The sequence below is a fragment of the Sphingobacterium mizutaii genome (genome assembly GCF_900187125.1).
Taxonomy (GTDB): domain Bacteria; phylum Bacteroidota; class Bacteroidia; order Sphingobacteriales; family Sphingobacteriaceae; genus Sphingobacterium; species Sphingobacterium mizutaii.
This window is the reverse complement of record NZ_LT906468.1, coordinates 1-115343: the sequence shown is the minus strand read 5'-3', so window position 1 is coordinate 115343 and position 115343 is coordinate 1. Positions and strand designations below refer to the sequence as shown.

The 115343-nt window shown below is 40.6% G+C and carries 107 protein-coding genes and 1 tRNA gene (1 of these 108 running past the window's edge); 40 read left to right on the top strand and 68 right to left on the bottom strand.

Features of this window, described 5'->3' with window-relative positions; genetic code table 11:
* Both CKW03_RS00535 and nagB read right to left on the bottom strand, forming a co-directional pair.
* A protein-coding gene (locus tag CKW03_RS00535) for a TonB-dependent siderophore receptor (RefSeq protein WP_093100133.1) crosses the window boundary here: on the bottom strand, positions 1-1559 show its 5' portion. Its footprint begins 859 nt before the window's first position; only the first 1559 of its 2418 coding nucleotides appear in the window; its start codon is at positions 1557-1559; its stop codon lies off the left edge, out of view.
* A gap of 161 nt (positions 1560-1720) precedes the next feature.
* Complete coding sequence (gene nagB, locus CKW03_RS00530; RefSeq protein WP_093100131.1) at positions 1721-3640, bottom strand: glucosamine-6-phosphate deaminase; 1920 nt, start codon at positions 3638-3640, stop codon at positions 1721-1723.
* Positions 3641-3905: 265 nt separating this feature from the next.
* On the opposite strand from nagB, the gene CKW03_RS00525 reads away from it, so the two are divergent.
* Positions 3906-4571: a TlpA family protein disulfide reductase gene (locus tag CKW03_RS00525; protein WP_093100193.1), complete on the top strand. Its 666-nt coding sequence runs from the start codon at positions 3906-3908 to the stop codon at positions 4569-4571.
* 57 nt (positions 4572-4628) lie between these two features.
* Here CKW03_RS00525 and CKW03_RS00520 read toward each other — a convergent pair whose 3' ends face one another.
* On the bottom strand, positions 4629-5450 hold the full coding sequence (locus tag CKW03_RS00520) for an SMP-30/gluconolactonase/LRE family protein (RefSeq protein ID WP_093100129.1): 822 nt from the start codon (positions 5448-5450) through the stop codon (positions 4629-4631).
* Positions 5451-5580: 130 nt separating this feature from the next.
* Here CKW03_RS00520 and uxaC point away from each other — a divergent pair, with 130 nt between their 5' ends.
* The gene (gene uxaC / locus CKW03_RS00515; RefSeq protein ID WP_093100127.1) at positions 5581-6993 is read left to right on the top strand and encodes a glucuronate isomerase; all 1413 of its coding nucleotides are present in this window, start codon (positions 5581-5583) and stop codon (positions 6991-6993) included.
* A gap of 1 nt (position 6994) precedes the next feature.
* Here the strand turns inward: uxaC and CKW03_RS00510 are convergent, their stop codons facing one another.
* The 4 genes from CKW03_RS00510 to CKW03_RS00495 all read right to left on the bottom strand — a co-directional run bounded on the left by CKW03_RS00510 (position 6995) and on the right by CKW03_RS00495 (position 12373).
* The gene (locus tag CKW03_RS00510; RefSeq protein WP_093100125.1) at positions 6995-7582 is read right to left on the bottom strand and encodes an LOG family protein; all 588 of its coding nucleotides are present in this window, start codon (positions 7580-7582) and stop codon (positions 6995-6997) included.
* Between the two features lie 167 nt (positions 7583-7749).
* Positions 7750-10176: an outer membrane beta-barrel family protein gene (locus CKW03_RS00505; protein ID WP_093100123.1), complete on the bottom strand. Its 2427-nt coding sequence runs from the start codon at positions 10174-10176 to the stop codon at positions 7750-7752.
* 67 nt (positions 10177-10243) lie between these two features.
* Positions 10244-12013: a PspC domain-containing protein gene (locus CKW03_RS00500; RefSeq protein ID WP_093100121.1), complete on the bottom strand. Its 1770-nt coding sequence runs from the start codon at positions 12011-12013 to the stop codon at positions 10244-10246.
* A 24-nt stretch (positions 12014-12037) separates the two neighbouring features.
* Positions 12038-12373 (bottom strand): PadR family transcriptional regulator, encoded by a 336-nt coding sequence (locus CKW03_RS00495; RefSeq protein WP_093100120.1) that lies wholly within the window; start codon positions 12371-12373, stop codon positions 12038-12040.
* A 191-nt stretch (positions 12374-12564) separates the two neighbouring features.
* On the opposite strand from CKW03_RS00495, the gene CKW03_RS00490 reads away from it, so the two are divergent.
* Positions 12565-12951 carry a VanZ family protein gene (locus tag CKW03_RS00490; protein WP_093100118.1) on the top strand — a complete coding sequence of 129 codons (387 nt, stop codon included), beginning with the start codon at positions 12565-12567 and terminating at the stop codon, positions 12949-12951.
* Positions 12952-12990: 39 nt separating this feature from the next.
* Here CKW03_RS00490 and CKW03_RS00485 read toward each other — a convergent pair whose 3' ends face one another.
* A complete protein-coding gene (locus tag CKW03_RS00485) occupies positions 12991-13629 on the bottom strand; it encodes a ComF family protein (RefSeq protein WP_157739327.1) in 639 nt (212 codons plus the stop codon).
* Positions 13630-13836: 207 nt separating this feature from the next.
* Here CKW03_RS00485 and CKW03_RS00480 point away from each other — a divergent pair, with 207 nt between their 5' ends.
* Positions 13837-14868, top strand: coding sequence for an LLM class flavin-dependent oxidoreductase (locus CKW03_RS00480; protein ID WP_093100114.1), 1032 nt, complete (start codon positions 13837-13839; stop codon positions 14866-14868).
* 92 nt (positions 14869-14960) lie between these two features.
* A complete protein-coding gene (locus tag CKW03_RS00475; RefSeq protein WP_093100113.1) occupies positions 14961-15848 on the top strand; it encodes a DUF4349 domain-containing protein in 888 nt (295 codons plus the stop codon).
* Here the strand turns inward: CKW03_RS00475 and CKW03_RS00470 are convergent.
* On the bottom strand, positions 15832-16263 hold the full coding sequence (locus CKW03_RS00470) for a hypothetical protein (protein WP_093100111.1): 432 nt from the start codon (positions 16261-16263) through the stop codon (positions 15832-15834). The genes CKW03_RS00475 and CKW03_RS00470 overlap by 17 nt on opposite strands.
* Positions 16264-16408: 145 nt before the next feature.
* On the opposite strand from CKW03_RS00470, the gene rlmN reads away from it, so the two are divergent.
* Entirely contained in the window at positions 16409-17494 is a 1086-nt protein-coding gene (rlmN, locus tag CKW03_RS00465; RefSeq protein WP_093100109.1) for a dual-specificity RNA methyltransferase RlmN, read from the top strand.
* A 44-nt stretch (positions 17495-17538) separates the two neighbouring features.
* Here rlmN and CKW03_RS00460 read toward each other — a convergent pair whose 3' ends face one another.
* Positions 17539-18120, bottom strand: a complete 582-nt coding sequence (locus CKW03_RS00460; protein ID WP_093100108.1) for a MiaE family protein — start codon at positions 18118-18120, stop codon at positions 17539-17541.
* Positions 18121-18196: 76 nt separating this feature from the next.
* Between CKW03_RS00460 and CKW03_RS00455 the strand changes: the two genes are divergently transcribed.
* Positions 18197-19414, top strand: a complete 1218-nt coding sequence (locus CKW03_RS00455) for a glycosyltransferase (RefSeq protein WP_093100106.1) — start codon at positions 18197-18199, stop codon at positions 19412-19414.
* A gap of 1099 nt (positions 19415-20513) precedes the next feature.
* On the opposite strand, the gene CKW03_RS00450 is transcribed toward CKW03_RS00455, so the two are convergent.
* Entirely contained in the window at positions 20514-20924 is a 411-nt protein-coding gene (locus tag CKW03_RS00450) for a hypothetical protein (RefSeq protein WP_093100105.1), read from the bottom strand.
* 329 nt (positions 20925-21253) lie between these two features.
* On the opposite strand from CKW03_RS00450, the gene CKW03_RS00445 reads away from it, so the two are divergent.
* Positions 21254-22165 carry a hypothetical protein gene (locus CKW03_RS00445; protein WP_093100103.1) on the top strand — a complete coding sequence of 304 codons (912 nt, stop codon included), beginning with the start codon at positions 21254-21256 and terminating at the stop codon, positions 22163-22165.
* A gap of 7 nt (positions 22166-22172) precedes the next feature.
* Here the strand turns inward: CKW03_RS00445 and CKW03_RS00440 are convergent, their stop codons facing one another.
* Positions 22173-23360 carry an MFS transporter gene (locus CKW03_RS00440; RefSeq protein WP_093100102.1) on the bottom strand — a complete coding sequence of 396 codons (1188 nt, stop codon included), beginning with the start codon at positions 23358-23360 and terminating at the stop codon, positions 22173-22175.
* A 99-nt stretch (positions 23361-23459) separates the two neighbouring features.
* Between CKW03_RS00440 and CKW03_RS00435 the strand changes: the two genes are divergently transcribed.
* From CKW03_RS00435 to CKW03_RS00420, 4 genes are all read left to right on the top strand, one after another.
* Complete coding sequence (locus tag CKW03_RS00435; RefSeq protein ID WP_093100100.1) at positions 23460-24245, top strand: helix-turn-helix domain-containing protein; 786 nt, start codon at positions 23460-23462, stop codon at positions 24243-24245.
* A gap of 65 nt (positions 24246-24310) precedes the next feature.
* Entirely contained in the window at positions 24311-25363 is a 1053-nt protein-coding gene (locus CKW03_RS00430) for a sugar phosphate isomerase/epimerase family protein (protein ID WP_093100099.1), read from the top strand.
* Positions 25364-25955: 592 nt separating this feature from the next.
* Positions 25956-29465: a SusC/RagA family TonB-linked outer membrane protein gene (locus CKW03_RS00425; protein WP_169918964.1), complete on the top strand. Its 3510-nt coding sequence runs from the start codon at positions 25956-25958 to the stop codon at positions 29463-29465.
* A gap of 17 nt (positions 29466-29482) precedes the next feature.
* On the top strand, positions 29483-30853 hold the full coding sequence (locus CKW03_RS00420; protein ID WP_093100191.1) for a RagB/SusD family nutrient uptake outer membrane protein: 1371 nt from the start codon (positions 29483-29485) through the stop codon (positions 30851-30853).
* Positions 30854-30906: 53 nt separating this feature from the next.
* Here the strand turns inward: CKW03_RS00420 and CKW03_RS00415 are convergent, their stop codons facing one another.
* Entirely contained in the window at positions 30907-32103 is a 1197-nt protein-coding gene (locus CKW03_RS00415) for a WD40/YVTN/BNR-like repeat-containing protein (protein WP_093100096.1), read from the bottom strand.
* 12 nt (positions 32104-32115) lie between these two features.
* The gene (locus CKW03_RS00410) at positions 32116-33924 is read right to left on the bottom strand and encodes a helix-turn-helix transcriptional regulator (RefSeq protein ID WP_093100094.1); all 1809 of its coding nucleotides are present in this window, start codon (positions 33922-33924) and stop codon (positions 32116-32118) included.
* 302 nt (positions 33925-34226) lie between these two features.
* Here CKW03_RS00410 and CKW03_RS00405 point away from each other — a divergent pair, with 302 nt between their 5' ends.
* The 4 genes from CKW03_RS00405 to CKW03_RS00390 are packed head-to-tail and all read left to right on the top strand — an operon-like array spanning position 34227 to position 36432.
* A complete protein-coding gene (locus CKW03_RS00405) occupies positions 34227-34565 on the top strand; it encodes a hypothetical protein (protein WP_093100093.1) in 339 nt (112 codons plus the stop codon).
* Between the two features lies 1 nt (position 34566).
* Entirely contained in the window at positions 34567-34989 is a 423-nt protein-coding gene (locus tag CKW03_RS00400; protein WP_093100091.1) for a DUF3592 domain-containing protein, read from the top strand.
* A 10-nt stretch (positions 34990-34999) separates the two neighbouring features.
* Positions 35000-35536: a hypothetical protein gene (locus CKW03_RS00395; protein WP_093100090.1), complete on the top strand. Its 537-nt coding sequence runs from the start codon at positions 35000-35002 to the stop codon at positions 35534-35536.
* 5 nt (positions 35537-35541) lie between these two features.
* Positions 35542-36432 carry a hypothetical protein gene (locus tag CKW03_RS00390; protein ID WP_093100088.1) on the top strand — a complete coding sequence of 297 codons (891 nt, stop codon included), beginning with the start codon at positions 35542-35544 and terminating at the stop codon, positions 36430-36432.
* A 73-nt stretch (positions 36433-36505) separates the two neighbouring features.
* On the opposite strand, the gene CKW03_RS00385 is transcribed toward CKW03_RS00390, so the two are convergent.
* The 5 genes from CKW03_RS00385 to CKW03_RS00365 all read right to left on the bottom strand — a co-directional run bounded on the left by CKW03_RS00385 (position 36506) and on the right by CKW03_RS00365 (position 39233).
* Positions 36506-36763, bottom strand: a complete 258-nt coding sequence (locus tag CKW03_RS00385) for a hypothetical protein (protein WP_093100086.1) — start codon at positions 36761-36763, stop codon at positions 36506-36508.
* A 207-nt stretch (positions 36764-36970) separates the two neighbouring features.
* Positions 36971-37375 carry a hypothetical protein gene (locus CKW03_RS00380; RefSeq protein ID WP_093100084.1) on the bottom strand — a complete coding sequence of 135 codons (405 nt, stop codon included), beginning with the start codon at positions 37373-37375 and terminating at the stop codon, positions 36971-36973.
* A complete protein-coding gene (locus tag CKW03_RS00375; RefSeq protein ID WP_093100082.1) occupies positions 37359-38111 on the bottom strand; it encodes a class I SAM-dependent methyltransferase in 753 nt (250 codons plus the stop codon). The genes CKW03_RS00380 and CKW03_RS00375 overlap by 17 nt, the downstream gene beginning before the upstream one ends.
* Complete coding sequence (locus CKW03_RS00370; RefSeq protein WP_093100080.1) at positions 38105-38839, bottom strand: DUF2071 domain-containing protein; 735 nt, start codon at positions 38837-38839, stop codon at positions 38105-38107. The genes CKW03_RS00375 and CKW03_RS00370 overlap by 7 nt, the downstream gene beginning before the upstream one ends.
* Complete coding sequence (locus CKW03_RS00365; protein WP_093100078.1) at positions 38832-39233, bottom strand: DoxX-like family protein; 402 nt, start codon at positions 39231-39233, stop codon at positions 38832-38834. Before CKW03_RS00365 ends, CKW03_RS00370 begins: the two co-directional genes overlap by 8 nt.
* Positions 39234-39417: 184 nt before the next feature.
* Between CKW03_RS00365 and CKW03_RS00360 the strand changes: the two genes are divergently transcribed.
* Complete coding sequence (locus CKW03_RS00360; protein ID WP_093100076.1) at positions 39418-40317, top strand: helix-turn-helix domain-containing protein; 900 nt, start codon at positions 39418-39420, stop codon at positions 40315-40317.
* A 49-nt stretch (positions 40318-40366) separates the two neighbouring features.
* Here CKW03_RS00360 and porM read toward each other — a convergent pair whose 3' ends face one another.
* From porM to CKW03_RS00300, 12 genes are all read right to left on the bottom strand, one after another.
* Positions 40367-41899, bottom strand: a complete 1533-nt coding sequence (porM, locus tag CKW03_RS00355; RefSeq protein ID WP_093100074.1) for a type IX secretion system motor protein PorM/GldM — start codon at positions 41897-41899, stop codon at positions 40367-40369.
* Between the two features lie 30 nt (positions 41900-41929).
* Positions 41930-42742 (bottom strand): type IX secretion system motor protein PorL/GldL, encoded by an 813-nt coding sequence (gene porL / locus CKW03_RS00350; protein ID WP_093100072.1) that lies wholly within the window; start codon positions 42740-42742, stop codon positions 41930-41932.
* 46 nt (positions 42743-42788) lie between these two features.
* Entirely contained in the window at positions 42789-43976 is a 1188-nt protein-coding gene (gene porN / locus CKW03_RS00345; RefSeq protein ID WP_093100070.1) for a type IX secretion system ring subunit PorN/GldN, read from the bottom strand.
* 33 nt (positions 43977-44009) lie between these two features.
* The gene (gene porK / locus CKW03_RS00340) at positions 44010-45296 is read right to left on the bottom strand and encodes a T9SS ring complex lipoprotein PorK/GldK (RefSeq protein WP_157739325.1); all 1287 of its coding nucleotides are present in this window, start codon (positions 45294-45296) and stop codon (positions 44010-44012) included.
* Between the two features lie 52 nt (positions 45297-45348).
* Entirely contained in the window at positions 45349-46038 is a 690-nt protein-coding gene (locus tag CKW03_RS00335; protein ID WP_093100066.1) for an outer membrane beta-barrel protein, read from the bottom strand.
* 571 nt (positions 46039-46609) lie between these two features.
* On the bottom strand, positions 46610-48265 hold the full coding sequence (locus tag CKW03_RS00330) for a RagB/SusD family nutrient uptake outer membrane protein (RefSeq protein WP_093100064.1): 1656 nt from the start codon (positions 48263-48265) through the stop codon (positions 46610-46612).
* A 21-nt stretch (positions 48266-48286) separates the two neighbouring features.
* Positions 48287-51448, bottom strand: coding sequence for a SusC/RagA family TonB-linked outer membrane protein (locus CKW03_RS00325; RefSeq protein ID WP_093100062.1), 3162 nt, complete (start codon positions 51446-51448; stop codon positions 48287-48289).
* Between the two features lie 475 nt (positions 51449-51923).
* A complete protein-coding gene (locus tag CKW03_RS00320) occupies positions 51924-52901 on the bottom strand; it encodes a hypothetical protein (RefSeq protein ID WP_139185513.1) in 978 nt (325 codons plus the stop codon).
* Positions 52902-53121: 220 nt separating this feature from the next.
* Positions 53122-54450 carry a glycoside hydrolase family 99 protein gene (locus CKW03_RS00315; RefSeq protein ID WP_197700962.1) on the bottom strand — a complete coding sequence of 443 codons (1329 nt, stop codon included), beginning with the start codon at positions 54448-54450 and terminating at the stop codon, positions 53122-53124.
* 61 nt (positions 54451-54511) lie between these two features.
* A complete protein-coding gene (locus CKW03_RS00310) occupies positions 54512-55243 on the bottom strand; it encodes a DUF3823 domain-containing protein (protein ID WP_157739322.1) in 732 nt (243 codons plus the stop codon).
* A 16-nt stretch (positions 55244-55259) separates the two neighbouring features.
* Positions 55260-56417, bottom strand: a complete 1158-nt coding sequence (locus CKW03_RS00305) for a RagB/SusD family nutrient uptake outer membrane protein (RefSeq protein ID WP_093100054.1) — start codon at positions 56415-56417, stop codon at positions 55260-55262.
* Positions 56338-57279 carry a hypothetical protein gene (locus CKW03_RS00300; protein ID WP_093100052.1) on the bottom strand — a complete coding sequence of 314 codons (942 nt, stop codon included), beginning with the start codon at positions 57277-57279 and terminating at the stop codon, positions 56338-56340. Before CKW03_RS00300 ends, CKW03_RS00305 begins: the two co-directional genes overlap by 80 nt.
* A 551-nt stretch (positions 57280-57830) precedes the next feature.
* On the opposite strand from CKW03_RS00300, the gene CKW03_RS00295 reads away from it, so the two are divergent.
* Positions 57831-60428 (top strand): TonB-dependent receptor, encoded by a 2598-nt coding sequence (locus CKW03_RS00295; protein ID WP_093100050.1) that lies wholly within the window; start codon positions 57831-57833, stop codon positions 60426-60428.
* Between the two features lie 49 nt (positions 60429-60477).
* Here CKW03_RS00295 and CKW03_RS00290 read toward each other — a convergent pair whose 3' ends face one another.
* The 5 genes from CKW03_RS00290 to purD all read right to left on the bottom strand — a co-directional run bounded on the left by CKW03_RS00290 (position 60478) and on the right by purD (position 64376).
* Positions 60478-60933, bottom strand: coding sequence for a hypothetical protein (locus CKW03_RS00290; RefSeq protein ID WP_093100048.1), 456 nt, complete (start codon positions 60931-60933; stop codon positions 60478-60480).
* Between the two features lie 134 nt (positions 60934-61067).
* Entirely contained in the window at positions 61068-62462 is a 1395-nt protein-coding gene (locus CKW03_RS00285; protein WP_093100046.1) for an aldehyde dehydrogenase family protein, read from the bottom strand.
* A 40-nt stretch (positions 62463-62502) separates the two neighbouring features.
* Positions 62503-62655, bottom strand: coding sequence for a hypothetical protein (locus tag CKW03_RS20175; protein ID WP_157739320.1), 153 nt, complete (start codon positions 62653-62655; stop codon positions 62503-62505).
* A gap of 277 nt (positions 62656-62932) precedes the next feature.
* Positions 62933-63004, bottom strand: a tRNA-Glu gene (locus CKW03_RS00280).
* Positions 63005-63101: 97 nt separating this feature from the next.
* Positions 63102-64376: a phosphoribosylamine--glycine ligase gene (gene purD / locus CKW03_RS00275; protein ID WP_093100044.1), complete on the bottom strand. Its 1275-nt coding sequence runs from the start codon at positions 64374-64376 to the stop codon at positions 63102-63104.
* A gap of 105 nt (positions 64377-64481) precedes the next feature.
* Here purD and CKW03_RS00270 point away from each other — a divergent pair, with 105 nt between their 5' ends.
* The 7 genes from CKW03_RS00270 (at position 64482) to CKW03_RS00240 (ending at position 73306) form a co-directional block, all read left to right on the top strand.
* Positions 64482-67151 carry a TonB-dependent receptor plug domain-containing protein gene (locus tag CKW03_RS00270; RefSeq protein ID WP_093100042.1) on the top strand — a complete coding sequence of 890 codons (2670 nt, stop codon included), beginning with the start codon at positions 64482-64484 and terminating at the stop codon, positions 67149-67151.
* 149 nt (positions 67152-67300) lie between these two features.
* Positions 67301-68068, top strand: a complete 768-nt coding sequence (locus CKW03_RS00265; protein ID WP_093100041.1) for an enoyl-CoA hydratase/isomerase family protein — start codon at positions 67301-67303, stop codon at positions 68066-68068.
* Between the two features lie 2 nt (positions 68069-68070).
* Positions 68071-68943 (top strand): SDR family oxidoreductase, encoded by an 873-nt coding sequence (locus CKW03_RS00260; protein WP_093100039.1) that lies wholly within the window; start codon positions 68071-68073, stop codon positions 68941-68943.
* A 2-nt stretch (positions 68944-68945) separates the two neighbouring features.
* Positions 68946-69596, top strand: coding sequence for a hypothetical protein (locus CKW03_RS00255; RefSeq protein ID WP_093100038.1), 651 nt, complete (start codon positions 68946-68948; stop codon positions 69594-69596).
* Positions 69597-69639: 43 nt separating this feature from the next.
* On the top strand, positions 69640-71379 hold the full coding sequence (locus tag CKW03_RS00250) for a phospho-sugar mutase (protein ID WP_093100037.1): 1740 nt from the start codon (positions 69640-69642) through the stop codon (positions 71377-71379).
* On the top strand, positions 71379-71921 hold the full coding sequence (locus CKW03_RS00245) for an NUDIX hydrolase (RefSeq protein ID WP_093100035.1): 543 nt from the start codon (positions 71379-71381) through the stop codon (positions 71919-71921). Before CKW03_RS00250 ends, CKW03_RS00245 begins: the two co-directional genes overlap by 1 nt.
* A gap of 71 nt (positions 71922-71992) precedes the next feature.
* Positions 71993-73306, top strand: a complete 1314-nt coding sequence (locus CKW03_RS00240; RefSeq protein WP_093100034.1) for a nicotinamide mononucleotide adenylyltransferase — start codon at positions 71993-71995, stop codon at positions 73304-73306.
* 88 nt (positions 73307-73394) lie between these two features.
* Here CKW03_RS00240 and CKW03_RS00235 read toward each other — a convergent pair whose 3' ends face one another.
* From CKW03_RS00235 to gcvP, 3 genes are all read right to left on the bottom strand, one after another.
* Entirely contained in the window at positions 73395-74216 is an 822-nt protein-coding gene (locus tag CKW03_RS00235; RefSeq protein ID WP_093100032.1) for an N-acetylmuramoyl-L-alanine amidase, read from the bottom strand.
* A gap of 31 nt (positions 74217-74247) precedes the next feature.
* Complete coding sequence (locus tag CKW03_RS00230; RefSeq protein WP_093100031.1) at positions 74248-75000, bottom strand: 3-keto-disaccharide hydrolase; 753 nt, start codon at positions 74998-75000, stop codon at positions 74248-74250.
* 154 nt (positions 75001-75154) lie between these two features.
* On the bottom strand, positions 75155-78028 hold the full coding sequence (gene gcvP, locus CKW03_RS00225; RefSeq protein ID WP_093100029.1) for an aminomethyl-transferring glycine dehydrogenase: 2874 nt from the start codon (positions 78026-78028) through the stop codon (positions 75155-75157).
* 479 nt (positions 78029-78507) lie between these two features.
* Between gcvP and CKW03_RS00220 the strand changes: the two genes are divergently transcribed.
* Complete coding sequence (locus CKW03_RS00220) at positions 78508-79422, top strand: dimethylarginine dimethylaminohydrolase family protein (RefSeq protein WP_093100028.1); 915 nt, start codon at positions 78508-78510, stop codon at positions 79420-79422.
* A gap of 2 nt (positions 79423-79424) precedes the next feature.
* A complete protein-coding gene (gene ctlX / locus CKW03_RS00215) occupies positions 79425-80336 on the top strand; it encodes a citrulline utilization hydrolase CtlX (protein WP_093100026.1) in 912 nt (303 codons plus the stop codon).
* A 9-nt stretch (positions 80337-80345) separates the two neighbouring features.
* On the opposite strand, the gene CKW03_RS00210 is transcribed toward ctlX, so the two are convergent.
* The 7 genes from CKW03_RS00210 to rpmB all read right to left on the bottom strand — a co-directional run bounded on the left by CKW03_RS00210 (position 80346) and on the right by rpmB (position 85785).
* Positions 80346-80942, bottom strand: coding sequence for a Crp/Fnr family transcriptional regulator (locus CKW03_RS00210; RefSeq protein ID WP_093100190.1), 597 nt, complete (start codon positions 80940-80942; stop codon positions 80346-80348).
* Positions 80943-80949: 7 nt separating this feature from the next.
* Positions 80950-82539 (bottom strand): bacillithiol biosynthesis cysteine-adding enzyme BshC, encoded by a 1590-nt coding sequence (bshC, locus tag CKW03_RS00205; protein ID WP_093100025.1) that lies wholly within the window; start codon positions 82537-82539, stop codon positions 80950-80952.
* A 94-nt stretch (positions 82540-82633) separates the two neighbouring features.
* On the bottom strand, positions 82634-83968 hold the full coding sequence (rimO, locus tag CKW03_RS00200; RefSeq protein ID WP_093100023.1) for a 30S ribosomal protein S12 methylthiotransferase RimO: 1335 nt from the start codon (positions 83966-83968) through the stop codon (positions 82634-82636).
* 13 nt (positions 83969-83981) lie between these two features.
* A complete protein-coding gene (ftsY, locus tag CKW03_RS00195) occupies positions 83982-84944 on the bottom strand; it encodes a signal recognition particle-docking protein FtsY (protein ID WP_093100022.1) in 963 nt (320 codons plus the stop codon).
* A 143-nt stretch (positions 84945-85087) separates the two neighbouring features.
* A complete protein-coding gene (locus tag CKW03_RS00190; protein WP_093100020.1) occupies positions 85088-85249 on the bottom strand; it encodes a DUF4295 domain-containing protein in 162 nt (53 codons plus the stop codon).
* Positions 85250-85293: 44 nt separating this feature from the next.
* Complete coding sequence (rpmG, locus tag CKW03_RS00185; protein WP_002998409.1) at positions 85294-85476, bottom strand: 50S ribosomal protein L33; 183 nt, start codon at positions 85474-85476, stop codon at positions 85294-85296.
* A gap of 75 nt (positions 85477-85551) precedes the next feature.
* A complete protein-coding gene (rpmB, locus tag CKW03_RS00180; protein ID WP_093100019.1) occupies positions 85552-85785 on the bottom strand; it encodes a 50S ribosomal protein L28 in 234 nt (77 codons plus the stop codon).
* A gap of 204 nt (positions 85786-85989) precedes the next feature.
* Between rpmB and CKW03_RS00175 the strand changes: the two genes are divergently transcribed.
* Positions 85990-86217 (top strand): alpha-amylase family protein, encoded by a 228-nt coding sequence (locus CKW03_RS00175; RefSeq protein WP_093100017.1) that lies wholly within the window; start codon positions 85990-85992, stop codon positions 86215-86217.
* A gap of 11 nt (positions 86218-86228) precedes the next feature.
* Positions 86229-86948, top strand: a complete 720-nt coding sequence (gene recO / locus CKW03_RS00170) for a DNA repair protein RecO (protein WP_093100016.1) — start codon at positions 86229-86231, stop codon at positions 86946-86948.
* A gap of 70 nt (positions 86949-87018) precedes the next feature.
* On the opposite strand, the gene CKW03_RS00165 is transcribed toward recO, so the two are convergent.
* On the bottom strand, positions 87019-87210 hold the full coding sequence (locus tag CKW03_RS00165) for a cold-shock protein (protein WP_093100014.1): 192 nt from the start codon (positions 87208-87210) through the stop codon (positions 87019-87021).
* Between the two features lie 159 nt (positions 87211-87369).
* On the opposite strand from CKW03_RS00165, the gene CKW03_RS00160 reads away from it, so the two are divergent.
* The 5 genes from CKW03_RS00160 to gcvT all read left to right on the top strand — a co-directional run bounded on the left by CKW03_RS00160 (position 87370) and on the right by gcvT (position 90895).
* The gene (locus CKW03_RS00160; protein ID WP_236736544.1) at positions 87370-88089 is read left to right on the top strand and encodes an SIMPL domain-containing protein; all 720 of its coding nucleotides are present in this window, start codon (positions 87370-87372) and stop codon (positions 88087-88089) included.
* A gap of 2 nt (positions 88090-88091) precedes the next feature.
* A complete protein-coding gene (locus tag CKW03_RS00155) occupies positions 88092-88571 on the top strand; it encodes a DUF4112 domain-containing protein (protein WP_093100012.1) in 480 nt (159 codons plus the stop codon).
* A gap of 34 nt (positions 88572-88605) precedes the next feature.
* Positions 88606-88971 (top strand): hypothetical protein, encoded by a 366-nt coding sequence (locus CKW03_RS00150; RefSeq protein WP_093100010.1) that lies wholly within the window; start codon positions 88606-88608, stop codon positions 88969-88971.
* A 2-nt stretch (positions 88972-88973) separates the two neighbouring features.
* Positions 88974-89663, top strand: a complete 690-nt coding sequence (locus CKW03_RS00145; RefSeq protein ID WP_093100008.1) for a pseudouridine synthase — start codon at positions 88974-88976, stop codon at positions 89661-89663.
* A 152-nt stretch (positions 89664-89815) separates the two neighbouring features.
* On the top strand, positions 89816-90895 hold the full coding sequence (gene gcvT, locus CKW03_RS00140; protein ID WP_093100006.1) for a glycine cleavage system aminomethyltransferase GcvT: 1080 nt from the start codon (positions 89816-89818) through the stop codon (positions 90893-90895).
* Positions 90896-90921: 26 nt separating this feature from the next.
* On the opposite strand, the gene CKW03_RS00135 is transcribed toward gcvT, so the two are convergent.
* From CKW03_RS00135 to CKW03_RS00120, 4 genes are all read right to left on the bottom strand, one after another.
* Positions 90922-91173: a DUF6358 family protein gene (locus CKW03_RS00135; protein WP_093100004.1), complete on the bottom strand. Its 252-nt coding sequence runs from the start codon at positions 91171-91173 to the stop codon at positions 90922-90924.
* The gene (locus CKW03_RS00130) at positions 91170-91475 is read right to left on the bottom strand and encodes a hypothetical protein (protein ID WP_093100002.1); all 306 of its coding nucleotides are present in this window, start codon (positions 91473-91475) and stop codon (positions 91170-91172) included. Before CKW03_RS00130 ends, CKW03_RS00135 begins: the two co-directional genes overlap by 4 nt.
* Before the next feature lie 33 nt (positions 91476-91508).
* Complete coding sequence (locus CKW03_RS00125; RefSeq protein WP_093100000.1) at positions 91509-92933, bottom strand: Glu/Leu/Phe/Val family dehydrogenase; 1425 nt, start codon at positions 92931-92933, stop codon at positions 91509-91511.
* 199 nt (positions 92934-93132) lie between these two features.
* Complete coding sequence (locus CKW03_RS00120) at positions 93133-93447, bottom strand: rhodanese-like domain-containing protein (RefSeq protein WP_093099998.1); 315 nt, start codon at positions 93445-93447, stop codon at positions 93133-93135.
* A 92-nt stretch (positions 93448-93539) separates the two neighbouring features.
* On the opposite strand from CKW03_RS00120, the gene CKW03_RS20680 reads away from it, so the two are divergent.
* Entirely contained in the window at positions 93540-94847 is a 1308-nt protein-coding gene (locus CKW03_RS20680) for a M28 family metallopeptidase (protein ID WP_093099996.1), read from the top strand.
* Between the two features lie 79 nt (positions 94848-94926).
* Here CKW03_RS20680 and CKW03_RS00110 read toward each other — a convergent pair whose 3' ends face one another.
* The 16 genes from CKW03_RS00110 to dnaN all read right to left on the bottom strand — a co-directional run bounded on the left by CKW03_RS00110 (position 94927) and on the right by dnaN (position 108896).
* A complete protein-coding gene (locus CKW03_RS00110) occupies positions 94927-95412 on the bottom strand; it encodes a GNAT family N-acetyltransferase (protein WP_093099994.1) in 486 nt (161 codons plus the stop codon).
* The gene (locus tag CKW03_RS00105; RefSeq protein ID WP_093099992.1) at positions 95409-95981 is read right to left on the bottom strand and encodes a hypothetical protein; all 573 of its coding nucleotides are present in this window, start codon (positions 95979-95981) and stop codon (positions 95409-95411) included. The genes CKW03_RS00110 and CKW03_RS00105 overlap by 4 nt, the downstream gene beginning before the upstream one ends.
* A gap of 2 nt (positions 95982-95983) precedes the next feature.
* On the bottom strand, positions 95984-97174 hold the full coding sequence (locus CKW03_RS00100) for a M20 metallopeptidase family protein (RefSeq protein WP_093099990.1): 1191 nt from the start codon (positions 97172-97174) through the stop codon (positions 95984-95986).
* Between the two features lie 12 nt (positions 97175-97186).
* Positions 97187-97642: an SPOR domain-containing protein gene (locus CKW03_RS00095; RefSeq protein WP_093099988.1), complete on the bottom strand. Its 456-nt coding sequence runs from the start codon at positions 97640-97642 to the stop codon at positions 97187-97189.
* 7 nt (positions 97643-97649) lie between these two features.
* On the bottom strand, positions 97650-100949 hold the full coding sequence (gene secA / locus CKW03_RS00090) for a preprotein translocase subunit SecA (RefSeq protein WP_093099986.1): 3300 nt from the start codon (positions 100947-100949) through the stop codon (positions 97650-97652).
* A gap of 129 nt (positions 100950-101078) precedes the next feature.
* Entirely contained in the window at positions 101079-101948 is an 870-nt protein-coding gene (locus CKW03_RS00085) for a 1,4-dihydroxy-6-naphtoate synthase (protein WP_093100187.1), read from the bottom strand.
* Between the two features lie 14 nt (positions 101949-101962).
* Positions 101963-102226 (bottom strand): hypothetical protein, encoded by a 264-nt coding sequence (locus CKW03_RS00080; protein WP_093099984.1) that lies wholly within the window; start codon positions 102224-102226, stop codon positions 101963-101965.
* Between the two features lie 3 nt (positions 102227-102229).
* Positions 102230-103006, bottom strand: a complete 777-nt coding sequence (gene surE / locus CKW03_RS00075) for a 5'/3'-nucleotidase SurE (protein WP_093099982.1) — start codon at positions 103004-103006, stop codon at positions 102230-102232.
* Between the two features lie 353 nt (positions 103007-103359).
* On the bottom strand, positions 103360-103548 hold the full coding sequence (locus CKW03_RS00070; RefSeq protein WP_093099980.1) for a CsbD family protein: 189 nt from the start codon (positions 103546-103548) through the stop codon (positions 103360-103362).
* Between the two features lie 105 nt (positions 103549-103653).
* On the bottom strand, positions 103654-104238 hold the full coding sequence (nadD, locus tag CKW03_RS00065; protein ID WP_093099978.1) for a nicotinate (nicotinamide) nucleotide adenylyltransferase: 585 nt from the start codon (positions 104236-104238) through the stop codon (positions 103654-103656).
* Between the two features lies 1 nt (position 104239).
* Complete coding sequence (gmk, locus tag CKW03_RS00060; protein WP_093099976.1) at positions 104240-104809, bottom strand: guanylate kinase; 570 nt, start codon at positions 104807-104809, stop codon at positions 104240-104242.
* Position 104810: 1 nt separating this feature from the next.
* Positions 104811-105683 carry a YicC/YloC family endoribonuclease gene (locus CKW03_RS00055; protein WP_093099974.1) on the bottom strand — a complete coding sequence of 291 codons (873 nt, stop codon included), beginning with the start codon at positions 105681-105683 and terminating at the stop codon, positions 104811-104813.
* Between the two features lie 38 nt (positions 105684-105721).
* Complete coding sequence (locus CKW03_RS00050) at positions 105722-106291, bottom strand: CAP domain-containing protein (protein ID WP_093099972.1); 570 nt, start codon at positions 106289-106291, stop codon at positions 105722-105724.
* A gap of 59 nt (positions 106292-106350) precedes the next feature.
* Complete coding sequence (locus CKW03_RS00045) at positions 106351-107001, bottom strand: DedA family protein (RefSeq protein ID WP_093099970.1); 651 nt, start codon at positions 106999-107001, stop codon at positions 106351-106353.
* A 104-nt stretch (positions 107002-107105) separates the two neighbouring features.
* Positions 107106-107762, bottom strand: coding sequence for a DedA family protein (locus CKW03_RS00040; RefSeq protein WP_093099968.1), 657 nt, complete (start codon positions 107760-107762; stop codon positions 107106-107108).
* Positions 107763-107774: 12 nt separating this feature from the next.
* Positions 107775-108896: a DNA polymerase III subunit beta gene (dnaN, locus tag CKW03_RS00035; RefSeq protein WP_093099966.1), complete on the bottom strand. Its 1122-nt coding sequence runs from the start codon at positions 108894-108896 to the stop codon at positions 107775-107777.
* Between the two features lie 130 nt (positions 108897-109026).
* Here dnaN and CKW03_RS00030 point away from each other — a divergent pair, with 130 nt between their 5' ends.
* The 5 genes from CKW03_RS00030 (at position 109027) to CKW03_RS00010 (ending at position 113733) form a co-directional block, all read left to right on the top strand.
* The gene (locus CKW03_RS00030) at positions 109027-110169 is read left to right on the top strand and encodes a DNA polymerase III subunit (protein WP_093099964.1); all 1143 of its coding nucleotides are present in this window, start codon (positions 109027-109029) and stop codon (positions 110167-110169) included.
* A gap of 100 nt (positions 110170-110269) precedes the next feature.
* Positions 110270-111550 (top strand): PSP1 domain-containing protein, encoded by a 1281-nt coding sequence (locus CKW03_RS00025; RefSeq protein ID WP_093099962.1) that lies wholly within the window; start codon positions 110270-110272, stop codon positions 111548-111550.
* Between the two features lie 11 nt (positions 111551-111561).
* On the top strand, positions 111562-112020 hold the full coding sequence (locus tag CKW03_RS00020) for a gliding motility lipoprotein GldH (protein WP_093099960.1): 459 nt from the start codon (positions 111562-111564) through the stop codon (positions 112018-112020).
* A 2-nt stretch (positions 112021-112022) separates the two neighbouring features.
* Entirely contained in the window at positions 112023-113057 is a 1035-nt protein-coding gene (gene lpxK, locus CKW03_RS00015) for a tetraacyldisaccharide 4'-kinase (RefSeq protein ID WP_093099958.1), read from the top strand.
* Positions 113058-113361: 304 nt separating this feature from the next.
* On the top strand, positions 113362-113733 hold the full coding sequence (locus tag CKW03_RS00010; RefSeq protein WP_093099957.1) for a hypothetical protein: 372 nt from the start codon (positions 113362-113364) through the stop codon (positions 113731-113733).
* Positions 113734-113915: 182 nt separating this feature from the next.
* On the opposite strand, the gene dnaA is transcribed toward CKW03_RS00010, so the two are convergent.
* A complete protein-coding gene (gene dnaA / locus CKW03_RS00005; RefSeq protein WP_093099955.1) occupies positions 113916-115343 on the bottom strand; it encodes a chromosomal replication initiator protein DnaA in 1428 nt (475 codons plus the stop codon).

The following is a 115343-nucleotide window of genomic DNA, read 5'->3' as shown; positions in this document are numbered from 1 at the left end:
TTGGTTTTTTGATAAGTATAACGGATCCCCGCAAGGATTTTGAACTCCTTAGTCAATGAAATCAGGTCTTGTGCGAAGATTCCATAACGATTGATATCAGTTGTAGTTCTTGTTTTCAGATCAACACCAGGCATATCAGAACGCATCATTGCAGTATATGGATTAAAAACATTTATGCTGTCATAAGCCGTGCTAGGTTTGTTGTCCAATCCTGCGCCATAAATATTAAAAGCATAATTTTTGGTATTGGATTGATCAGCATCAGCACCAACCAAAATCTGATGTTTGATAGCTCCTGTCTGAACATTCCCTTTCACATTCAATTGCTGATTGAAACTTAGTTCATCTTGCTCAGTCCTGTTTAGAGCACGAGCTGCCATACCAGTTGCTTTGGCTTGGATACGTTCAGAGCCGTAATAATCACGACCATATTGTTGGTAACTCGCTATGGCCTGCAAGTTCCAGTTGTCTGAAAAAACATGTTCAAAATTGATCTGTCCATTCGAAGAATTCGTTTTATTAAATGCCCATGGCGTATTGATAAAAGTGTTTCTACCAACCTCTTTGTTGATTTTGCCGTCTACCGATCCTATCCCAAAATCAGGCGTATTATCAGACTTCAAGTAATCAAACATAAAGTTCAAGCTGGATTTCTCCGACATTTTATATAATAAGGAAGGATTAATATAGTACCGCTTACTCTCTACATAGTCCCTATAACTTTCAGCATATTCACCTGTTCCCACAACCCTAAAGGCTAATTTTTTAGAGATCGGACCATACACATCTACAATAGGTTTGTATTGGTTGTAACTGCCCATACGCATGGAAACCTCACCCCCATATTCAAATTTTGGCTTCTTGGTAACCAAGTTGACTACTGCACCCCCAGTAACCCCACCATACAAGATCGCAGCACTTCCTTTCAAAATCTCAACCGATTCCAAAGTACTTGCTTCTATAGATCCGCCATTATTCGTACGAGCACCGTTCTTAAAAATATTATTGGACCCAAGGCTATAACCACGAGCAAAGAAATTCTCATTCACACCACCACGGTTAGCCCCCATTGCTACCCCATTGGCATTCTTTAGGGCATCGCTCAATCTATTGATTTGCTGGTCTTCGATCACTTGTGCATTGACAATCTGAACCGCCTGCGGTAGGTCACGATCAAGGATTCCTGCTTTACCAACATTCAGTACTTTATCATTTAGGGAATTATATCCCGTTACTTCCACCTCTTGGATATGGTGATTAGCTGGTTTGATGACAATGGTTCCTAAATTCGTGTTGGCTTCCTTGGGATTAATGAATACAGATTCCTTGACATAGCCCACACCAGAGACCTCCACGTTGAAGCTTCCAGAAAAAGGCACATACAATTCAAAGTATCCATCCGCATCCGACATGGTCACTTTATCCTTGACCTTGATGTTCAGTCCAGAGATCGATTCATTGTTATTGCTACTAACTTTCCCTTTTACAGTCGTTTGAGCATTTGCGGCAGTGTAGATCGTAGTCGCTCCGAGCAGAGCAAGTAGATATGATGTTTTCATGATAATTATTTGTACTGATTCTAAATAGTGCAGCAAAAGTAATGTTGGGGTAACATTAAAAAAATAAACAATCCGACAAAAAGCTTCAAAATCCGAAATATTACCAAAAAAATAAGCTGTCCCTTGGGAGGACAGCTTATCAATATCTATTTAAACCTGGATTAGAATTTCCAACGAACAAAAGCTTCAATAGCTTCATAGTTCGCCAATCCTAATTGGTGGTATAGTCCAGCTGTTTCGCTAGTACGATCTTCCGCACGAACCCAGAACTCTCTTGGATCATCTCCTGGGAATACAGGAAGATCCTTTTGAGATTGGTGTTTAAAGATCGCCAATCTTTTGCGTTTCACTTCTTGTGGAGAAAGTGGGACCGCCATTTCGATATCATGGATTGGATATTCGTGCCAAGCACCTCTATACAACCATAACCAACAATCCTTAGTCCATTCATCAGTTTCTCTCAAGCGTAATAAAGCTTCAAGAATAATATCAAAACAAACTTTATGGGTACCATGAGGATCCGCAAAGTCACCAGCAGCGAAAACTTGTTGAGGTTTTACTTGACGAAGTAATTCCATTGTCTGTTGGATATCATCTTCAAAATCGATCTCTTTAGAGAATTTTCCACGATCATAGAACGGCAAGTCCATAAAGTGGATATTCTCATCTGGAAGACCTACGAAACGAGCTCCAGCGATAGCTTCACCTTTACGGATAAGACCTTTAATGGTTCTGATGATCTCAGGATCTACTTGATTAGGCTTTTTGACTTTAAAGAATTCACGTGCTTCATCATAGATCTTACGGGTTACCCCATTATCATCTTCAACGACTACAGCATAATCCTGAACAAATTCTAAATAACGCAATACATCATCATCCCAAACAGCTGTATTACCAGAAGTTTGATAAGCAACATGTACATTATGACCTTGATCAGCCAAACGAATGAAAGTACCTCCCATAGAGATCACATCATCATCAGGATGTGGAGAGAATAAGATTACATTCTTTTGTGCTGGTTCAGCTCTTTCAGGACGGTTCGAATCATCCACACCTGGTTTACCACCTGGCCAACCTGTAATGGTACGTTGTAATTCATTGAAAATACGGATGTTAATGCTATAAGCGGTACCTTGCTCAGTAATTAATTGAGCCATACCGTTATTGTTATAATCATCATCAGTAAGTTTCAGGATTGCTTTATCCAAATGCAATGAAAGCCAAACTACTGCCTTTTTAACTAATTTGTCTGTCCATACTACATCATGTGCCAACCAAGGCAAGTTGAAACGAGTCAACGCCGAGGCAGCATCTTCATCCAGAATAAACTCAACATGATCAGACATCTGAAGGTAAGTCGCTGGAATATCAGAAGAAATTTCACCTTCAACCGCTTTCTTCACGATTTCAGCTTTCTTCTCATTCCATGCCATCAATACAATTTCCTTGGCTTTGAAAATTGTACCTACACCCATAGTAATCGCCTTTGTTGGTACATTTTCCTTACCACCGAAGTCGCGTGAAGCATCTCTTCTTGTAAGGTCATCTAAGGTGACCAAGCGAGTACCTGAGTTTGGCGCAGACCCTGGTTCATTGAAACCAATGTGTCCAGTACGACCAATACCCAATAATTGGATATCTAAACCTCCTAGGCCGGAGATTTTTTGTTCATAAGCTTCACAGAAAGACTGAACCTTGTCTTCTGCAAGTGTTCCATCAGGAATATTGATGTTCTCTTTAGGAATATCAACATGATTGAACAAATGCTTGTTCATAAACGCTACATAACTTTGCTCTGCTGTCGGAAGCATCGGATAATACTCATCCAAGTTGAAGGTTACAACATTTTGGAAGCTCAATCCCTCTTCCTTGTGCATTCTCACAAGTTCTTTGTAGACTTTTACAGGCGTTGCTCCGGTCGCTAGACCTAAAACTGCCTTTTCCCCTTTTGCATGCTTATCTTTGATGATAGCAGCGATGCGCTCAGCAACTTTTACAGAAGCTTCGTCTTGAGAGGGGTATACCGTTACTGGAACTTTCTCAAAGCGGGTTTCCTCTAATAAATTTAATCTTGCCATTTAAATTGAAAAATACCTTAGTGAGCCTCAAATTTAACAATTTATAAGGCTGTATGCGCATAAAATGCAAATCTTTTTGTTTTTATGACGCATTTCGACAAAAATCACATCTTCTGCAACTATTTTAATCTATAATTATCTCTACCTATTATTTTTTATTTATTAATATAATTTCAAATATTTGACTATATCAATGAGATTTTTACAAAAAATAATCTACTTGTTTGGTAGATTATTGATAATTTTGAACAACATAATTTTTAAAATGAAGAGATTAATATTATTTATAGCATTTATTCCTAGTTTATTATTCGCACAAACAAAGGAAGAACTTATTGCACAAGTAAAGGCAAATCCAAAAGAAGCCAGCTCCATCCGCCTGATCCAGAGGGTAGGTGGTTATTTCCCAGAATATCAAGAGCTGGCAGATCTATTCAAGACCTTGGATAAAAAAGTCAGAAAATCGACTGAAGGAAAGATCTTCGATCGTTACTTAGATGCCTTAAAGAATACAATGCCCGGCAAAAAATCGCCAAGCATTACCCAATTTGATTTAAATGGTGAACCCTATTCTCTTTCTGATCTAAAGGGAAAATATGTCCTGATCGACTTTTGGGCTTCTTGGTGTCCTCCATGCCGTGAGGAAAATCCAAAACTTGTAAAAACTTATGCAGAATTTAAGGATAAGAACTTCGAGATTTTAGGGGTATCCTTCGATAAGGAGTTTGAACCTTGGGCAAAAGCAGTAAAAGATGACAACCTAACTTGGAAGCATGTTTCCGACCTTCAAGGCTGGAACAATTCAGCGAGCCTAGCATATGGAGTCAAAGCTATCCCTCAGAACATCTTGGTGGATCCTGAAGGTAAGGTGGTAGCAAGAAACCTGCACGGTGAAGATCTCAACAATAAACTCAGGGAAATCCTGAAATAGAAAAAAGGATTCAAGTATTAGCTTGAATCCTTTTTTTATGTCTTATAGTGAGAGTTCTTAGTCTAGTTTATAGGCCACTACGCTATTGTTCAAAAAGGTTGGAACATACAAGATCTTCTCCTTTTGGTTGTATCCTAAATCGGCAGTCTTCATCTTATCCCTTACATCCAATAGTTCTGTAACAGTACCATTAGCTGCAATATGATAGATTAATCCACCCCAACAAGTCACCAAATAACTGCCATCACCTACTGGTTCTAATCCGTCACCACCCAATTGCAGACCTTTAGCCACAACCGTATGGTTTTTATTGGCGTCGATCTTCCATAATTCCGGACCAGCCATTGCATACAGCACGCCGTCAATAACACGAAGACCATTCACATCCTTTACATCTTTCATGAAAAGGGATGGCTTATTGTTATGGATCAGGTGAATCTCTCCCTTTCTGGTATCAGAAACATAAACCTTTCCATTATTATCCACGGTTACATCATTTAAGAATTGAGAATCTGGGATCTTAATTTGATTAATGACATTACCAGTGATCATATCAATGACAACAACTTCATCAATATCAGCCACATAAAGCAAATCTTTATACATTGCAAGTCCTTTTGGAGCATTCAAACCTTGCACCCAAGTCGCATCCTTTAAACTGCCATCTAAATTCAGAATGGCCACTCCGCCTTTTCCATCTTTTGCGACCCCATCACCATCAATCAATGACACATACAAAGCTGATTTCTCAGGCGCATATAATACCGATTCAGGAGTTGGAAGCTGTTCTTTTGACTCCCAAAGTTGAGTCAATTTCGTTTGGCTAAAGCCCAATTGTGAGCAAAAGGCTATCAATGTTATTAATAAGGTAGTTTTCATATTCAATGGTTGAGTTTATCCTTTTATTATAAATATAACATTTTTTAAACCTTTTTGTTAGCTTTTAGCGTAGAATTACTTATTTTCAAGCTCTGTCAATTCTAAACTTAAAATCTAACATTTATAGAATATGAAACCATTCTTGGATGAAAATTTTCTTTTGCAAAGCCAAGTGGCGGAAGAACTCTACCACGACTATGCAAAAGATCTTCCCATTATAGATTACCATAATCACTTGCCGCCGAACGAAGTTGCTGCCAATAAACAATTTTCAAATATCACCGAGATCTGGTTACATGGCGATCACTATAAATGGAGAGCCATGCGGGCAAATGGCGTGGATGAAAAATATATCACAGGAGCTGCCAGTGACCAAGAAAAGTTCAAAAAGTGGGCAGAAACTGTTCCTTATACCTTAAGAAATCCATTATACCATTGGACCCATCTGGAATTACAGCGATATTTTGGAATACATGACTTGCTTTCCGCTGATAATGCCGATGCAGTCTTCGAAAAAGCCAGCCAAGATTTAGCAAAGCCAAATATGTCCGTTCATGGACTATTGGAACAAATGAAAGTGGAAACCATCTGCAGCACAGATGACCCCATCGATTCTTTGGAGTTCCATCAAGCCTACGCCAAAAAGCCGGGCAAATTCGATATGTTCCCCGCTTTTAGACCTGACAAGGCCATGAGCCCAGAGAACACAGAGGCATTCAACCAATATGTCAACAAGTTAGCAGAGGTTGCAAATAGCGAAATCAACAATCTGCAAGATTACCTTGACGCCTTAAAATCTCGACATGACTACTTTGCCCAGAACGGATGTTGCGTATCTGACCATGGATTGAGCCACCTATATGCCGAGGATTTTACAGAGACTGAAATCTCCAATATCTTCAATAAGGTAAGGGCAGGTAACACACTGACCCTAGAGGAAATCAATAAATTTAAATCCGCTCTTTTGCTTCATTTTGCAGAATGGGACCATGAAAAAAACTGGGTGCAGCAATTCCACGTGGGAGCATTCCGGAACACCAACTCAGGATCCTTGAAAAAACTCGGACCAGACACCGGCTTTGATAGCATTGGGGACTATTCGCAAGGCTTAGGGCTTGTGACCTTCTTGGACCGTTTGGCTGCAAAAGAAAAACTGGGTAAAACTATATTATACAACCTCAATGCCTCCGACAATGATCTGTTTGCCGCTATGTGTGGCAATTTCAATGACGGGAGTATAGCAGGAAAAATACAATATGGCTCGGCTTGGTGGTACCATGACCAGAAAGACGGCATGACCAAACAGATCAATAGCCTTTCCAACATTGGCCTGATCAGTCGTTTCGTGGGAATGCTGACCGATTCCCGCAGTTTCCTCTCTTTCCCGAGACATGAATATTTCAGGAGATTACTCTGCAATATTTTTGCAGAAGATATCGTCAATGGCGAATTACCACATGATATGAAATGGATTGGCAAGATTGTCCAGGACATCTGCTATTACAATGCCAAAGCCTATTTCCCTTTCAAGAAACAAGGTTAAATCAGGACTTTTCCAGATTTAACCATTTTGGAACAGGTGGAGCTTCATAAGCCTCCATTTGTTCCAACAGATCCTCGATCTTGTCCGAATACATGATCATCCTTTGGTTTTCCTCCTTCAACAGCCCCGTATCCACCATGTGTTGGATAAAAGCAATCAAATGATCATAAAAACCATCTACATTTAAGATCCCGATAGGCTTTTTATGCAATCCCAATTGCCCCCAAGTCGTCATTTCAAACAACTCCTCCATAGTACCAAAACCACCCGGCATAGCAATTACCGCATCACATAAGGCATTCATCTTCGCCTTTCTCTCATGCATGGTATCCACTTCGATCAACTGGGTAATCTCACTGTGACCAATCTCCTTACTGTTCAAAAATTGTGGAATAACCCCAATAACCTGACCGCCATTATCCATGACCGCATCAGCAACAGCACCCATCAAACCCACTCTTCCACCACCATAAACCAAGGTAATCCCACGCTTCACAAAAACTTTCCCCACCTCCTCAGCAGCCTTCACAAAAGTCCCATCAAAACCCGGACTCGAAGCACAAAAAACAACGATTTGATTTAGTTTCATGCCTAAAGGTATGGAATAGACATGAGATGTGAGATATGAGATGTGAGATATTAAGGGTGATCTCTCAAATCTCACATCTCATATCTCACTACTTATTTTTAAAAAACAAAGGCCCCAAACAGGGAGTCTGGGACCTCATTAACTAAACATTGAAACAAAGATTTTTATTAGTTGCCTACTCTGTCTTTCTCCTCGTTTTTCGAGTCGCTTTTTCGGATCTGTTGTTTTAGGTTTCCGAATTTGTAAGTGAAAGTAAGGCGTACTGCTTGATTATCATGGTACTGACGGATCCTCGATTGAAACTCATGGAAGTCAGTTGACAAATTATTTCTATTGCTACGGAACACATCGGTAACCGCTAATTTCAAGGAACTCTTTTGGTCTTTGAAGTTATAGTTTGCGCCGATATCTCCCGATACTCTTGCATGTATCTTAAACAAGTTATAGACAAAAGGTGTATTTCCATTAATGGAAGCTTCTAATGACCACTGCGGATTCAACTTAAAGCTATTGAAACTGTTTGCCTGTACGAAGAACGAACCATTATCAACAACATGTCCAGCGATCGGACCTTTGAAATGCATATAGATTCCAGTGATATTATTGTTCATCGTCCAGATCTTGCCGATCCTGAATGGTAGGTTCAAGTTCAAATAAGAAGTCAAGGATTTACCTAGGTTCTCCCTGGTTACCCATGTTGTATTGGTAACAGAATCCTGTCCCATACTCTCCACCATGGCATCATTGGTAATATCTGTACCTAGCGTGAAGTTAAACATCTTCATCATGGTATAGTTCAATGTAAATCCATGCGTATACTGCGGATTGATATATGGGTTACCTTGTTGATAGGTCAACTTGTCAATATAGTACCTGAACGGGTTCAAGAAACGATAGTTAGGACGAGTGATTTTCTTTGCATATCCCAATGAGAAAATATGGTTCTCACTTAGGTTATAACCAATGTTTGCTGAAGGGAAAAAGTCTAGATAATCACGTTTTACCCTTTCATTATTGGTCACCGAATTTCCATCAGAGATGGTGTATTCTGCACGCAAGCCAACCTTAGCGGTCCATTTTCCAAAAGGACGGCTATAGTCCAGATAACCAGCAGAAATCTGCTCCGTATAGATAAAGTGGTTCGACTTATTAGCCACATTCTCCCAAGTATCGCCATCCAATTGGTCAAACACCATATTGTTGTCCGATTTTACATTACTGTATTTTACACCGGCCTCTAGATTTCCTTTTTTGAAGGGCTTTACATAATCCAACTTACCCACATAGATATCAATATCCGTTGGCATATTGCTCCGCTCACGCTCTTCAGGTTTATAAAGTTCCCCATCCAATTTCTCAGTCCTATAGGTATAGTTCATGTTCGAACGGTTCTCAAAAGTACTCCAGTCTAGATCCAACGTCAATTTCTGACCCAAAGTATCCATCTTGAATTCGTTATTGAAGTTTAAGGACATCCTATCCAAACTCATCTTGTTGAAAGATGGCGATCGCAATACCGAGTCAATAGTTGTTGGAGTAAAACCTATATCCGTCCTACTTCTGTTTTCAGAGTCTTCGGAATATCTATTTCCAGATAACTGAAGCATCATGGTATTCCGTTCAGAAGTCTTCTGTTCAATACCCAATCTATAATTATGGTTATTATTATCTTCAATCATCGATGCGTTCTGGTCAAAATAGGTAATCTTGTTACCACCACTGATCTCACGCATGATCTGGATTTCATTTTCCTCTCTATTGTTGGTATAAGCATAGGAACCAAATAAAGTGGTATTGTTCTTTTTATAGTTCAGGTTCAGCGAGCTATTCCCTCTAAAGTGCATACCATGTGCCGCACTGGCCACAAATGAACCGTTGAAACCTTCCGTCCTGTTCTTTTTAAGGACGATATTGATGGTCCCTACGGCACCTTCTGCATCATCTTTTGCTGATCTTGTTGTAGTAACTTCTACGCTCTTAATCTGACCAGCATCCGTGGACTTCAAGAAATTCGTCAATTGCTCTCCGGTCATAAAGGTCTGTCTACCATCAATGGTCACATTTACCCCTTGCTGCCCCATCAATTGCAGGTTATCATCCTTGTCCACACTTACTCCAGGCGCACGTTTTACTACCTCCAAAGCATTGTTTCCGGCTGCCAACGTTGAATTCTCTACATTCAATACCAGTTTGCCATTCACATTCTGGACCATTGGTAATTGACCTTGAACGGTCACCGCCTCAATTGCTTGGCTGCTGGTCCCCATGATAATGTCCTCTACTTCATAGGTTTTATCGCCTAGTTCAAAAACTGCAGATTTGCCCTTGCTGTAGCCTACTGAACTTACTTCGATATAATATGATCCTTTCGGAGCTTTGATAATGGTATATACACCATTCTCGTCCGTAACTGCACTTTTGATCAATACATTCGCTGTCGATGACATCAAATATACCGATGCAGAGGCGATAGGTTGTTGGTCCTGATTTAGGACCCGCCCCTTGATATCTGTATCCTGGGCCTCAGGCATGGCTATAGCTTTGCTAGCTACTGCCGCTAAAAAGAGGATCAGTATGGTAATTATTCTTCCCATTTTCTTAGGTATTAATGTAATTTTGATTAGTTTTTTTTAGTTTTTATCGTTAGTATTCTATTGCCCCTTATGCGTTATTCTCTTCTGAAGACGCTTCTTCCTCTTCAGAGGTTGCTTCCTTATCTTCTTTTTTTGTCTTTTCTAATTTTTCCTCTGCTTTCTTTTTCAGCTCTTCTGCTTCCTTGGCTTTCTCCTCTTCTAATTTTAAGATGCATTTCAAGCCATTTTTCGTCATGATCCACTCAGAAAATTTAGATTCTTCTTTTCCGTGACATTCATTTGCCCAAATATCGCGCACTTTCCACTCCATATTTCTGTTCAAAAGGACCTTAGTTCCAACTGGCAAGTATAGGTTCATTCTAACATGCTGATCACGGATCAATTGTTTGTCCTCCAAAGCAAAATGACTATCGAACATTAAGTTCTCAGCATTTTGGTTGACCTTATAAGCGATCTTGGAAGCTCTTGCCGATGCCGCTGCATAAGAAGATCCCTTTGCGATATAATTATATTGTATATATGGAGTCTTCAATGAGTCGATCGATTCAATATGTACCGAAATATCATTGCGCAAGTAATTGCCGATTAATAGTCCGCCCTTTCCAGGATTGATTTTATTCTTGTTGAAGTCCTCATCGGAAGCTTTGATTACGCGAACATCATTTTCTGAAATCACATAGGTGTCTTTTTTATCTAATGTTTTCTCCACCGAAATAGTACTCTCTTCCACAAAATCTTGGTTGGTCACCACCACGAAGTATAAGATCATGACGATGGATACGATCCAAGCTGCCAATAGCGACATACTTGCATAATTGTTCATCGGTTTTGTTTTGAAAACAACACGCAATAACAAGAAGAACAGCGCCAGCAATGGGATGATGATAGCAAGAGTACCTGCAAGGATGGCAAATAAAGCTGAAGCAGGGTCTAACACCTCAAGAGGTGGGAAATACATTGGATTTTGATAACCCATGATATTCAACACGTTGAATACAAAGAATACAAAAAGACCAATGATGCTCAAGCCCGCCCAGATCAACACCAACACCGCTAAAATTTTTCCAATTACCGAGAAAAAAGATCCTAAAGAGTCTCCAACCGAACGAGCGCCTCGACTAATATGCTCGCCGGCTCCCGAAAAATTTTCGCGAACTCCCTTCATTTCTTCATCGAAAGACTTCTTGAAATTGTGCAGGTTTGCTTGCTCACCACGCATCGCCAATTTATCGGCACGGGTTACTGCTTTCGGCATCACGGCCCACAGTACGAAGTACAATAGCACGCCCGATCCACCGAACAAGAAGAACAAAATAAAGATGATCCTTACCCACTTTGCTTCGATGTTGAAATAATGCGATAATCCGCTACAAACCCCGCTCAGAACCTTATCGTCCATATCGCGCATTAATTTTTTCGAAGTCAGGTATTCCGTAAAGCTTGGCTCAGCCTGATGCTCCTGTCCTTCTTCTTGTCCAGGTTGTTGCTCTGTCTGGAAGTGTCCAGCATTTTCAGCCTGATCTGCAAAAGCTGCTCTTGGCTCGCTTTCCATACGTGGCTCATCGCCGATTTCAGACTCAAAATCACTTACCCTACCCATTTGGGCAATAACTTGATCCACATCTTCACGGTTGATCACTTCTTTGCGACCCGTTTGGATACGCTCCGAAAACATCTCCGCAATACGGTTCTCGATATCCTCCAAGATCTCACGGCTATCTTCAGAATTCCCGAAATGCCTCTTGATCTCGATCATATATGACCGAAGGATTTCATATGCATCTTCCTCGATATGAAAGACGATACTGTTTATATTGATGATTATAGTTTTGTTCATGGCTGTATTTAGTTAATGGTATAGTTAAATTTCTCTGTTTTGTAAGGACGTTTCTACCGCAAAGACCAATTCTTTCCAAGTAACATCCAATCGTTTCAATACTTCCATCCCCTCGGAAGTAATTTCATAGTATTTTCTTGGTGGACCTGAAGTCGACTCCTTCCAGATATAACTCAATAAACCGTTATTCTTTAATCTGGTAAGCAATGGATATAGTGTGCCCTCAACCACCAACAATTCAGCTTTTTTTAATTCGCTGATTATGTCTGAGGCATATATTTCTCCCCGAGAAATAATTGAAAGAATACAGTATTCCAGTATTCCTTTCCTCATTTGGGTTTGTGTATTTTCAGCTATCATAACAATACAAAGATATATCCTTTGGATGGTACTTTGCAATACATAGTACTATATTTTTTCATAATAGTTATGCAACACGCTGATTATCAGTTTAATAATTTTTCATTAAAATATCTAACTAATTGTTGGAAGGCAAAAAAATTGATTCAAAAGCTTTTTAATCTGACATTTAAATACGATTTTTATCAACAATGAATTGGATAATAAACTATGCATGGGCAATTTTATGGGCTATTGTTATGATGCTCCTTTTATTGTTGCCCGCGAATGACTTTCCTACCGAAGGTTTTTTTCAAGGATTTGACAAACTGGTGCATACCGGAAGCTTTTATCTATTGACGACTTTGATCCTTTTTGGAAGAGTTGTAGACACAAAAAGAAGAGCAACAAAAGTTAAGACCTTTATCATTGTATTCTGTGTGGCTTCATTTTTCGCTTTCTTTACCGAAGGAGCCCAGATGTATTTTACAGATTCAAGACAAGCTGATTGGTGGGATATTTTCGCAGATTATGTAGGAATTGGAATGGCACTATTTAGCTATTTGCTGTTGTACAATAGAAAATTTCAATATTCCTGATCCTACATGCTAATGGGTCTGGCAGGATAGGATTAAAATCTATGCCCGACCAATGCTAACTATAAAAATCTTACAATTGGGAATAGCGCTGATCAATTCTTCAGCTGCAGCCGTCATCGTCGCTCCAGTGGTCAATACATCGTCTACTAAAAGGATATGACGGGCATCCCCTTGTTCTCCATCTGTACAATAAAAGGAATCCTCAACATTGCTGATCCGGTCCGAACGGTACATCTTGGTCTGACTTTTTTGGTATTTCCCACGTTTTAACAATTGCGTATTCACGGGTACCCCCATGGTCTCTGCCAAACCATTTGCAATGCATTGACTCTGGTTGTATCCTCGTTTCATCATCCTTTTGGGATGGAGCGGAATGGGAACTATGACCTCGATATCGTTGAAAAACCCTGATTCCCCTAATATAGCGCCATACTTCTTGCCCAAGTATTTTCCCACTTGGGGATGATTGTTATACTTCAGGTTATAGATTAATTTTTCAACGATGGAACCCGATCGCAAATGCAGCATGGAAGTAGCAAACTCAAAAGGAAACTTCCCCTTCAGTAATTGGACTGCTTCATTATTCGAATCCAAATGAAAATCAGTATAAGGCAGGTGGTACAAACAGGAAGTGCAGATAATTTCTTCTTGGTCGATTAAGGCAACGTTACATCCCATGCACAACTCTGGATAAAAGAGATGAAGGAGTGAACGCCAGTATTTGACCATTGCATGCTGTTAGGGCCTCAAAAATAAAATCCCTGCATTAAGAAATATTAGCAATAGGATTAAGATTTCATTACTATTTCACTTCTTATCATATATCAACGGTTAAGAACAATTCAGGTTGTATTTTTGTAGACTCATATAAGAAAGGAAAAACAGATGGAATTAGGAATAGGCATGTTTGGGGACTTGCAAATCGATACTCAGACTGGGAAAATACAAGCGCCGCAACAAAGGCTACAAGAAATAATAGAAGAAATCAAATTGATGGATGAAGTGGGTGTAGATTTCTTTGGAATGGGCGAGCATCATCGTGCAGATTACGCCGTGGCAGCTCCTGAAATCGTGTTGGCTGCAGCCGCAACAGTAACCAAAAGAATCAAACTAGGATCAGCTGTCTCTGTATTGAGCTCCGCTGACCCTGTCAAATTATACCAGGATTTTGCAACCGTAGATTTAATTTCCAATGGCAGGGCAGAAATCATGGCTGGCCGTGGATCTTTCATTGAATCATTCCCGCTATTTGGACATGATTTAAAGGATTACAGCTCACTATTTGAAGAAAAATTGGACCTGCTACTTCGCATCAACAATTCACAGACCGTCAACTGGACCGGTAAACACCGTGCCAGCTTGATCAATCAGACCATTTACCCAAGAGCGGTCAATGATAAATTACCGATATGGATTGCAGTAGGTGGTACCACAGAATCGGTTATCCGCGCAGGTCGTTTGGGTTTACCGGTTATGTTTGCCATTATTGGTGGTTCTCCGATCAATTTCAAACCTCTATTTGAAATTTACGAGCAAGCCTATCAGGATAATGGTCACGACATGAGCAAATACCAAGTCGGTGTACACATGCACTCTTTCTTTGGAGAGAACTCTAAAGAAATCGCAGATTGGTATTACCCGTATTATTCAGCACAGATGAACCGAATCGGCGCATCTAGGGGATGGCCTCCATACCAAAGGACACAATATGACTATGGCCGTTCTAGCCATGGCCACCTGATCGTGGCAGATGTCAATGAATCTGTTGACAAAATCTTGCAGATCCAGGAAACCTTTGGATTGACGAGGTTCTCTGCCCATACCGATGTGGGTAGCCCAGACCACAGTAAAATGATGAAAGCCATTGAACTTTACGGAAACCAAATCATTCCAAAAGTGAAAGCGGCTTTGAAATAAACTATTTTTGAAACAAATAAAAAAAGGGCATAAGCCCTTTTTTTATTTTATGGAATTTCCAAACTTCCTGCATCACCCTATAAACTTACAATATGAAAAGAAATCATTTATGGCTTCTCCTTATGCTATTTGCAATGGGAGCTTGCTCCAATAAACAAAGTGAATCGCAAGCCAACGCTGCGAATGTAGAAACTGTAACCCTAGAAGATCTTGCTCCTGCTTCAGGACCAAAAATGTGGAAAGGAAGAACGGTTGATAGAAATGAAGCCCCAGAAAAAGAACCGCTTCAAAATCAGCAAAATTCAACGATCAAGATCATCCGTACAGGAAATATATCCCTTGAATCCAAAAAAATTGAGCAAAGCAAAGCAAATCTGGATGCCTTGGTAAAAAAATACAATGCCTACTACGAACAAGAATTCACGAATAACAACAATGATTTCACCTCATATAACCTAACTATCCGTGTGCCATCAAATGTATTGGACAATTTCTTGAATGCCCTGGAAAAAGGTGAGGATAAAATCACCAATAAAAACTTCAGTGCCGATGATGTATCCATTGAATACTATGACATCGAGTCGAGGCTGAAAAGCAAAAGAGCTTTCCTTGAACGCTATCAGAATATGGTTAGCAGCGCAAAAAATGTAAAGGACCTTCTTGAAATCCAGGAACAGATCCGAAAATTGCAGGAAGAAATTGATAGTAGTGAGGCGACCATGCGAAATCTCAGCAATCAGGTAAACTACAGCACAATTACCATCAATCTTTTCGAATACCAAGCTAATCTCCCAATGGGCAGCAATTCCTTTTGGGTAAAAATCAAGGATTCTTTGACCTTTGGTTGGAATATGATCCAAACCATAGCCTTAGGGATCATCAGCTTATGGCCGATTTGGATGATTGTTGTTCTTGTAGCATGGGCAATCCAGCGAATCAGAAAAACCAGGAAAGCAAAAAAGTCTAATCCACAATACTAATTGTACTACAATCCTTCCTGTCTATGACAAGGAAACTTGCAGAAAAAGCTTTTTGGCGGATATAGGAATCGAGATCCATATCATGCTGCGAAATGGGAATGATCCTTTGGATATTTCTCTTTTCCAAGAACACCAAAAAGGCTTTTTCTGCATTCACACTGCTTAAATAGCTCGGAATAACCAGTCCCGTTTCTTCTTTGATCTGATCACTGTAATGATAGGGCGCCAAAATCATCAAGGTATCCCAAGGAAAGCAATTCATCTGCTGGAAATCAATCTTCCCTTCCGAAACATTCCGCCTAAATTCTTTCTTGAAATCACGAATACAAAAATTGGTTCTCACCTGCTCACAAGACAGGGTAAAGATGGGGACAATGCACATCAAAATCCTGATTATCTTTCCTTTATTCATCATCCAATGATTATATGCCCAATAATAAATAATCAGAAAGAAATCCACGAATCAAAGAAAAGAGATAACAAATTGATAACGATAATTTATTGCCCAATGCTTTGCCAAGCCCCCCAAGAATATTATTACTTCTAGCTTATAATTTTTGATGTATCTTTGTAACGTGGAAAAAGCAGTAAAAACGGTAGATATCAGGAGCTTGAGTTTAGCTCAATTAAAGGATGCACTTGTTGAAATGGGTGAGCAAGGTTTTCGTGCCAAGCAGATTTATGAATGGCTATGGCAAAAATCCTGTACGGATTTCGATGAAATGAGCAATCTGAGCAAGTCGCTCCGCGAGACCCTGAAAGCCAATTTTACCATCAATGCCGTGAAGGTTAAACAATCCCAGATCAGTTCGGATAAAACTATAAAAAGTACCTTCAGCCTATACGATAACAACGTGATTGAAGGGGTTTTAATCCCTGCAGATGATCGCATGACGGCCTGTGTAAGCTCCCAAGTGGGCTGTAGCTTGACCTGCAAATTCTGTGCAACCGGATATATGGACCGTAAGCGAAACCTGAATGCCGATGAAATCTATGACCAAGTCGTACTGATCGCTAAACAGGCTGAAGAAAAATACGGACATCCATTGACCAATATTGTTTATATGGGTATGGGTGAACCTTTATTGAACTACAGCAACATGATGAAATCGGTGGATCGGATCACTTCTCCGGATGGCTTGAATATGGCCGCCAAACGAATTACGGTTTCCACTGCCGGAATCGCCAAAATGATCAAGAAATTAGGTGATGATGAAGTTCGTTTTAACCTGGCCCTTTCACTGCACGCAGCAAATGATGATAAAAGGAATGAAATCATGCCAATCAATGAGCAAAACTCATTGGCTGCCCTGGCAGAAGCATTGAAGTATTTCTATGCCAAAACCAAGAGTCCAATCACCTTTGAATACATCGTTTTCCATAATTTCAATGATGAATTGCAAGATGCCAAAGAATTGGCAAAATTCTGCAAGAATGTACCTTGTAAGGTCAATATCATCGAATATAACCCTATCGCTTTGGCAGATTTCGTGAACGCAGAAGCCGATAAGATTGATCAGTTTGCCACTTATTTGCGTAGTCAAGGTGTGATTACCAATGTTCGCAGAAGTAGAGGAAAGGATATCGATGCCGCCTGTGGTCAATTGGCCATCAAGGATAAAGATAAAGAAGCCAGCGAGGCTTAAAAAAAAAGGCATTTCTTTCGAAATGCCTTTTTTAATATCCTTTATTATCCGTGGATCTGTTCTTTCTTACCGTAAGACTGGATTAAATTCCCTTCAAACTCCAACCATTCCTTCCAGCGCTTATCCACATCCACATCTTTCGTGTATTTCTTGGCAAAATTCAAGAAAGTTGTATAATGGTTCGCTTCCGAAACCATAAGATCATGATAGAACTTGGCCAAATCCTGATCCTTGATGTTCTTGGACAATACCCTGAATCGTTCACAGCTCCTCGCTTCGATCATCGCAGCGAACAACAGCCTGTCAATAAAAGCCTGGTTTCTGGAACCATCCTTTTTGGCAAATTTCATCAACTGCCCTACATAATCATCCTTTCTTTCGCGACCTAATTCATACCCACGCTCCTTGATGATATCGATCACCATCTTGAAATGCTCCATCTCTTCAATCGCTATGGCTGTCAACTCATGCACCAAATCCTCAAGCTCCGAATTCTGGGTAATCAATGAAATGGCATTTGAAGCAGCCTTCTGTTCGCACCAAGCATGGTCCGTCAAGATTTCTTCCAAATTAGATTCCGCGATATTGGCCCATCTGGGGTCTGTCAAAAGTTTAAGTCCTAACATAGCATTGAAAATTTCCACAAAGGTAATGAAAACAAAATCATCCCCCTAAATACATGAAATAATGTAATTTTGAGACATGGGAAAAAGAATGCTTATCATCGGTTTGGTATGGCCTGAACCAACCTCCTCAGCGGCTGGTTGGAGAATGTTGCAACTCGTGGATCTATTCATTTCCCAGGGATTTGAAATTACCTTTTCCTCTGCAGCCAGTAAATCTGAACATAGCTTTCCGCTAGCAAGCAAAGGCGTAATGGAAGTGGAAATCAAACTGAACGATTCCTCCTTTGATGAATTTATCAAAGAACTAAATCCTGATGTAGTCCTTTTTGATCGCTTTATGACCGAGGAGCAATATAGCTGGCGCGTCATGCAAACCTGTCCTCATGCCATCCGCATTTTGGATACCGAAGACCTTCATTTTGTTAGGCAAGCACGCCAAGAAGCCTATAAAAAAGGTTTAGATTTCAACAGTGAGATGCTCTATTCCGACTTAGCGAAGCGAGAATTGACTGCCATTTACCGTTCAGATCTCAGCCTGATCATCTCCGGATTTGAAATGGAACTCCTTCAAGATGAATTTGCCATCAGTCCACAGATTTTAAGCTATGTTCCCTTCCAAATCAAACAGCAGGAACAAGAACTTTTAGGATTTGAGGATCGAGAGCACTTTACCTTTATCGGCAACTTCCTGCATGAACCCAATTGGAAGACCGTCCAACGCATCAAGGAAATCTGGCCTTCGATCCGCAAGCAATTACCTAAAGCGGAAGTGCATATCTACGGGGCATATCCCAGTGATAAGGTTTGGCAACTCAACCAACCCAAGCAAGGTTTCCGCATTATGGGGAGGGCAGAGCATGCGATAGATACCCTAAAAAAATACCGTATTTTATTGGCTCCAATCCCTTTCGGAGCTGGATTGAAAGGCAAGTTTATAGATGCTCTTTTTGCAGGAATTCCCTCAATCAGCAGCAAAGTCGGTGCAGAAGCCATGTTCAAGGATCAGGAATGGCCAGGCTATATTGCAGATGAAACCGAGGAAATTGTTGACAAAGCCGTCTCTCTGTATCAAGAGCAGCAAATTTGGGAAGCAGCGTCCAATAGATCAAAACAGATATTAAGGAGCTTGATCGACCCTAATTGGGGGAAAGAGCTGACCGATGCACTCGAAAAAATCCAGCAAAACATCGAAAGTCATCGTCGGAAGAACATAATCGGCCAGATTCTGTGGTCCAATCAATTCCTTTCCAGCAAATACCTATCCCAATGGATTGAGGAAAAGAACAGGAAATAAGAATCGCCGCCGCCCGAGCGGAGTCGAGGGCAGGATTCGAGATGCCGTTCAGCAGGCGGACATTTGAACCAGGATGGAAGGGATGAGAGGATAGACCAAGATCATGGCATGAACCAGGATGGAAGGGATAGGAGGATGGACCAAGATTATTTTCCCCTAGAAAGGTATCCATTTTTCGTAGGGGCGTTTCGCAAACGCCCGCCTCATATAATTCTAAATTAACATCAGCCTGCAGGCTGAATGAAACTCATCACGAAATCATTAAACACAATATGTTCAATAATAACCCCATCGGGGTTTCATTATTTTAGTATTGGCGGACAGTTCCTATTTCTACAAAAATTCGTATTGGAGTACAGGTCCTTGATCTTCGATCAAGGATGACAAGGACATGTTGAGACATTTACGTACAGATTCTTCACTAATCATTCAGAATTGGAAATGCGATAAGGAGGGATTCAGAGCGAAGCGAAGAATCTATTTTTTTTATTTTTTAGGGATCGTTGTCATTTCGAAATCGTAAGATGAGAAAACCATTTTCTTAAAAAAATGATCTGTTGAAAAATATTTCACCCCCGCTAGGGGTTAGCTGGTTTAAACAATCAATTTCTATAAAGATGCCACCCCCTCTGGGGGTTGTATAGCGCAAAAAAAAAGCCCCTTTCTGGTGTCACCCTGACGAAGGAAGGGTCTCGGAATATTACAGCCCTAATTAATTAAAATATTACGGATTATATATGCGTACAGGTCCTTGACCTGCGGTCAAGAATGACAGGCAGTTTGGGGGGAGAACCGTACAGATTCTTCACTTTCCGTTCAGAATTGAAAGATTCCCGAGAGAGATTCAGAGCGCAGCGAAGAATCTATTTTTATTATTTTTTTTGGGATTTGTTTCATTTCGAAATCGTAAAATGAGAAAACTATTTTTGGTTTGTATTCTATGAATGTGGCTTCGACGCCGCTCAGCCTACGGTGAGGGAATCCAGCTTCCATGGTTAGCCAAGTCGAGATGCCGCTGAGCCACCATCTGCTTTCCACTTAAACAAAAAAAAGGCACACCCGTAAAACGCATGTGCCAGTTCTCAAAATTAAGTTTAACCTAACGTCTCGTAAATACTATTGTTCTAGTTGTTGTACCGGTTACATTAACACCAGTGAATTTCTTGATCGAACCAATCAAGCTCTCTTGGATTTGATAAGTTACTCCATCAAAAACCAATGTTTTCTTTTCTGGCATTGAATAAGGGATTGCAGGTGCAAAATTTGCGTCCTTCAGCATAATGTATGCATTGTTGTTTGCCCTGAATTCGATGTATTGTGTTTCATCGTCACCTACCAAGGTATCCACCTCAGGTTCTTTACCCTCTTCTTTGGTAGTTTCCACTACGGAAAACCACTTGTTTGCACGAAGTAAATTCAATGCAGTATCACGTTCAGCATAGTTCAATGTCTCCTTGCTACAAGAAGCCAATCCTATTGCCATTAACCCCAAAATCATTAACTTTTTCATAATGCTTGTAATATAGTTTCTTTTAAATTTTCAATTTACTCCTCGGGCATACTTCCAATCTTTATGCCAAGAACTGTTAAGAAAATGAATTGAGCTAACCGGGAAGTATAAAAAAATATCGGTTTTCAGCTCAAAACCAAGTGAAAACAGCGAAAATTGGATAAAAAATTAGCAATGAAAAATATTACCAGAGCAGAGAGCTTCCCTGGAGCTTAACTTAAAAAACACTTTCAGAAATTTTAATTTCTTACTTTATAATATTTTTTATAACTTTTAATTAATTATTATCGCTTGATAAATTATTAATCAATTATATAAAACTGACCCAAATGGACAAAAGAGTAGTATATACTTTGCTTTTATTTTTTTCTATCAACCTATCCTTCGCACAGCAATACTTCGTATTAGAAAAAAACACAGATGAGTATCAAACAAAAAATTATGAACTAAACAGCAAGAACCTCTATGGCATAGATAAAAAGATATATCTCTATAATTTATTATTCGAGGATCTAATGCATAAATCTAGCCCTGAAAAAACGTTAGTGCTATTCTCTGTTTTACCATCTGCGGAAAATAATAATGATTGGGAAGAGATTGGCTTGGACAGTATCCAGAATAAAATTATTTCAGTAGGGACATTGAGGCAATTAAGTGATCAATCGCTTTATAAGAGAACGGATTTAAAATATGGATCGACAACGAAATATTGGAACAATTATAAAATCATTGTTGAACATTCAGGCAAGTATTATTCCCCGAAAAACTGCTTACTGCAATTTTATGCGATTCAAAATAGGATTGACGTGTTTAACCACCCATATAACAGCATTGATCTTTCCCAAGATTTCCACAGCATGGCAGAGGTTAAAAAACTATATACTACGACGACCCAAAACAATTCTTTTCCAGTGGACCTCCCTCCTAATGACAAATACTTTGACACATTGAGGGAACGTCGTGAATATCTATCCAAAAAAATCTTGATTGACCAACAGGCTTATTATCAATTTTGGACCTTCTCAGATTGGGGACGGGTATCAAGCAAGGTCACTAAAGACCCTCATAAAGTCTATTTTGCTTATGAAAGAGGTATAGATCGTTTTCTCTATAGCCCTTCAAGCCTGATAGTGGGCGGCTCCTATGATTTTTATTTCTATCATTATCAAAATGAATTTGGAATAAACGCAGATGTATTCCAAAAAAACATAACCGATGAAAAAATAATGATTGCCCTCTAATAGCAAATTAATTCGCTATTGAGGACTGTTGTTTTCGATGATATAACAGATAATACAAAAGCAATGTCAAGAGGATCAATCCGCTAACGATCAAATACATATTTGCGTAGCCAAAATAGGAAGCCACGACGGCCAGAGCAAAGGCTCCCAGTCCAAATCCACTATCGTAAAATAGAAAGAAGGTCGCGGTAGCCGATCCGGCTTTGTCCACTGGACTTAATTTGATGGTGATGGTTTGGAAACTTGGGAAAATAGCGCCATAAGCAACCCCTAAAATTACACCCGACACTAAGATCTGGAGCATGGAAGTTGCAGAGCCCATGATCATCAGACCAAGGGCAAATATGATCAGTGAAGGAATGATCAAATAACTAGGTCCTTTGGAATCCAATAACTTTCCTATGATGGGGCGGGTAACCATGATACTGATCGCAAAGGTGATAAAATAGTACATAGCTGCTGCCGGTATTCCTAACTGGCTGGTATAAACAGCCATAAAGGAGATAATGGATGAATAGGAGAATGCAAACAACATGGCAGATATGCATACTGGGACGGCCTTCATTTCAATAAAATTTGAAAATCTGAATTTCTGCTTCCCAATTGCAGTGCGTATAGAAGGATTTGCTGTTTCAGGATTCTTTATGAACAAGGTCAACAGCCAACTAATCACGGAGAAGATTGCTGCAACGAAGATCAACACCTCAAAGCCAAAAGAATTTAAGATATATAAACCCAAAGCTGGCCCCAGCACCATGGAAAGGCTCATCGCCAAGCCATAATAGCCAACTCCCTCGCCTTTTCGACTATTGGGGACCATTGTAATGGCCATAGCCGCATGTGCGGTAGTGGAAAGTGAATGGAATACACCATGTATCATCCTTACGATCAATAAAGGCACAATGGCATGGATCCCAAGATACATAAATGAACAGATCACAAATAGGAACATGGTCAGGATGGAAACCTTTTTTGAACCAATCCGATCTGAAATCACCCCAGAAAATGGACGCAACAGCACAATCCCGAGAAGGTAGATAGAAACCACCAAACTCATGTCTCGGGCAGTACCGCCCATATGCTGTTTGATCGCCAAGGGCATGGAAGATAACAGCATGTAGAAGTTTACAAAAAGAAAGAAACAGCCTAAACAGGATAATATAAAATCCCGTGTCCAAATTTTATTTGTATTCATATTGAGGCACAAAGGTCCCCAAATATTGCTAGCTATTTTTTATATAATTGGACATATATTATATATTTCTAGCCAAACCTTTATACCTTTGATTTTATTATGGAAAAGGATTTTTTAAAATGGGTAAGTACAGAGGACAATCAGGTCCTGACTTTTCAAATGAAACCTGAGCATTTCGATTTCCATTCGCACGCTAAAGCACAACTTACTCTTTTAGAAGGTGGAATCACCTATTTACATACCCAAGAAAAGGCTTATTTTATCCCTTCCTATCACTATGTTTGGATCCCTCCACATTTGGAACATAAATTTAGCCATCAGCGTGAACAACATGTCCTGGTGAGGAACTTATACATCCCATTAAATAAAAAACAGCTCAAACCTTTCCATCAGGAAATCGGGATTTTCCCAGCGCATCCCTTGATAATAGAAACCCTCAAATTTTGTGGAACTTCAATTTACACTAAAGGACAGGAACAATACAATTTCCTTTATTCCTTGGTACAGCTACTTCCTCAATTGAGTCCTATGCGGTTCAGCCTATCTTTGCCAACTTCCAATCAGCATCAACTAATGCCTATACTTTCCTATATCAGCAATCAGCTCCACACAGATTTACGATTAGAGGTCATTGCTATAAAATTCAACCTTGGAGTCCGAAGCTTAAGCCGCTTATTTGAGCAGCATTTACATACTTCTTTCTTACAGTTTGTCAAGACTGCCCGGATTATCCGATCCATTGAATTGATCCTAGCAAAGGAAAAAAGTATCAGTGAAATAAGTTATGCTGTTGGCTATAAGAGCATCGCTTCATTTTCCAACACGTTTCTCCAAACCACAGGCAAAAGACCCACGGATTTTGCAAATGATTTGTTACTAAAATAGAATTTAGTGTTGCAAATACACTATATAACGGATTGAATTGTTATATTTAGTAAAACTATAATTTTATGAAAACATTAAAAGGTCCGGGCATTTTCCTAGCCCAATTTATAGCTGATGAGGCACCATACAATAATTTAGAAACTATTAGTAAATGGGCAAGCTCATTGGGTTTTAAAGGTGTACAGATCCCGACTAATGATCCAAACTTCTTTGATGTGCAGAAGGTGGCGGAAAGCAAAACTTATGCGGACGAAATCAAAGGAAAACTTAAAGAACAAGGTGTTGAAATCACGGAGCTATCTACTCACCTTCAGGGACAATTAGTGGCGGTACATCCTGCTTATGATAAACTTTTTGATGGATTCGCTCCTGAAAAATATAGAAATAACCCTAAAGCCAGAACAGAATGGGCTATCGACCAATTAAAGTTAGCGGCCAAGGCTTCTGCTAATTTAGGTTTGAATGCACATGCGACCTTCAGTGGAGCTTTGTTATGGCATATGGTCTATCCTTGGCCTCAACGTCCAGCAGGTGCTGTGGAAACAGGCTTCAAGGAATTAGCGAAAAGATGGCTTCCTATCTTGGATGAATTCGATAAAAATGGCGTGGATGTTTGTTACGAAATCCATCCGGGTGAAGACCTACATGATGGTGTAAGTTATGAACGCTTCTTAGAAGCAGCAAACAATCACCCTAGAGCATGTCTACTATATGATCCATCCCACTTATTGCTGCAGGGAATGGATTACCTGAGTTATATTGATCACTACCATGAACGCATCAAGATGTTCCATGTTAAAGACGCGGAGTTCAACCCAACGGGTAAACAAGGTGTTTATGGGGGCTACTCAGGCTGGGTGGAACGCGCAGGAAGGTTCCGTTCATTAGGTGATGGACAAGTTGACTTCAAGGGAATCTTCAGTAAATTGGCTGCTTATGATTTTGATGGCTGGGCAGTCATGGAATGGGAATGTGCCTTGAAAAATTCGGTTGATGGCGCGACTGAAGGGGCTCAATTTATCAAAAACAACATCATCAAAGTTACCGATAAAGCATTTGATGATTTCGCGGCAACTGGAGCTGATGAAAAATTCAATAAAGAAATATTAGGTATTTAATAACCTATAAAATATTAAATCGGAAACAGTAGTAGCCCCAAGCTGCTACTGTTTTTTTATGGCTATCGATCCGATCTAGGAGAATTTATTCAAGAACGAAATCTTTGGCAATAAAAATGACCAATTTCTAATCCAAGAAAATTCCTAAAGAAGTTCTTGATCTGAATTGTACCTTATTCGGGACACATTCGAAATTTCAGCAATATGTCTCGAATATGGGTAAAACAAATCTCGAAGAACCTGCCTTGGCAAAACTCTGTTTTCAACCAAAAACCATGAAAAATTTAGTATCAAAAAAGCTCGCTTTACAGTTTTTTCAAACTCCCAATTTAGCTTCTATTCTATCCTTTTTAGCTTAATTATTAAGTATTTAATGAAAATACAATTTGTCATAAATTGTTGTTATTTTAATTATTTCACATTTTTTAACAACAAAAAAGGTTTGTTGTCGTTTAGTTAATACGTATCAATGTAACAAAATTGATATAATGCTGGTCAAAAAAGCACTAATCCTTGTTCTCGCGACAAGCTTTGACAAGCAACACATGAGCGGAATTCTATTAAGAAAATTACCCTGATAAATAATTAACATATGACGCAAATCCTTTACCGTTCGCTTTTCTTAGCATGTGCTCTCATGCTCTTTGTCCATCAAGGACGGGCAAGCACAACAGAAGAGAATCACAAACTAGAAACAAACTTTAAAATCAATCCCCACCTCCTTTCCATTGACTCCTTAGATATCATTGGTAAGATTACTGACTCTACAGGCACTGCCATTGAAGGCGTAGTCGTTACGGAGCAAGGGACCACAAACAGTGTACTCTCCAATGAAAATGGCGAGTATAAGATTGCTGCCAATCCGAATGGCATGTTAGTCTTTTTAAAATCGGGATTTGCTACCCAGGAAATCCATGTCAACAATCAAAAACAATTAGATGTAAAGATGCTGGTTGCATCTCCAGAGACGGAAGCTGCTGAAGCGGAAGGGGCTGAACAAACAGATAGTTCGGCTACCCAAACGGATAGCACAACCGTATTGCAGGATAGCAGCCAAGTCCAAACTGATAGTACACAAACAGTTGTTGTGACGGACAGTACGGCACAAAGCGATCCGACTGTTGCGGCCCCATCGGGACAAAATGTGGTTACAGGTACGGTCAACGGTCCTTCGGGTCCACTTCCCGGAATTACCGTGAAGGTAGTCGGAACGGATCTAAGTGCCAGTACGGATGAAAATGGTAAATTCCAGATTGCAGCCGATGCAAAGAGCAGACTCCGTTTTTCATCGGTTGGATATAAGACCATCACCCAAACGGTGGGTAACCGAAAGGATATCCAAGTCGTGATGGCGACAGAAACCAATACGATCGAATCCGTTCAGGTGGTAGCCGTAGGTTATGGTACGATGAAAAGAGCAACCCTACCTACCGCTGTATCGAGTATCGGTGCCAATGAAATTGAAGATGAGGTATTGCCAAGTGTAACCCAGGCTATACAAGGTAAAGCAGGAGGTGTACAGGTTACCCAAAAATCAGGTTCGCCGGGTGGAGGTATCAGCATCCGTGTTCGTGGTACGACTTCCATCAATGCCAGTTCTGATCCACTATATGTTGTAGATGGAATCCCAGTGAACAGTACAACCAACTTTACCGGGGGTTCAACCTTTGATTTTGGTGGTGGTACCCAAGGGATCAATGTGCTGTCATCCATCAACCCTTCGGATGTTCAATCCATTGAGGTCTTGAAAGATGCAGCATCTTCATCCATCTATGGTTCCAGAGCGGCCAATGGTGTGGTATTGATCACGACCAAAAAAGGTCTTGCTGGAGAGAGCCAGTTTACTTTCAACATGTATGAAGGTTTCTCCCAAGTTCCTAAAGAAAGATATTATGATTTCATGAACACGGCACAATACCAAGATTACATGAAAGATTACTATAGAATCCTGCAAGAGCAGGATCCATCAAAACCTATCCCAGATCAAATCTTTGCTAATCCAGGAATTGATACCGATTGGCAAAATGCAATTTTCAGGACTTCACCAACTAGGAACTATGAGCTTGCGGCAAGTGGAGGTAGCGATAAAACCCAGTATTATACTTCGGTTGGTTACATGAAGCAAGGCGGGGTATTGCTGTCTTCAGATTTTGACCGATTAAGTGGCCGGTTGAACTTAAACCATCAACATAGTGATAAGTTAAGGTTTGCGACTTCGATCAACTTGACCAGAGCGACAAATCACCGTGTACAGGAAGAGAATTCGAAAGAAGGATCGACCAAATCGGGAATCTTCTCTCCGCCAAATATTCCGGTGTATGATCAGCAAGGTAATTATTACTATGACCAAGTGCGCTTGACAAGGGAGAATCCGGTTGCCATGCTTGAATTGCCAACCAATAAGGCGCAGACCTACCGCATCTTGGCAAATGCCAGTGCAGAATACAATATTATCCCAGAATTGATATTGAAGACCAGTTTTGGTACGGATCTGAGTTTTATTGATGAGACCTTCTTTATGCCTCCAACTGGACTGCGTTCATACGCCAGTCAAGGTGGTATAGGAGCTAGCAGAAGTACACGTGACCAATTATGGATCAATGAGACTACTTTGACCTTTGACAAAACTATTGGTGACCATTATATCAATGCTTTGGGAGGTTTCTCTGTTCAAGGATCTCGTTTAGAATTTACCCATGCACAAAGGACCGGATTCCCGAACAATGATATCCCTTATGTAACTGCAGGGGGTGTGATCACAGGAGCCAATGCATACCCTGAAGAATGGGCTATTGCATCGGGTTTTGCTAGGGCATCTTATGTATACAAGGACAAATATATCATAAATGCCAATGTACGTATGGACGGTTCATCCCGCTTTGGTTCTGATAATCGTTGGGCAGTTTTCCCTTCGATGGCCGCAGCTTGGAGAATTTCGGAGGAAGATTTCTTGAAAGACAACAGTACCTTCAGTGACTTGAAATTGAGAGCCAGTTGGGGTATCACCGGTAACCAGAATATCGGAAACTACGCCAGCCGTTCCTTGTACTCCAGTGGAAACAACTATATGGGCCAAGCAGGCTTTATTCCAAATGTTCTAGGTGACAAGGGCTTGAAATGGGAGACCACTAGACAATGGAACGTAGGTGTCGATGCAGGTTTCTTCAACGATAGAATCTCCCTATTGGCAGATTACTACTACAAGAAGACCTCGGACCTACTGATCGGCCTTCCGATCTTGACGAGTTCAGGATTTATCAACCGATTCACGAATTCAGGAGATATTGAAAACAAAGGTTTCGAGTTTGAATTAAGCAGCAAAAACTTGGTTGGTGAATTCAAATGGAGTACGTCCCTGAACATGACTTTCAACAGGAATAAAGTTTTGGCATTGCCAGAAGGACTGACTGAAATGCGTGGTGGTGTTGGTGATCTGAACAGAGCGGTACCAGGGATGCCATTAGGAGTATTCTACGGATGGAAAGCTTTGGGCGTAAATCCAGAAACGGGTATGATCGATTATCTAGGTAAGAATGGTGAGGCTGTAGCGCCTACAAACTACGAAGACCATGTGATGATCGGAGACCCAAATCCACAGTTCTTTGGTGGTATCAGCAACAATTTTGAATACAAGAATTTTGACTTGAGCATTCTAGGCCAATTTTCTTATGGCAATGATATCTTCAACTATAACTTGGCATCAGGCCTAGAGGGATTCAACCCAAGTTCTAACCAGTTTGTTGATTTTGTGGACAGATGGCGTGAACCAGGGGATATCACAGATGTTCCAAGACCAGCACCGGGAAGCTTAGATAACGGAGCGGTATCCTCACGATTTGTTGAGGATGGTTCATTCTTCAGGATTAGAAATATCACTTTAGGCTACTCCCTACCTAACGAAGTTGCGGAACGCATCAAAATGAAGAGATTACGTTTTTATGTAACCGTTCAGAATGCATACGTATTCACAAAATATAGAGGATATGACCCTGAGGTAAGTTCTAGCCACGGTGGAGCAAACACAGGTTTAATTTACGGTTATGACTATGGAAGTTATCCACAACCGAGGATTTTCACAACAGGTATTAACTTAACTTTCTAAGAGTCGCAAATATGAAAATGAAAAATAGAATATTATCCATATGTTTCCTTGCATTGACTGCGGTTTCACTGAGTTCATGCAACAAATTTTTAGACAAAGACCCATTGGGGCAGATCGCAGAAGATGAGTTTTTCAACTCGGAGACGAATGCGAATGCTGCCGTAATCGGAGCATATAGGACCATGACCAGTCCTTTTTCCTATGGTCAGTCCACCTTGATCGTACCTGAATTTTCTGCTGTGCATGTAAGGCATTCGGCAGTTTATCCAGAATATGAGACCTTCGCAACCCATGAGATCCAGGCCATCAACCCATGGACCTCTAACATGTGGCAAGCTTTGTACGCAACGATCAATGCGGCAAACAATGTGATCGATGAGGTCCCTAACATGGATGGGTCCATGATCTCGGAAGAAAAGAAAAACATCTTCATCGGAGAGGCGAAATTTATCCGCGCCTTGAATTACTTTTTCTTGGTCAGAGCCTTTGAAAGGGTTCCGCTTAAATTAAAAGCGACCAAAGAAGGCGATGACATCAAAACTCCACAGGCTAAAAAGGAGGATACCTATGCTCAGATCGTCAAAGACTTGACTGAAGCTATAGCTGCCTTGCCAAAGGAAAACCCATATACTGGTGATGCCGGTCGTGGAAGGGCTTCCCATTGGGGTGCTAAAGCTTTATTAGCTAAGGTTTACCTATATCAAGCAGCCTATACCAATGATTATAAGAAAGCGGCTGACTTGGCGAATGAGGTCATAACATCGGGCGGTTTTAGTTTGGTGTCAGACTTCAGTACCATCTGGACAACCCAGAATACCAATGAAGCTATCTTTGAATTGCAGTTTGATGACCAGGTGACCAATCCATTGGCAGCAGTAGCCAATGATAATCCTTCGGTCTTATTCTTTGCTAAGGACTCGACAGTCCTAGACTTGTATGAAGATGCGGATAAGCGAAAAGCATTTACCATCAAGAAGGGAAGCAATAACAATTACTTCATGGGCAAGTTTCCTAACTTTTCGCCTTCCAGCCAAAATGTAACGGTTATCCGATTGGCGGAATTGTATTTAATCCATGCCGAGGCTAAAGCGAGAGTAGATAATAGTGTCAGCCAAGCTGCATATAATTCATTAAAAATGGTACAGGATCGTGCCGGCGTAACCAAAGCAATTGGTTCATTTGGAAGTTTAGCAAACTTCATCACTGCCGTTCAAGAAGAAAAGGAAAGGGAGTTGATGTTTGAAGGCGAGACCTGGTTTGATTATGTGCGGACAAAATTGGCGATGCAAAAGTACAAGACATTAACCAAGGAGGAGTTTATGATCTATCCAATACCTACAGCCCAAATATCTTTAGGTGGAGGATTGACTCAGAATCCGGGTTATTAGTAAATAAATGATTCATGGGAAAGGAGGCTGAATGGCCTCCTTTTTTTATACGCTTACTTATCCTGTACTCGGTATAACTTATCCCGGTCGACGATATAGATATGTTCCTTATCTAATGCATAAATAGCATGGGATTCTCCGATAAAAGTGGAGGAATCGCTGAGCAATAATGGCTTCAATTCCATATTTTCTCTATCCAACCTATAAGCAAAAGCAGTGCGTCCTTCATCATTATCGGAAGCGGTACTGCTGACATAGATATCCTCGCCTATTCCGGTAATATCTGTTAGGGTCAAATAATCCCCTTCATTATACATTTCAATTGGATTGAAAGGCTTGGGGAAATCCAACCTTGTCCAGTCTTTGGCAAAGTCGCTGGATTTCCAAAAGGACCTTGAACCTGCCGCAAACAACTCATTGGGATTGACCAACCATAGGGACCGAATGGTCGCATCTGCATCGTAAAGCATCTTGGAGCTGATGTCCTGCCAGGTTTTGCCAGCATCTGCAGTAAAATAGCTGATGCCAATGGTATCATCCAAAATCAGCCAGTTCTCTTGATCCAACATGGAGACTTCCACCAGGGCATAATCCTTTAAAATAGATCCTTCCAAATTTATCGTTTCCCAAGAGCTACCGGCATCTTTGGTCAATAGCATGATAGGTCTACCGTTATCTTTCCTTTGCCCTACTACAACTCCAAAATTATCATTTAAAAAGCGGAGCTTAAACCAAGTTATGCCCGTTGCATTGGGGTATAATGTTTGGGAATTGAAGACTTCCCATTTTCCAAAGTCATGATCGGCTCTGAAGATATATTTGCTTTCTCCTAATACAAAGATGTGGTCCTTGGTCTTTGCGATACTGTGAAAGGCATTTGCAAACCTGGAGAAGTCCAAAGCCTGCCAAGATTTGCCTTCATCCTTGGTCGAACGTATACTGAGATTGGTACCGCCTACGATCAGCCCTTTTTGAGGGGTAAGGAACAATACATCATTGAAAAAACTAAAGTTGAGGTCGTCGTTTTGATAGAGGATATCAGCTTCAGTACCATTGGCGGCGTTTTTGATCTTAGAGGGATTAAATGGAATATCAAATTGATAATTATCCTTCTCGGTTAATTCAGGAACCTGATCGATTGCTATATAATTTTCTTTGACCTGCGCCTTGCATGAAGTGCAAAACGAAAGTGTGAGAAACGACATCAAGAAGGTCTTGAAAGCCCAATTGATAGTTAACATGATTTTCATAGGCTAGATTTTTTATGAACCCACCTCTTGCAGGAAGGATTCCAAGTCACTTTCTTTGGAGAGACCGAATTTCTGCTTCAATCTATATTTAAACATCCTGACAGACTGCGCTTCAATGTGCAGAACCTGGGCAATCTGCTTGGTAGACATCTGTAAATAGATATACGCACAATAACGCAGATCTAAAGGCGTGAGTTTTTGATTCGCTTTTTCGATCAGTTGGGAGAAGAATGTCGGATGCAATTGCTGGATCTGCCATTTGATATCCTCAAAATCTGCATTCAATAAGGTTTCTTCACGCAATAGTTTCTGGATATCGCGTGGATCGCCATCTTGCAGTTTGGATTGGATCTGTTTGAGCATATCATTTTTGTGCTCAATGATCAAGGAATTGGCAAGAGCCTCTTTTTGCAGCTGTTGGTGTTTCAGTTCTAATAAGTCTTGCTCTGCTTTCAACCTTGCTTGCTCTTCTCTTTCCAGCTTAACCTGCATCTCGGCATTTAACTCAGCGTCTTCTTTTTCCATCGCTAGTTTCTTTTCACGTTCAATGGAATAACGAAGTTTAAAGTGATAGGACCTAAACATAAACGCCAAGCCCAGGGTGGCAAGAATGGCTAAACCGCCATATAGATAATTCTGTCTTTGTCGCAAATCGGCGGTTTCACCCAAAAGCTTTAATTGCTGGTCTTTTTTCTCGGTTTCGTATTGGATCTCCAGTTTTTGGGAATTGGTTATCTGCTCCTGATCGAAGTTCTGTTTTAAGACGCTTTCCGACTTTTTCTGGTAGTTAAGGGCTGAGGTAATATCTCCTTTTTTCTCAGAAAGGTCCGCAAGATGCTTATAGAGTAGATATTCCAATCGGAACAGGGAATTATCCCTTCGGGAATCCAGTCGACTGACCCCTTGGATAAGATATTGTTCGGCTAATGCAATATTGCCTTCCTTAATGGCGAAATCGCTTTTGATACCGTAGATATTGATCCATCTACTGAACCTAGCACGCTCGTTTTTAAGTTCTATTTCCGCTTCATCAAGGTATTTATATGCTTGTTCTTTTCTCTTTGCAATTGGAGCCTTGTCGAACTCCAGGTAATAGTTTGCCAAGTTGATGGAGGCGACCACAAAGGTATTGCTGCTCACCTCAGCAGGGAACTGTTCAAAGAGTTGATAGGCTTTTTCTAAGTGGTAGAAATTGCTGTCGATATCTTTTTGTTCATTGGTTTTTCTATACCTGTTTAAGTATACGCTAGCGTAACCTAGATGAACATTGGCGATATAGTTTTTGTTGTTGGTCTTTTTGGCGTATTTATCACATTCTTGGATATAATGCTGCATCTTATCGTTTTCATCCCAACCTGTGTAGGTCGCATAGATCAGGTAATTGAAATAATAATTGAGATTATCTACGTTTTTTTCATTTTCCAAAAGCTTTAGAGCTTCCTTAGAATCCTTGATCACTTCATCGGTCAAGTTCAGGTAACTGTTCAAAAATGCTCTTGCCCGCAATGCCATAGCCCTGCTGACCGGGCTATTGGTTTTATCCAATTGCTGGATGACGATATCTACCGCTTGACTCCCCAGTTTCAAGCTGTCACGCTCTAACAATATGCCGCTTTTGAAGGTGTTCAGATAGATGAGATCATCCGGTCCATTGGCTGGATTCTTCAAGGCTTGGTTCAGTATTTCTAAAGATTTATCGTCCTGATTTTTCAGGTTTAAGAGCTCCACTTGCTTAACCACATCCTCAGTACCATCGAGTAGACTTTGTCCCCATACGGTTACGGTATTTAGCAAAAGAAAAAGGATCAGGGTATTTCTCATATGGATAATTAAACAAAAATTGGAATTGGCAATCTATTATTTTTTTTTGATAGAATGGTTTCTTCCGGAAAGAATCAAAAACCTAGCCAAGGATTTATACAGCTGTAGGACAGATTGTTAGGTTTTATGTATACACTTTGTATATACAGACTTGGGCACTGTATACAGATTGTGATTGAGAGTTGTGCAGGCTTTCCGAAAAAGTTTAGGAAATTTATATTGACAAAAAAGCAAGTAGATAAACCTTCGATAATCTAGATGAAAATTGAAGGCTTGGCAATATTTCAACAACAAGAAAGATTATGAGTCCAAAAGCACAAGCTGTATTGAGTTATCTGGGGATATTATGGTTAATCGCCTATTTTGCTGGTAAGAATAATAGGGATCAATTCAGTGTTTACCATCTACGTCAAGGTTTAGGCTTGATCATTTCTTCTTTTATTTTCGTGATTATCTTGGCAGTTTTAATGGCTGTAGCTCCTTCCATTGCCTTTATTTTCAACCTTTTCGGCTTGCTAATTTTTATTTTGATGATAGTTGGCATTCTTCATGCTATTAATAATGTTGAAAAGCCACTTCCATTCATTGGAGATTTTTTCAAGGATAAATTCTCCTTTATTGAAAACAATAAATTGAATTAATATGAGTGCAATTATACATTGGTCTTTATTATTTTTGGGATTGATCCTGTTAGGGTTTTCGATATCCCTTTATCTAAAGACAAAGAAAATGTTGGCGACGGGTGTTTACGGTAATGCTGTGGTGGTAGAGAACAAATTAGTGCGTTCTACTGACGAAAAGGGTAGTTCGATGATGTATCAACCAATAATGGAGATTAAATCGGGAAATCAGACCTTTTCGTATAGCCCCAACATTCGTTCTAATCCAGCACAGTACAAGGTTGGCGAAGAAGTTCCAGTGATCTTTGAGGCCAATGATCCGCAATCTGCAAGGATAATATCCTTTTGGGGCTTGCATCTGGGCAGCCTGATCCTGATGATATTTGCACTGCCCATGCTAACAATTGGAGGCGGCTATGTGTTATTCAAATATGGTATCATTTAAACCCTAAATTATGTCTGAACAATGTTCATTATATATCAAAGTACAGGTATCCAAAGAGACTCTTGATGCTTTTCTCAAAGCAAGGCCTATTGCAAGTACAATAAATAGCAATTGGTTGGAATGGTGGGATTCCCGCGCGATGCATTCCAAGATGGAACTGAAAAATATTCCGGCTTATATCGTCCCTACCAATGGGGACATTCTTGAGGATATTTTAGAGGACAAGTATATTGTTGCCAAACAAGCCTATAAAGATGGTTATTGGTACCTGATGGGCTTGCAATTTTCGGAAAACTACACGGAGATCTTGCCGATGGTATCATGGATCAAGGACTTAGCGGCTCATCTGGAGCCCGATGCGACAGGAGTTGCATTTATTTATGATTATCTATGGGGCGACAAAACCGTCATGGCCCATATTGAAATCTCGGAAAAATTAGGGAAATTGACCCGTATAAGCCGAACAACGGAGATCAATAAGGAAATACTTGATGAGGCGAATGAAATGTTCGAGAATTTAATAAACAGTTTAGAAGATAGAGATTAAGAGAAATGAATGAAGTAAAAATTTTCTTTATTATCATTGGCACCTTTTTTATGCGTGAGCAACCGAGCTTGGTTGCGGAAAAGGCTGTTATTAGCGTAGATCCTATAAAAAAGCAGGTCGTAATCGTTCAAAAGAACCTGATATCCACCGTTGAAGAGCAATCTGTTGCTAAAACAGAGGAGTTCCAAAAACTCAAGAACAAGGAGTTACATTGGGTAAATGACCTTAACGTCTTTAAAAACAAAGAAGTTAGTATTCAGGAAAATGGCAATTCCGTATCATTGACGGTTTCATTTACCTATGATAAACCTGAGGACCTCAACATCATCAATATCGATTACAGTGAATCGAAATTTTCTACTTTCATCGACGAGAAAATAAAAGGCCTTACTGGTGATTTCCAAATTGAAGAACCCTATTTGGTTTTTAAAGGGAATACTCCATTCTCCTTTGAAGTCAGTATTTATGACGAGTGGTTAGAATCCGATACGCCTCCATTACAGTTTAATAAGGAATTTCTTGGCCAGCCTTTGGTCATGAAGAAATCTGATGCCGTAAAAGGCAAAACCTTGACACAGACTGCCACAGCATCGGTCTATGGAAGTACCCCTAATTATATCGACAATGGGTTAAATCTATTTTTTGCAGAAGATCAGGATTTTGTCCTGGTAAATGAGGAGAATGAAGTAGAGGTTAGCTATTTTGACAATAATACTTTATTGATCCCTATCACAGAAGCTAATGCTGCTGTAAAGGGCTTAAATAAAGGGGATAATTATTTTGTCTTTAATCTGGACGAGATGAATAATAATTTGACATTATTTCCTTCGGATAAGGCAGGGAATATATTGAAGGATAAAAAACCGCTATACTTTAGCACAATGCCTAAAGAATAAAACATATGAGGTCCAAGGCTTCGCTTTGGACCAATTTTGAATTCTGAAATTAAAAGGAATAATGTCTTAAGGATTAAGACCTGGAAAATTGCATTCCAGACTTTAAGATAGAATTGATCTTGACAAGCTTTAATACCGCTGGGATGATTACTAAGATCGAAGTAGCCACCAATACAGCAAGCATTAAGGTTTTGTCTTGTTTAACAAAAAGCCCAACAGTAGCAATTAACAAAGTCATTGCCATCACTCCACCACAAATAATTGCGCAAGTAAGTTTACGTTGTAAGTTCAAATTTTTGATAGCCTCACTCATTTTCTTGTTGCTTCCCATAATGCCCAATATTAATTAAGTATCCTAAACCTGATTACTGATAGTTAGATCAAAAAATGTTTTTCGTTTTGTAGCTACAAGTTTACAAAATTTATAAATTAAAAATGCAACAAAAACACAAAATTGTTTGAACAACAGTTGTTTAGGTAAATAATTAACAGTGAGCGCGTTATAAATTATCTATTAATTAAGGAAACGGCAGGTCACTTAACTTCTTTGGCTAAAATACCCCCATAAGAAGCTGTATGATAGGAAAATCCAGAAAACAATAGCTACAATATGGATGATGGTCTCCAGCTTTTTCCCCTTCCAGAGGATGCTGGGATAGATAAAAAATTGAAAAAACAACCTGATTAACCAGAAAACACCTAAACCTAGGCATAGTTTCCTTCCTAGTTCCGTTTGTAACAAATCCTGAGTAGAAGTTACGCAGAGCAAGCCCATTAAAAAAACTGTAAGAGCGATAAAGAAGGTATGCACCTTCATCATCGATCTATTGATCTGTTGTAAAGGTGCTAAATCTTCCTTCCAGCCGAAATATTTAGGAAAGATCACATGGACACAGGCTAAGACCATTAATAAGTACCCAATAATCTTAATTTGGAGTTCCATTTGGTTTAAGTTTAAATGTGGACACAAATTTCGTTGATTTAAGCTCTTCTAAAACCTCCAATCCGGCAGCCATAAAACAGGTAGTCCAAGTGCTTTTTGGATAAAAGTGCATAAAGCCAATATTATAGGCAATGAAATTAGGGAAATCTCTTAAATGTTCCATAATTATGATTTCACCCCTTGGATCACAAACCCTGGCCAACTCTTTAAGAAAGGCAATCCTTTCATTCTGGTCCCTAATCTCATGAGCTGAAAAAATACAGATTACCTTATTAAAGGACGACGATTCAAAAGGAAGGAAACCTGTTTGCACGATTTTGGCATCTAGGCTGGCAGGATAGGCCTTTCTGGCTCGTTTTATGGAAACCTCGGTGTGATGCAAGGGATTATAGAAATCAGCCTTCTGAAGCTGTACTAGAGGGAATCTATGGCTGATAATCTCACTGGTCTCATCAAAACCAGCGCTGATATTTAACACCATCAAGCCATTTAGATCACCTAGCTGCTTTAATTCATATAAGCCAGATCGGTCGTAAACATAATAGGAAACCAATAATGAAATCAAAACTTGGACTAAGGAAAGCAGGAGTATCACATAAATAACAAGCTGCATAAATCCACTGCTGTAGATTCCCCAAATCAGTAAAATCAACACAGCAATAAATAAGATCAGGTATTGATGCCAGTTAAATCGTACGATATTCCAAACGCCCTGAAACCTTGATCTTGTTAGCATGGATCATACACTCCTTTCTTCCAATAATAAGGCACTCCCCGAATTTCAAAGGCATTGGAGAGTTGAATACTATTGAAATTAAAGCTATCTATGAAGTCAAAATTGACAGTCCTCAGTTCTATCGGTTCGGCAATCCAGTTTTCCCGCACGCCCTCTATAATCAAGACTTTATTATTGGCTTGATCTACCTCGAATGTAAAGGGCAGAGGCCCCACAAATCGACGAGCTTCTTTCCATGAGGGAAATACGGTGTTCTTGGGAAGTCTCATCTCGCCTTCCGCTTGTCTTGAATACAGAAGATTAAATTTTGATTTCTTGGACTTTATTTCAACTTGATGGCCGTCTGTTTTTTGTGCAATATCCGTAGTGGTATAAGCGTAGCGGGTAAAGATATTACCCAAGAATTCCATTTTCAGTTTATTGGTTTCAGACTTGAGGATATAGAGACCCCGCAAGTTTTTGCCGGTAGAGGTCTGATATCTTACAAAGATCCTGTAGCCAATCAAGAAGAAATCATTCCCGAATATTTTTGGAAGACCCTTTGGTCGAAGGTCCTTAGTATCCACCATCGCAATCGTCAAAAAGCTCCATTTATCATCAAATAGATCTAGTTTCAATGGCTTAGGAACATATCTTTCCAGTTCCTCTTTAGCAACAGCAAAGGTCAAGATCGTTGAGCTCTCGAAGTAAGCTTCAACAGCAAAGGGGTGATTTTGGAGCTTAAGCAATTCGGTTCCTCCCTTCTAAACGAGATTCCAGGACAAAACCTTGGTAGTAAACCAGAGCCGCCAAACATAACGCAAAAACAATGTTCAGCCTGCCCCAGAGTAATAAATGTGGTGCTAGGATAAACTCCAAAATATTCATGGTTACAATCAAAAGGATCTGGGTTATTGCACTCAATTGGGCAAACTTCCTTGAAATTATCCAAATAGCCATCAACACTTCTCCCACTCCGATAGCAATTGTCAAAGATTTAGCATAGGTCTCCCCCAAGATCTCAGCAACGATCTGCTGATGTCTAGGAACAAGGTTCAATATTTTGCAGAATAGTCCATTAACCAACCAAATCAAGGAAAAGAAAAGGATCAATAAACGATTTAAAACTCTAGCTCTCTCCATGTATTACTCTTTGGGACTTATCAATTAAATGCGAAACAGTAAAATAAAAATAACATAATTTATCTTCTTGACCTATACACATTATATCTACTACTGTTTCTAATACCATTTTTACTGATTGATTGCCTTGGATGAACTAAATCATCCTAGGATTGTTATTTTCGAATAGAAAAACATCAAGGCTATGCAGGACATCTTAAACTTTGACCACATCAGCGAATACAACGCTTTTAACAATAACAAAACCTTACATCCATTGGTCAGTGTAGTTGACCTGGATAAGGCGGATGTTAGGACCTTACGAAAAATGAGGTATGACTTTTATTTGGTATTCCTGAAAAAGATCAAATGTGGGGACCTACGTTATGGTTTGGAAAACTATGATTATGAGGAAGGTACCTTAATTTTTATATCACCTGGCCAAGTCATTGGAGAGAATGGAACTGAAGCCTATAAACCTAAGGGACATGCCCTCGCTTTTCACCCGGACCTGTTGAACGGCACTAACCTAGCCAAGCGAATGAAAGAATACCATTTCTTTTCTTATGCTGTGAATGAAGCTCTGCACCTATCCGAAAAGGAAAGAAATATCATCTTGGATTGTTTTTCAAAAATTGAATACGAATTGGATCAGAATATGGACAAACATAGCAAGCAACTAATCGTGTCCAATATCGAATTGTTCTTAAATTACTGCGAGCGATTCTATGATCGGCAGTTTATCACAAGGGAGCATGTCAACAAAGGGATCTTGCATCGCTTTGAAGACCTTTTGGATGAGTACTTCCATTCCGACAAGCCGAATCTCTTAGGCATGCCATCTGTAGCCTATTGCGCTGATCAATTACATCTATCCGCAAATTATTTCGGGGATCTGATCAAAAAAGAAACAGGTAAATCTCCACAAGAATACATTCATCAGAAATTGATCAAGGAAGCAAAGGACCTACTGTTTGATCGAAATAAGAGCATCAATGAGATTGCTTACAATCTAGGCTTTAAGTACCCTCAGCACTTCTCACGGTTTTTCAAGAATGCTGTTGGGAATAGCCCCAATGAATTCAGGGCCATCAATAGCAACTAAAAACTGTATAAAACAAAGATGCCCGATATACTCGGGCATCTTTGTTATGTTAGTTAGCCGTTAAAGCTACTGCGTTCAATTGTCTAGGGGTACCATCCGGTCCTACGGCGATAATATTATCAAATATAACGCGTGATCCCGGTGTGATGCCATTCAATGCGGATTTCATCGCAGAACTCAATTTCCCTCCTGAGGTAGAAAGGACAATAGCATCTGCACGCGGCTTAGCAATGATCAGTGAGAACTTCGTTACTCTAAACGAAGCATCAAAATCAAAGTTATCCAGCTTGGCAAAAATAGCATTTTGAGCTTTGATGGCTACGGTCGCCATTGCGCCACCGGTTTTACCGGCAAACTGTGCAATTGGATCAGGGATCCTTTTCACACGAAATTCCGTAGTGCTCAAGGTCTGCGTTTTTCCAGGAGCTACCTCCGCAGAAACCGAGATCCTTGCCGTTCCCGGCGAGCTCACTTTCACGTTATATTTCCCGCCTGAACCGCTGATGCTACCACCAGACATACTTACTTTGATCTTGTTGGTTGGTGTACCCGGAGCCGACACTGAAATAGGGTTGGTTACTCCGATATAAAGTACATTCATCTTATCTGGCGATACCACCGCTGAAGGTCTTGCTACCTGATAAGTTTGCTGAGGAGTGCGATATTCCTTGATCGACCCGTCAGTCTGCTTCACCTTGACTACACCCGACCAGGTAAAGATACCCTCTTGGTTGGTTGGAACACGGTAAACACCTTTTCCATCTACTACCTCCAGATTATTTCCGTTTACCGAAATCGCTGGTTGTGATTTAGAATCCGAAGCCGTCAAGAAGACCTCCGCTGAATATGGTTGGCCTTGAACAAGGTAGGAAGTTGGAGCCACAGCAACTGCAGCGAACTTATCCAAATTCACTACCGCCTGGTCCATTTTACCTAAGATCAGTTTCACCATATCCGACTCTGCGTTTTGTGCATCTGTTTGGATCTTTGTCAGAATGGTCATGGCTGCCGTCAAAGGCGTACCACTTCCGAAATTGATTTCCTCCCATTTCCGCTTGCCATTTACCGCTTTCTCAGGGTCATTGGCCTCCAAAGAGAAAGAAACAGATTTCTGTTCTTCAGGAGTCAATAGCGCCAATAGCTTAGAGCGGGTGCTATTGATCTTCTCTTTCAGTTCCTCCCCTTTTTTCTGGTTGATCATCAAACTAGGTGCGATATCTTCGTTTTCGCGCATTTTCAGGTCGCCGGTTTTCTCATCATAACCGCCACCTTGTTTTACGAACTCCTCTTTGATTCCGTTGATGTACTGGTTTAAGTCGTTTATAATTGCCTGTGCATTCTTAGCCTTGTCGTATATAGGTTTTGCCCTTCCGGGTTCATCCTTTAACTTGGTGCTTTCAAATGCTGTGAACAATTGCTGGACAGAGTTATTTACGTTGGATTTCGAGGTCTCCAAACTATTATTGATATTCTTAAAGGCATCCAATATTGAATCGGGTACATTTAATGCGAGCAAGGCAAGTAACACGAGATAAAGAATGTTTATCATCCGTTGCCTTGGCGTCTCTCTTCCTAATGCCATATTTCTTTTTTAAAATTTTACTTGGATGAATTACACTCGAGGCTGGTTCATAGCGCTCAACATATTGCCATACACGGCATTCAATGCGTTGAGGTTTTTCGCTAGCTTGTTTACCTCGTCTTTGAAAGCTTTGGAATCGTCCAAAGATTCATTGAAGTTTTTCATTGTAAAACTTAAATTCTCATAGAAATGGTTCATCGACTGCAAGTGTGAAGACGAATCGCGAAGTTCTTTTTCATACATGCTATTCAACTGGCGCAAGTTGGAAGTCAAGTTCTGAACCTGCTCATGGTAACCTGTTGTATCTGTATTTGAGTTGGCCATAGCCACTAGGTTCGCAGAAGCTTTCTCGAAAGCCAAGCCCAAACTGTCAAACTTGCTGGTCGCTGATCTCAGTTTTTGAGTAAACTCATCGGTCGCCAAGGAAACATCACTGATCCTGTTGATGGCGGATACCTTTTCACCAAAATCTCTCAATCCTCTTCCCAGGTTTTCGATGGTAGCCGGTTCAATATTAGCATCAGCAAACATTTTATCCAATGCAGCTGTTGCCGAAGGACTTTGCGGCGCATTGACTACCTGCGCTGAACGTACTGGAAGCTCACCTTGATATTTTTCATCCAATTCAGGATATACTCTGGACCAATCTGGTTCTTGAGGCGGCGGATTGAAACCCATCAAGAAGAATAGGATGGCTTCAACGGTCAGACCTAACCCGATCATGTAATTAGCCCATGAACCCCCTAAGTGAAGGATTTTAAATAAAACACCGATGATTACGATACTTGCTCCCCAAGAAATGGCAACATGTAGCCATCTTGAATTGTCTTTCTTTCTACTCATAATATAAATTTTGCTAGCCCTCTATTTTTGGGATATTTATTGGATTCTAAAATTGACTTTCTTCGTTATAACTTCCTTCTTCCGTAGAAGAGCCCTCTTCCGTACTACCTTCTTCCGTCCCACTCTCAGTTTCTTGATTGCTCTGCTCACTTTGTTTCAACAATTCCTCCAACTGCTGTTCACTTTGTTGCTGTTGTTGGTTTTGTCGCTGTTGGTGCTGTTGCTCCATCAACTCCTTTTGACGCTTCTGCTCTTCTTCAATCTTAAGGTCCTGTTCATGACCTTCTAGATTTTCAGCTTTCACGCCTTTAGGCGTAGTCCAGAGTTTCTTTTTATAAGCATCAAGTTTATCTTCCAGTACTTGGGAGTTATCCGTCTGTAAACTGTCTGTTCCAGCAAAGGTTGCTTGTTGCAACATACCCGGAGACGATTCACGGACAATCTTGCTGGCAAACTTACGTTGCACAAACAGGTCGTCCATGGTCATATCATAGAGGCCACGGTCTGGATCCGAAATATCCACTTTTACCAAGCTATATCGCAATTGCGGAAAATACAACCAGAATGCAGGAGTAGAACCTACCGAAGTCGCCAATTCAGAAGAAGTGGTGATGTCCATCAAAGGCGCAACACCAATGATCCTAGTCTCCAAACGCCCTCTCTGCTTATCAAAAAAGATATCTTCCTTGATCCTGAACTTAGTGACACGCTCTGGGTTGAATTCATTTAGAGTCATCCTTGAATCAATCTGGTTACCCTCATCATCAAAGATTGGAACCAATACCGAGTCAGCAAATCGAGCCATACCTTCACTCGCCGAAAGCTTCCCTTTGAAAGAATCATCCTCAGGGTTATAAGGCGTCAACTTACCCGTTTCAATACCTTTCATGATCACTTCCATCAAGGAGTTTCCAGGAACAGCATAGATAAAATTGCGCTCATCTTTAAGATCGATATCACGCCATACCCTTTTGTAGAACCTGATATTCTTCAGGTTTACCTCCGGATAGGCAAAAGGAACGGCATCTTCCAAGTTATTCACTTGGTAAAAACCATCTGTTGTCGGTATCGTGTCAGACAGAACCTCGCCCTGTGGAACTTGCATCGTAGAATCGTCCCGCATTTGGATAACTGTCTGGTTAATTACGGTGCTATCGGGTATCGTATCGATACTTTGTGCCATTATTGGAGTTATTCCAAACGCCATGGCCACTACCATCATCCAATTTTTCATTTTAATAATCTTTAAATCGTTCACAGATTGCTGTTAATATTTACGGGTCTTACTCTGTACGGTTGGCAACTCAAATGCCGACATCACACATCTAAACCCTATATATGAATGTGGTTCATAATCCACTGAATAGTTTCTGGTTTCACTGTTCAACTGTTCACCATTATCTTTCCATGATCCACCACGAACAACTTTTCTTTTCAAGGCATCGGCATCATTTTCATCTGCATCATAAAGCAATACAGGATTCAAGTCATTCACGAATGCCACCGCCGAAGGAGAATAAGCGTCCAAAGTCCATTCTGATACATTACCCGCCATGTTGTACACACCGAATTTATTTGGCGTATACGATTTTACAGGCAAGGTAAATGTGGCACCATCCCTGGAATAAGTACCTTCCCCTTGTTTATAGTTCACTGCTAATTTTTCTTTCCCATCATCACCATCAATGGTCAACTTCGTACCCGAAATCGTGTCTCGAGGATCAATCTTTCCTTCCGCAGCATATTGCCATTGCGCTTCCGTTGGAAGGCTAAAGGTCAATTGGTAACCGCTCAGATAGGAGTTTTTCATCAAGTTTGCCATCATTTCCTTACCTCTCCAATCCGAATATCCACGCGCCTGTCTCCATGAAACACCGACTACTGGATAAAAATCAAAGGATTGGTGGTTGAAATAATTGGCATCTAAGGAGGTTAATTGGGCATTTGGAAAATCTCTAGACCAAATGTCTTCTGCTGGGACAACCGACACCGTATCGGTCACATATTCTTTTTTCAGGTTTCCTTTAGTCTTCAAAAAGGAGAAACGATATTTGACCACTTCCGGATTTAAAGCCCTGGTTGAACCTTTCATTTCCAGCATCGGCGCGATACGCTCTGCAATCGTAGGATCTGAGCTCATCCAAATAGGTGAAATGCTCCTTACCTTTTTCCAGTTGATTCGCTTCCCTTCACCGCTTTCACTTGCAACATCCAAGAAATACTGGTCATCCTGCAAGTAATCCGTAACTGCGATAGAATCTGCTACCCAGTTTACGAATTGGCGATATTGTTTGTTGGTTACCTCGGTCTCATCGATAAAGAAAGCACTCAAACTGACGTTCTTACCCACATTTCCACTGTCCAAAGACCCTTTGAACAAAATGGTTCCCGAAGGGATATATACCATTCCCGGAGGAGCTGGCAATTTTCCGCCACGGAATGCAGATACTTTAGGTGCCTTATAAAAATTATTTGAAGAGTTACAGCCTGCAATAGCAAAAACAAGCAATAAGCATGCTGCAGTATATATTCGATTTAGGAATACTCTATTCATACTTTCCATTGTTTAATTTTATAGTATTTGATAATGATTGATTTAGGATCCCTTATTTTCTTTGAAACAAGGCGTATTTAACACCTAAAGAGATATAGCTATAGTGATCTTGTTTACTATTGATAACCCCATCCAAATTATCCTTGGTCGTGATCGTATGCTGATAGTTCAAGTTGATTGCCCATTGTGGACCGTACAAACCTCTACCAATCGGGAAATCAACACCAAGATTGACTGGAACTACAAATTGGAAACCATCTAGGTCTTGGGAAATTTCACCGCCTTGTGCTACGACAGCACTTTCATAGTTAGGAGCAATGCTGTTTTTGATGTTATTCTTGATCACTCCGGCACCTGCACCTAAATAGATATTTGCAAGTATTTTATGGAAAGGATCTGATTGGAGATTATAATAGCTATAATTATCCGGTAGGTTCATAAATTGACCAATCCTGACCTTTGCATTTGCGTTAAAAGCATAGTAGTCATTCTTAAATGTGCTGGCATAACCATTTCCACTTAAAGCACCTTTTTCTGCATGAATACCGGCCGAAATAAAGGGAGTGATCAACCCATCTACATCAATATGTCCCGCTAAATTGGTCTCGACGTTCGCCAAGTCGGTCAAATTGATTGTAGGTCCTGCTCCAATACCAACACTAAGCGGACGAGAAAATTGTGCTTGCGCTGATTTAAAACCACAAACTGCAAATAATAGTAAAGAAAAAATAGTTTTTTTCATGTTAAGAATTCTTGTTAGCAATACAATACATTATTATTTAGACGAATTTTGAGGCCCTTTATTGTAAGTTCAATAAAATTATAGGCTCAAAATTATTAAGTCGTAAAATTTTACCAGCATTTCTTGTCACAAGAATCTTACCAAAAGATGTTAAACGAAAATGGCAACAACAGGATCTGAGCAAAATTTTCTTTTCAGAAAAATGCAAAAAACCGCATTATAAGTATAGCTAGACATCATTTTGGAACATATACGTTTAAACATATATTGGCTCAAAATTATTTTCCTTTTTTTATTTGAGACAATAATCCAAAGCAAGAATTAGCCTGAACAAATTTTATTTGTTCAAACTTGTATCGAATTATTTCTTGTTAATCGGCAAATAAAAAATTGAAAGAGCACTAGTCTTAGCTTGGCTATATTTATCCATATATCAACCTAAAATTATAGGTTATATATTATGGATATTTTTATAGCTATTGGATATATTTTTACCGTTTATCAACAAAAAAAGAGGTGCCCTTTTGGACACCTCTTTGCATTATTTATTATTAACTATTATTGACTGTTCTTAGTAACCTGGGTTTTGAACAAGTACGCCGTAAGACAAGTCCATCTGAGACTGAGGTACAGGCATCAAATACAATTTATTGTCCCAAATACGTTCTTGCGCCAATGAATTTTTCAGGTTATAGATATTCTTCATCACATCAGGTGCAGTTTTCCAACGGCGGATATCCAAATAACGAACTCCTTCCAATGCCAACTCAACCTTTCTTTCCTGACGGATTGCATTTCTAAGGGCTTCCTTGCTTCCATACTTCGTACGGTCAAGCTTAGGCATTCCAGCACGCTCACGGATCTGATCAATAGCCGCATAAACGGTTGCATCTGGCCCAGTTGCTTCATTCTTAGCCTCTGCATAGTTCAAGAGCACTTCAGCGTAACGAATCAGGATCACATTGCTATGGTTGTCTAGGTTATCTCTATTCGCCTTCGTATCGACCATTTTCCTGAAGTTATATCCTGTCTTAGACATATTGCTCGCTCCATCTACCCAAGAGAACTTGTATCCACCATCGATGGTCAAAGCATTCCAAGGCGCTGTTTCAAAAAGAATGGAAGCATAGAAACGTGGATCTCTATTTTTGTATTCCTGAAGAAAAGCAGTCTTGTCTTTATCAGCATAACGTTGCGCACGCTCTTGATTGCTCGGTACTGCAACGGCTTCACCCGTCTTGAAGTTTTGGTAGCTATTCACCAATTCTTGAGTCGGAGTAAGTGAACTCCATCCTCCAACACCACCTTCTAACAAATAGGTATTTAAGTAGTTAGGCTGTGCTTGTTGGATATACTGTCTTTCCAGGATAACTTCTGAATTCCCTTCGTTTGCCTGATGGAAAATCCCCTCATAACTACGAAGTGCCAATCTAAATTTCTTTTGTTCATCAGCATTAGCGAAATCGACCAACTTACTGTAATCGTCTTTTTGATCAATCTCAGACTCTTGGGAAGTCTTGAACAATTGATAACCCAGACCCATTACTTCCTGAGCAGCTGCAGCCGCTTCTGCATACTTAGCTTCATTCAAAAGAATCCTTGATTTCAAAGCCAAGACTGCACCTTTAGTGATTCTGCCTTTTTCATTGTTCTTTCCGCCAGCATAAGAATTTGGAAGAATATTGGCAACCTCATCCAATTCCTTCAGCACAAAAGAAATCACCTCATCTTTGGAAGCTCTAGGTACGTTCAATTCCTCTTCTGTAAATCCCAAAACCTTAGTGATCAAAGGCACTCCACCAAACTTACTAGCCATGTTGAAATAGCGATAAGCACGCAAAAAGCGAACTTCTGCTTTATAACGATTCTTTAAAGCTTCGTCCATGGTCGCCTTGTCCACATTCTCTAGGAAATAATTGCTCTTACGAACGATCTCATAATTCCATCCGGCATTCAAGGCCGTACTTACGATTCCTGAAGATACCGAAGTTGCCGTGCTCTCCCATGGGTATTGGGCATGTGCGATGTCGGATGCTCCATCTTCGTAAATGATGCCATCACCTGGCAATGTTGCATATATTCCATTTACCGCTAGGTAAACATCATTTTCAGTTTTCCAAAAGGTCTCCTCCGAAACGGAATTCATTGGAATCCTATCCAAGAATTCATCCTTACAGGATGTTAGTGTAAGGGCTGCAAATAGACCGATATATATAAATCTTTTCATTGTTCTAATAATTGTTGCTGGTTAAAAATTAGCATTCAAACCGATAGAGAAAGTTTTCACGCCTAAGAAGCTTGCTCTTCCTGAACCTGTTTCTGGATCATAATCGGATAATCTCTTATCTGCCATGAACGTAAATGGATTATTTGAGGACGCAAACAACCTTAGGTTAGACATTTTTGCCTTTTCAATCAATTTCTTGTCGAAAGTATAGCCTAATGTAATGGCACGGATCCTGAAATAATTTCCACTGAATAACCAGAAATCAGAAGTAATGTAGTTTTGTTGAGCATCACCAGTTAAGGTAATGCGAGGGAATGGCGCATTTGCCGAATTGTTCTCCTCTGTCCAACCTTGTAACCATTCTTTTTTGATGTTACCACCGTTAAAGAAAGGATGTGCAGCCTCTTGCTCAAAGTATGTTTTCACGCCTCCAACACCATAAGTAAGAACGTTCAGGTCAAAACCTTTGTAAGATGCGTTTACCGCAAAACCATAGTTGAACCAAGGCACATCATTACCTAGGATCGTTCTGTCTTTTGGATCCAAAACGCCATCACCATTCACGTCTACATATTTGATATCTCCGATCTTGGAGTTACCAGCGATACTTTTTTGGCTAGGGTGGTTGTCGATTTCCTCTTGGGAAGTGAATAGACCATCTGATTTATATCCGTAGTAATCACCAACTGATCCACCAACACGGTTAATGTAATAACCACTCACGATCTCATCTCTACCTGTACCTAGGTTGATGATCTCATTATTGATCTTCGAGATATTTCCGGAGATTGAATATTTAAATTCTTCACCAACTTGTCCATTGTAAGTAGCAATCACCTCGATACCTTTGTTCTTGGTTTCACCTTGGTTAAAGTAAGCTGCTGTTCCCCATCCTGAAGTAGCCAAGAAAGTAGGCTGCAACAAGATTCCTTTTGTATTCTTGATGTAATACTCAGCAGTTAAGTTCACTTTACCATTGAATAAAGTCGCATCCAAACCTACGTTTGATTGGTACACTTTTTCCCATAGCGCCCCTCTGTTTACTGCAGCAGTTTGTAAGGCACCATCAACTGGAACACCTTCAAAACTATATAGCGAGCTGATACTGATCAAATTGAAGTAGTTGCCGATTGCAACCGCATCTTGGTTACCCAATGAACCCCATGAACCTCTTAATTTCAAGGCATCAATCCAGTTCACGTTTTGCATAAACTGCTCCTTATCAATACTCCATCCTGCTGATAGGGATGGGAAGAATGCTCTGCGAACCTCAGGTGCAAAGCGAGAAGAATAATCTATACGAGCGTTCGCTTCGAAAAGGTATTTCTCTTGATAGTTATAGTTGAAACGACCAAAGAAAGAACGGATTGACCATTCATCCTGAATCGTTCTATTCGCTAGTCCAGTTCCATCGCTACTTACATCTGTTTGTGCAGAAGAACCATTGATAATGGTTTCTAGATCATTGTTTACAAAGTTTTTACGACCTAAGAAAGCCTCTCTGTAAACATTAGACTCTTGCGTCACACCGGCAGTAATCTTACCATAGTGATCATCAAAACGTCTTTCGTAATTAGCCAATGCCTGAAGCAATAACTCCTCACGTTTACCCCAGTATTCCTTCAATTCATTGATCGGAACTGCCGTTGATGGTAAAGGCTTTTGCGTCAAGAAATCCGTCAATGGATTTAATCGATTGATGAAATCCCAACTATTGGTATTGGTATATTTCAAGGAAACCAATCCGTCCAATGAGAAACCTTCAAAAGGAGTCAAAGAGGCATTACCTGCCAATTGCAAGTAATTATCTCTGTTTCTTCCCTGTCCAGCTTCACGGATATTTCTCAATTGGTTGTTCTTTGCAATCGTCGCATTGGTTACTCCATTGGAAATGGTACCGTATTCGCCATTCGACTGCTGCATAACTGTCATAGGCAATGCTCTACCCATCTCAACCCAACTGATTTCACCACCTTGACGGTCGTAATCTTGTTTTAAGAAGGAAATGTTCGTCCCAACTTTCAACAAGTTTTCGATCACATCACTCTGTGTATTCAACTTGATATTGATACGGTCCTGTTTCATACCGGGCACGATGGAGTTTTGATCGAAATAATTTAAACCTAAATAGTAATTAGCCAATTTCCCTGGTGCATTAATATTTAAGTTCACATCCCTCTGTGGAGCAGATTGATCGATGATTTCATCAAACCAATTGGTATTCGGGTACATGTCCTTATCAGAACCAGATCTGTACTTTTCGATGATATCATCGGTAAAGATGGTTTGTTTACCGGCATTTTTCATGGCGCGGTTATACAATTCGATATATTCCAATGAGTTCGCAAAGTTCGGCAGGAAGGTTGTGCTTTGCCAACCTTGGTTTGCGGAGAAACCGATGATGGCACGGTCGCCGCCACCACGTTTTGTATTGACCAATATGACCCCGTTAGCCGCTCTAGAACCGTAAAGGGAGGCCGAAGCTGCATCTTTCAATACCGACATGCTGCTGATATCCGCTGGGCTGATTGCTGCAAATTCTGCTCCTGTAGCAGGAATCCCATCGATGATATACATCGGTCCTGGTGTGCCTAGGTTGGAACGTCCGCGGACAGTTAAGGTCGCATTATTTCCTTTTTTAGGTGCCATTGGTCTACTGATTACCGTAATTCCTGGAGAGACCCCTTGTAAAGCATTTTGTAATGAAGTCACTGGTCGCTCTGCCAATTGCTTTGGCGTAACCGAAGCCACCGAACCTGTTAAGTTCACTTTCTTCTGGGTACCAAAAGCAACTACGACAACCTCGTCAATATCTTGGTTGGATGAGCTTAATTGAACATTGATGCTATTGGAATCCACCACTTTTTCTTGGGTAGCATAGCCAATAGCTGAAAAGACTAAAGTTTCTCCTAAAGGTACTTGGATCGAAAACTGTCCATTTTCATCCGTTGAAGTCGCAACTCGGGAATTGTTCTTCAGACTTACAGTCGCTCCAGCGAGTGGTCCGTTTTCATCTGAAACCGTTCCTCTTACAGTTTCTTGATTTTGAGCAAACAAAGGGCTTACGTCAAACTTAGGCGTTGTGGCAAATCCATAATTCGGCATGGTAATTCCGAGTATAAGAGCTGAAGCTAAGTAGTAAGATTTGTTTACTAATGATTGCTTAGTAAACCTTTTTTTCATTATTAACAGTTATTATTATAAAGTTTAGATTGGTTTAAAATAATTATTAAATTAATGTTGCTAAAATATTAAGCTAACTCAAACGTTTGCGTATTTTGCGCAATCGGTTGTTTTATTAACGAAAATCATTTAATTTAAAACTAAATAACATTTCAACTCACAACCACCAGCCTCATAACTACCTATAAGCCAGCAAAAAGCTTGTCCAATGCGGTTAAAACTGTATTTTCGGAAGGATGAATTATGAATTTGCTAAAACAGAAAGGAGATAAAAAGGAAATCCGCTAATTTTTCAGGTAAATCAGCTCCCTATTTTGGACCTCATAGAGACCTCATTCGAGACATATTCCGAAAACACCAGAATGGTCCAAAAAAGAACTTGAACCATCCCCGAAGGATTCCCGAATAAGTCTCGAATATGCCTCGAATGAAACCCCTATTTTTTAGTCTAAAAACACAGGGAAATCTTGCGTTTTTATTGCTTCTTTTTGAAGGTTAATTCCTTCAAGGAATTCTCGTTCTTAAAGTTATCATCGACCCAGGTCGGCTTCAATTTAAACTGAGTTCCAGAGACAATGGTCAGCGTGCCTTTCATAATGGAATTTCCCTTAAAGAACAATTCCATGTTACCTGAATTTGAACCCTGCCCTGTGTATTTCCACGAGCCTAAGGTCTTGATGGTTTCGCCGTCAACAGGTCTCCATGAAGGGGTTGTTCCGCCTGATCCAAGATAGGTAACCGGATAAAAATTAATAGAACCATTTGAATTCAGCTCATAGACTTGGCTGATCATTTTGAAATTCCCATCCTGAGCCGCAATGGCCTCCCACTTACCTACTAATGGTTTATATACATCTTCGGGTTTTTGCATATTGGAATATTTGCGGCCGCGATCGAAGCCAAATTGGTCTTTAACAGAACCATTGGGGTTGTACACCGTAAAGTCCCCGTCCAGCTCACCTATTGAGTACGCTCCTTGAGCTAGAGGTTTATCATTGGATGCCCATAATGCCTTTCCATGGAACATATAGGTATTGGTGTTTTCAAGTTCGGAAACATTTACGGCAAAATGCAATTGATTATTATCGATTCGGTAATATTCATAAAAGAAAAGCAGGACTGGCGTACCTTTGAAATACTTGCGATCTTCCCAGTAATTTCCGGTCTCATCATCATTAGGGACGATATCCCGGCCTAATAAATCCCTTTTTAAATAGTAGACCGCCTTGCTCTTTTCAACCTGCCTCAGGTTTTTATCGACGTATACCTTATCCTCCGTCTTTACATATTCGCCGAAGGTGGCGAAACTCGTATCAAAACCTAATTTTAAGTCTGGTTGGACTTGATTTTCAGGGTTTGCATTCGAGTCTTTGGAGCAAGACATCAGTTGAAGCAGCATTGGCAAAATCAGGAGAGCCCAAAATTTGGGCCGTGTAACTTTTAAAGCTTTCATATCAGTGCGATTAGTGTACCCATGATTGGTTACAAGAATGAAATTAGGCCTTTCTATGATTTTATTAAGCATGTAAAGGGCTCAATATCTGACACATTTATATAATTTGCTTAGGCTTTTTCGATATATTAAACAGGCAAAAAAGAGAAAAGCGAGCATGAAGCTCGCTTTCCAACCATCTATATAATAACTAACAAACCAGCTATTCTCTGATAAAATATTAAGGTCTTACCGGTCTTTCCGCAGTGTATCCCGTTCCTCCTTTTATCCATTTTGCAGACTCTCCGGTTAACCAAAGATAATGATCGGTAGGCAGGTCGTTTTCAATCCCGACAAACCTGTATTTATCTCCATTCAATGGCGTATCCTGTTCTCTTGCCGATTTAAAAATGGCTGTACCTTCGTCGATTTCATCAAACATGGCCACATACAGGGACATGGCTCCTGCTGAAATCGCATTGGACATCTGCTTCCAGATGAAATCGCCTTTCAGTCTTGGGATTTGATAATAGAGCTCTGGATTTTTCTGCAGGTTCCCCCAACTAAAGCCCGGGAAAACCAATGGCACATAATCAACCTTGTTTTGCGCAGCCCACTGCATATCTTCGCGCACTATATTAGGGTTGAAATCTTCCATTTTGTAACGACCTACCGCCCATGGCATAATGATATCTGCCTTTTTGATCAATGCATGCAATGCAGGGTCGGCTTCGGTGTCTCGGTCCAGCGTACGCCAGTAATATGGGATCCCCAACATGATGGAAACTTTCTTCTCTCCAGCTTTCAGTTTATCTACAAGCTTATCTACATCTTGGACCGTATATCGACGATCATCACTAAAGCCGACGCCCCAAAGGGTCATCAGGGGTTTTCCATTATGCCACAGGTAAGTTGGATTAGCCTCCTTATCATAAAGCTTGTGGGTCTCAACCAGTTCTTTCCAGTCTTGTTCCAATGCGGCAAAGTCTTCAGGACCTGATCCGCTCAAATCGTACATGATGCTGATCGCACGGTCGTACTTCTTAGCCGCTTTCAAGGCGCTGGTCAAGACCTTGTTGAAATGAGCTTTTCCAGAAGGATTACTCGGTTTCACCTCGCCCAAGAAGCGCTGCATGTGCACCCCATCAATCCCATAATCTTTCATCCACTTGAAATGGAGATCAATGGTTTCTTCGTCATTGGAACTGAAAAGGTAGGCATCAGAACCATCGGCAAACTTGAAAGGAGACTTGTACTTCTTGGTATATTCGGTCATGTCTGGCCAAAAATCTACCTTGGTCACTCCGGGTTCAAACACATTGTTGTCGCCTTGGTAATGGTACCAACCTCTATTGGCTCCATCGCCTTCGGCATTGAACCAGCCTTGGTAGCCAGCCATCACCAATCCTTCATACTTTGGGTACAATAGACCCGAAGTGTCGTAGCCATCTGTAGAGTCAACGGGATTAGATGCCTCTGGCTCTTCTTTCTCCTGATTGGTCGTTGTCTTTGAACAGGCGCTCAGCATCCCGATTACTAGGGCGAGCAGGAACAGGTTAAATGTTTTCATATTAAATGTCATAGCATGTATCTTTTATTGATTAGCAAATAGTTTTATATCTCATCGGGTTCTAAGGAACCTTGATCACCACTACATCAGAATAGTTGAATTTCTCAAAAGTATCGCGAACCTTTGCTCCCATACGGAAGTAATAGGTGTAACCGGATTTCAAAGGTATATCATTGATGGCATAGGTTTCTTTACCAATACCAGTAGCCATATTACCAATTTCATCCCAGTTTTTATTGATCAAGATCCTAAATTCATCTTTGTAATAGGCTTCAATACGGTTACCGGCACCGCAATATGGGGTCAAGCTCAAGAATGGGCGGACCTCAATCACTTGTGGCAAACCTTGGGGAATAGGTGCTTCCAAGGTACAGGAAACATCAATTTTATTCCCTTCCTTCAGCACCCATTTTGCATTTTTTATCTTAAGGTAAGGGGTCACTTGGAAATCTTGGGTCCCCGATCCGCTTAATTTGAAATCTGTAACAATATCTGCTGGCCAAAATGCCCCTGCATAAGGTTGCATGGAATAGGTAGCAGAAAACAGTTTATTGTTGATAAAGGATCCATCTTGCTTTACAGCAAGGTCCTGAGGTGCCGGATTCTCACCATAACTGGTTTCCAAAAGGCGGATGGCAAATTCCCCAGGCCCAGTCAAAAAGGGTTCACCGGTCGTTTTATCCAAAACCTTACCCGAAATGGTGGCATTGGGCGCTTCAAAATTATCGATATCTGCACAGGAACTCAGCCAAAGGACAGGGAGCACCGTGAATAGTAAGAATATCTTTTTCATTGTCATTCTCATTAGGTTAATAAATAGGGTTCTGAGGATATAAATTTGGATTCTTGTTCAGCTCTCCACCCGGAAGAGGCTCGTAATACCATTTCTTCTCAAAATTGAAGGTCTTGTTCCAAGGTTCCCTTTCCTTGATAAAGATGTAGGAGTTGATGCGTTCACCATTTGGTTTGTATTTCAACTCATCCAAGACCAAGTATGGCATCAGGGAATTAGGAACAAAGTTGTTCAGTTCGACATCGGCGATCCTCCATCTTTTGATATCCCACCAGTGATGGTTTTCAAAGCATAGCTCTCTTTCTCTTTCCTCGCGGATAAACTGTAGCAGCCCTAAACCCGCCAACGTTACTAATCCGCTAATCAAGATCCAGTTATTAGATTTCGATTGGGCACTTCCCTCTAAGATTTGATTCGGGAGAGCGGGTGCCAAAAGGCTGTAAATCCGAACTCTGCTCTGACTCAATGCGCTATCATAGAACAGGGTGACAGCTACAAAGCGATTGGAGGCTTTGGAGTAAAAGAAATCCGCAAATGACTTGATATCATGGAAATCAAAGGGGATGGTGCTACCCAGTTCCTGGAAGTTTTTCCCATCCTTGGACATGGAAACTAGCTGTAAGAAAGATTTGAATTTATTTCTTGGGAACATCAGGCCATACATGGTATTGGAGGCTTCGTCGATGACCAAGGAATTAGCCCAAACGGCTTCTGGAAAAGGAAATTTGATTTCCCCAAGGGTCTTGAAAGTTTTAGACTCTACGTTCATCAGGACAAAATCGTTGGAGATCTTTGGATTCAACATCTGGTCCCCAGTCGTACTTCCATAGCCGCCCAAAAGGTAGACGCTATCTCTATCCACCCCCATAGCCCCTAAATAATGGGGAAATAGAGGATCTCCGCCAAATGAAAGGCTATCCCAAGTATTGCTAGGGATGTGGTATTTATGGATGGAGCTTTTGTACCTGAAATGGCCGTATCCAGCCAGCATGTAAATACTGGAATCCTTTGCTGAATAGAATTTGTTGAAGGACAGATAATGCGTTCCATGCGCAGGATGCTGGAAGGATTGCGTCCAAGTTCTGGTCAGCGTATCAAAAGCAGACCACCTTTTGGTCGATGGAAATATTGAGGACTTTTCCTGAGCTTGGGTCAAATAAGGATTGACTGCCATTGACCATGTAAAGGGGAGGATTCAGGTAAGGCCATGAGGTACTGACCGTAGCCCCCAGATTGGTTCGGACGAGGGAGTCTTCTGATACGATGTAGACACTTTCGTTCTTATGGTCAAAGGCTACGCTAGCCTGTCCGGAAACATAGAATTCATTCTCCAGTCTCCATTCTTGCCGTTGCCTTTTTATCCAAGAAGGATTTTTGGAAAAGGCTTCCTCCGATCCTTGATCATCTTTTGCCGTATTACCGGTTATTTCATCCAGCTTCCAATGATGACAAAGCTTTTTATTGCAAGTTATTTGAACATCTTTGATCCGCATGGGCGGGAGGTCTGAACTCTGGAAGAATTTATAGTCATTGAATCCAAAAAGGAGTTTAAAGGCAGAACGGTCCTTTAGGTCCATTTGATGGGTGAAGCTGTTTTTTGCAGTTGATAGCGTTAGTTTGCCCTGCTCCTTATCCAGTACGATCTTGATCTTGTTCCATTGATAAAACAGATCGCTTTTTGGGATATCAAAATTGATATCAGTGAACTTATCTCCAACGACCAGCTTGAAATGCCTCCCATTATCTTGCCTGCGGTCATAGATCAGGTCAATATTTAATTTCTCATCCAATATGAGGCGGAAGATATAACCAAAGTAATCTTGTTGATAGGGTTTAAACTGAAGGTCAAAGGTCAATTCGGTTTGCTTCGCAAGATCTATCGATTTTTCGGTACCGATCAATAGGCTCGTTCTCTTATCCAGTTCCTTTTCATGGCTGGAAAATTCTAATCCATACTGTCCATAAGACTCTTGGCAGAATAGAATGAGGGCAAAAACATATATGGTAACAAGTATCTTAAAAAATAAACGTCTCACTATTAGAATTGGCTAGCTAGTACAGAAAAATGATTTAGCAAAATGTAATTTACTTCATATTCGCTGAATAGCAAAAGAGTTTTTAAGCAAAATTTTTAATTTCCTGGAAGAATTCCATTTTCAATGTTTAAAAATCATGGGATTAACCCATCGCTTCCTGACTCAAATGTGTGTAAATGGAAGCCTATTTCTCTGAAAAGAACAACTGTTTTACAGTTTATTTAAAATTTATTTCACTAATATTCAGATGGTTAATAATTATGACAAATAAAGTCTACAAAATTAGTAGACTTTATTTAAATATACTCTTTACATTTGTTTCATAAAACAAGCTACAGTCACAATGGATAGAATAAAATCAACCCTCAAAAACCCAACAAAAACCATAATCTGCAATAGGCAGCAAAAGCTTAGTTTAGAAACAAAGCGAATGTGCTACGGCATTATCTTCCCCCAATAGGATAAAGCGGGGATTGAAAAACATTTCCGCTTATCCATTCTTTTAAAACTCCTGTAAACCGGGAGTAATTATCAACCCTAATACTTACTTCATGATTTTAAAGAAAACTTTTAGCTTTCTAAGCCTTGCTATTGCCTTTTTTGTAAGCACTAACCGCTCCATAGCACAAGAAATACCACAAGCGATCATCAACGCTACCCTGAGAGGAACCGTATTGGATTCCATTAGTGGCGAACCAATACCCGACGTCACCCTTCAATTAGACGGGGTTACTCACCAAGTCAAGACTGATGAAAATGGAGAATTCCATTTTATTACCGGGCAAAAACTTCCCTTTAAGCTTATCATATCGAGAATAGGCTATCAAAAGAAACGAATATCAGTGAATCAATCTCCTGCAACCATCCTATTAAAACCCAGCTTAGAGAAGCTGGACCAGATCGTGGTGACGTCTAGGAGAAGGAAGGAACAGATCCAGGATATCCCGATCCCGATAACTACGATAAACGCTGCAACCATTGATGATGCCTCCGCATTCAATGTGAACCGGATCAAGGAATTGGCACCAAGCGTTCAGCTTTATGCGTCCAACGCCCGAAATACTACCCTCAATATCCGAGGTCTGGGTTCTACTTATGGCTTGACCAATGACGGAATTGATCCAGGAGTGGGCTTTTATTTAGATGGTGTTTATCTAGCGAGACCCGCGGCTACTTGGCTGGACTTTATTGATATCGAACAGATCGAAGTTCTTCGTGGTCCGCAAGGAACATTATTCGGGATGAACAGCACCTCGGGAGCCTTTAACGTAACATCAAGACCAGCTGAATTTACGCCTTCGGCGAACTTTGAACTAAGCTATGGAAACTATGGTTTCCTGCAAGGCAAAGCATCTTTGACAGGGCCAATCACTAATAAATTGGCTGCCAGGATATCTTTCTCTGGAACCCAGCGCAATGGGACCCTCTTTAATGTGAATAGCAATCGAGCGATCAATAACATGAATAATCTGGGACTAAGAGCGCAATTGCTCTATAAGCCCAATGAGAAGATCAACATCAGCCTTGCTGCTGATAAAAGTATCCAAAAACCTGATGGGTACGGATGGGGAATAGCGGGAGTAGTGGAAACACAACGTGCTGATTATCGCCAATTCAATGCCATTATCAAAGATTTGGGCTATGAACAGCCTTATCAAAATGCCTTTGAAAGGAAGGTTGATCTAAACACGCAGTCTAAGGCGGATAATGAACTCGGAGGAATTTCCCTGAATGCAGACTTCAAAATTGGAAATGGAACCCTGACTTCGACCACTGCTTGGCGTTATTGGAAGTGGGTGCCACTGAACGACCGTGATTACCTTGGCCTTCCGGTATTTACTATTTCCGCGGGTAATTCGGCACATGACCAATACTCCCAAGAGTTCCGTTATTCGGGTAAAATAAGTGAAAACATCGATTTGGTGGCGGGACTATTTGGGTTGTACCAAGATTTAAGGACAGACCCAGTCCATACCGAAGAAGCTGGATCAGCACTTTGGCGATTTGCGCAGAACAGTAACAGTGATTTATGGAGTACACCGGGATTATTCGACAACTTTGGAATCAAGACCAAATATGGCATCAAAACTACCAGTCTGGCGGCTTATACGCAATTAGACTGGGCAATAACGGATAAGCTCCATATCCTTCCGGGCCTTCGCTATAACTACGATAAGAAAGAGGCCAACTACGATCGACAGACTTATGGCGGCTTACAAACGGAAGATCCCGCCTTATTGGCTCTCAAAAAAACTGTATATACCAATCAATCCTTTGTTACTGATGCCTCCGCTGGCAATCTATCTGGACAGCTTTCCTTACAGTACAAGTGGAACAGGAATCTGAATGCCTTCGCAACATCTGCCATAAGCTACAAGCCAGTGGGGATAAATGTAGGCGGCTTGCCGACAGCCAATGGCGAGGTCCTACTGGACCTGGCAAGGGTAAAACCGGAAGCCGTAAACCATAAAGAAATAGGCTTGAAATCTAGTCCTAGCCGAAATTCCATCCTTAATCTAACCCTCTACCAAACCGATATCAAGGATTATCAAACATTGGTACAGACACCCGAACCAGGTGTAAATCGTGGTTATCTTGCGAATGCTGAAAAGGTCAGTGTGAAAGGGATAGAACTGGACGGGACAGTGCGCGTAGGACATGTCCTACGAATTAATGCCGCAGCCGCATATACTGATGGGAAATATGTAAAATTCAGCAATGCGCCTGTGCCTTTAGAGGAGGTAGGAGGTCCCGAAGCCTTTAAAGATATCTCAGGAGGAAGATTGCCGGGAATCTCCAAATGGTCGGCATCATTGGGTGCCGAACTGACGCAAAAAGGCAATTTGATTGGGCTAGAAGGCTCCTTCATCTTAGGTTCAGATCTGTTTTATAGGTCGGAATTTTCATCAAGTCCATCGCCATCCCAATACCTGAACATTGACGGTTATGCCCTCCTAAATGCCAGATTGGGATTCAAAGCAGATAATGGGATCTCTTTGTCGGTCTGGAGCCGCAATCTAACAGATAAGAATTATTACGAACAGTTACTGGCTGCTCCCGGAAGTTATGGGCAATATGCCGGCATCATAGCCGATCCTAGAACTTATGGGCTCACCATAAGGTACAATTTGAAAAGTTTCTCTAAATAAATAGGTTATCGTTGGGACCTAGCCTTCCCCAAAAGGCTAGGTTCTTTTTTTATTGCCCTTTGAAGCGAATAGTGTAGTTACCGTCAAAAGGATCGCCTTGCATCAGGCTCTCTCCAACGATCAATTTATAGTCTCCTTTTTTATCCAAGGTATATTGTATGTCCCTTCCAAACGGACCATCGCTATTGTTGTCAGGCAGGATTATCATATTAAAACGGATATTGCCCGGTTTGTCACTGTGCAATTCTGCATTGATCTGCTTGAAATCCTTACTATCAAAACTAATGGTATCCGACACTTTCGATATTTTATGTAAGCGAATGGAATCCCAGCTTGATTTAAGTTCTATGGCCTTCTCCTGCAGATTGAGATGCGTGCTATCCGAGGTTTCAGGGACAGATTGGACGCTATCTACCGGCACATTTGCGGAATTATTTTCTTGCTTAGGGCTATTGCAAGCGCTTAAAAATATAGCTACTGGGATAATATATAATATTGATTTCATTGGATATCGTATTATTGACTCACAGCATAGAACAACACAAACTATTCCAAGGTTTTAAAATAAAAAAAGAAGCCTCCAAAAAGTTGGAGACTCCCTTCAATCAATTAAACCTACTAACTAACGATCAAACCCTTTTACATCCATTTTTTCAATAGTTTGAAAATGGATTCTTTACCCCGATAGGGTGGATAGATCATTTTTGAAAATGAAAACTTAGTTTGTTTCATTATAGCTCTTTCATGGGAAAAGGCCTTGAATCCGTAAAATCCATGACAGCTCCCTATCCCACTGTGGTTTACACCACCAAATGGAAGGTTAGGATTGGAGACCTGGATCAGTACGTCATTGATACAGACAGACCCAGAACTGCAACGCTTCAGCAGTTCATTACTAAAAGAACCGCTATCCGAGAATATGTACATTGCCAAGGGTTTCGGCTTAGCATTGATGTGTTCCACCACGTCCTGTAGATCTGTATAGGGAATGACAGGTAACAAAGGTCCAAATATCTCCTCCTCCATAATCTTGCTCCCTTGGTCAACATCTGTAATCAATACAGGTGATATCGACTGCTGATCTCCCCCACTAGCCTGCCATAGAATTTTGGCGTTCCGCTGCAAAGCATCATCCAAAAGCCCCTCAATTCGCTGCTGATGCCGGCTATTGATGATTTTCGCATAGCGATTGTAATCGAGTTCGCCATCTTGATAGAACAATTCCCGACAAGCATCTTGGAAAGCAATGTTAAAACTTTCTATAGCCCCCTGCGGAATAAAGAGGTAGTCGGGGGCAATGCAGGTCTGCCCGGCATTGATCAACTTACCACATGCAATTTTAAGGGCGGCTGCCTTTAGATCATAATCCTCCGCAATTATGACCGGCGACTTACCACCTAATTCCAGCGTAACGCTCGAAAGATGCTCCGCCCCTGCCTTCATGACAATTTTACCAACCTCGGGATTCCCCGTAAAAAATATCTTGTTGAATGGAAGCTTTAGTAATTCCGTAGCCAGTTCCTTTTCTCCCAATAGGCATTTCACTTCCTTCTCCGAAAAAGTCTCCTCTATTAAGTCTTTTATTACTTGAGACGTTTTTGGGCTATACTCCGAAGGCTTCAGTATCACCGAACATCCTGCTGCAATCGCAGAAACCAACGGACTCATGCTCAGTTGAAAGGGATAATTCCAAGGGGAAATAATCAAAGAAGTGCCCAAAGACTCGTATTGGATCCAATTTTTCGACAAAAAACTAGTGAATGTATAGGGCTTGCTTTTCTTCCGCATCCACGAAGGAAGGTACTTGATCGCATAATCAATTTCACTATAGATAAAATACACTTCCGTTAAAGCAGATTCATAGGCATTCTTTCGAAGATCTGCCTCCAGAGCTTCGAATATGCGGCTCTCAAACTTTAAGATATTGGCCTTCAATCGCCGTAACTTACCGATACGCACGCCCGTAGAACTCATACGAAGCTCCTGTTGATGTCCTTGCTGAACATCAAACAATTGTAGAATTGAATCATTCATTATTCTAATTCTTTATGCTGTTTTTTCTAATAGTTCTTGATTACAAATGCTTTATCCAATCCTTTATCAATTCCACCCCTTCGGTATGGATCATCGATCGAGCAAGTTCAGGCATAGCCGTCCCCGGTTCTGTACTGTTCATCCTATAATACAAGATGGACATTGGACTTGTTTTAATAGCATTTAGCTTCATTGGTTGTGTTTTAAGATACTAACTTTTAGTTTTTGGCATACCAGCATTTATTATTGGAGCAATACTGGTTTTGATATCAAAACAACCTATTCAAACAAAATTACTCACGACATTAATACCTATTGTTTTATACTTCCCATTCACAGAATTCAACGATTCGCTTAGGCTCAAAAGAAACTTAAAAAATAGAAAAGGAGTTTTTAATGAAAAAAAATAATAGATAGGTACAGAATACCTTAAACCAAAAAAAGCGACTTTTTCAAGTCGCTTTTTTCTGTAGCCCGTAGGGGAATCGAACCCCTGTTTCAAGAATGAAAATCTTGCGTCCTAACCCCTAGACGAACGGGCCTTTTTGCTCTGGTGATGCAAATATAGAAGCTTTATCTATTGTTCCAAAATATTTTCACTGGCAAAAATATAACTCATTGGCTTTTAAACCGATATTTTTATATAAGATCGAATCCAATGTCGGTTCTGAAGTACTTTCCTTGGAAAAAGATGCGTCCAGCGTCAGCGGTTGCCTGTTGCAAAGCGGAGAACAGGTCGTCTTCTAGCGCAGTTACTGCTAGAACCCTTCCGCCGGCAGTCAATACATTCTGTCCATCTAGTTTTGTGCCTGCATGGAATACGATAGATTCTTTTACGTTTTCGATGTTTGTGATCACCTTACCTGTATCGTAATTGCCTGGATAACCACCGGAAACAATCATTACGGTTGCTGCGGTTTTATTGGTCACGGTATAAGAACGGCTTGCTAGGTCTTCCTTAGCCACGCCTTCCAAAAGGTCAACTAGGTCAGATTCGATACGAACCAATACAGATTCTGTTTCAGGATCGCCCATACGCACGTTGTATTCAATTACAAAGGGTTCACCGTCTACATTCATCAGACCGATAAAGATAAAGCCCTTGTAAGGGATATTATCGTTTTTCAAGCCATCTACTGTAGGTTTGATGATGCGGCTTTCTACCTTGTCCAAAAATGCCTGATCTGCAAAAGGAACTGGTGAAACCGAGCCCATACCACCTGTATTTAATCCTGTGTCCCCTTCGCCGATACGTTTGTAGTCTTTTGCGGATGGCAATACTTTATAGTCATTTCCGTCGGTCAATACGAAAACAGAAAGCTCGATCCCTTTCAGGAATTCTTCTACGACAACCACATCACTTGCAGCTCCGAATTTAGAATCATTGATCATGGCCTTAAGTTCCGCTTTTGCTTCATCGTAATTATCGATGATCAACACGCCTTTTCCTTGCGCCAAACCATCTGCTTTTAAAACGATCGGAAGTTTTTGGGTATCTAAATAGGCCAAGCCTTCTTCTAGGTTTTCCTTATTGAAGGATTTGAAAGCTGCTGTTGGGATATTGTGACGGATCATAAATTCCTTGGAGAAATCCTTAGATCCTTCCAATTGGGCACCTTCTTGTTGTGGACCAACAATGGCGATGCCTTTTAAATCTTCCCTAGATAGGAAGAAGTCATGAATACCTTTCACCAATGGTTCTTCTGGACCTACCACGATCATTTCCACTTGGTTTTTCAAAGCAAAATCAGCGATTCCTTCAAAGTCGGTCACTTTTAAGGGTACATTTTCACCGTATTGTCCAGTTCCTGCATTTCCAGGAGCGATAAATAATTTGCTTAGTTTAGGGCTTTGCGAGATTTTATAGGCAAAGGCAGACTCTCTACCTCCAGAGCCGATGATCAGAATATTCATACCGCAAAGATATTGAAGCAGATGAGAAATCCGATCCCAAAAAAAATATTTAGCAAGATTCTTTGCAAATTTTCGTAATATTATGATGATTTAGCCACTCTAATTATGAAGAAACTCACCGCCTTGTTGGCTTTCCTGTGTTTTGTCAGCTTTTTCAAACCAATACATGCACAAACCGCGGATTCCTTTCAAGCAAAAATGGATTTGTATGCCGGAAAATTCCCTCAGGAGAAGATCCATATCCAAACAGACCGCAATAACTATGGTGCCGGAGAAACCGTCTGGTACAAGATCTACTCGACGATTGGTCTGGAAAATCAACTCTCCATTCTTTCCAATATTGCTTATGTGGAACTGATCAGTCCCACTGGGGATATTGTGTCACAAAAGATAAACTCCCTGTTCACGGGAGTATCTGTAGGCGACATGCTTTTGGCGGACACCTTGGTGGAAGGCTCCTATAGAATGCGTGCCTATAGCAATTGGATGCGGAATAGCAGCTCTGACTATTATTTTGAGAAGGTACTGAACATAGGGAATGTACGCTCGGACAATATCATAAGCAGCAGTAAACTGATAAAGGAGGCGGAAAACGAGTTCTACCTGTTGAATTTCGAGAACCCCGAAAATAAGCCTTGGGAGAAGACTTCTGTGGGATATACGATAATGGATGGGGATAAGGTCGTGGATCGAGGCCGGGAGTCTATGCAGCCAGATGGGAGCATAAAGATCAAGGTGACCGATAAAAATCGGGGCAAACCGCTTTCCATTCGTTTCAAGAACTTAGATGGCTCCATTGTCAAGAAATTGATCAATACGAATGTCTTTGATTCTGAAAATGCGGTGCAATACTTTATTGAAGGCGGGCAGATCGTCAGCAACGAGCTTAACAGAATCGCCATTAAGACATTGAATCCGCAGGGATTGGGAATAAAGGCGGATATAACAATCATCGATTCTAAGCAGGACACCGCAGCAGTGCTGAGTACCAACGAGCTGGGAATGGGTTCTTCGCCATGTTATTTTGCAGAGGGCGAGAGCTACCAAATTCATACACAATTTGAGGATGGCAGTCAGAAGACCATTAATATAGAGGCTGTATCGGGCAATAAAATCGCCTTGGCAGTCAACAACAGTAATGCTGACAAGGTATTTGTGCAGGTCAATATTGCAGAGGGAAAAATAAATAATGAGGACCTATACGTCATTGTCCAACATTTAGGGAAAATCTATTATATGGCCAAGAACAAGGCAGCGCAAGCTAATGTGCTGTTCAATGTGCCGCGTAAAGACCTTCCTATGGGGGTATTGACCGTAAGCCTATTGAACAAGGATTTCCTTCCGCTTTCTGAAAGGGCCATATTCAACTATAATAAAAAGTCAATTTTGCCTGCTGAGGTGAAATTAAACAAGAGCAGTTATGGCCTGCGGGACAAGGTAAACACGGAAATTACGATCGGGAATTCGGATGATAGCATTCGGTTCTCGGCCCTATCGGCATCGGTGGTTAACCTGAAGAACTATAAAGATGATGTGCCTAATTCGGTGAGTATCATGAGTTCTCTCTTCTTGAATGCAGATATCAAAGGTTTTATTGAAAAGCCAAGTTTCTATTTTAACCCAGATGGTACGGTGAAGGCAGTTGATCTGGACAACTTGCTGCTAACGCAGGGTTGGAGAAAGATTTCCATCAACAAGTTGGACTCCCTCAGCGCATCGAAGGCCGAGTTTGACGAAGAAAAGGGGATTACCATAAAGGGGAGCATCCGCAAGGTCGGCAGAAAGGCGCCGGTCCCTAATGCGAAGATACAGCTGATATCCACGAATAATTTCATGGATTACCTAGATACCTTGGCGAACGCTGAAGGGGACTTTGTTTTTAAGGATCTCTTGTTTCCGGACAGTGTCAAGTTCTTATTGTCGGCAAGGAACGAGAAGGGTAAGAACTTTGTAGACATCATTGCAGATCCATTCAAGGAACCTGCGATAAACTTCGAAAAGAACAATCCTTTGATCTTGAATGACATCAACAAACTGAATGAAGAGCAGTTGCTGGCCAGCAAGAAGTTTTATGAGCAATTGGAGAAAAAGGGGATCATGGAGAAGGTATTCCAGATTGAAGAAGTTACCGTTCGGGCACAGCGTCCAAAAGCAGCCGCTAATTCGTCTAACCTGAATGGTCCTGGAAATGCAGACCAGACCCTGACCGCGGAAGACCTGAGCACCTGTCCGAACTTGGAGATGTGTTTAAACGGTCGATTGACGGGGGTGATATTCCGTGGTGGGATCCCTTATAACACGCGTAGCAATGGAGCAATGCAGGTGGTAATAGACGGGATGTATGTGGAAGGCGATATGATTGCCACGATCAACCCTATAGACATACAAAGTGTGGAGGTGTTAAGGAATATTAACTATACTTCCATTTATGGTTCTTATGGTGCCAACGGCCTGATCATCATTACTTCTAAAACGGGTAGGGATGCACGCAGTTCTGCCTATCAACCGACCGGAATTTTATCGATTTCGCCAAAGGGAATTTCTTTGACCAAGGAATTCTATAAACCGGTTTATGAAACGAATTCTGAAAACCAATTCCAAACGGATCTAAGGACGACGATCCATTGGGAACCGGGAATCGTATCGAACGAGAAGGGCATCGCTAATTTTGATTTTTACACGTCGGATGAGGCGGGAACCTATAGAATGATTATTGAAGGCTTGGACTTCAATGGCAGGATATTGAGAAGGATAATAGAGTTTGAAGTCAAATAATAGAGATAGGCCCATTCGTTTGGGCCTATTCTTTTGGTAATCTTATTCGATAAATCAAAATATATCCACATTGCCATATATAAGCGCTAATTTTTTATCATAACGACTATTTTTTCCGTAAATTTCCATACTTAACAAATGGAATTCATATGGGTACATTCTTAAATACTCAAGTATCAGAGAACATCTGTTACATTCAATTAGATCGAGGAAAATCCAATGCCATGCATCTGGAGATGATCGAGGAAATCACGACTACTTTCAAATCCCTAAAGGAAGATCCATCCGTTTTTGCTGTTGTCCTTCAAGGTAAGGAAGGTTTCTTTACTTCTGGCTTGGACCTGATCACGCTCTTTCAATACGATGAGGCGCAGATGAAGGCATTCTGGGAGAAGTTTATTGACCTGATCGAAGAATTGGTCTCTTTTCCTAAGCCCTTTATTACGGCGGTTACTGGGCATAGTCCTGCAGGCGGTTGTGTATTGGCGCTTTGCTCCGATTACCGTGTGATGGCAGCTGGTGAATATATCATTGGGTTGAATGAGGTTCCAGTGGGAATCATCGTCCCTAGCAGTATTTTTGAACTATATGCCTTTTGGATCGGTTCAGGTAATGCGGCGCGATTCTTATTGGAAGGAAAGCTATTGACTCCGCAAGAGGCATTGAACGTAGGCTTAGTGGATGAGGTCGTTAATTTTGACCGTATCCAGACGACCGCAGCCAGAAAGGCAAAACAGTATTTACAGTTTGAACCCAACGCTTGGAAAGCTTCGAAATTGAATATTCGCAAGCGTCTATTGGAGCAAGTGCAAGAAACAAAGGGTGCTGCTATTGAGCAGGTCCTAGAGCGCTGGTGGGCACCATCCACAAGGGCAATCTTGAAAGCAATAATCGATAATCTCACTAAAAAATCATAAATATGGCAGTACAAGGAGCTTTACAGCAGGATGCCTTGAAAGGTAAAACAGTGGTAGTAACCGGTGGAGGAACGGGATTGGGCAAGGCGATGTCCATCTATTTTTCGGAACTAGGGGCCAATGTGGTCATCACGAGCCGAAAACTGGACGTACTGGAAGAAACTGCCAAAGAAATCCAGGGCAAAACTGGAAACCCCGTATTGCCGGTTGCCTGTGACATCAGGAATACGGAGGAGATCAAGCTGGTGCGCGAGAAAGCCATCGAAATATTCGGGCAAGTTGATGTATTGGTAAACAATGCTGCCGGGAACTTTATCTCGCCTACGGAACGTTTGTCTGCAAATGCTTTTTCAACCATTATTGATATCGTACTTAAGGGTACTGTGAACTGTACTTTGGAGTTTGGCAAGCATTGGATCGAAAGGAAACAAGCTGCCAACGTTCTGAATATCGTAACGACCTATGCCTTCACGGGATCGGGCTATGTGGTTCCATCGGCAGTTGCAAAAGGGGGCGTGGTAACTTTAACCAAATCCTTGGCTGTGGAATGGGGTAAATATGGGATTCGACATAATGCTATTGCACCGGGACCATTTCCTACGAAGGGGGCTTGGGACCGTCTTTTACCGGGAGAATTGGCCCAGAAATTTGACTTTAAGAACCGAGTTCCATTAAAACGTGTCGGAGAACATCAGGAATTAGCAAATTTGGCAGCTTTCTTGATATCCGATTTTGCAGGTTATATCAATGGGGAAATAATCAGCATAGACGGAGGAGAATGGCTTCAAGGGGCAGGACAGATGAACGGCATGGAAGCCATCCCTTCAGAAATGTGGGACACAATCGAGCAAACTATCCGGAAAAACAACAAATAATCATGATTAAAAATTACGCATTAGGACTGATAGCCTTTATTGCGCTATTAGGTTCTTGTAATAACTCATCAAAAACAGCTACGGCACATCAGGACACGGTAACCCGAGCAAGCCTGAACGAACCGGAAGAAGTCCAACAGATTTCGGAGGTCATCACTCGCTTTGTGCGCGCCTACCTGAGCCAAGACAATGAAAAGATCAATTCCTTGATCCATCCTGAGCATGGCCTTGCCATTATCTATCGCCCGGGCGTGATGGATGACTTCAAATTAGTGGACAGTTTTGATATCCAAAACCCTGTTCCGGAGTCTTACCCTTATACTACCTTTGAGAATGATAAGACTTTGACCTTTGAGGCATTGCCAGAATTTAAATGTGAGACGGATAAATGGACCAAATATGGTTTCTCTAGCGATACGACGGCGACCAGCGTGACGCACTTGTTGGATACCATCATGAAGTACCAAGGTGAATTCAATGAAGCCAAATACGATGAAAAGACCTTGGAAAGGGTTTCAAAATTGGAAGGTGGCAGTTATCGGGTTATTTTAAATCCAACCGATGAACACTTTTTGATTTTCCATGTTAAACAGTTTGAGGGCTCATGGTATGTAACGCTACTGGACCGCTCTTATGGCAACTGCGATGCCTAATAAAAAATTACACTAATATATTTACCTTAAAAAATGTAACCATATGGGTACTCTAGATAAAGAAACACAGGGAAGAATCAATCAATGGCAAACTGATGAATACGATAAGGACACGGTGTCCAAAGTAAAGGCATTAGTTGATAATAATGAAGAAACCGAGTTATTGGATTCGTTCTATAAGGAACTGGAATTCGGCACAGGTGGTCTTCGTGGAATTATGGGCGTGGGATCCAATAGGATGAACAAATACACCATTGGAAAAGCGACCCAAGGCTTGGCCAATTACTTGATCAAGCAATTCCCTAATCAGGAAATCAAAGTTGCAGTATCCTATGATAGCCGAAATAATTCGCAAGAATTCGGTCAGCTGGTTGCTGATGTGTTCTCTGCGAATGGATTTCAGGTTTATCTGTTCAAGGAACTGAGACCGACACCATTGTTATCCTTTGCTGTCCGCCATTTTAAATGCCAAGGTGGTGTGATGTTGACCGCATCTCATAATCCAAAGGAATACAATGGCTATAAGGCTTATTGGAATGATGGTGGCCAATTGGTTGCTCCGCATGATAAAAATGTGATCACGGAAGTGAATGCCATTACTTCTGTAAAAGAGATCAAATTTGATCGAGTAGAGAAGAATATCCACTTGGTTGGAGAGGATTTTGACCAAATCTATATCGATGCGAACAGGAAATTGAGCATCCATCCTGAAGCGGTAAAAGAACAGAGCGACCTGAAGATCGTTTATTCTCCAATCCACGGAACAGGAATTACCCTAGTTCCAAAAATGTTGGAAGCATGGGGATTCAAGAATGTTCAGGTGGTGGAAGATCAGGCTAAACCTGACGGAAACTTCCCGACGGTAGTTTATCCTAACCCAGAAGAGGAAGAAGCAATGTCCAAAGCAATGGCTATGGGACAGGAAATCGATGCCGACGTTGTTATGGCGACGGATCCTGATGCCGACCGAGTTGGGGTGGCAATCAAATTGCCTTCAGGCGAATTCCAATTGATCAATGGTAACCAAATCGGTAGCTTGTTGACTTATTATGTGCTTTCTTCGAAGAAGGACCTTGGTCAATTGAAGGCGAACCAATATATCGTGAAAACCATCGTGACTTCGAACTTATTCTCTGATATCGCGAAGTCTTTTGATGTGAAAAGCTATGAAACGCTTACTGGTTTCAAGTTTATCGGTGAGGTCATGACTAAACTGGAAGGCAAAGAAACTTATTTGGTAGGTGGTGAAGAAAGTTATGGCTTCTTGGTCGGTGACCTAGTGAGGGATAAGGATGCGGTTAACTCTTGTGCCTTTATCTCGGAAATGGCTGCTTATTTCAAAAGCCAAGGGAAATCGCTTTACGATGTGCTATTGAAGCTTTATTTGGACTACGGCTATTACAAAGAAAAACTAATTTCCTTGACCAAAAAAGGGAAGGCTGGAGCTGATGAGATCAAACAAATGATGGCTGATTTACGCGCTGATTTGCCAAAAACACTGGGTGATATTGAAGTGGTTGAGGTTAGGGACTATGAGACTTCAGAAGCTACGGATATGGCGTCTGGTAAGAAGTCTAAGATCGATCTTCCGAAATCGGATGTGCTTCAGTTCATCACCAAAGATGGCGATGTGATCTCTGCTAGGCCTTCTGGAACGGAGCCAAAGATTAAATTTTACTGTTCGGTTAGGGAGAATCTGGAGTTTACTTCTGAATTTGGTCAGATTTCAAACCGTTTGGACGATAAAGTAAGATTAATGATGGCCGATATAGTGAAAGATTAATGGAGAAGTGGAAAACAATTGATTCAAAATACATCATACAACGCCCTTGGGCCACGCTACGCGTCGATAAGCTAGAGATGCCCAATGGCAATATTAAAGAGGAATACTATGTACTGGAATACCCTACTTGGGTGAATATGGTGGCTCTGACGGAAGATAATCAGGTTATCTTCGTCAAGCAGTACCGCCATGGCGCCGGTAAAATCATGGTGGAGCTTCCTGCGGGTGTGGTTGAGGACAATGAGGATCCAGAAATAGCGGCCAGACGGGAGCTGTTGGAAGAAACAGGCTATGCCTTTGATGATATCAGCTATGTCTGTGAGCTTTTTGCCAACCCTGCTACCTCGGGCAATATTACCTATACCTACCTCCTTACTGGAGGAAGAAAAGTACAGGAGCAAGAACTAGATCCTTCGGAAGATATTGAAGTGGTTTTAATGGATCTCCAAGAGGCCAAGCAATTTCTTTTTGACAATAAAATCGGACAGGCGCTCCATAGCTCTGCCCTATTCTATACATTGAAAAAATTAGGCGAGTTATAAGCTCGCCTAACTTTATTCTTTATACCAACCTCTTTACACAATTATTGACGCTGTTTTCGTACCTTTGCCGCATGGCAAGAGAAATTTACGAAACCAAGCGCAAAGCGCTTAAAATCAATCTTAACGCTGATATTTATGGTACATTCGCAGAAATTGGCGCAGGACAGGAAGTCGCTCGTAATTTCTTTGAAGCCGGTGCAGCGTCTGGAACCATTGCAAAGACCATTTCTGCATACGATATGGCATTCTCAGATGCCATCTATGGTATTGAAGAGTCTGGAAGGTACGTGAGCAGAACCCGACTGACCAAAATGCTGGACCATGAATATAGCCTCCTAACCGAGCGTCTTCAAGGCGAGAAATACAGCAGTAAAAAATTCTTTGCTTTTGCCGATACAGTAACCACATTGAATTTTACGAAAACCAATGAACCTCACGGTTGGATCGGAATCCGTTTCCAGCATGAAGTGGATGGACCGACAAACGATATCATCATCCACGTTAGGTTATTGGACAGTGACAATAGATTGCAAACTAAAGTCCTTGGGATTTTAGGGGTAAACCTGGTTTTTGCGGCTTATTATTATGCTGAGAATCCACAGACGATGATCGAGTCCCTAGTGGACAACCTTTCTGTAGGATCGGTAGAAATTGACCTGGTAAAGGTTTCAGGACCACTATTCGCAAATGCTAATGAGCGACTATTGAACCTATACCTGATTGCGAAAGGGTTCTCGAAAGCAGCGATCTTCAAACCAGATGGAAAGGCTGCCCAAATCAAGGATTATCTTTATAAAAAGAACATCATTATCCTTCGTACGAAATACCGTCAGAAATCTAATCCAAACTTTGACCTATTTAACTTAGCCGTGGAGGAGTTCCTGAAAAACACCAAGGCTGTTCCTGAAAATACCGTGGTGCTGATCGAGGTACTGATGGGTAATGTGCTGGATGAAAACAGTGTGATTTCGGATGAGGACTTGATCTATTTCGCTGAACGTGCTGAATATCTATGCTCTACAGGCAACAATATCCTGGTATCCAACTTCAGAAGGAATAACCACTTGGCTGAATTCGTACAGACCTTCAAGCCGAAGCATGTGGGTATTGCAACCAACGTTTCCAACTTGAAAAACATCTTCAATTCGGACAATTACAACAAAGAAAACTATACCAACGAATTGCTAAGCTATATCTCAGGGATGTTTAGCAAGAACGTTAAGCTTTATGCTTACCCGTATTTGGATAAAAAACTAGAGAAAATCGTTACGACGAAAAACCTTCCGGTTTCCCCAGAAGCGAAACCATTGTTTGATTTCTTGATCAACAACAGATACATTGTTGATATCGAGAACTACGATGAGAAATTCGTTAAAACAGTTTAAGAAGAGTAGTATTTAGTAGTAAGTATTTAGTATTTAGACTTGTAGGGCGTCCTAGGTCTAAATACTAAATACTAAATACTTTATACTCTTACAAAAATTTCTTAAAGATCGAATACAGGATCTTAAGGTCGTGTTCAGTTAGGTTGGCGCTAGTGACGTCCATTTGGGTATAATGCTGTTTAAAACCTTTGATGGCAGCATCTAGGTTCTTTACATCATAGCCAATGATCCTTAAGGCAATCTTAGGGTCGAAGCCCATTGGAGGATTTTCCAAGACATCATCATACCAATATCCAAAACCTTTATCAGCTAATACCTTCCAAGGAAACCTTGATGGATCGTTCTTTCTTGTTGGCGCATAGTCCATGTGTCCGATAAAGTTTGCTTGCGGGATCTTATAGGTCTCTTTTAAGTAAGCAAGCAATTGGACCAAGGCATTGATCTGCACTTCTGGCCAAGGGTCACTGATCCCGTTGTTGTCCAATTCGATTCCGATGGATGAGGAATTCAGATCGGTGTCATTTCCCCATCTTCCTAATCCAGCATGGTGTGCACGGTATAGGTCGTTGACCATTTGGACAATCTTTCCGTCCCTACCGATCACATAGTGTGAACTTACGCCTACTTTTTCGTTGTGGAAGGTCCTGACCGTCTGGTCAAGGTCTTTTTGCGCCGTGTGATGGATCATCACATAGTTTGGCTTGCGGACACCGAAATTGGTGGAAGCAATCCATTCTTTATGGTTGGAAGCAATCTTTTCGATCTGTCCTTTTACAGGAGCCTCTTTATAGAGTTCAGAGAAGTCTTTGGCTTTCTTTTTATAGATCTTTTCTGTGCTGGCATATTTCCCTCCTCCACAAGAACTCACTAATGCAGCAAGTGAAAAATAAATGATGTATTTCTTAATCATGTCCCTTTATATCCTTTTGTTAATCATTTTCTTATAAGGCATCGACCACAAACTCGGGGCGATCCATTCCTGGTTCTAATTCAATTATCTGAAGGTTCCTGAACTCCATTTTCGCGCCCTCAGCTTCTAAACAAAGATAACCTTTTCGTTTGGAGGCCAATCGGATACTGTTTACGAATTTACCATTGACTGCCAATTTCACTGTTCCATCCACACAGACCACGGTATACTTATTCCACTCTCCTACTCCGAGGCACCTGTTTTCCAAAGACTTGCTCCTTTCCCCTCTTGGATTATCCGGAGATGCGGTCATCCCACCAGCGCCGAACAATTCTCCATGTACATAGGCAATCGGCTGTTGTTTGCCATCAACGGCGTTGATATTCACCCAATCCAATTCCAACATCTGCACCTCCATACCCATCGGAAGCCTGCTCTTCGGGTCTGCCTTGGCATCGCACCAGACGAAAATCCCGGAGTTGCCTCCCTTCTCCAAATGTCTCCACTCGACATGCATGATAAAGTTCTCATACATCTTCTCCGATCGCACGACTCCAATTGGATTGCCGCTGTTCTGCAAAAGGTTTCCCTTCGCCTTCCATGTGCTATCCGAGGTGTTGACATCAATCCATTGGATCGCCATGCCTTTGGCTTTGGCATTTAAGATGGATTCGTCAAAGCTCTTTTCCACTCCAAACTGGAAGAGTTTCTGCTGTGCTTCTGCAAATTGAGTACCTAAAAGGAATGTTACGAGAATTAATAGATGCGATAGGTTGGTTTTCATGATCAAAATCAGATTTATTTGAAATCCTAAAATAGTAAAAACATAAGAGAAATACCATGCTTAAGGGGTTTAAGCTTGTGTTCTGCATGAAAAGAGAAAGCCTTTACCCGAAATGGGCAAAGGCTTTCCTGATACTTTATATTTTCAGATCTCCTTAGATCTCTGCGTATGCTTCCATCGGAGGGCAAGAACAGATTAAGGTTCTATCTCCTTGGGAATCATTCACACGACCTACCGAAGGCCAGAATTTGTTTACTCTTAAGTATTCGATTGGATAAGCAGCAGTTTGGCGAGAATATGGTCTATCCCAGTCATCACCTGTTACTACCCTTGCAGTATGAGGCGCATTTTTCAATACGTTGTCTTTTTGGTCTGCATCTCCATTCTCAACCGCAGCAATTTCTGAACGGATACCGATCAAGGCATCACAGAATCTATCTAATTCTGGTTTTGACTCGGATTCTGTCGGTTCAACCATTAAAGTACCAGCCACTGGGAATGAAACAGTTGGAGCGTGGAAACCGTAGTCCATCAAACGCTTAGCGATATCTGCCACTTCGATGCCTACATTTTTAAATCCACGGCAATCCAAGATCATCTCGTGTGCACAACGTCCATTCGCACCAGCGTATAATACTGGATAATGTTGCTCTAGGCGAGCTTTGATATAGTTGGCATTCAAGATAGCCGTCTTAGTTGCGTTTGTAAGGCCTTCTCCGCCCATCATAGCGATGTAAGCGTGTGAGATGACCAAGATAGAGGCTGAACCAAATGGAGCCGCTGAAACGGCTGAAATACCCTCTTCTCCTGAGATCTCGATAATCTCATGGTTAGGCAAGAAAGGAACCAAATGTGCTGCTACGCCGATTGGACCCATACCTGGACCACCACCACCGTGAGGAATACAGAAAGTCTTGTGTAAGTTCAAGTGACAAACGTCTGCACCAATGAAGCCTGGGCTAGTCAAACCTACCTGAGCATTCATATTTGCACCGTCCATATATACTTGACCACCATTCTCGTGTATGATATTACAGATCTCAACAATCGGTTCTTCGAATACACCGTGAGTCGATGGATAAGTAACCATCAAAGAATTCAGGTTAGCCGAATGTTCAGTAGCTTTAGCTTTTAAATCTTCAACATCGATATTACCACGATCGTCACATTTAACCACCACCACTTTCAGACCTGCCATAGAAGCAGATGCTGGGTTGGTACCATGCGCTGATGCAGGGATCAAACAGATATTTCTATCGAAATCTCCACGGCTATGGTGATAAGCACGGATTACCATTAATCCAGCGTATTCACCTTGTGCACCAGAGTTTGGTTGGAAAGACATCTTAGCGAATCCTGTGATTTCACATAACCAATCATTCAATTCATTGATCAATTGCATGTAACCAGATGTTTGATCAACTGGTGCAAATGGATGCAATCCACCGAATCTAGCCCAAGTAACTGGAACCATCTCGGTTGTTGCATTCAATTTCATGGTACATGATCCCAATGGAATCATAGAGTGGCATAATGAAAGGTCTTTCGCCTCTAATGATTTGATATAACGAAGCATTTCACTCTCTGAGTGGTAGCTGTTGAATACTGGGTGAGTCAAGTACTCAGAAGATCTTTCTAAGTGCTCCGGAATGGAAGTTCCTAATTCCTTAACGATAGCGTCCATATCCACATCAGTGATGTGCTTGCCCTTAACCTTAGCAAATACTTTCACGATGGTTTGGATATCATCAAAAGTGGTTGTCTCATCGATAGAGATACCTACTGTACCATCTTGGTAGAAGAAGTTAAGTTCATGGTTCAAAGCTTCGCTTTTCAATCCATCAACTTCCTTGCCTACATCAAAACGAAGGGTATCGAAGTAAGATTCATTGACTTGTTTGTAGCCTAATGCTTGGATTGCTTTATCAGCTAATTTTGTCAAGTCATTGATACGGGAAGCGATGTTTTTGATTCCTTTTGGACCGTGGTATACAGCATAGAAGGAAGCCATGATAGCTAACAAAGCTTGTGCTGTACAGATATTTGAAGATGCTTTATCTCTACGGATATGTTGCTCACGAGTTTGAAGCGCCATACGTAGTGCGTATTCTCCGTTTGAATCAGAAGTAACACCAATGATTCTTCCTGGAATATTACGTTTATAAGTGTCTTTAGTTGCAAAGAATGCTGCATGCGGGCCACCAAATCCCATTGGTACACCAAAGCGTTGGGAGTTACCCACAACAACATCAGCACCCCATTCTCCCGGAGGAGTCAACAAAGCCAATGACATTAAGTCTGTACCAACACATACAGTAATGTCTTTATCATGTGCATAGGCCGTAAATTCTTTATAGTCATTTACCGTACCGTCAGCTGCAGGATATTGAATATATGTGGCGTACACATCGTCTGTTAAGTTCTCTACAGTTAAATCAGCAACACGTATCTCAACGCCGAAAGGAACGGCTCTGGTTTGCAATACATCTAATGTTTGAGGATATACGTTTGGAGTTACCAAGAACACATTAGCATCCTTGTTTTTGCGTGTGCTGTACAGCATGAACATACCTTCTGCGGCAGCAGTTGCTTCATCCAATAGGGAAGCATTTGCGATTTCTAAACCAGTTAGGTCTGAAACCATGGTTTGGAAGTTCAATAGGGCTTGCAAACGTCCTTGAGCAATTTCCGCTTGGTAAGGAGTATATTGTGTATACCATCCTGGATTTTCAAATACATTACGTTGGATAACCCCAGGAAGGATCACATCGTTATATCCCTGACCGATATAAGATTTGAATACCTTGTTCTTTTCAGCTATTTGAGCTATTTTTTCCAAATACGCAACCTCACTAAGTGCAGGAGGAAGGTTCAAAGCTTGTTTCTTACGAATCTGTGCAGGAACGGTCTGATCGATCAATTCATCCAAAGAACCCACTGAAAGCACGTTCAACATTTCCTCTACTTGCGCAGAACTTGGACCATTATGGCGATCCTCAAATTTTTCTTGGTAAAATATGTTACTCATTTTAAGTATTAATTGTAACTTTTGAGACTGATTAACTATCTGTTATCCAAAATATTTCAACAGGATTTCTGTGTAAAAATTTTGATGTGCAAAGATACGCTTTTTATAGGTAATTTTAAGGAGTCCACCCGCTCGAAAAACTTTTATTAACACATCAATCGATTGCACATTTCTTTAAATTCCAAACAACAATAGCAGCAATATTTTATCAATGTAACATCCGTTAGGTCCTTTTGCTTCAAAAGACCTAAATGCAATTCCTGTTATACCTGGGGCGGCTAATGGAAGAATTGACACAGCCATTAAAAAAAAGGCAAATAAACCTCAAAAACATTCCATTTTCTGCATTGAACACCCCTGATTTCATACTTTAATTCCAGCATTAAAGCTCTTGATGTTAAATATTTACAATAATTTTCATCGGCAATTTTAAGATAGGAATCTTTACTAATTTAGGCCTGAATCAATTAATAAATTATATGCTTAAATTAAACGTGAGGAATGAATCCGATCGCTTGAGCGCTGTAATTCTAGGGATTGCCAATCACAATGGTCCGACTCCCACAGCAGCAGAAGCTTATGACCCCAAGTCATTGGAACATATCCTCGCAGGTACTTACCCCACTGAGCCAGACATGGTTCATGAACTTGACCAGTTCAAACAGGTTCTCAATAAATATGGAGTAGAGGTCTATCGTCCGGAAACAATCCCCAACCTTAATCAAATCTTTACGAGAGATATAGGTTTTGTCATTGATGATTACTTCGTGAAATCCAATATCCTGCCCGATAGAGCAGAGGAATGGGAAGCCATCCTGTACATTATCGATCAAATTGACCCCGAAAAGCTGATCACCGCCCCTGAACACATCCATATGGAAGGCGGAGATGTGATCCTCTGGAAAGATTATGTCTTTATCGGAACCTATTCCGGCGCGGATTATTCTGAAATAAACACCGCTAGGACAAACCATCAAGGTGTTGAGTTCATCAAGGAGAAATTCCCAAATAAAACGGTAATGGGTTTTGATCTGATCAAATCCATGACAGATCCTCGTTCAAATGCCTTACACTTGGATTGCTGCTTTCAGCCGATTGGCGAAAATAAAGCCATAATATATCCAGGCGGGTTCAGAAACCAAGAAGACTTTGAGTTCTTGCTGGAATTGTTTTCTGAAGAGAATGTATTCCAAATCACTGCAGATGAAATGTACCAGATGTTCTCAAATGTCTTTTCCATCTCCCCTACAGTCATCGTTAGTGAGCAAAGATTTGCAAGGCTGAACAATTGGCTCCGAGAACAGAATTTCATTGTGGAGGAAATCCCTTATCATGAAATCGGAAAACAGGAAGGTCTCTTGCGCTGCTCAACCCTACCTCTAATCAGAAAATAGCCATGCAAACAACAAATACAATCTTAATGGTTCGCCCTTTCTACTTCCGTAGAAATGAAGAAACGGCTGTAAATAACTTCTTCCAAGCGAAAAATGAACGCAACGACAGGCTTTCTGACCTTGCGGTCACTGAGTTTGACAACTTTGTCAGCATCCTTAAAAATGCAGGTGTCAAGGTTTTTGTTGTTCAGGACCCTGGCAAATTAGATACCCCCGACAGCATCTTCCCTAACAATGTCATTTCATTCCATGTCAATAAGAGCATTATCTACCCAATGTTTGCTGAAAACAGAAGAAATGAAAGACAATTAAATTATTTAGGAAAACTGGACCAAGCGGGAACTCATTACGAAACGGTTCAAGACTATACCACTTACGAAGACCAGAACAAGTTCTTGGAAGGCACAGGCTCCATGATCTTGGACAGGGTAAACAAGATTGCCTACTGCTCCTTATCTGACCGCGCAAATGAAGAACTATTCCATATATTCTGCAAGGATCAAGGTTATACGCCTTTGGTTTTCCATTCCACACAGCAGGTTGGCGAAGCCTACCTTCCAATCTACCACAGCAATGTGATGATGTCCGTAGGCACAAACTTCAGTCTGATCTGTTTGGAGGTAATTAGGAATCCGGAGGAAAGGGAATTGCTGGTTTCAAGCTTGAAAAACACAGGCAAAGAAATCATAGTGATCACGGAAGATCAAATGAATCATTTTGCTGGAAATATTTTGGAAGTCAGGAACATTGATGGTGATCCGATAATCTGTATGAGCACCCAAGCCTTCGAGTCCTTTGAGGAGGAACAGATTGAAGCGCTAGAAAAGCACGGCAGGATAGTCCATGCACCTTTGTTTAGTATTGAAAAATATGGTGGCGGAAGCGCCAGATGTATGATGGCTGAGGTTTTTTAACCTCAGCTATTAAAAACTGTCCTTAGCAATTTCCCTTCTCACCCTACTCAAGCTCTCGGGCGTAATGCCCAGATAGGATGCAATCATCCATTGCGGTACTCGCAACAGCAGATTAGGATAGAGTTCGATAAATTCCAAATAGCGTTCTTTGGCAGTCATCGCCAATAAAGAATTGATCCTGCGCTGAAGGTAATACACACTCCTCTGTAGGGACCTCTCAGTAAACATGGCAAATTCTAATCGTAATTTTGCCGCCTCAGCGAAGAACTTCGGATGCAAAAACACGACCTTACTCGGCTCAATCGCCTTGATATAATACAAGGAAGGCTCATCAAAATAAACACTCGAGCGATCACCCATCAACCAATTCTCTGGAGCAAACTGGAGAATGTGCTCCACACCCTTTTCATCCAAGGACAAAAACTGCAATAGACCTTCTTCCACAAACAAAAAGTGCTTGCACACCTCTCCTGCCCTCAAAATATATTGATTGTGCGATAATTCCCTAAACTCAAAAAAAGGAAGCAGCTGTTCGAAATCACTATCCGTCAAAAAAGCTTTTTCTGTATAGTATTTATAGAAATTACTCTTCAATAACTCTTCCATTTGCATATTAATATAGTATAGTGAATTTAAAGTCTAATGGGTTAAAAGTCTTAACAAGGTCAGGGATCAGTTCCTTTCCATGTTTCAGATATAGCTCAGCGAAATTATCGGTTCGCTCCTGCAGAGCGCCTCCAGGAAAGAGTTTTTCCTTGATTCTGTCGATCTGTATCAAGGCATCCTGATGGTTCCTTTTCTCGGCTTTCAGCAGTTTCTTCTCTAGATTATTGACTGCTTTTTTCAGTCTCGCCTTGACCGCATCAGTACTCGGCCCTAAACTAGGGTCAATCTTATGCGCTCTCAACTTTATCTTTCCGAATATAGCATTGAACTCCATCCATTCATCCTGCAAATTCAACCGATGCTTGGTAATCCGCTTCACATAATCCTTCTTCAAAGTCTCAGAAGGCTTAAAGATGCTCTTGAAAGTAAAGTCTAATCTAAAGATTTTACCAGCCATCTGATCATCAGTGATCAAAGCAGAATTACGAGGGATTAAAATAGGAAATGGCACCTTATACTGATCAAAATTAGCTTTTAACTGCAACCAATAGACAATTTCAGCTCCTCCACCAATATAGGCCAAGTTCGGAAGGATGACCTCTTCATACATGGGGCGCATCACGACATTCGGACTAAATCTTTCCGGATGTGCATGGATCTCCTTCTTGATCTCCTCTTCGGTAAAATATATCCCTTGATGCAAAATCTCAAATTTCCCATCCTCCGTACGAACGATCCTTTCCCGGAAATCATCCGTTAGATAGAAAAAGTTGATCTCACGAGAATGAACCTGAGTCGCAAAACCCTTATCCTTTAATTGCTCAGAAGTCTTTTCAATAGCTTTAAAGCTCTTTTCTTTCAGAATATCCTCCTCCATGATTGGAGCGAATAATTTCTTTAATTCCTTACGGTCCGCGTCAATAATGATCAGACCATATTGCTTAAACAGGGAATTAACAAAGGTTCTGGTGGCATCTGCCAAATTCAGCCCTTTCAAATAAGCCTCTTCCACAAGCTCGGTTAGCTCCGTTGCATTATCAGAAAGCCCAAAGGTATTGCAGTATTGTTTAACGGTATCCACGATACTCGCCGTATCCATTCGACCGGTCGCCGAGTGCGATTCCACATCCCAAAGAATCTTTTTGCCAAAAGCCTTGGTATGGTTTATTTCCTCGAAATCATGATCTTCCGTCGCCATCCAATACACCGGTACAAACTCATTTTCAGGAAATTCCTTCTTCAAGTCCTGAGCCAATTTAATGGCAGTCACGATCTTGAAAATAAAGTATAAAGGTCCCGTGAATATATTTAATTGGTGGCCAGTGGTAACTGTATAGGTGTTATTATCCTTTAATCGGATGATGTTCTGCGCCACTTCCGGAGAGGAAGACAACAGATCTCCATATTGATCAGTTAAAATTTTAGTTAATAATTCCCGATGTGCAAACCCTTTCTTTTTGCCGATCTGATCCTTAAAACCCGCTATATCAGGCTTATTTCCATAAAATGGAGCAAGATGCTCATTATGGTTCAGATAGGCAATTAAGGTTTTGGAGAAACTATTAGTGTCGCTGTAATCAATATATGTGGCTTTCATCTACCTCTTTTAAACTTTTACAAATGTATAGGCATTTAGTATACAAAATACAAAAATTTAAAATAAGCCCGACTAGTTGCCACAAATGTTATAGTTATTTGACAATATTTCCGTACAAGTCAAAGTCTTCTGCACGGTCAACCTTCACCTGAACAAAGTCTCCAATGCGGGCATAGTTGGATTTCGCTTCCAATACCACCTCATTGTCAACCTCAGGAGAATCATATTCAGTCCTACCGATAAAATAATCACCGTCTACCCTATCCACCAACACTTTATAGGTATTTCCAACTTTATCTTGATTGATTTCATAAGAAATTCCTTGCTGAACTTCCATGATCTGATCCACACGATCCTGTTTTACTTCCTCAGGCACATCGTCCTCAAGGCTATGCGCATGTGTTTTTTCTTCATGCGAATAAGTAAAACAACCCAAACGATCAAATCTGGTTTCCTCTACCCACTCCAACATTTCCTGGAAGTCTCCTTCCGTCTCTCCTGGATAACCACAGATCAATGTTGTTCTCAAAGCAATATCAGGAACTTTATCACGGATTTTGTTTACTAGATCGATCTGCTTTTGTTTGCTTGTTCCTCTACGCATAGAAGTCAGCATGCGATCCGAGATATGCTGCAATGGCATATCCAAGTAGTTACAGATATTGGAACGTTCGTTCATGGCATCCAAGATATCCATCGGGAAACCGGAAGGATAAGCATATTGCAAACGGATCCAATCAATTCCTTCCACATCCGATAAATGGCGCAACAGGTCCGATAAATTACGTTTACCGTAAATATCCAGCCCATAATAAGTCAGATCCTGAGCGATCAAGATCAACTCTTTGGTACCATTAGAAGCCAAGAATTTAGCCTCTTTTACCAGATCATCAATAGATTTAGACACATGCTTTCCTCGCATCAATGGGATGGCACAGAATGAACAAGGCCTATTACAGCCTTCCGCAATCTTGAAATAAGAAAAATGGGAAGGGGTCGTCAATAGACGCTCACCAAGTAATTCATGTCTATAGTCCGCACCGATACTGGAAAGAAGATCAGGAAGATCATTCGTTCCAAAAAAAGCATCCACATTAGGGATTTCAGATTGCAATTCCGGCTTGTATCGTTCTGATAAACAACCCGTAACAATTACTTTATTAACTTTCCCTTGGTCTTTTAATTCTGAAAATTGAAGGATGGTGTCAATGGATTCCTGTTTGGCATTATCGATAAAACCACAGGTATTGATCACCACGATATCATTAATTTGGATATTGGAAGCTTCGTGGACTACTTCCATCTGATTGCCCTTTAATTGGCCCATCAGCACCTCGCTATCATGTATGTTTTTAGAGCAGCCTAAGGTCACCACGTTCACACGTGGCTTTGCCTGTACAGGAGCCGTTTTTGATTGTTTCGTTTTCATATTATACTGTAGCCTACTTGAATAGTGAGTCTACAAATTCTTTTTTGTTAAATAACTGCAAATCACCGATCTTCTCTCCCACTCCAATGTATTTAACCGGAATTTTAAACTGATCCGAGATCCCTATGACAACACCACCCTTGGCCGTACCGTCCAATTTTGTCAAAGCCAAAGCATTGACATCCGTTGCTTGAGTAAATTGAGTCGCTTGTTCAATCGCATTTTGACCAGTTGAAGCATCCAATACCAATAAAATTTCATGAGGAGCATCAGGAATAACCTTTTGCATCACATTTTTGATCTTGGTCAACTCGTTCATCAGCCCCACTTTATTATGAAGCCTACCAGCAGTATCTATTATGGCCACATCATCTCCATTCGCTACAGCGGACTTTACGGTGTCAAAAGCAACCGATGCAGGATCTGAACCCATTGGCTGTGCAACAACGCGCACACCAACCCGATCACCCCACAATTGGATTTGATCTACCGCAGCAGCCCTGAAAGTATCAGCAGCACCAAGTACCACCTTGTTTCCTGCTTCTTTCAGTTGATGCGCAAGCTTTCCGATTGTTGTGGTCTTACCTACTCCATTTACCCCTACTACCATGATCACGTATGGCTTTTGGTTGCCATATTCAAATGATTCAAAGTCATTGCTGTTGTTTTCAGCCAATAAACCTTGAATTTCATCCTTCAACAGACGATTCAGGTCATCCGTAGTGACATATTTGTCCTGAGCAGCACGCTTTTGGATACGGTCTACAATCTTTAGGGTTGTCGTAACGCCTACATCAGATGTTACCAGAACCTCCTCCAAATTATCCAACACTTCGTCATCAATGGTAGACTTCCCTACTACTGCTTTCGTAATCTTGGAGAAAAAACCTTCCTTGGTTTTCTCTAAACCTTTGTCCAAAGCCTCTTGAGCTTCAGGTGTCTCTTGCTTCTTTTTAAAAAAATCAAATAATCCCATGATGGATGTGTTATAGATAAAGGATCTGAATCGTATCAAAGATACTTAAATACAGGATACTAAAAAAGCCCTTTTGGTGCTCCCAAAACGGCTAATTATAAGATTTTTAAAGAAAAACTTTAAAAAAAGGAATATCTAACTGCTTATTTAGAAGCCGCAGCAACAACCTCTTTTACTTTGTCATTGTGTACCATACTTTCTTTGAAAGTATAAGCGCCAGTTTTTGCAGATTTTGTAGTGATAATTACTTTAGTAAACTCTTTACCACCACCTTTTTGTAATGATGCAACTGCTTTCTTTGCCATGGTATTATATTTTTAATATGGACCTTAAAGACCCAATCCGTTAATTACTTAATTTCTTTGTGAACTGTTACTTTTCTCAATACAGGGTTGAATTTTTTCAACTCCAAACGCTCAGTTGTGTTCTTTTTGTTCTTTGTGGTAATGTAACGAGACATTCCTGGAAGACCACTTTCTTTGTGCTCAGTACATTCTAAGATAACTTGTACTCTATTTCCTTTTTTTGCCATTGCCTTACTTTATTTAAACCCTCACGGGTGAATTTCATGATTCTATTTTCTGCTGATATAACAGGCTACTATCTATTAAATGTGACCTTTTTTAATAAACTTGTCGATAGCTGCTGTAATACCGTTCTTGTTGATGGTTTTAATAGCCGAAGTAGATACCTTTAGAGTAATCCAACGATCTTCTTCTGGAATATAAAAACGCTTGGTCTGTAAATTAGGATAGAATTTACGCTTAGTCTTAACGTTCGAGTGTGATACGTTATTTCCCTTTAATGCCGTCTTGCCTGTTAAATCACAAATTCTTGACATGATATTCGATTTTTTATTGTTGTTCTAATTCAATTATCGTTCCTCAGAAACGAGTGTGCAAATATCTATATTTCTTTTGGGAAATACAATAATAAATAGCGAATTATTTTAAAATAATCTAGGAATAGGGCAGAAGTCAACAAAAATACTGTATTTTGCATTATATTTTGCGCCACGGCTCATAATAGTTTTCAACAATTCACAATGAACAAGTATTTATTACGAGGATTAGCTTTCACTTTGCTGGGAATAATCTGTATCTATTATGGTACCATCCTCATGGAATCCGACAACGTTTGGTATAAACCGCTCCTTGTTGTCGGCGTAGTCGCTTTCGGATTCGGCTTTATTACCTTTATTTATCGCTTGTTCAGAAAGATCGACCGTAATTCACTTTTGGACGATAGAAAATCCAAGAAGAACAAAAAATAGGGTAGAACCTGATGCTGCAACAAACCAAAGGAATCACCTTAAAAGTTACCAATTACTCCGAAAGTAGCGTCGTAGCTCAGATTTATACGGAGGTGCTTGGCTTGCAATCTTACCTGATCAACGGTGCCAGAAAACCAAAAGCCAAAATCCCGTTCAATATGCTCCAACCATTCCACCTGTTGGAAATGGTGGTCTATAATAAGGAAAACAACAATCTGCAAAGGATCAAGGAAGCCCAACAGCTTCCTCCGCTCAAAAGCATTCCCCTCGACATCGTAAAGAGTTCCATTGCCATGTTCTTGAATGAAGTCCTGTATAAGGTCCTCAGGCATCAGCACCCAGAGCCCCAACTTTTCCAATTTTTGGAGAATGCCATTATTTGGCTCGATGAAAGCAAAGAGGGATTAGCAAATTACCATTTGGTCTTCTTGGCAAAACTGAGCCACTATCTCGGTTTTAAACCAATCATCCAAGATCTGCCGTATTTTGATTTGATGGAAGGTCGGTTTTCCAATAGCTTGCCAGCGCATTTTCATGTCCTGCAAGAACCGTACAGCACTTATTTCAGGGAAATTTTACAAAGCAGCTTTACGAATTGTAACAAAATTAAGCTGAGCCGCCCAGATCGGACTTATCTTCTGCAAAAAATCATCGATTATTATCGTCTTCATACAGAGAACTTTGGCGAGATCAATTCGCTCTATATCCTAGAAGAAATCTTCGGAAATTAAAGCCATGAAAAAACCCGTTGAGTTGGTACTCGACGGGCTTCCACAATAAATATATATTGAATCTAATTTTTTAGATAAGCTTTACATTTACCGCGTTTAGTCCCTTACGACCTTGTTGTACTTCGTAAGAAACATGGTCGTTTTCACGAACCTTGTCTACTAATCCAGAAACGTGAACGAAAATTTCACTCTCGCCAGAATTTGGAATGATGAAACCGAAACCTTTGGCTTCATTAAAGAATTTTACTACTCCTTCTTGCATAATAATTACTATTGTTTTTTTTTAAAGGTATCATTATTTTTTGAATACCAATTAAATTTAATCGTTAAATCTACCAAACATTTTTCAAATTATTTAGCAATTTCTTTTCGCCGACAATTTGGAAAGGTTTTTGCCATGAACAATTTATTTAAAATTATTATGAAAAAATTAATTACACTATTTGCGCTGGTTGGTATGATTACCACATTGAGCGCCCAAACTATTAATATGGAAAACACTAGGAGAGTAGCAACCCGCGGTTATGCTGAAAAAGAAGTGACTCCGGATATCATCTATCTATCCATTTCTTTGAAAGAGTATTACCAAGATGGAAACACAAAGAAAAAGGTTGCTATTGACCAACTTGAAAAACAACTTTTTGATGCAGCAATGAAAAATGGCGTCAAAAAAGAAGACTTTACTGTACAGAACATCTACAGTTATAATGCTGAAACAAAAAAGAAAAACAACGAACTATTACAGGCTAGACAGTACAGGATCAAGGTTACTAATCTGAATAACTTAAATCCTATGTTGGAAGAAGTAGATGCTAAAGGTTTGCAGAGCACCAATATCTCGGGCTACGATCATTCTCAAAAGAAAGAGATCGAAAAAGAACTAAAAACCCTTGCTGTACGTGATGCTAGAACAAATGCTGAAATCCTTGCAGCGGCAGATGCTGAAAACGTAGGAAAAGTAATCATGATCAATGATAACAGCAGCATGAGCTGGAATGATATCCTGCCTCAACCTCGTATGTACGCCATGTCCGCAAAAGCTCGCAACAATGAAATGGATGCTGCAGATCAAGGTTTGGACCTAGAGGTTAAACAAATCAAGCTTACTTGTAACATCGATGCCGTATTCGCGCTGAAATAACAATGGAGAAACGACCTTCATATAATTTACAGAAGATTGATAAGGATTTTCAATGGGTAAAACGACTATCTGTCCTGATGGATAGTCGTTTCCGCATTGGAAACTTTCGCTTCGGACTGGACCCCATCTTGAATTTTATTCCCTTTGGGGGTCAGATTGCCACTTTCATTATTTCTTTGGTCCTGGTATCTGTTATGTACAGAAACGGAGCAAGCAGTAAAGTAGCCGTAAAAATGTTGCTCAATGTCACTTGGGATGCTCTTTTGGGCTCCATTCCGATCTTTGGGAATGTTTTCGACTTCTTTAACAAAGCCAACGAAAAAAATGTCAAGCTCCTGCGAGAACATTATTACGACAATAAACATCAGGGCAGTGCCAGAAACATCCTGATAACCTTAGGTATCGTTATTTTTATCGGCATTATCCTGTTTATTTATGCCATGTATGCCCTCACAATTTGGTTGTTTGGCTTGATATTTTAATCCAATCTCTTCAAAATAATCTATTTTTGTAGCTATGAGCAAAACAAGAATCTTTGCCTTATTAGGGGTGGTCATCATGTTGGTCGCGGTTTTTACCAATCCTTCCAAGGAAAAAATCAACGAAAAACTGAACCTGAAAGCTAAAGAAATCCTCAAGAAACAATTGGACTACAAACATAAGGACGCTGTAGACTTTGGTATGATGCTGGTTGGAGACCAGGTAGTCAATGAATTTGTGAACAATTACACTTACACTGAAAATTACTACCTTTTTTCACTTTGCAAGATCAATTGGAACAGTGAAAAGATTACCATCGGAGGAGGGGCATTCGGTGAGGTTTGGATCAGTTCCAAAATCGATGAAAAAGCCGAAATGTTAATCGACGCTTTAAAGCGATAACCATGCTTGAGATTTTATTTGAAGATGAGGACTTTGTTGCAATCAACAAACCACATGGACTATTGGTCCATAAATCCTCCATTGCTGCAGATACATCTGAGTTTGCTCTTCAGCTCCTAAGGGATCAAATCGGCAAGAAAGTATATCCAGCACACCGTTTAGACCGCAAGACCGCAGGTGTGCTTTTATTTTCCTTGAACAAGGAAATGGACAGCGCCATACAAACCGCGTTTTCCCAAAACTTAGTCAAAAAAGAATATTTGGCTGTTCTCCGTGGTCACACCGATCCCGAAGGAACCATTGATTACCCATTAAAAAAGGAAAACGGCACCATTCAGGAGGCTCTGACCAATTACCAAACATTGGTTACCACAGAAATAGACCTTCCTTTCGGTAAATTTCCAACATCCAGGTACTCCCTAGTCCTAGCCAAACCAGAAACGGGCAGGATGCACCAATTGCGCCGACACTTTGCCCATATTTTCCATCCCATCATCGGCGATAGACCCCATGGCTGCAACAAACAGAACAAACTCTGGAAAGATACCTTCCAGCACGACACCATGCTGCTACACGCCAAATCACTCGCTTTCACTCACCCCAAAACACAAGAAAACATCTTTATCCAAGCCCAGATCCAACCGGAGTTTGAAAGGGCATTAACCATCTTGGAAATTAGATATGAGTATTGAGATTGGAGTATTGAGAGATCAAAATCGCTAAACCTTGCTTAAAGTACACAAAAGCCGAAATTAAATTTCTCATATCTCACATCTCATATCTCAATACTAAATCCTCATTAATTTTCCTATGTTTGTAACAACAAAAAACTCATTGATTTAACATGAAAAAAACTGCGTTAACTGACGTTCATATCGCTTTAGGTGCGAAGATGGTTCCTTTCGCCGGATTTAATATGCCAGTTCAATATACTGGTATCAACGACGAACACGAAACGGTGCGTACCGCTGTAGGGATGTTTGACGTTAGCCACATGGGAGAGTTTATCTTAAAAGGCGAAAAAGCACTAGATCTTATCCAAAAAGTCTCTTCTAACGATGCCTCAAAACTATATGACGGAAAAGTTCAATACGGCTATCTTCCAAACGAAAATGGTGGTATTGTAGATGACTTCTTAACTTACAAGATTGATGACAAAACCTATCTTTTGGTAGTAAACGCATCAAACATTGATAAAGACTGGGATTGGATCAGCAAATTCAACACAGAAGGCGTAGAGATGAAAAACATCTCCGACGAAACTTCTCTTTTCGCTGTTCAAGGTCCTAAAGCTGCTGATGCACTTCAAAAATTAACAGATATCGACTTGGCGCCAATGGAATACTATTCCTTCCAAAAAGGTGTGTTTGCTGGTGTAGAAAACGTATTGGTTTCTGCTACGGGCTATACAGGTGCTGGTGGTTTCGAAATCTATGTTGCAAATGAAAATGCAGAGAAAGTATGGAACGCTATCATGGAAGCAGGTCAAGAATTTGGCATTAAACCTATCGGACTTGGTGCGAGAGATACCTTACGCCTAGAAATGGGTTTCTGCCTTTACGGAAATGACATCGATGATAACACTTCTCCTTTAGCAGCTGGCTTAGGTTGGGTTACTAAGTTCAGCAAGGACTTCGTAAACTCTGAAAACCTAAAAGCAGAAAAAGAAAAAGGTGTTTCCCAAAAACTGGTAGGATTTGAAATGATCGACAGAGGTATTCCTCGTCATGATTATGAAATCGTAGATGCTGAAGGAAACAAGGTCGGACGTGTTACTTCTGGAACACAATCCCCATCTTTGAAAAAATCCATTGGTTTAGGTTATGTTGATGCAGCATTTGCTAAAGAGGGAACTGAGATCTTTATCTCTATCCGTAACCAACCTATCAAAGCGATCGTAAGAAAACCTCCATTTGTAAAATAAGGTTCAAAACATAAAATGAAAAAGGGCTATTTTTTAGCCCTTTTCTTTTGTTGTCTCATTTCTTGTTGCGCCAGCTTCGCCTTTTCCTCTTGTTTTGCCTTCACATCTCGGCTCACCTGTTTTAACAGCACCACCTTCAGATAGATCAACAATACCAATAAGGCAATGGATATACCCAAATACAGTATCTGTCCGCTATTATAACCTGCCCATGCGCTCAATACCAAAAACACAATCCCTAAATTGAGCAGTAAATTCAAGATAAACTTCTTCGTCATTTCTTCTTTATTACTTTAAAACCTGTAACTCGTTCCCGAATAAAATAAAAATACACTATTCCAGCCAAAATATTCCCCATAATAACGAATAATGCCAAGATCATCCGTTCTCCATTGCTAATTCTAGTGGACCGCATGATCTCCAACAACACTAAAACCACCCATATTAAGGAGAGAACCATCGAGATGCTCAATAGGATAGGAGCATAGCCTACTCGCAGGACAAAAAATAAGATAGAAAGGATATAAAAAGCCAGACTAAATAGGAATGCCTGTTTAGTCTGGTGGAATAATTTATTCATGAAGCAAAGTTAAGGATAAAATCCCGTCCTCGTTTATGGGAAGATACCCAATTCCTTATAGGATTCTCCAACTTTGTTGATCGCACAGATAAATGCTGCTGTCCGCAGGTCTTCAACCCCATCCATGCTTTTCCAGATCTGATGGATTTCATGGTAGGAACCAATCATGGTGTCCTCAAGACCTGAATACACCAAGTCAACCTCATCTGGACCTCTCAAAATGATCTTACGCTCCAACTTGGAAACCTTTTGGTTGGTCATGGACTCGATGATATTCAAGATTTCAGCATACATGTTTTCGCTGAATCTCTTTTCAAGACGACCATAGCGCACATGGCTTAAGTTTTTCAACCATTCAAAATAAGAAACGGTAACCCCGCCAGCATTTAAATAGATATCCGGGATCACTAATTTCCCTTTTCTATTAAATACCTCATCAGCTTCAGGTGTCAATGGCCCATTTGCTGCCTCGCCAATGATTTGCGCTTGTACTCTTTCCGCATTATCGCCATTGATCACAGATTCCAAGGCTGCCGGAATCAAGATATCACATGGTTGTTCTAAACCTTTTGCAGACTCTTCAATATTGGTTGCACCAGGGAAATTCAAGATAGAACCTGTTGCCTTTCTATGTGCAACAACTTCTTCTAGGTCTAAACCATTTTCATTATAGATCGCACCTTCATATTCGATCAAACCAACAAGGATCGAACCTCCTTCTTGAAAATATTTAGCAGCATGGTAACCCACATTTCCTAAACCTTGTACAATTACTTTCTTGCCTTCAACTCCTGTAGTCAATCCCAACTTGGCCATATCCTCTTCAATCTTACAAGCCTCCTTCACCCCAAAGAACACCCCTAATCCAGTGGCCTCAGTACGGCCTCTTACCCCACCTTGAGAAACCGGTTTTCCGGTTACACAAGCTTGTGCATTGATTTCATTCGGGTTCAATGTCGTATAGGTATCCACGATCCAGCTCATTTCACGTGCTCCGGTACCATAATCTGGCGCCGGCACATCCGTTCCTGGTCCAATAAAGTTCTTTTTAACCAATTCCGTCGTGTAGCGACGGGTAATTTTTTCTAATTCATACTCTGAATACTTCTTGGCATCGATTTTCACACCTCCTTTAGCACCACCAAACGGAACGTTTACTATGGCACATTTATAGGTCATTAAAGATGCTAACGCCATCACTTCATCCTGATCCACTTCCATGCTGAAACGGATACCACCTTTACAAGGCAGCTTATGATGTGAATGCTGTACACGATATGCTTCTATTACTTCCACATTATCGCCGATCTTAACTGGAAATCGAACGCGCAAGATGGAATTACATGCTTTGATTTGTTCTAGGATGCCAGGGGAAAACTTGGTGAACTTGGCCGCTTTATCAAAATTCCGACCCACTCCTTGAAAGAAGCTGAAAGTTGTGTTTGATTGATTTGACATAAAAATATGTTTTTGTTTATTCTTGGAATAATACTATAAAGTTAGCTCTTTTAATATTTTAATAATAGGCAAGAAAATAAAAACATTATTTTTAAATATATTCTAAAGATAGGTGCTCAAAATTATTATTTAAGCAATAAATTGCCCTAAAAATAAAAAGCTCAAGGAATCCTTGAGCTTTTTATTGATTTACTGTTTCTTAATAAACATCCATCTCCGGATCAAAAGCTTCTTTCCAAGCTAAAATTCCGCCTTGTAGGTTGGATAAATTCGTGTAACCTTCTTGTTCTAAAAGCATAACAGCCTGAGCACTACGCTTCCCTGAACGGCAGTGGATAACCACCGGAATATCTTTTGAAATCTTTTCAGACTCAATCACAACTCCTGATAATGGAATGTTCACCCCATTCAGGTTCGATACTTCATATTCAAAAGGCTCACGAACGTCGATCAACTGAAACTCAACGTTGTGATCCATCATGTCCTTTAATTCTTGAACGCTAATTTCTTTCATAGTAAGCTTTTTATCAAATATATAAAATTTAGAATCAAAGGCCCTGCCAATAATATAGAATTTTTGTTAATTTCATCACAAACATTTTATTCATGAAAAAACTATTCTTAGCACTCGTATTTTCTGGCTTTTTATTCCAAATGAGCTCCGCTCAGCAAAAGCAGATTACAAGCACGGAAAATATTTCCAGAATCTTGAATACCCTTGCTTCTGACGATATGAGAGGTCGATCGGCTTTAAATCTAGCTGATATTGGCAAAGCAGCAGACTTTATCGCCGCAGAATTCAAAGATATTGGCCTTAAACCGTATGAAGGTGATAACTTCCGCCAATCCTTTCTAGTTAACCGTGGCAGGGTGACTGAACAAAGCGTGACCTTAGGGGATAAAAAACTAAAGGATGATGAATTTTTGATCGTAGGCAATTTAGACGAAGCCATTACCCAAAATACCCCTTCCGTAGAAACCATTAAGATTTCGGCAGAAGACGATTTTTCTCAAAAATTTAGGGAAGTCGTTCAACAGAACCCAAATAAGGTGATCGTATTGGTGGATAAGAAACATGCTCCATTTTTGGCTCGTTTCAAAAGAATCTACAATCGCGAGAGCATTGTAATCAAGGGCCAGGAAAAAGCTGCTGGAAGCCCTAAGGTTTTTATCATAGCTGATGAATTACCGGGAAGCCATGAAATCAAACAGACCCGCAAAACAGAAGAGTTCGATATGTTTAATGTGGCTGCTGTCCTTCCTGGTAAATCTAAACCCGATGAATATGTAGTGATTTCTTGCCATTATGACCATATCGGTATCTTACCTGCTGTAGAAGGAGATTCCATTGCAAATGGCGCTGATGATGATGCATCCGGCACAACAGCGATGATCGAATTAGCGAGATATTACAAGAAATTGAACAACAATGAAAGAACCATCATCTTTGTTGCTTTCACTGCGGAAGAAATCGGAATGTTTGGCTCTAAATACTTCTCCAACAATATCGATCCGGAAAAAGTAGTCGCCATGATCAATATCGAAATGATCGGAAAGGATTCTAAGTTTGGCCCTAATAGCTTGTATATTACAGGCTATAGCGCATCTGACCTAGGTAAATTGATGCAAGAGAATCTTAAGGGTTCTGCTTTCACCTTCCATCCAGACCCATATACCACCCAAAATCTATTCTACCGCAGCGATAATGCTGTTTTGGCGGCTTTAGGCGTGCCTGCACATACCTTCTCAACCTCCCAGATCGATAAAGACCAATATTACCACACCGTAAATGACGAAGTGGAAACTTTGGATATCAACAATATTAAATCCAGTATTGAAGCTATCGCAACGGGTGCAATTGGAATTATCAATGGAACTCAGACCCCAAGTAGGGTGGAGAAGCTTAGAGATTAAGAATTTCAAAGTAAAACAAGAAAAGACGGTCCATTGGGCCGTCTTTTTCTGTTTATATCTTGTATGAAATTTATTTCTGTTAATCCAGCTTCTTGCGCATCACGTAATCATCTAGCGTAAACTCATAATAGGGGATATCAACCTCTTGGATTACTTCAAAGCCTTGTTTCAAATAAAATTGATAGGCATTGTTGGAGCGGTTCACGTTTAGTTCCAAAGTATCTAAACCCAATTTCTTTGCCTCTTGCGCAGCATAATCGATCAATTGCTTTCCATAGCCCTTACCTTGAGTGCTTGGCAATAGATAAATCTTTTCGATTCTTAAAAGCTCTCCCTTGGGCACAATGCCAATAAAACCTACTGCATTTTTCTCTTCATACAAAAGATGAAAAGCAGTATTGTTTTGGATTGCTGTACTCAATACTTCCACTGAATACATCTTATCCAACATGAAATCGATCTGTTTCTTCGAAAGGATATTTTCGTAGGTAGGATACCAAATGGCATGAGCTAGATCATGGATTAATGCTGCATCCTCTATGTTGGCTTGTCTGATCTCGGTCATAGCTCTTCAGATATAATAAAATAGGACCCTTGCTGCGGAATGGAAACAAAACCATCGCTTGCGACAGCAAATACATTGTTTTCCAATGGTTTTAGGTTATGTCCTTCACCCAAATTTCCCTCGTAATGTTCAACATACAAATTAAAGCCTTTTGGAAGCCATTTCTCGTACTTTTTCACAAAAAGGCTTCTACCCTCGTTCCTGATAAGATTGATGTTGAAATCGCCTAAATAGGGCAAATATGGATTGATCTCCAGCTTTTCAGTCAGGATATTCACCGCAAAATTGCTTTTCTCTTGTAGATAAGCAAATAAGGGTTCAATATAAGGGCCTGAATAGGGGATAAGGGTAATATGTTCTTCAAGGATATTGGGTTCCAATCCTAGATTGTCCAGAACCACATCGATCTTAATTTCACGTGCTTTTAAGGATTCGTAATGGTCTGCCAGCGTAATAATGGTCGGACTCCACTCCAAGATTTGGTTTAAATATTCATCAACCAAGCAATCAGGATTTGCGATGAACAAAGCTGGTTCTTGATTCTCTCGAACGATGTGATGGGAAGACATAATTATTCTCCTAAATGACGCAGAGCAATATAGGACATCAGACCAATACTGGTTTGAAGTGCGGTTTCGTCGATATCAAAGGTCGAAGTGTGCACTGCCGACTGAATACCCTTGGCTTGGTTACCCGTTCCCAGTCTATAGAAACAAGCATTTGTTTCTTGGGAATAATAGGCAAAATCCTCTGCTGCTGGCCATAGATCAAGCTCAACCACATTCTCATGGCCTAGGTAATCCTGTGCGTACGAACGGGCAGCTTCTGTAATCTTAGGCTCATTGATCAAGAAAGGATAACCTTTTCTGATTTCAAAATCACAGCTGGCACCCATACCTTCTGCAATACCAACAGCCATCTTATGCATTTTCTCATGGGCTTCCGCTCTCCACTTTTCGTCAAAGGTCCTGAAAGTACCTTCCAGGTACACCTCTTCAGGGATTACGTTCGTAGCGCCATTTCCAATGATCTTGCCCCAAGACAATACCGAAGGGGTCCTCGGATCGGCAACACGGCTCACGATCTGCTGCATAGCGGATATGATCTGCGCTGTAATAGCGATAGGGTCTATATTTTGATGGGGTTGTGCACCATGACCTCCTTTTCCACGAACCGTCATAAACAATTCGTCGCAGGATGCCATATATTTACCAGAGCGGAAACCAACTTTCCCGGCCTCTATAAAGGGCATGACGTGCTGCCCCACTATCCCTTGAGGTTCTGGATTTTGCAATACCCCTTCCTTGATCATCAAGGAAGCGCCTCCCGGTAACCTTTCTTCTCCCGGTTGGAAGATAAGCTTCAAGGTTCCGCCAAATTCAGGTTTCAAATCGTTCAATATCTTAGCCACACCCAATAATGATGAGGTATGTACATCATGCCCACAGGCATGCATTACACCTACATTCTTGGAGCCATAAGATCTTCCTTCCACCTCTGTGATCGGAAGTGCATCCATATCTGCTCTCAGAGCTAGTACTTTATCAGAAGGTAAATCGCCTTTGATCAGGGCTACAACACCAGTATTGGCCATGGATTCGAATGGAATCTCTAGGTCGGTCAGCTCTTGTTTGATAAATGCCGAGGTATTGTATTCCTCAAAAGACAATTCAGGATTCTGATGTAGAAACCTTCTGTTGTTTACCGTGTCTTGAAAGTAAGATTGGGCTAAATCTTGAATTCTTTGTTTTGATATTGGCATGTTGATCCTCCACTATTGCCATGTCCAGACATCTTCGACAAAGACAAATACATTATTGTATCTGCCGCGAAGCTGTCTCATATATTCCGTAGCTGCGGAACGGCTTGTAAAGTCGCCTACTTTGACCCTATAGTTTGGTTCTACATAGTCTAGGTAAGCATTGATATCTGAATTCTGGCTTTGGAAACTACGCTGTACGTTTTCAGCATCCCTGCGGCTAGAACCAGAAAAGATCTGAACCCTAAAACCACGGACCTTCACACGGGTTGCGCGTGATTTATCAATGGTTTTAGGCTCCAGACTTACCGTCTTACTGGCGGTAGGATTTAAAGCATAGAATGAACGGAATTCTTGTAAAAGTCCAATTAAAGAATCCTTTTCAACAATTACTTTGTTCTCTTGTGCCTTTGATACTGATACGATGGCGAACAGCATCAAGAAGCTAACTATAAATCCTTTGTATTTCATTTTTTAATTAACCTTGTTTTCCGTGACAGTTTTTATACTTCAACCCAGAACCACAAGGACATTCATCATTTCTTCCAATGGCCTGATCCTTACGGATAGGTTGGGTAACTTGAGCTTCCTGTGTATTCAGGTCCTCTTCCGATACTCCAGTTGGAGAACTTAACTCTTCTTTTGTTTCTTTAACTTTTACCTTTGGCGCTTCTGGGCGTGCTGCTTGAATGTTTTGAGGTTCTTGCTGCTGTCCAGGAATCTCGCCTTTGAACAAGAAGCTAACAATATCTTTGTTCATGCCGGCCAACATTGTCTTAAACAAGTTGTAAGCCTCCATTTTATAGATAATGATCGGGTCTTTTTGCTCGTAACGCGCGTTCTGTACAGATTGTTTCAAATCATCCATCTCACGAAGGTGCTCTTTCCATGCCTCATCAATTAAAGCTAGAACAATGCCTTTCTCAAATGATTTGAAAACGTCTTTACCTTTACTTTCTACAGCTTTTTGCAAATTTGTAGCAACTTGAATGCCACGAATTCCATCTGTAAAAGGAACAATGATATTTTCTATCATACCACCACGCTCAGCAAGGACATTTGTCAATACTGGTAAAGTCTGCTCAGCGATGTTTACAGCCTTGCGGTGGTAATAATTGATTACTTGATCGAATAATTTGTCAACCAAAGTGGTTGCTGATTCACTTGCAAATTCTTCTTGTGTAATTTCTGGGTTGATTGCAAATACGCGGATCACTTCGATTTGGAATTCATCAAATGAATTGTCCTCTTTTGCCTCCAATACCACATCTTCAACTACATCATAGATCGTATTGTTCAAATCTACATCTAAACGCTCTCCGAACAATGCGTTCTTACGTTTAGTATAGATTACGGTACGTTGAGAGTTCATCACGTCATCGTACTCCAAAAGGTGCTTACGTGTACCAAAGTTGTTTTCCTCTACCTTACGTTGTGCACGCTCGATAGATTTGGTCAACATACCGTGTTGCATTACCTCGCCATCTTCAACACCCATTTTAACCATCAGGTTAGAAATACGCTCTGAAGCGAATAAGCGCATCAATGGATCTTCTAATGACACGAAGAATTGAGATGAACCTGGGTCCCCTTGACGTCCTGCACGACCTCTTAACTGACGGTCAACACGACGAGACTCATGGCGCTCAGTACCGATGATCGCTAAACCACCTGCATTGATTACCTCTTGGGTAAGCTTAATATCCGTACCACGACCTGCCATGTTGGTAGCAATGGTTACTTGGCCCGGACGACCTGCTTCTGCAACGATATCTGCTTCTTTTTGGTGAAGTTTCGCGTTCAATACGTTGTGTTTTACACCGCGTAACTTCAACATACGGCTCAATAACTCCGAAATCTCAACCGACGTCGTACCGACCAATACTGGACGGCCTTGTTCTGTCAAGGTCTGGATTTCTTGTGCTACCGCATTGTATTTCTCACGTGCCGTACGGTAGATCAAATCTTGACGGTCATCACGTTGAATAACTTTGTTCGTTGGAATTTCAACCACATCCAATTTGTAGATTTCCCAAAGCTCACCAGCCTCTGTTGATGCTGTACCGGTCATTCCCGATAGCTTATGGTACATACGGAAGTAGTTCTGTAAAGTAATGGTTGCATAAGTTTGGGTTGCATCCTCTACCTTTACGTTCTCTTTCGCCTCGATCGCTTGGTGTAATCCGTCTGAATAACGACGACCATCCATGATACGACCCGTTTGCTCATCAACGATCTTAACCTTGCCCTCATCAACGATATATTGATCATCGATCTCAAATAGGGTATAAGCTTTTAACAATTGGTTGATGGAGTGGATACGCTCTGCTTTGATCGAGTAATCACGCATCAATTCTTCTTTTTTCTGCGCTTTTTCCTCAACAGGAATATCTGATTTTTCGATTTCAGCAATCTCTGTACCTACATCCGGAAGGATAAAGAAGTTTGGATCCTCGCCTGTTGCAGTGATCAACTCAATACCTTTTTCTGTAAGTTCAACCTGATTGTTTTTCTCATCGATTACGAAGAACAGTTCCGCATCTGCCTTAGGCATATGACGGTTTTGCTCTTGCATATAGTAGTTTTCTACTTTTTGTAGGATCTGACGGTGGTTACCTTCAGATAGATACTTAATTAATGCTTTGTTCTTTGGCAAACCACGGTAAGCACGGAATAAAGCTAACCCCCCTTTTTCAGGGTCGGTGTCATTATCCGCAATTGCTTTCTTCGCTTGGTTCAAAACCGTATTGATATATGCTTTCTGTGCATTTACCAAACGCTCGATCCTTGGTTTCAATTGGTAGAACTCATGTTGATCGCCCATTGGGATCGGACCAGAGATAATCAATGGCGTACGAGCATCATCGATCAATACCGAATCCACCTCATCGATCATGGCAAAGTGCAATTTGCGCTGAACCATTGATTCTTTGGTGTTCGTCATGTTGTCGCGCAAATAGTCAAAACCAAACTCGTTATTTGTACCATAAACGATGTCGCTCATATAAGCCTGACGGCGTTGTGGCGAGTTCGGTTGGTATTTGTCGATACAATCAACACTCATTCCATGGAATTCGAAGATAGGACCGTTCCATTCCGAGTCACGACGTGCCAAGTAATCGTTCACCGTTACGATGTGGATACCTTGACCCGCCAATGCGTTCAAGTAAGTAGGTAAAGTTCCTACCAAGGTTTTACCTTCACCCGTAGACATCTCGGCGATCTTTCCTTGGTGCAACACGATACCACCGATCAACTGTACGTCGTAGTGAACCATGTTCCAAGTAACTTCAGAACCAGCAGCGATCCAGGTGTTCTTCCAAATGGCTTTGTCCCCTTCAATGCTTACGTTCGGTTTACGGGCAGCGATATCTCTATCGAATTGCGAAGCCGTAACCTCAATTTCTTTATTTTCTGTAAAGCGACGAGCAGTCTCCTTAACAACAGCAAAAGCTTCAGGTAATATTTCCAATAATACTTCCTCAAGCTTCTTGTCGCGATCTTTTGTCAATTTGTCAATCTTGTCGTAGGTTGAAGTTTTAAGCTCCATGTCCTCCGTAGCCTCAGCTTCTTGCTTCAGACCGTTGATTTCATTGTCGATGTCTTGCAAATAGTTGCTGATTCTTTGTTTAAAATCCAAGGTCTTGCCACGTAGCTCATCATGCGTCAAAGCGGATAATTTCTCGTATTCTTCCTTGATTTTATTTACTAATGGCTGTACTCCCTTAACATCTCTTTCGGACTTACTACCAAATAACTTGCTTAAAAACTTTAACATAATTTTCTATTTCTCTATTCGCATGTACAATAATGACTCCAAATCAAATAAGCAGACATTTTGACATTAATCGGGCAAATTTAATTATTAAGGTTGATAACTAATGCTTTCCTGATTCTTTTTTGTTAATTATTTTATTAAAAATATGTTTTTCTCTGTACTAGGCACTAAGTTGAGTTCCAATGCCTTTTCAAACATCTGCTGGATGGCCTTTTTTCCCTCTTCGCCAAGGTTTTCGGAATACTGGTTTACATAGAGCTCGATATGCTTGTACATCACTGATTCCTCCATTTCCTGGGCATGGGAGCGGATATAGTCCAAACCTGACTTAGGATGGTCAAATCCAAACCTGACACTCTCCGAAATCAACCTGTTGACCTTCTGCTTGACCTCTTCGGGAAGCGACCTCTTGATCACGATTCCACCCAAGGGAATTGCTGAGCCGGTTGTCTTTTCCCAATAATCGCCCAAATCAACGATTTTGTGCAGCCCTTTATCCATATAGGTAAACCTATTCTCATGGATAATCAGGCCAATATCGATGCTTCCGTCCAAAAGTGACTTTTCAATTTCTGAAAACAGCATCACCTGCTTGTTCAACAGACCGGGGAAGGCCAAGCTCAACAAGAAATTTGCCGTGGTAAACTTACCCGGGATACCCACCTTCAGCTCTTTGAACTTCTCGGGCAAGTCCTGGCCAGCATATCCGGCCAATTCTTTTGCCAAGTCCGCATCTTTACAGATCAACAATGGCCCTACACCAAAACCCAGTGCAGATCCTGAATCTAAAAGTTCATAATCCTCTACCGCATAAGCAAATGCATGATAGCTCAATTTTGTAATGTCCAGATCGCCCCGGAAAGCTTTGGCATTCAGGGTCTCCACATCGTGGTATTCCACGTGAAACTGTAAGCCTTCGCAATCGATTTTGTTATGGATTAAGGCATCAAATATAAAGGTATCGTTAGGACAGGGCGAAAAACCCAAAGTTAGTTCCATGCTTTCTTTCAATTTTAAAAGATGCTGATGTTCTTGGTCAGCACCAAAAGTATCATTCCCAAAAAGGTAGCCAATACCAAACCGTTTCCTAACTGATCTCGATCTTTTTTATAGCTGATCCAGCAACCCACTAAGTTGATCGCTGCCGCTATAACATATAGACCGGTCGGTTTATCAGGAAAAACCTGCGATTGGATATTGGTAAATTTCATCGCCAAAAATGCTATCAATGGACAAACCAGGCCCAATAGCAAACCCACAAGAAGACTGTTTTTCATGTATTAATTATCAAATGACCAAGAATTCAACTCCGGAATCACATGGTGTGCCGTCATATCGAACTGCGTCGGTACAATGGAAACAAAACCATTGATGATCGCATAAGCGTCGGTATCTTCCCCACGGTCCTGAAGGTCAAACTTGCCGGTCATCCAGAAATATTCCCTATTATACGGATCCAAACGCTCATCAAACTCCTCAAACCATTTGGCATTTGCCTGTCTACAGATTTTGATTCCCTTGATCTCTACGCTCTTATTTGGAAAATTCACGTTCAAAAGGGAGTTTTTAGGTAGTCCATTCTTCAATACCTGCTCAGCAATAGTCTTCACCCATGAACGGGTATGGGAAAAATCAGCATTGTAAGCGAAATCATCTAAGGAATAACCAATGGATGGAATGCCTTCGATAGCTCCTTCCACGGCGGCAGACATGGTTCCAGAATACAGCACATTGATCGAGTAATTCAAGCCATGATTGATGCCTGATACACAAAGGTCGGGTTTCTTGCCCTTAAAGATCTTGTTGACAGCCAATTTGACGCAGTCAACAGGCGTACCCGAGCATTTGTACATCTCAACCCCCGGATACAGGTCGATCTTATCCAAGCGCAATGGCTTGCCAATCGTAATGGCATGACCCATTCCCGACTGTGGACTGTCTGGTGCAACAACCACCACATCTCCAATTTCTTGCATCACCTCTAAAAGAACTTTTATTCCGGGTGCAGTTATACCATCATCATTTACAACCAATATGGTGGGTTTCTTTTTTGTCATAGTGCTAAGTTAGTAAAATATGGTTTCATTATCAGCCTCGCTAAATCATGAAGATGTTAAAGATTCAATAGGTTTCCATTAAGCCAATGGCTTATAATCGCTATTTGCCTTGATTACGCCATCTTCTAGGATACCTGCTGAGGCAATTTATTTATCCTTTGACCTTGTTTTACCCATATTCGGGGCAAGCTTGAATTTTGAAGAACTCTCTCGAATATGTCTCGAACAAGACTCAGTTAAAAGTGCTATGAATATCTTGCTAAAAAGGCCTGATTATTGGTTTGTTTTTTATCTTTTCCCTTAAAAAGAAGAAGGTCGACATGCTGTCGACCTTCCACTTCCTATTTATTACATTAACCTAGTTTGTTCAACCAGTCAATTACTTCTTCTCTTGATTTACCAAGTTTCTGTTGCAATTTGCCTAATAACTCGTCATCTTTTCCTTCTTCGTAAGCTAAATCATCATCTGTCCACTCAGCGTATTGTTGTTTGATTTTTCCTTTTAATTCGTTCCATTTACCTTTTAAATCTAATTTATCCATTTTGATTTTCCTCCTATAATTAAAGTTATATATACGATAAACAGGAAGTTCAAAAAATGGTTTTTAAAAATTTATTTTTTTAATAAAGTACGTTAAAAAGTGGAATTAGGAGGAGTAAAGGCCTTTTTTGTCGATAAAATCAATGACCGAATCGGGGGTATAGAATTTAATGGATTTCCCTTCCTTGATAGCATTCCTCAAGAAAGTGGATGACAGCTCCATCACTGGGGTATCGGTCATGCTGATGGAAGGATGGTTCTTTAAATCGCCGCCATCATAGCCCGGTCTTGGATAGACTACGATTTTATAATCACGAAGCAGGATATCGGCATTTTTCCATTTCAATAAACCTTGGAGATTGTCTTCTCCCATGATCAGGATAAATTCCTTCGTAGGATACTTTTCTGTCAGATGGGTAAGGGTATCAATGGTATAGGATGGTTGTGGCAAAGAGAACTCAATATCGCTCGCACGAAGTTTATCTGAGCCCTCAATGGCCAGATTGACCATCTCCAGGCGATCATACATGTTTCCCAGGCTCTTTTTCTCCTTAAAGGGATTCTGAGGGGATACGATGAACCAGACCTCGTCCAAAGAAGTATAGTTGGCCATATAATTGGCAATAATCAAATGTCCGATATGGACAGGATTAAAGGAACCAAAGAACAATCCAACTTTACTCTTCGCCATATTATGAATTGATAAAATCTATAACCAGTTTTTCTGCTTCTGCACAGGCTGTTTCCAGATCGTTGTTCTGAAGGATCACATCAAACTTGTCGGCAAAGCTCAATTCATGTTCTGCTTTTGCAAAACGTTCGTTCAATTTTTCTTGTGAATCCGTTCCTCTTCCTGTCAATCTTTCTTTCAAGACCCCTAGGGATGGTGGATTTACGAAAATGGCAAGTGCCTGTTCCGGGAATTTAGATTTCAAACGAAGACCACCCACCACATCGATATCAAAGATCACGTGTTTGCCTTCGTTCCAGATGCGTTCTACTTCGGATCTCAGGGTACCGTAGAAAGTTCCCGAGTATACCTCTTCGAATTCTATGAATTCGTGCTTGGCTACTTTATGCAAGAAATCTTCTTTGGAAATAAAATAGTAGTCGACGCCATTTACTTCGGCACCACGAGGTTGACGGGTGCTTGCAGAGATAGAGAAGGCGATCTTATCGCTATGTTTTTCTAATAATCTTCTAACGATAGTCGTTTTCCCTGCCCCAGATGGAGCAGAAAAAATAATCAGTTTTCCGCTCATGCTATAGTACGTTTAATAATTGTTCTTTTACCTTTTCCAGCTCATCCTTCATTTTCACGACGATCTGTTGGATCTGGGCATTGTTGGCTTTTGAACCTAGGGTATTGATTTCACGTCCCATCTCCTGGGAAATAAACCCTAGTTTTTTACCATTGGAATCTTGGCTGTTCAAGGCTTCAACAAAATAATTGCAGTGGGAGCGAAGGCGAACTTTCTCTTCTGTGATATCTAGCTTCTCGATGTAGAATACCAATTCTTGTTCGAAACGGTTCATGTCTACATTCTCTTTGCCCACAGCTTCTTCCATATATTGGTTGATTCGCTCACGGATCAATGGGATACGGCTTCCTTCAACAGCTTCTACTTCGGTTAGGTATGATAAAATCAAGGAAACGCGGTATTCTAGATCTTTTTTAAGGACAGCTCCTTCATCAGCTCTAAAGCTGTTGAACTGCTTTACAGCAGCATAGAAGGAATCCATTAAAACCTTGCCTTCTGCTTCGTCCACCTCATCATCATGGCTGATCACTTCAGGCATATTCAAGGCTTGCTCAAACAGATTGGCTTTGGTATCACCCAATTGGAAAGCAATATCCTGCAATTGTCTATAGTATTCTTTTAATAAATCTGCGTTGATACTTGCTGCCTTTGCGGTTTGGTCAACATATTCGGTGCTGATGTTGATATTTACCTTACCGCGTTCAATCAGTTTGCTGCATTCACCACGAAGCACCAATTCCTTGTCTGAAACAGCTTTTGGTAGGCGTAGGTTAAGTTCCAAGAACTTAGAATTTAAGGATTTGATCTCTACGGTATATTTCACGGTTCCGTTTTCTGCGGTCCCCATACCGTAACCTGTCATCGATTTTATCATATGCAAAGGTAAAAAACTTACAGAAAAGAACGATTTATTTACCAATCATGTTTGGCGATTATCACGCATAGGTAGGTTTTATAGGCTGCACCACGCTTCACCCGGACGAAACCGATGCCTATGTCCTTCAGTGATCCGTTCCACTCATCCATCCCTAAAACATGCTTCCTGTGCATAAAACCGGGCGATCCGCGGCCAATGATAAAGGATTTGATGCCATCAATCGCGGTCTCGTGGTTGGCTCCGATGGATTCAAAATTATTGGTGCTTTTTTTCTTCAGCCAATCTGGATTTAGGTAATATCCAGCCTTATTGATATGGTAATTTGGTCCGTAACCGCTTGGGTCGGTATGGTCAAAGTAATTCCTTCTGGCCATATCTTTTGCCCGTTCCTCAGCTACTTTTGCCAATTGATCATTCCAGACCAAGCGGGTCTGTTTTACATTTCTAAGATTGTTCACCCGGATTTCGCGACCATATTTCTTGGGGTTCATCCGAAATTCATTGAGGTATTGGTAAGCTTTCTTCGCTTCGCGTCTGTCGATTTTGATGTTCTGGGCCAAGATAGGCTGTGCCCAAATGATAAAGGCAAATAAAATATATCTCATAGCTGTCTTTAAGGATAGAGACTTCGGAATAAACTCAACGTTTAAACAGATTTTAGGATTTAAGCTGATTTTTTGCTACTCTTTTCTTTAATGACCTCAATTATAGGGGGTAAAAGGGAGATACCGATTATGGCAAGTACGACAATGGAAAAATTGTTCTTGACAAAAGGGATCTGTCCGAAGAAATAGCCGCCCAACAAAAACATCGTTACCCATAAAACACCACCAACGATATTGTAAAGACCGAATTTGGAATAAGGCATCTTGACTACGCCGGCAACAAATGGTGCAAAGGTGCGGACAATGGGCACAAAGCGGGCATAAATAATGGTCTTGAGTCCATATTTGTTATAAAAGCCTTGTGTTTTTTCGAGATAAGATAGCTTGAAGATCCTGGAGTCCTTCGTAAAGACCCGCTGTCCAAAATGTTTTCCTATTTCATAGTTGACAAAATCGCCGATAATGGCCGCCGCAATCAACAGGACTAACATGAGCCAAAGGCTAAGGTTCGTTTCCGGTTTTGCGATCAGGGCACCCATGGCGAATAGGACAGAGTCCCCGGGAAGGAAAGGAGCGACAACCAATCCTGTTTCTGCAAAGATGATCAGGAAGAGGATCAGGTAGGTCCAAGTTTGATATTCCTGGGTGATATCGATCAAATGCTTGTCGATATGAAGAATAAAGTCGATCAGGGTTGAAATTAATTCCATGTTTTCAAATTCGATTTTCAACAGCAAGAATTACACCAAGCTAATTCTTTTCTATGAATATGATTTTGATTCTATAATAAGGGGCATAAAAGAGAAAAGGAAGCTTATTCAGCTTCCTTTTTCTTTCCGTATTTTTCTTTGATCACCTCAATGATTGGAGGCAGTATTGACAAGATAATGATGGCGAATACCACTAAGGTAAAGTTGTCCTTGATAATTGGAAGGCCTCCGAAGAAGTATCCAATGAAAAGGAATGATGTTACCCATAAAATAGCTCCGATAATATTGTATGAAGCAAATTTGGCGTAAGACATAGAGCCTACACCGGCTACAAATGGGGCAAAGGTCCTAACGATCGGTACAAAGCGGGCGTAGATAATGGTCTTGCCGCCGTATTTTTCGTAGAACTTCTCTGTTTTATCCAAGTATTCTTTCTTTAGGAATTTATATTTCCCTGAAAAGGCTTTCGGTCCGATGTATTTTCCGATATGGTAGTTCACCAAATCGCCTAATATTCCTGCCACCATCAACAAACCCCACATCAAAAAGACGTTCAGATCTGTTTCAGGTTTGGCGATGATAGCGCCAGTAGCAAATAAAAGAGAGTCTCCAGGTAAGAATGGAGTAACAACAAGACCAGTTTCGGCAAAAATGATCAGAAACAGGATCAAATAGGTCCAAGTCTGATAGTTATTGACGATTTCCACCAAATGATCATCAATATGGAGGATAAAGTCAATTAGGGAATAAATTAAATCCAAAGTTTTGAGCTATTAAATATTGTTCAACATGACTGGCATCACCAACATCAAGATGTCTTCGTGTTCTTCCTTGATAGCTGGTACTAATAAACCGGCACGATTTGGTGTACTCATTTCCAAGACCACCTCTTCGCAGTTTAAGTTATTCAACATTTCTACCAAGAACTTAGCGTTGAATCCAATTTCCATGTCTTCGCCTTCAAACTGACAGCTCAAGCGCTCGTGTGCTTCATTGGAGAAGTCCAAATCTTCAGCAGAGATGTGCAATTCGCTTCCTGAGATCTTCAATCTTACTTGGTGGGTTGTTTTGTTTGCAAAAATAACCACACGGCGTAAGGTGTTCAAAAACAAGGAACGGTCTACGGTCAGTTTATTCGGGTTTAAACGAGGGATTACGGCTTCGTAATCTGGATAACGCTCATCGATCAATCTACAGATTAAGTTGATGGTTCCGAATTGGAAGAAAGCGTTGGTATTGTTGTACTCTATTGAAACATTCACATCATCCGAAGGAAGAGATGATTTTAATAAAGTAAGTGCTTTTTTAGGCAAGATGATGGAGGTAGGCTTATCAGCACCTACATCAGTACGGCGATAACGAACCAATTTATGTGCATCTGTGGCAACAAAGGTGGTTGATTGTTCCGCCAACTGAACTAATACACCTGACATGGCCGGGCGAAGTTCGTCATTGCTGACTGCAAAAATGGTTTTGTTGATCGCTTCCAACAAAATCGGAGCAGCGATATTTACGGTCGAAATATTCTCTACTACAGGGATTTTCGGGAAGTCGTCTGCGTTTTCACCACTAAGCTTGTATTTACCGTCTCCGGCAGAAATCTCGATAGCTAGAGTTTTAGTATCTACTGAGAACGCCACAGGCTGATCCGGAAGAGTTTTTAACGTCTCGATCAAGATTTTTGATGGCATAGCGACGCGTCCTTCTTCCTTGGCTTCGATCTGAAGGGTGGTAACCATGCTGGTTTGCAAATCCGTTGCGGAGATGGTCAGGAGGTTGTCCTTGATTTCAAACAAGAAGTTTTCTAGGATTGGTAGCACCGTGCTGGAGCTAGAGGCGCCACTAATAGCTTGTAATTGTTTAAGTAATATAGATGTAGATACAATAAATCTCATTTCTTTTAGCTAATAGATTTTATTGCAATAATACAGAAAAGAATCTAATTATTTGCTATTCAAATTCGAGTTCAGCTGCATAAACATTAAAAAGCACTGCATTAAAATTTGTACATTTGTAAGATTAGGTATGCAATTTAAAAATATCGTAGGCCATCAGGCACTCAAACATCATCTTATTTCAACGGTAAGAGAAAATCGAGTAAGTCACGCTCAACTGTTCCTAGGTCCAGAAGGATCTGGTAGTTTGGCTTTGGCCCTAGCCTATGCGCAGTTTATCAATTGTGAACAGCCCCAAGCCGACGATAGCTGTGGACATTGTCCCTCATGCCTAAAATACGAGAAATTGATTCACCCTGACTTACACTTTTCTTATCCTTTCTTTGCGAAAAAAGCGGATGAAACGGCAAGCACTTATATGGAAGATTGGCGAAAGGCATTCCTTGAAAACCCATATCTGAGCTTGAGCCATTGGCGAAATCAATTGGAGGCGGAAAACAAACAGGCAAACATCAATATTGCAGAAGCCCATGATATCATCAAGAAACTAAGTCTGAAAGCTTTCGAAGCCGAATATAAGGTTCTGATCATGTGGTTGCCGGAATATCTCGATACGCAGGGAAATGCTCTGTTGAAGCTGATCGAGGAACCTCCTGCCAAGACTTTGTTTTTGTTGGTGGCGGAAAATCAGGATAAGATCTTGAATACGATTATCTCGAGGACGCAATTGATGAAAGTCAACAAGCTTTCTCATGAGGAATTAATGCAATACCTGATCGAAAAGAAAAACGTGGATCCTGTGCGTGCTAACGAAATGGCTTTTATCGCCGACGGAAACATGCAATCGGCCTTGGACCAATTGGAAGAGTCTTCTAACGAAAACTTTGACCTGCTGATCCGCTGGTTGAGGTGCATCGTGACGGATGCCGGTTTGAACATTATTCAGATCTGTGATGATGAAATCAGCAAATTAGGCCGTGAGAACCAAAAACTGTTCTTGTTGTACAGCATAAATGTGCTCAGACAGATCGTGCTTTTAAACCAAGGGCTGGATCAATTAGTCTTTCTAAAGAATGCAGAATTGGAGTTCGTGAAAAAATTCAGCGAGATCAGTAGCTTGGAAAAGTTGCAGGTTGCTATAGAAATGCTGGAAAAAACGCATTATTCTGTTGAAAGAAACGCAAATCCTAAAATATTATTTTTAGATTTATCTTTGCAGTTAGTTTTATTATTTAAATACAATACGTTCCCAACGGGAACTCAATATATATAATTTTAGACATATGGGATGTGGCAGTTGCTCATCCGGGGGTGGTTGCGGAAGTAAATCACTAGGCACAGTACCAGCAGGTTGCAATAACAACGGTACGTGCATGACCAGCGGATGTAATAAATTGGATGTTTACGATTGGTTAGTCGATATGGACTTGCCATCTAACTATAAACCTTTTGATATTGTAGAAGTTCGTTTTAAAGGCTCCAGAAAAGAGTTTTTTATAAATACGGACAATTTATACCTTGAAATGGGAGAAATGGTGGTTGTGGAGCCTAATACAGGCGGATATGACATAGGCCACGTTTCGTTGACCGGCGAATTGGTAAGACTACAATTGAAAAAGAACAACGTTAAACCTGACGACGTTGTTAAAAAAGTATACCGAAAGGCGACAGAAAATGATGTTGCCAAGTATAATCTTGCAAAGGATCTTGAATGGGAAACCATGCACCGTGCCCGTAATTTGGCACTGGAGCTAGGGCTCTCCATGAAGATTTCTGACGTAGATTATCAAGGTGATAAGACAAAGGCTACCTTCTACTATACAGCAGAAGGCCGCGTGGATTTCCGAGAACTAATCAAGAGAATGGCGGAAGCTTTCCGTATTCGTATCGAGATGAGACAGATCGGGATGCGCCAGGAAGCTAGTCGATTGGGAGGTATTGGTTCTTGTGGACGTGAGTTGTGTTGTTCGACATGGCTTACGGACTTCAAAACGGTGTCTACCTCCGCGGCTAGGTATCAGAACCTTTCCTTGAATACCTTGAAACTTGCAGGACAATGCGGTAAATTGAAATGCTGTCTGAACTATGAATTGGACAGTTATATGGATGCTTTAAAGGATATTCCTAATAATATCGACCGTATTGAAACGCATTCTGGTATGGCTTACTTGCAGAAAACAGATATCTTCAAGAAGACCATGTGGTTTTCATACCCACATGCAGAATCATGGATTCCTCTATCTGTGCAGCAGGTAAAAGAATTTGCTGAAATGAACGCTCAAGGCAAGAAACCGCAAGAGTTGATCATTCCTGAAAAAGAGGAAATCATCAATGTGGCTATTCCGGACTATGAAAATGTCGTTGGTCAAGATAGTTTGACCCGCCTTGATGAACGCAATAGAAAGAAAAAGAAACGCAAACCAAAACGTAACCCTGGAAAGCCTGAGAATGGACAGAAACAAGGTCCTGATCAAGGCAACCAAAAGCCAAAAGCTGAGAAAAAGCCACAGAATAATGGCAATAATCAGCCTAAGCCGAAGGAAAACAATGGAAATTCGGAAGCTGGAGAAGGCCAAAAAACCAACAAAAGAAGGCCGCAGAACAAGAATAGACGTTTCAATAACAAAAACAAAGACAATAATTCTGAGGGTTAAGTACTAATCCTATGCATAGAACTGTATTCATAGCTATTGTTGTTCTTTTGCTGACCTCCTGTCAGGAAGGGGCATTCTATGAAAGAAATTCCGTTATCCCGGGTCAACTCTGGGATAACGGTTTTAAACCTCATTTTGAGGTAGATGTAAAAAATAAACAAGATAAATTCGATCTGTTTATCAACCTAAGGCATACCGCCTACTATCCATACTCCAATTTTTCCTTTGGAATCAAGCAAAAAGGTTTAGGAATTCAAGACAGCAGTGCCCACTTTGACATCAAATTGGCAGAAACTGATGGTCGTTGGATCGGCGCTTCGGCTGGTAACCTCTATGAGCAGACCAAACTGCTACAGGAGAATTTTACTTTTCCGGATACGGGAAAATATGTATTTTCAATCCAACAGAACATGCGTGATAATCCTTTGAGGGGAATAAACGATGTTGGAATCAAGTTAATCAAGAAATAGATATGCAGCTATTAAGGTGGTTGTTGCTTCCCTTTACCATCCTCTATACCTTTATTATTTGGGTAAGAAACAAGCTTTATGACCTAAATATCCTCTCTTCTAAGACTTTTGACGTCAAGACTATTGTCATTGGTAATTTGGCAGTTGGAGGCGCCGGAAAAAGCCCCTTGACCCAAAAACTAATCGATCACTTCAGAAACAAATACAAGGTCGCTACCTTGAGTAGGGGCTATGGAAGGAAAACTAAAGGTTTCCGTTTGGTGCAAGTGGATGACTTAGTCGAAAATGTTGGGGATGAGCCTTTGCAATTCAAAAAGAACTTTCCTGATATCACCATATCAGTGGATGAAAATAGGGTAGAAGGTATAGAAATACTAAGTAAGGACCATGACCTTATCCTTTTAGATGATGCCTATCAGCATAGAAAAGTAAAACCTAGCACTTCTATCTTGGTATTTGAATACCAGTCTATCCTCGAGCCAATCTTTCTATTGCCCACTGGCCAATACAGAGATACCTTCAATCAGACCAAAAGGGCTAATCTTATATTAATTAGCAAATGTCCTGATTATATCCCCTTTGAAAACAAATTAAAGATCCAGGAAAAGATTAGGAAACATAATAGTACAGCAAGCATTTATTACAGCCGGATTGGTTATAAAGAATGGATTTCCTTAAATAATACTGATATTGAGCGTCCTATATCCAAAAAGAATATCTTGCTTGTCACGGGAATAGCAAACCCCAAACCACTTGTACAGCAGCTAAGCGGCCAAGGAATAAAACTGAAGCATTTAAAATTTGCGGATCACCATAATTTTGATGACTTTGACTATAAAGTAATCATTGGAAGGTTCGAGAAGTTAAATGAAAATAAAGATGCTGTCTTGTTGACTACTGAAAAGGACGCACAACGATTGGATATGGAAAGGTTGAAGGATATACCTACTTATTATATTCCCATTGATATCTTAATTGAAAATGAGAATGAGTTTTTTCTAGAATTAGACTCTTCACTAGAAAAGATTCAATCCTAAATTTATCAAATAACGACAAATGAAAGCTACCTGATATCAGATAGCTTTTTCTTTTTTGTCACATATTGTAATATTTTTTCAATTCAACTGAAATAATTAGAATTTAACTAGAATCTTGCTTAAAACATATACAGAGCCACTATTCTTATAATTTTAACACCCTGAGTTGATAGAATTATCTTGTTAAGAAATGTTAAAAAGTAACAAACATGATACAATCATACAATAAAAGATACAATTCGGCTGTTATTTATTGTACAGAAACGGAGTAAATAATAAAGTTTAAAACAAAAAAATTAAAATCATGAAAAAGTTATTTTTAGCAGTATCCGCAGTATTATTTTCATTAACTCTAACATTTGCTCAGGAAGTAAATCCTGAAGAAAAAGCAAAAGCAACTGTAACAGAATGGACACAACAGTTGAACCTGACAGAAGATCAACAGGCACAAATCTATAACGTAGTATTAGAGCACAAAAAAGCAAAATTAGCTTTAAAGGCAGACACTACAGCAGCAGCTGATGCAAAAGCTACTCAAATTGAAGCTTTGAATTCAGATCTAGATAAAAAAGTATCTGATTTGTTGACTGATGAACAGAAACCATTGTACGCTAAGATTGTAGAAGCTCGCGCAGCGAAAAAAGCTACTATGCCAGAGCCGAAACAAGTACAATAATCTAACTAATATTCATGTTTCATAAATAGAAAAGGGACTGCAGTAGCTGCAGTCCCTTTTCTGCTTTTTTAGAAGACAAAGAATTTAGTAGATAGTATTTAGAATGTTCTAATAGTAACAAAATAAAAAAGCTTGGGGTGTTCTCCCAAGCTTTTCAATTTCTTTCTTTACAATGTGTTCTTTTAAGATGCTTTTAATTTCTTTTGGATGTCTTGCACATACGTCTTGAATTTCTTATCCGTTTCGATAAGGTCTTCTACAGTTTGGCAAGCATAGATTACGGTAGAGTGGTCACGACCGCCAAAGAAATTACCGATAGACTTCAATGAAGATTTGGTATGGTTCTTTGCCAAATACATTGAAATCTGTCTAGCTTGTACGATTTCACGTTTACGGACTTTGGATTTAACCATTTCAACTGGTACCTCAAAGTATTCACATACTAGTTTTTGGATGTACTCCATTGAGATTTCCTTATGGGTGTTCTTCACAAAGTTCTTTAACATCGACTTTGCTAAGTTCAAATCAATCTCTCTCTTGTTCAAAGTAGATTGAGCCAATAAAGAAACCATTGCTCCTTCTAATTCTCGGACACTGTTGTCAATCTGATTCGCCACATACTCCACTACACTTTCAGGTAGTTCGATACCATCTGAATACATCTTTTTCTTAAGGATTGCCATTCTAGTTTCTAGGTCTGGAACTTGAATATCGGCAGATAATCCCCATTTAAAACGGCTTAATAATCTTTCTTCGAGACCAGAAAGATCCTTAGGCGCTTTATCAGATGTCAAGATGATCTGTTTACCTGTTTGGTGCAAGTGATTAAAAATGTGGAAGAATATATCCTGTGTTTTCTCTTTACCAGCGAAATTATGTACATCATCCATGATGATTACATCCATTGCTTGGTAAAAATTCACGAAATCATTGATGGTGTTATTCTTCAAAGAGTCAACAAATTGCTGACAGAACTTTTCACATGACACATAGATTACCAGTTTATCTGGTAAGTTTCTTTTGATTTCATTACCGATTGCTTGAGCGAGGTGAGTTTTACCTAAACCCACATCTCCATAGACCATCAAAGGGTTGAAAGAAGTTCCTCCTGGTTTATTTGCGACAGCATATCCAGCTGAACGAGCCAAACGGTTACATTCGCCTTCGATAAAATTGTCGAAAGTATAATTTTGATTTAATTGAGGATCAACTTGTAATTTCTTTAAACCCGGAATTACGAAAGGATTTTTGATGTTCTTGTTCAATGCAACTGGAACAGGAATGGATTGCTTCTTTCCCTCAGCACCGTTTCCATTCGATGGAATGTTGGTGGTGTAAGGTGGGTTAGCAGATGACTTTTCTACAACGATGTTGTATTCCAGTCGGCCTTGTTCACCCAAGAATTTTTTAACTGTTTTTCTGAGAATACCTACATAATGTTCTTCCAACCACTCATAGAAGAACAGACTTGGTACTTGAATAGTTAAAACGTTTCCTTCTAGACGTACAGCTTTAACGGGCTCGAACCATGTTTTAAAACTTTGCGTTGGTATATTATCTTTTATGACTGCAAGACAACTTTCCCAAACACTTGTACACGTTTTTTCCAT

Excerpts from the sequence above, each read along its gene's own strand:
- nagB (WP_093100131.1), bottom strand. The coding sequence starts at position 3,640 with ATGGCAAGATTAAATTTATTAGAGGAAACCCGCTTTGAGAAAGTTCCA.
- CKW03_RS00525 (WP_093100193.1), top strand. The coding sequence starts at position 3,906 with ATGAAGAGATTAATATTATTTATAGCATTTATTCCTAGTTTATTATTC.
- CKW03_RS00520 (WP_093100129.1), bottom strand. The coding sequence starts at position 5,450 with ATGAAAACTACCTTATTAATAACATTGATAGCCTTTTGCTCACAATTG.
- uxaC (WP_093100127.1), top strand. The coding sequence starts at position 5,581 with ATGAAACCATTCTTGGATGAAAATTTTCTTTTGCAAAGCCAAGTGGCG.
- CKW03_RS00510 (WP_093100125.1), bottom strand. The coding sequence starts at position 7,582 with ATGAAACTAAATCAAATCGTTGTTTTTTGTGCTTCGAGTCCGGGTTTT.
- CKW03_RS00505 (WP_093100123.1), bottom strand. The coding sequence starts at position 10,176 with ATGGGAAGAATAATTACCATACTGATCCTCTTTTTAGCGGCAGTAGCT.
- CKW03_RS00500 (WP_093100121.1), bottom strand. The coding sequence starts at position 12,013 with ATGAACAAAACTATAATCATCAATATAAACAGTATCGTCTTTCATATC.
- CKW03_RS00495 (WP_093100120.1), bottom strand. The coding sequence starts at position 12,373 with ATGATAGCTGAAAATACACAAACCCAAATGAGGAAAGGAATACTGGAA.
- CKW03_RS00490 (WP_093100118.1), top strand. The coding sequence starts at position 12,565 with ATGAATTGGATAATAAACTATGCATGGGCAATTTTATGGGCTATTGTT.
- CKW03_RS00485 (WP_157739327.1), bottom strand. The coding sequence starts at position 13,629 with ATGGGATGTAACGTTGCCTTAATCGACCAAGAAGAAATTATCTGCACT.
- CKW03_RS00480 (WP_093100114.1), top strand. The coding sequence starts at position 13,837 with ATGGAATTAGGAATAGGCATGTTTGGGGACTTGCAAATCGATACTCAG.
- CKW03_RS00475 (WP_093100113.1), top strand. The coding sequence starts at position 14,961 with ATGAAAAGAAATCATTTATGGCTTCTCCTTATGCTATTTGCAATGGGA.
- CKW03_RS00470 (WP_093100111.1), bottom strand. The coding sequence starts at position 16,263 with ATGATGAATAAAGGAAAGATAATCAGGATTTTGATGTGCATTGTCCCC.
- rlmN (WP_093100109.1), top strand. The coding sequence starts at position 16,409 with ATGTATCTTTGTAACGTGGAAAAAGCAGTAAAAACGGTAGATATCAGG.
- CKW03_RS00460 (WP_093100108.1), bottom strand. The coding sequence starts at position 18,120 with ATGTTAGGACTTAAACTTTTGACAGACCCCAGATGGGCCAATATCGCG.
- CKW03_RS00455 (WP_093100106.1), top strand. The coding sequence starts at position 18,197 with ATGGGAAAAAGAATGCTTATCATCGGTTTGGTATGGCCTGAACCAACC.
- CKW03_RS00450 (WP_093100105.1), bottom strand. The coding sequence starts at position 20,924 with ATGAAAAAGTTAATGATTTTGGGGTTAATGGCAATAGGATTGGCTTCT.
- CKW03_RS00445 (WP_093100103.1), top strand. The coding sequence starts at position 21,254 with ATGGACAAAAGAGTAGTATATACTTTGCTTTTATTTTTTTCTATCAAC.
- CKW03_RS00440 (WP_093100102.1), bottom strand. The coding sequence starts at position 23,360 with ATGAATACAAATAAAATTTGGACACGGGATTTTATATTATCCTGTTTA.
- CKW03_RS00435 (WP_093100100.1), top strand. The coding sequence starts at position 23,460 with ATGGAAAAGGATTTTTTAAAATGGGTAAGTACAGAGGACAATCAGGTC.
- CKW03_RS00430 (WP_093100099.1), top strand. The coding sequence starts at position 24,311 with ATGAAAACATTAAAAGGTCCGGGCATTTTCCTAGCCCAATTTATAGCT.
- CKW03_RS00425 (WP_169918964.1), top strand. The coding sequence starts at position 25,956 with ATGACGCAAATCCTTTACCGTTCGCTTTTCTTAGCATGTGCTCTCATG.
- CKW03_RS00420 (WP_093100191.1), top strand. The coding sequence starts at position 29,483 with ATGAAAAATAGAATATTATCCATATGTTTCCTTGCATTGACTGCGGTT.
- CKW03_RS00415 (WP_093100096.1), bottom strand. The coding sequence starts at position 32,103 with ATGAAAATCATGTTAACTATCAATTGGGCTTTCAAGACCTTCTTGATG.
- CKW03_RS00410 (WP_093100094.1), bottom strand. The coding sequence starts at position 33,924 with ATGAGAAATACCCTGATCCTTTTTCTTTTGCTAAATACCGTAACCGTA.
- CKW03_RS00405 (WP_093100093.1), top strand. The coding sequence starts at position 34,227 with ATGAGTCCAAAAGCACAAGCTGTATTGAGTTATCTGGGGATATTATGG.
- CKW03_RS00400 (WP_093100091.1), top strand. The coding sequence starts at position 34,567 with ATGAGTGCAATTATACATTGGTCTTTATTATTTTTGGGATTGATCCTG.
- CKW03_RS00395 (WP_093100090.1), top strand. The coding sequence starts at position 35,000 with ATGTCTGAACAATGTTCATTATATATCAAAGTACAGGTATCCAAAGAG.
- CKW03_RS00390 (WP_093100088.1), top strand. The coding sequence starts at position 35,542 with ATGAATGAAGTAAAAATTTTCTTTATTATCATTGGCACCTTTTTTATG.
- CKW03_RS00385 (WP_093100086.1), bottom strand. The coding sequence starts at position 36,763 with ATGGGAAGCAACAAGAAAATGAGTGAGGCTATCAAAAATTTGAACTTA.
- CKW03_RS00380 (WP_093100084.1), bottom strand. The coding sequence starts at position 37,375 with ATGGAACTCCAAATTAAGATTATTGGGTACTTATTAATGGTCTTAGCC.
- CKW03_RS00375 (WP_093100082.1), bottom strand. The coding sequence starts at position 38,111 with ATGCTAACAAGATCAAGGTTTCAGGGCGTTTGGAATATCGTACGATTT.
- CKW03_RS00365 (WP_093100078.1), bottom strand. The coding sequence starts at position 39,233 with ATGGAGAGAGCTAGAGTTTTAAATCGTTTATTGATCCTTTTCTTTTCC.
- CKW03_RS00360 (WP_093100076.1), top strand. The coding sequence starts at position 39,418 with ATGCAGGACATCTTAAACTTTGACCACATCAGCGAATACAACGCTTTT.
- porM (WP_093100074.1), bottom strand. The coding sequence starts at position 41,899 with ATGGCATTAGGAAGAGAGACGCCAAGGCAACGGATGATAAACATTCTT.
- porL (WP_093100072.1), bottom strand. The coding sequence starts at position 42,742 with ATGAGTAGAAAGAAAGACAATTCAAGATGGCTACATGTTGCCATTTCT.
- porN (WP_093100070.1), bottom strand. The coding sequence starts at position 43,976 with ATGAAAAATTGGATGATGGTAGTGGCCATGGCGTTTGGAATAACTCCA.
- porK (WP_157739325.1), bottom strand. The coding sequence starts at position 45,296 with ATGAATAGAGTATTCCTAAATCGAATATATACTGCAGCATGCTTATTG.
- CKW03_RS00335 (WP_093100066.1), bottom strand. The coding sequence starts at position 46,038 with ATGAAAAAAACTATTTTTTCTTTACTATTATTTGCAGTTTGTGGTTTT.
- CKW03_RS00330 (WP_093100064.1), bottom strand. The coding sequence starts at position 48,265 with ATGAAAAGATTTATATATATCGGTCTATTTGCAGCCCTTACACTAACA.
- CKW03_RS00325 (WP_093100062.1), bottom strand. The coding sequence starts at position 51,448 with ATGAAAAAAAGGTTTACTAAGCAATCATTAGTAAACAAATCTTACTAC.
- CKW03_RS00320 (WP_139185513.1), bottom strand. The coding sequence starts at position 52,901 with ATGAAAGCTTTAAAAGTTACACGGCCCAAATTTTGGGCTCTCCTGATT.
- CKW03_RS00315 (WP_197700962.1), bottom strand. The coding sequence starts at position 54,450 with ATGAAAACATTTAACCTGTTCCTGCTCGCCCTAGTAATCGGGATGCTG.
- CKW03_RS00310 (WP_157739322.1), bottom strand. The coding sequence starts at position 55,243 with ATGAAAAAGATATTCTTACTATTCACGGTGCTCCCTGTCCTTTGGCTG.
- CKW03_RS00305 (WP_093100054.1), bottom strand. The coding sequence starts at position 56,417 with ATGGCAGTCAATCCTTATTTGACCCAAGCTCAGGAAAAGTCCTCAATA.
- CKW03_RS00295 (WP_093100050.1), top strand. The coding sequence starts at position 57,831 with ATGATTTTAAAGAAAACTTTTAGCTTTCTAAGCCTTGCTATTGCCTTT.
- CKW03_RS00290 (WP_093100048.1), bottom strand. The coding sequence starts at position 60,933 with ATGAAATCAATATTATATATTATCCCAGTAGCTATATTTTTAAGCGCT.
- CKW03_RS00285 (WP_093100046.1), bottom strand. The coding sequence starts at position 62,462 with ATGAATGATTCAATTCTACAATTGTTTGATGTTCAGCAAGGACATCAA.
- CKW03_RS20175 (WP_157739320.1), bottom strand. The coding sequence starts at position 62,655 with ATGAAGCTAAATGCTATTAAAACAAGTCCAATGTCCATCTTGTATTAT.
- purD (WP_093100044.1), bottom strand. The coding sequence starts at position 64,376 with ATGAATATTCTGATCATCGGCTCTGGAGGTAGAGAGTCTGCCTTTGCC.
- CKW03_RS00270 (WP_093100042.1), top strand. The coding sequence starts at position 64,482 with ATGAAGAAACTCACCGCCTTGTTGGCTTTCCTGTGTTTTGTCAGCTTT.
- CKW03_RS00265 (WP_093100041.1), top strand. The coding sequence starts at position 67,301 with ATGGGTACATTCTTAAATACTCAAGTATCAGAGAACATCTGTTACATT.
- CKW03_RS00260 (WP_093100039.1), top strand. The coding sequence starts at position 68,071 with ATGGCAGTACAAGGAGCTTTACAGCAGGATGCCTTGAAAGGTAAAACA.
- CKW03_RS00255 (WP_093100038.1), top strand. The coding sequence starts at position 68,946 with ATGATTAAAAATTACGCATTAGGACTGATAGCCTTTATTGCGCTATTA.
- CKW03_RS00250 (WP_093100037.1), top strand. The coding sequence starts at position 69,640 with ATGGGTACTCTAGATAAAGAAACACAGGGAAGAATCAATCAATGGCAA.
- CKW03_RS00245 (WP_093100035.1), top strand. The coding sequence starts at position 71,379 with ATGGAGAAGTGGAAAACAATTGATTCAAAATACATCATACAACGCCCT.
- CKW03_RS00240 (WP_093100034.1), top strand. The coding sequence starts at position 71,993 with ATGGCAAGAGAAATTTACGAAACCAAGCGCAAAGCGCTTAAAATCAAT.
- CKW03_RS00235 (WP_093100032.1), bottom strand. The coding sequence starts at position 74,216 with ATGATTAAGAAATACATCATTTATTTTTCACTTGCTGCATTAGTGAGT.
- CKW03_RS00230 (WP_093100031.1), bottom strand. The coding sequence starts at position 75,000 with ATGAAAACCAACCTATCGCATCTATTAATTCTCGTAACATTCCTTTTA.
- gcvP (WP_093100029.1), bottom strand. The coding sequence starts at position 78,028 with ATGAGTAACATATTTTACCAAGAAAAATTTGAGGATCGCCATAATGGT.
- CKW03_RS00220 (WP_093100028.1), top strand. The coding sequence starts at position 78,508 with ATGCTTAAATTAAACGTGAGGAATGAATCCGATCGCTTGAGCGCTGTA.
- ctlX (WP_093100026.1), top strand. The coding sequence starts at position 79,425 with ATGCAAACAACAAATACAATCTTAATGGTTCGCCCTTTCTACTTCCGT.
- CKW03_RS00210 (WP_093100190.1), bottom strand. The coding sequence starts at position 80,942 with ATGGAAGAGTTATTGAAGAGTAATTTCTATAAATACTATACAGAAAAA.
- bshC (WP_093100025.1), bottom strand. The coding sequence starts at position 82,539 with ATGAAAGCCACATATATTGATTACAGCGACACTAATAGTTTCTCCAAA.
- rimO (WP_093100023.1), bottom strand. The coding sequence starts at position 83,968 with ATGAAAACGAAACAATCAAAAACGGCTCCTGTACAGGCAAAGCCACGT.
- ftsY (WP_093100022.1), bottom strand. The coding sequence starts at position 84,944 with ATGGGATTATTTGATTTTTTTAAAAAGAAGCAAGAGACACCTGAAGCT.
- CKW03_RS00190 (WP_093100020.1), bottom strand. The coding sequence starts at position 85,249 with ATGGCAAAGAAAGCAGTTGCATCATTACAAAAAGGTGGTGGTAAAGAG.
- rpmG (WP_002998409.1), bottom strand. The coding sequence starts at position 85,476 with ATGGCAAAAAAAGGAAATAGAGTACAAGTTATCTTAGAATGTACTGAG.
- rpmB (WP_093100019.1), bottom strand. The coding sequence starts at position 85,785 with ATGTCAAGAATTTGTGATTTAACAGGCAAGACGGCATTAAAGGGAAAT.
- CKW03_RS00175 (WP_093100017.1), top strand. The coding sequence starts at position 85,990 with ATGAACAAGTATTTATTACGAGGATTAGCTTTCACTTTGCTGGGAATA.
- recO (WP_093100016.1), top strand. The coding sequence starts at position 86,229 with ATGCTGCAACAAACCAAAGGAATCACCTTAAAAGTTACCAATTACTCC.
- CKW03_RS00165 (WP_093100014.1), bottom strand. The coding sequence starts at position 87,210 with ATGCAAGAAGGAGTAGTAAAATTCTTTAATGAAGCCAAAGGTTTCGGT.
- CKW03_RS00160 (WP_236736544.1), top strand. The coding sequence starts at position 87,370 with ATGAAAAAATTAATTACACTATTTGCGCTGGTTGGTATGATTACCACA.
- CKW03_RS00155 (WP_093100012.1), top strand. The coding sequence starts at position 88,092 with ATGGAGAAACGACCTTCATATAATTTACAGAAGATTGATAAGGATTTT.
- CKW03_RS00150 (WP_093100010.1), top strand. The coding sequence starts at position 88,606 with ATGAGCAAAACAAGAATCTTTGCCTTATTAGGGGTGGTCATCATGTTG.
- CKW03_RS00145 (WP_093100008.1), top strand. The coding sequence starts at position 88,974 with ATGCTTGAGATTTTATTTGAAGATGAGGACTTTGTTGCAATCAACAAA.
- gcvT (WP_093100006.1), top strand. The coding sequence starts at position 89,816 with ATGAAAAAAACTGCGTTAACTGACGTTCATATCGCTTTAGGTGCGAAG.
- CKW03_RS00135 (WP_093100004.1), bottom strand. The coding sequence starts at position 91,173 with ATGACGAAGAAGTTTATCTTGAATTTACTGCTCAATTTAGGGATTGTG.
- CKW03_RS00130 (WP_093100002.1), bottom strand. The coding sequence starts at position 91,475 with ATGAATAAATTATTCCACCAGACTAAACAGGCATTCCTATTTAGTCTG.
- CKW03_RS00125 (WP_093100000.1), bottom strand. The coding sequence starts at position 92,933 with ATGTCAAATCAATCAAACACAACTTTCAGCTTCTTTCAAGGAGTGGGT.
- CKW03_RS00120 (WP_093099998.1), bottom strand. The coding sequence starts at position 93,447 with ATGAAAGAAATTAGCGTTCAAGAATTAAAGGACATGATGGATCACAAC.
- CKW03_RS20680 (WP_093099996.1), top strand. The coding sequence starts at position 93,540 with ATGAAAAAACTATTCTTAGCACTCGTATTTTCTGGCTTTTTATTCCAA.
- CKW03_RS00110 (WP_093099994.1), bottom strand. The coding sequence starts at position 95,412 with ATGACCGAGATCAGACAAGCCAACATAGAGGATGCAGCATTAATCCAT.
- CKW03_RS00105 (WP_093099992.1), bottom strand. The coding sequence starts at position 95,981 with ATGTCTTCCCATCACATCGTTCGAGAGAATCAAGAACCAGCTTTGTTC.
- CKW03_RS00100 (WP_093099990.1), bottom strand. The coding sequence starts at position 97,174 with ATGCCAATATCAAAACAAAGAATTCAAGATTTAGCCCAATCTTACTTT.
- CKW03_RS00095 (WP_093099988.1), bottom strand. The coding sequence starts at position 97,642 with ATGAAATACAAAGGATTTATAGTTAGCTTCTTGATGCTGTTCGCCATC.
- secA (WP_093099986.1), bottom strand. The coding sequence starts at position 100,949 with ATGTTAAAGTTTTTAAGCAAGTTATTTGGTAGTAAGTCCGAAAGAGAT.
- CKW03_RS00085 (WP_093100187.1), bottom strand. The coding sequence starts at position 101,948 with ATGGAACTAACTTTGGGTTTTTCGCCCTGTCCTAACGATACCTTTATA.
- CKW03_RS00080 (WP_093099984.1), bottom strand. The coding sequence starts at position 102,226 with ATGAAAAACAGTCTTCTTGTGGGTTTGCTATTGGGCCTGGTTTGTCCA.
- surE (WP_093099982.1), bottom strand. The coding sequence starts at position 103,006 with ATGACAAAAAAGAAACCCACCATATTGGTTGTAAATGATGATGGTATA.
- CKW03_RS00070 (WP_093099980.1), bottom strand. The coding sequence starts at position 103,548 with ATGGATAAATTAGATTTAAAAGGTAAATGGAACGAATTAAAAGGAAAA.
- nadD (WP_093099978.1), bottom strand. The coding sequence starts at position 104,238 with ATGGCGAAGAGTAAAGTTGGATTGTTCTTTGGTTCCTTTAATCCTGTC.
- gmk (WP_093099976.1), bottom strand. The coding sequence starts at position 104,809 with ATGAGCGGAAAACTGATTATTTTTTCTGCTCCATCTGGGGCAGGGAAA.
- CKW03_RS00055 (WP_093099974.1), bottom strand. The coding sequence starts at position 105,683 with ATGATAAAATCGATGACAGGTTACGGTATGGGGACCGCAGAAAACGGA.
- CKW03_RS00050 (WP_093099972.1), bottom strand. The coding sequence starts at position 106,291 with ATGAGATATATTTTATTTGCCTTTATCATTTGGGCACAGCCTATCTTG.
- CKW03_RS00045 (WP_093099970.1), bottom strand. The coding sequence starts at position 107,001 with ATGGAATTAATTTCAACCCTGATCGACTTTATTCTTCATATCGACAAG.
- dnaN (WP_093099966.1), bottom strand. The coding sequence starts at position 108,896 with ATGAGATTTATTGTATCTACATCTATATTACTTAAACAATTACAAGCT.
- CKW03_RS00030 (WP_093099964.1), top strand. The coding sequence starts at position 109,027 with ATGCAATTTAAAAATATCGTAGGCCATCAGGCACTCAAACATCATCTT.
- CKW03_RS00025 (WP_093099962.1), top strand. The coding sequence starts at position 110,270 with ATGACCAGCGGATGTAATAAATTGGATGTTTACGATTGGTTAGTCGAT.
- CKW03_RS00020 (WP_093099960.1), top strand. The coding sequence starts at position 111,562 with ATGCATAGAACTGTATTCATAGCTATTGTTGTTCTTTTGCTGACCTCC.
- lpxK (WP_093099958.1), top strand. The coding sequence starts at position 112,023 with ATGCAGCTATTAAGGTGGTTGTTGCTTCCCTTTACCATCCTCTATACC.
- CKW03_RS00010 (WP_093099957.1), top strand. The coding sequence starts at position 113,362 with ATGAAAAAGTTATTTTTAGCAGTATCCGCAGTATTATTTTCATTAACT.
- dnaA (WP_093099955.1), bottom strand. The coding sequence starts at position 115,343 with ATGGAAAAAACGTGTACAAGTGTTTGGGAAAGTTGTCTTGCAGTCATA.